Annotated in this window: 95 protein-coding genes and 3 tRNA genes; 43 read left to right on the forward strand and 55 right to left on the reverse strand. The window is 39.8% G+C overall.

Translation table 11 applies throughout. The features are described 5' to 3' along the window. The 3 genes from ACQ96U_RS11840 to ACQ96U_RS11850 form a co-directional block, all read right to left on the reverse strand. The coding region (locus ACQ96U_RS11840; RefSeq protein WP_431721464.1) for a hypothetical protein at positions 1–651 on the reverse strand (651 nt) is incomplete at its 3' end. A 496-nt stretch (positions 652–1,147) separates the two neighbouring features. Further along, entirely contained in the window at positions 1,148–1,888 is a 741-nt protein-coding gene (locus ACQ96U_RS11845) for an SIMPL domain-containing protein (protein WP_431721465.1), read from the reverse strand. A gap of 278 nt (positions 1,889–2,166) precedes the next feature. Further along, complete coding sequence (locus tag ACQ96U_RS11850) at positions 2,167–2,877, reverse strand: hypothetical protein (protein ID WP_431721466.1); 711 nt, start codon at positions 2,875–2,877, stop codon at positions 2,167–2,169. A gap of 1,191 nt (positions 2,878–4,068) precedes the next feature. Between ACQ96U_RS11850 and ACQ96U_RS11855 the strand changes: the two genes are divergently transcribed. Further along, positions 4,069–5,280, forward strand: a complete 1,212-nt coding sequence (locus ACQ96U_RS11855; RefSeq protein WP_431721467.1) for a hypothetical protein — start codon at positions 4,069–4,071, stop codon at positions 5,278–5,280. A gap of 439 nt (positions 5,281–5,719) precedes the next feature. On the opposite strand, the gene ACQ96U_RS11860 is transcribed toward ACQ96U_RS11855, so the two are convergent. Together ACQ96U_RS11860 and ACQ96U_RS11865 are read right to left on the reverse strand one after the other, a co-directional pair. Next, the gene (locus tag ACQ96U_RS11860) at positions 5,720–6,358 is read right to left on the reverse strand and encodes a LysE family translocator (RefSeq protein WP_431721468.1); all 639 of its coding nucleotides are present in this window, start codon (positions 6,356–6,358) and stop codon (positions 5,720–5,722) included. Between the two features lie 85 nt (positions 6,359–6,443). Then, entirely contained in the window at positions 6,444–6,953 is a 510-nt protein-coding gene (locus ACQ96U_RS11865) for an N-acetyltransferase family protein (protein ID WP_431721469.1), read from the reverse strand. 520 nt (positions 6,954–7,473) lie between these two features. Here ACQ96U_RS11865 and ACQ96U_RS11870 point away from each other — a divergent pair. The 3 genes from ACQ96U_RS11870 to ACQ96U_RS11880 all read left to right on the forward strand — a co-directional run bounded on the left by ACQ96U_RS11870 (position 7,474) and on the right by ACQ96U_RS11880 (position 10,411). After that, the gene (locus ACQ96U_RS11870) at positions 7,474–8,298 is read left to right on the forward strand and encodes a hypothetical protein (RefSeq protein ID WP_431721470.1); all 825 of its coding nucleotides are present in this window, start codon (positions 7,474–7,476) and stop codon (positions 8,296–8,298) included. Between the two features lie 52 nt (positions 8,299–8,350). Next, positions 8,351–9,232 carry a Hint domain-containing protein gene (locus tag ACQ96U_RS11875; RefSeq protein ID WP_431721471.1) on the forward strand — a complete coding sequence of 294 codons (882 nt, stop codon included), beginning with the start codon at positions 8,351–8,353 and terminating at the stop codon, positions 9,230–9,232. A 402-nt stretch (positions 9,233–9,634) separates the two neighbouring features. Continuing rightward, the gene (locus ACQ96U_RS11880) at positions 9,635–10,411 is read left to right on the forward strand and encodes a hypothetical protein (protein WP_431721472.1); all 777 of its coding nucleotides are present in this window, start codon (positions 9,635–9,637) and stop codon (positions 10,409–10,411) included. A gap of 250 nt (positions 10,412–10,661) precedes the next feature. On the opposite strand, the gene ACQ96U_RS11885 is transcribed toward ACQ96U_RS11880, so the two are convergent. The 5 genes from ACQ96U_RS11885 to ACQ96U_RS11905 all read right to left on the reverse strand — a co-directional run bounded on the left by ACQ96U_RS11885 (position 10,662) and on the right by ACQ96U_RS11905 (position 14,046). After that, positions 10,662–11,495 (reverse strand): alpha/beta fold hydrolase, encoded by an 834-nt coding sequence (locus tag ACQ96U_RS11885; RefSeq protein WP_431721473.1) that lies wholly within the window; start codon positions 11,493–11,495, stop codon positions 10,662–10,664. 114 nt (positions 11,496–11,609) lie between these two features. Continuing rightward, positions 11,610–12,317, reverse strand: coding sequence for an alpha/beta hydrolase (locus ACQ96U_RS11890; protein ID WP_431721474.1), 708 nt, complete (start codon positions 12,315–12,317; stop codon positions 11,610–11,612). A gap of 64 nt (positions 12,318–12,381) precedes the next feature. After that, complete coding sequence (locus ACQ96U_RS11895) at positions 12,382–12,771, reverse strand: nuclear transport factor 2 family protein (RefSeq protein ID WP_431721475.1); 390 nt, start codon at positions 12,769–12,771, stop codon at positions 12,382–12,384. Positions 12,772–12,907: 136 nt separating this feature from the next. Next, a complete protein-coding gene (locus tag ACQ96U_RS11900) occupies positions 12,908–13,330 on the reverse strand; it encodes a VOC family protein (protein ID WP_431721476.1) in 423 nt (140 codons plus the stop codon). Between the two features lie 107 nt (positions 13,331–13,437). Then, complete coding sequence (locus tag ACQ96U_RS11905) at positions 13,438–14,046, reverse strand: MarC family protein (protein WP_431721477.1); 609 nt, start codon at positions 14,044–14,046, stop codon at positions 13,438–13,440. 211 nt (positions 14,047–14,257) lie between these two features. Here ACQ96U_RS11905 and ACQ96U_RS11910 point away from each other — a divergent pair, with 211 nt between their 5' ends. Then, positions 14,258–15,151, forward strand: coding sequence for a LysR family transcriptional regulator (locus tag ACQ96U_RS11910; RefSeq protein ID WP_431721478.1), 894 nt, complete (start codon positions 14,258–14,260; stop codon positions 15,149–15,151). A gap of 310 nt (positions 15,152–15,461) precedes the next feature. Next, positions 15,462–15,887 (forward strand): RidA family protein, encoded by a 426-nt coding sequence (locus ACQ96U_RS11915; protein WP_431721479.1) that lies wholly within the window; start codon positions 15,462–15,464, stop codon positions 15,885–15,887. 28 nt (positions 15,888–15,915) lie between these two features. Here the strand turns inward: ACQ96U_RS11915 and ACQ96U_RS11920 are convergent, their stop codons facing one another. After that, positions 15,916–16,794, reverse strand: a complete 879-nt coding sequence (locus ACQ96U_RS11920) for a LysR family transcriptional regulator (protein ID WP_431721480.1) — start codon at positions 16,792–16,794, stop codon at positions 15,916–15,918. A gap of 147 nt (positions 16,795–16,941) precedes the next feature. Here ACQ96U_RS11920 and ACQ96U_RS11925 point away from each other — a divergent pair, with 147 nt between their 5' ends. Next, entirely contained in the window at positions 16,942–17,925 is a 984-nt protein-coding gene (locus tag ACQ96U_RS11925) for a YeiH family protein (protein WP_431721481.1), read from the forward strand. A 17-nt stretch (positions 17,926–17,942) separates the two neighbouring features. On the opposite strand, the gene ACQ96U_RS11930 is transcribed toward ACQ96U_RS11925, so the two are convergent. From ACQ96U_RS11930 to nirB, 4 genes are all read right to left on the reverse strand, one after another. Next, the gene (locus ACQ96U_RS11930) at positions 17,943–19,685 is read right to left on the reverse strand and encodes a protein kinase domain-containing protein (RefSeq protein WP_431721482.1); all 1,743 of its coding nucleotides are present in this window, start codon (positions 19,683–19,685) and stop codon (positions 17,943–17,945) included. Continuing rightward, entirely contained in the window at positions 19,663–21,132 is a 1,470-nt protein-coding gene (locus ACQ96U_RS11935; protein WP_431721483.1) for a NarK family nitrate/nitrite MFS transporter, read from the reverse strand. The genes ACQ96U_RS11930 and ACQ96U_RS11935 overlap by 23 nt, the downstream gene beginning before the upstream one ends. Positions 21,133–21,250: 118 nt before the next feature. Then, entirely contained in the window at positions 21,251–21,649 is a 399-nt protein-coding gene (gene nirD / locus ACQ96U_RS11940; protein ID WP_431721484.1) for a nitrite reductase small subunit NirD, read from the reverse strand. A gap of 12 nt (positions 21,650–21,661) precedes the next feature. Next, positions 21,662–24,169 (reverse strand): nitrite reductase large subunit NirB, encoded by a 2,508-nt coding sequence (gene nirB / locus ACQ96U_RS11945; protein ID WP_431721485.1) that lies wholly within the window; start codon positions 24,167–24,169, stop codon positions 21,662–21,664. Positions 24,170–24,587: 418 nt separating this feature from the next. On the opposite strand from nirB, the gene ACQ96U_RS11950 reads away from it, so the two are divergent. Next, positions 24,588–27,272 carry a molybdopterin-dependent oxidoreductase gene (locus ACQ96U_RS11950; RefSeq protein WP_431721486.1) on the forward strand — a complete coding sequence of 895 codons (2,685 nt, stop codon included), beginning with the start codon at positions 24,588–24,590 and terminating at the stop codon, positions 27,270–27,272. A 40-nt stretch (positions 27,273–27,312) separates the two neighbouring features. On the opposite strand, the gene ACQ96U_RS11955 is transcribed toward ACQ96U_RS11950, so the two are convergent. Both ACQ96U_RS11955 and ACQ96U_RS11960 read right to left on the reverse strand, forming a co-directional pair. Beyond that, a complete protein-coding gene (locus ACQ96U_RS11955) occupies positions 27,313–28,062 on the reverse strand; it encodes a hypothetical protein (protein WP_431721487.1) in 750 nt (249 codons plus the stop codon). Positions 28,063–28,386: 324 nt separating this feature from the next. Further along, positions 28,387–28,659 carry a DUF3175 domain-containing protein gene (locus ACQ96U_RS11960; protein ID WP_431721488.1) on the reverse strand — a complete coding sequence of 91 codons (273 nt, stop codon included), beginning with the start codon at positions 28,657–28,659 and terminating at the stop codon, positions 28,387–28,389. Between the two features lie 316 nt (positions 28,660–28,975). Here ACQ96U_RS11960 and ACQ96U_RS11965 point away from each other — a divergent pair, with 316 nt between their 5' ends. After that, positions 28,976–29,737 carry a hypothetical protein gene (locus ACQ96U_RS11965; RefSeq protein ID WP_431721489.1) on the forward strand — a complete coding sequence of 254 codons (762 nt, stop codon included), beginning with the start codon at positions 28,976–28,978 and terminating at the stop codon, positions 29,735–29,737. A 282-nt stretch (positions 29,738–30,019) separates the two neighbouring features. After that, positions 30,020–30,400, forward strand: a complete 381-nt coding sequence (locus tag ACQ96U_RS11970) for a hypothetical protein (protein WP_431721490.1) — start codon at positions 30,020–30,022, stop codon at positions 30,398–30,400. A 16-nt stretch (positions 30,401–30,416) separates the two neighbouring features. Here ACQ96U_RS11970 and ACQ96U_RS11975 read toward each other — a convergent pair whose 3' ends face one another. Then, positions 30,417–31,283, reverse strand: coding sequence for a substrate-binding periplasmic protein (locus ACQ96U_RS11975; RefSeq protein WP_431721491.1), 867 nt, complete (start codon positions 31,281–31,283; stop codon positions 30,417–30,419). A 237-nt stretch (positions 31,284–31,520) separates the two neighbouring features. On the opposite strand from ACQ96U_RS11975, the gene ACQ96U_RS11980 reads away from it, so the two are divergent. Together ACQ96U_RS11980 and ACQ96U_RS11985 are read left to right on the forward strand one after the other, a co-directional pair. Next, entirely contained in the window at positions 31,521–32,306 is a 786-nt protein-coding gene (locus tag ACQ96U_RS11980; protein ID WP_431721492.1) for a substrate-binding periplasmic protein, read from the forward strand. A gap of 184 nt (positions 32,307–32,490) precedes the next feature. Then, positions 32,491–33,555, forward strand: coding sequence for a bifunctional transcriptional activator/DNA repair enzyme AdaA (locus ACQ96U_RS11985; protein ID WP_431721493.1), 1,065 nt, complete (start codon positions 32,491–32,493; stop codon positions 33,553–33,555). Positions 33,556–33,611: 56 nt separating this feature from the next. On the opposite strand, the gene ACQ96U_RS11990 is transcribed toward ACQ96U_RS11985, so the two are convergent. Both ACQ96U_RS11990 and ACQ96U_RS11995 read right to left on the reverse strand, forming a co-directional pair. Further along, a complete protein-coding gene (locus tag ACQ96U_RS11990; protein WP_431721494.1) occupies positions 33,612–36,383 on the reverse strand; it encodes a M16 family metallopeptidase in 2,772 nt (923 codons plus the stop codon). 279 nt (positions 36,384–36,662) lie between these two features. After that, a complete protein-coding gene (locus ACQ96U_RS11995) occupies positions 36,663–37,004 on the reverse strand; it encodes a tRNA-binding protein (RefSeq protein ID WP_431721495.1) in 342 nt (113 codons plus the stop codon). Positions 37,005–37,308: 304 nt separating this feature from the next. Here ACQ96U_RS11995 and ACQ96U_RS12000 point away from each other — a divergent pair, with 304 nt between their 5' ends. Beyond that, positions 37,309–37,677, forward strand: coding sequence for a diacylglycerol kinase (locus ACQ96U_RS12000; RefSeq protein WP_431721496.1), 369 nt, complete (start codon positions 37,309–37,311; stop codon positions 37,675–37,677). An 85-nt stretch (positions 37,678–37,762) separates the two neighbouring features. On the opposite strand, the gene ptsI is transcribed toward ACQ96U_RS12000, so the two are convergent. Together ptsI and ACQ96U_RS12010 are read right to left on the reverse strand one after the other, a co-directional pair. Then, positions 37,763–39,487 carry a phosphoenolpyruvate-protein phosphotransferase PtsI gene (gene ptsI, locus ACQ96U_RS12005; RefSeq protein WP_431721497.1) on the reverse strand — a complete coding sequence of 575 codons (1,725 nt, stop codon included), beginning with the start codon at positions 39,485–39,487 and terminating at the stop codon, positions 37,763–37,765. 52 nt (positions 39,488–39,539) lie between these two features. Next, positions 39,540–39,812, reverse strand: coding sequence for an HPr family phosphocarrier protein (locus ACQ96U_RS12010; protein ID WP_431721498.1), 273 nt, complete (start codon positions 39,810–39,812; stop codon positions 39,540–39,542). A 780-nt stretch (positions 39,813–40,592) separates the two neighbouring features. On the opposite strand from ACQ96U_RS12010, the gene srlA reads away from it, so the two are divergent. The 8 genes from srlA (at position 40,593) to ACQ96U_RS12050 (ending at position 47,095) form a co-directional block, all read left to right on the forward strand. Then, positions 40,593–41,138, forward strand: coding sequence for a PTS glucitol/sorbitol transporter subunit IIC (gene srlA / locus ACQ96U_RS12015; RefSeq protein ID WP_431721499.1), 546 nt, complete (start codon positions 40,593–40,595; stop codon positions 41,136–41,138). 16 nt (positions 41,139–41,154) lie between these two features. Continuing rightward, the gene (srlE, locus tag ACQ96U_RS12020) at positions 41,155–42,141 is read left to right on the forward strand and encodes a PTS glucitol/sorbitol transporter subunit IIB (RefSeq protein WP_431721500.1); all 987 of its coding nucleotides are present in this window, start codon (positions 41,155–41,157) and stop codon (positions 42,139–42,141) included. Positions 42,142–42,160: 19 nt separating this feature from the next. Continuing rightward, complete coding sequence (locus ACQ96U_RS12025; RefSeq protein ID WP_431721501.1) at positions 42,161–42,529, forward strand: PTS glucitol/sorbitol transporter subunit IIA; 369 nt, start codon at positions 42,161–42,163, stop codon at positions 42,527–42,529. A gap of 78 nt (positions 42,530–42,607) precedes the next feature. After that, positions 42,608–43,384 (forward strand): sorbitol-6-phosphate dehydrogenase, encoded by a 777-nt coding sequence (gene srlD, locus ACQ96U_RS12030; protein ID WP_431721502.1) that lies wholly within the window; start codon positions 42,608–42,610, stop codon positions 43,382–43,384. A 139-nt stretch (positions 43,385–43,523) separates the two neighbouring features. Beyond that, on the forward strand, positions 43,524–43,880 hold the full coding sequence (locus tag ACQ96U_RS12035; protein WP_431721503.1) for a transcriptional regulator GutM: 357 nt from the start codon (positions 43,524–43,526) through the stop codon (positions 43,878–43,880). A 96-nt stretch (positions 43,881–43,976) separates the two neighbouring features. Then, positions 43,977–44,741 (forward strand): glucitol operon DNA-binding transcriptional repressor SrlR, encoded by a 765-nt coding sequence (srlR, locus tag ACQ96U_RS12040; protein WP_431721504.1) that lies wholly within the window; start codon positions 43,977–43,979, stop codon positions 44,739–44,741. A gap of 327 nt (positions 44,742–45,068) precedes the next feature. Further along, on the forward strand, positions 45,069–46,400 hold the full coding sequence (locus tag ACQ96U_RS12045; protein WP_431721505.1) for a phytase: 1,332 nt from the start codon (positions 45,069–45,071) through the stop codon (positions 46,398–46,400). 86 nt (positions 46,401–46,486) lie between these two features. Then, positions 46,487–47,095 carry a class I SAM-dependent DNA methyltransferase gene (locus tag ACQ96U_RS12050; RefSeq protein WP_431721506.1) on the forward strand — a complete coding sequence of 203 codons (609 nt, stop codon included), beginning with the start codon at positions 46,487–46,489 and terminating at the stop codon, positions 47,093–47,095. Positions 47,096–47,098: 3 nt separating this feature from the next. Here the strand turns inward: ACQ96U_RS12050 and ACQ96U_RS12055 are convergent, their stop codons facing one another. From ACQ96U_RS12055 to ACQ96U_RS12065, 3 genes are all read right to left on the reverse strand, one after another. Further along, positions 47,099–47,773: a substrate-binding periplasmic protein gene (locus ACQ96U_RS12055; RefSeq protein ID WP_431721507.1), complete on the reverse strand. Its 675-nt coding sequence runs from the start codon at positions 47,771–47,773 to the stop codon at positions 47,099–47,101. Between the two features lie 314 nt (positions 47,774–48,087). Next, positions 48,088–49,458, reverse strand: coding sequence for an alkaline phosphatase family protein (locus ACQ96U_RS12060; RefSeq protein WP_431721508.1), 1,371 nt, complete (start codon positions 49,456–49,458; stop codon positions 48,088–48,090). A 451-nt stretch (positions 49,459–49,909) separates the two neighbouring features. After that, positions 49,910–50,785, reverse strand: coding sequence for a LysR family transcriptional regulator (locus ACQ96U_RS12065; protein ID WP_431721509.1), 876 nt, complete (start codon positions 50,783–50,785; stop codon positions 49,910–49,912). A 101-nt stretch (positions 50,786–50,886) separates the two neighbouring features. Here ACQ96U_RS12065 and ACQ96U_RS12070 point away from each other — a divergent pair, with 101 nt between their 5' ends. Beyond that, the gene (locus tag ACQ96U_RS12070; protein ID WP_431721510.1) at positions 50,887–51,390 is read left to right on the forward strand and encodes a lactoylglutathione lyase family protein; all 504 of its coding nucleotides are present in this window, start codon (positions 50,887–50,889) and stop codon (positions 51,388–51,390) included. 4 nt (positions 51,391–51,394) lie between these two features. Here the strand turns inward: ACQ96U_RS12070 and ACQ96U_RS12075 are convergent, their stop codons facing one another. The 6 genes from ACQ96U_RS12075 to ACQ96U_RS12100 form a co-directional block, all read right to left on the reverse strand. Beyond that, the gene (locus tag ACQ96U_RS12075; RefSeq protein WP_431721511.1) at positions 51,395–52,423 is read right to left on the reverse strand and encodes a patatin-like phospholipase family protein; all 1,029 of its coding nucleotides are present in this window, start codon (positions 52,421–52,423) and stop codon (positions 51,395–51,397) included. Positions 52,424–52,444: 21 nt separating this feature from the next. Beyond that, a complete protein-coding gene (locus ACQ96U_RS12080) occupies positions 52,445–53,347 on the reverse strand; it encodes a DUF4892 domain-containing protein (protein ID WP_431721512.1) in 903 nt (300 codons plus the stop codon). A gap of 164 nt (positions 53,348–53,511) precedes the next feature. Continuing rightward, a complete protein-coding gene (locus tag ACQ96U_RS12085; protein WP_431721513.1) occupies positions 53,512–54,402 on the reverse strand; it encodes an alpha/beta fold hydrolase in 891 nt (296 codons plus the stop codon). Continuing rightward, positions 54,386–55,198, reverse strand: a complete 813-nt coding sequence (locus tag ACQ96U_RS12090) for an alpha/beta fold hydrolase (RefSeq protein ID WP_431721514.1) — start codon at positions 55,196–55,198, stop codon at positions 54,386–54,388. The genes ACQ96U_RS12085 and ACQ96U_RS12090 overlap by 17 nt, the downstream gene beginning before the upstream one ends. A 353-nt stretch (positions 55,199–55,551) precedes the next feature. Further along, positions 55,552–56,013, reverse strand: coding sequence for a phosphohistidine phosphatase SixA (gene sixA / locus ACQ96U_RS12095; RefSeq protein WP_431721515.1), 462 nt, complete (start codon positions 56,011–56,013; stop codon positions 55,552–55,554). A gap of 29 nt (positions 56,014–56,042) precedes the next feature. After that, positions 56,043–57,089, reverse strand: coding sequence for an NAD(P)H-dependent glycerol-3-phosphate dehydrogenase (locus ACQ96U_RS12100; RefSeq protein ID WP_431721516.1), 1,047 nt, complete (start codon positions 57,087–57,089; stop codon positions 56,043–56,045). 270 nt (positions 57,090–57,359) lie between these two features. On the opposite strand from ACQ96U_RS12100, the gene ACQ96U_RS12105 reads away from it, so the two are divergent. From ACQ96U_RS12105 to ACQ96U_RS12125, 5 genes are all read left to right on the forward strand, one after another. After that, positions 57,360–59,252, forward strand: a complete 1,893-nt coding sequence (locus ACQ96U_RS12105; protein ID WP_431721517.1) for a hybrid sensor histidine kinase/response regulator — start codon at positions 57,360–57,362, stop codon at positions 59,250–59,252. Positions 59,253–59,463: 211 nt separating this feature from the next. Beyond that, positions 59,464–59,979, forward strand: a complete 516-nt coding sequence (gene fabA / locus ACQ96U_RS12110; protein ID WP_431721518.1) for a 3-hydroxyacyl-[acyl-carrier-protein] dehydratase FabA — start codon at positions 59,464–59,466, stop codon at positions 59,977–59,979. Positions 59,980–60,008: 29 nt separating this feature from the next. After that, positions 60,009–61,220 carry a beta-ketoacyl-ACP synthase I gene (fabB, locus tag ACQ96U_RS12115; protein ID WP_431721519.1) on the forward strand — a complete coding sequence of 404 codons (1,212 nt, stop codon included), beginning with the start codon at positions 60,009–60,011 and terminating at the stop codon, positions 61,218–61,220. A 295-nt stretch (positions 61,221–61,515) separates the two neighbouring features. Further along, a complete protein-coding gene (locus ACQ96U_RS12120) occupies positions 61,516–62,283 on the forward strand; it encodes a hypothetical protein (RefSeq protein ID WP_431721520.1) in 768 nt (255 codons plus the stop codon). Between the two features lie 302 nt (positions 62,284–62,585). Further along, positions 62,586–63,191, forward strand: coding sequence for a glutathione S-transferase family protein (locus tag ACQ96U_RS12125; RefSeq protein ID WP_431721521.1), 606 nt, complete (start codon positions 62,586–62,588; stop codon positions 63,189–63,191). A gap of 75 nt (positions 63,192–63,266) precedes the next feature. Here ACQ96U_RS12125 and ACQ96U_RS12130 read toward each other — a convergent pair whose 3' ends face one another. The 5 genes from ACQ96U_RS12130 to sohB form a co-directional block, all read right to left on the reverse strand. Continuing rightward, positions 63,267–63,800: a ProQ/FINO family protein gene (locus tag ACQ96U_RS12130; protein WP_431721522.1), complete on the reverse strand. Its 534-nt coding sequence runs from the start codon at positions 63,798–63,800 to the stop codon at positions 63,267–63,269. Positions 63,801–64,159: 359 nt separating this feature from the next. Then, on the reverse strand, positions 64,160–67,135 hold the full coding sequence (locus ACQ96U_RS12135; protein WP_431721523.1) for a DUF3857 domain-containing transglutaminase family protein: 2,976 nt from the start codon (positions 67,133–67,135) through the stop codon (positions 64,160–64,162). A gap of 146 nt (positions 67,136–67,281) precedes the next feature. Beyond that, positions 67,282–67,707, reverse strand: coding sequence for a secondary thiamine-phosphate synthase enzyme YjbQ (locus ACQ96U_RS12140; RefSeq protein WP_431721524.1), 426 nt, complete (start codon positions 67,705–67,707; stop codon positions 67,282–67,284). A gap of 17 nt (positions 67,708–67,724) precedes the next feature. Next, complete coding sequence (locus tag ACQ96U_RS12145) at positions 67,725–68,726, reverse strand: YhdH/YhfP family quinone oxidoreductase (protein WP_431721525.1); 1,002 nt, start codon at positions 68,724–68,726, stop codon at positions 67,725–67,727. Between the two features lie 40 nt (positions 68,727–68,766). After that, entirely contained in the window at positions 68,767–69,807 is a 1,041-nt protein-coding gene (gene sohB, locus ACQ96U_RS12150; protein WP_431721526.1) for a protease SohB, read from the reverse strand. A 478-nt stretch (positions 69,808–70,285) separates the two neighbouring features. Here sohB and ACQ96U_RS12155 point away from each other — a divergent pair, with 478 nt between their 5' ends. Further along, positions 70,286–70,603 (forward strand): SCP2 sterol-binding domain-containing protein, encoded by a 318-nt coding sequence (locus ACQ96U_RS12155; RefSeq protein WP_431721527.1) that lies wholly within the window; start codon positions 70,286–70,288, stop codon positions 70,601–70,603. Positions 70,604–70,773: 170 nt separating this feature from the next. On the opposite strand, the gene ACQ96U_RS12160 is transcribed toward ACQ96U_RS12155, so the two are convergent. The 3 genes from ACQ96U_RS12160 to ACQ96U_RS12170 all read right to left on the reverse strand — a co-directional run bounded on the left by ACQ96U_RS12160 (position 70,774) and on the right by ACQ96U_RS12170 (position 74,353). Continuing rightward, positions 70,774–71,502, reverse strand: coding sequence for a hypothetical protein (locus ACQ96U_RS12160; RefSeq protein ID WP_431721528.1), 729 nt, complete (start codon positions 71,500–71,502; stop codon positions 70,774–70,776). Positions 71,503–71,748: 246 nt separating this feature from the next. After that, a complete protein-coding gene (gene nudC / locus ACQ96U_RS12165; protein WP_431721529.1) occupies positions 71,749–72,582 on the reverse strand; it encodes an NAD(+) diphosphatase in 834 nt (277 codons plus the stop codon). Between the two features lie 61 nt (positions 72,583–72,643). Further along, positions 72,644–74,353, reverse strand: a complete 1,710-nt coding sequence (locus ACQ96U_RS12170; protein ID WP_431721530.1) for a hypothetical protein — start codon at positions 74,351–74,353, stop codon at positions 72,644–72,646. A 920-nt stretch (positions 74,354–75,273) separates the two neighbouring features. On the opposite strand from ACQ96U_RS12170, the gene nhaB reads away from it, so the two are divergent. Next, entirely contained in the window at positions 75,274–76,791 is a 1,518-nt protein-coding gene (gene nhaB, locus ACQ96U_RS12175; protein WP_431721531.1) for a sodium/proton antiporter NhaB, read from the forward strand. Between the two features lie 84 nt (positions 76,792–76,875). Here nhaB and dnaQ read toward each other — a convergent pair whose 3' ends face one another. Genes dnaQ through ACQ96U_RS12190 form a run of 3 tightly spaced genes read right to left on the reverse strand, consistent with a single transcriptional unit; the run spans position 76,876 to position 78,888 of the window. Then, positions 76,876–77,598 carry a DNA polymerase III subunit epsilon gene (gene dnaQ, locus ACQ96U_RS12180; RefSeq protein WP_431721532.1) on the reverse strand — a complete coding sequence of 241 codons (723 nt, stop codon included), beginning with the start codon at positions 77,596–77,598 and terminating at the stop codon, positions 76,876–76,878. Positions 77,599–77,646: 48 nt separating this feature from the next. Further along, positions 77,647–78,102 carry a ribonuclease HI gene (gene rnhA, locus ACQ96U_RS12185; protein WP_431721533.1) on the reverse strand — a complete coding sequence of 152 codons (456 nt, stop codon included), beginning with the start codon at positions 78,100–78,102 and terminating at the stop codon, positions 77,647–77,649. Positions 78,103–78,114: 12 nt separating this feature from the next. After that, on the reverse strand, positions 78,115–78,888 hold the full coding sequence (locus ACQ96U_RS12190) for a methyltransferase domain-containing protein (RefSeq protein ID WP_431721534.1): 774 nt from the start codon (positions 78,886–78,888) through the stop codon (positions 78,115–78,117). A gap of 75 nt (positions 78,889–78,963) precedes the next feature. Between ACQ96U_RS12190 and gloB the strand changes: the two genes are divergently transcribed. The 9 genes from gloB to ACQ96U_RS12235 all read left to right on the forward strand — a co-directional run bounded on the left by gloB (position 78,964) and on the right by ACQ96U_RS12235 (position 91,654). Further along, positions 78,964–79,743: a hydroxyacylglutathione hydrolase gene (gene gloB / locus ACQ96U_RS12195; protein WP_431721535.1), complete on the forward strand. Its 780-nt coding sequence runs from the start codon at positions 78,964–78,966 to the stop codon at positions 79,741–79,743. A gap of 244 nt (positions 79,744–79,987) precedes the next feature. After that, positions 79,988–81,667, forward strand: a complete 1,680-nt coding sequence (locus ACQ96U_RS12200; RefSeq protein ID WP_431721536.1) for a LysM peptidoglycan-binding domain-containing protein — start codon at positions 79,988–79,990, stop codon at positions 81,665–81,667. 251 nt (positions 81,668–81,918) lie between these two features. Continuing rightward, the gene (locus ACQ96U_RS12205; RefSeq protein ID WP_431721537.1) at positions 81,919–83,835 is read left to right on the forward strand and encodes an extracellular solute-binding protein; all 1,917 of its coding nucleotides are present in this window, start codon (positions 81,919–81,921) and stop codon (positions 83,833–83,835) included. A gap of 20 nt (positions 83,836–83,855) precedes the next feature. After that, the gene (locus ACQ96U_RS12210) at positions 83,856–85,739 is read left to right on the forward strand and encodes an extracellular solute-binding protein (RefSeq protein ID WP_431721538.1); all 1,884 of its coding nucleotides are present in this window, start codon (positions 83,856–83,858) and stop codon (positions 85,737–85,739) included. A gap of 79 nt (positions 85,740–85,818) precedes the next feature. Further along, complete coding sequence (locus ACQ96U_RS12215) at positions 85,819–86,895, forward strand: microcin C ABC transporter permease YejB (RefSeq protein ID WP_431721539.1); 1,077 nt, start codon at positions 85,819–85,821, stop codon at positions 86,893–86,895. 2 nt (positions 86,896–86,897) lie between these two features. After that, on the forward strand, positions 86,898–87,935 hold the full coding sequence (locus ACQ96U_RS12220; RefSeq protein ID WP_431721540.1) for an ABC transporter permease: 1,038 nt from the start codon (positions 86,898–86,900) through the stop codon (positions 87,933–87,935). Continuing rightward, positions 87,932–89,512, forward strand: coding sequence for an ABC transporter ATP-binding protein (locus tag ACQ96U_RS12225; RefSeq protein WP_431721541.1), 1,581 nt, complete (start codon positions 87,932–87,934; stop codon positions 89,510–89,512). The genes ACQ96U_RS12220 and ACQ96U_RS12225 overlap by 4 nt, the downstream gene beginning before the upstream one ends. A gap of 147 nt (positions 89,513–89,659) precedes the next feature. Continuing rightward, positions 89,660–90,457: an enoyl-ACP reductase FabI gene (locus ACQ96U_RS12230; RefSeq protein WP_431721542.1), complete on the forward strand. Its 798-nt coding sequence runs from the start codon at positions 89,660–89,662 to the stop codon at positions 90,455–90,457. Between the two features lie 378 nt (positions 90,458–90,835). After that, the gene (locus tag ACQ96U_RS12235) at positions 90,836–91,654 is read left to right on the forward strand and encodes a substrate-binding periplasmic protein (protein ID WP_431721543.1); all 819 of its coding nucleotides are present in this window, start codon (positions 90,836–90,838) and stop codon (positions 91,652–91,654) included. A 20-nt stretch (positions 91,655–91,674) separates the two neighbouring features. Here the strand turns inward: ACQ96U_RS12235 and ACQ96U_RS12240 are convergent, their stop codons facing one another. Continuing rightward, positions 91,675–92,073 carry a DUF4870 domain-containing protein gene (locus tag ACQ96U_RS12240; RefSeq protein ID WP_431721544.1) on the reverse strand — a complete coding sequence of 133 codons (399 nt, stop codon included), beginning with the start codon at positions 92,071–92,073 and terminating at the stop codon, positions 91,675–91,677. Positions 92,074–93,354: 1,281 nt separating this feature from the next. Between ACQ96U_RS12240 and ACQ96U_RS12245 the strand changes: the two genes are divergently transcribed. Next, positions 93,355–96,384, forward strand: coding sequence for an ExeM/NucH family extracellular endonuclease (locus tag ACQ96U_RS12245; protein ID WP_431721545.1), 3,030 nt, complete (start codon positions 93,355–93,357; stop codon positions 96,382–96,384). A gap of 126 nt (positions 96,385–96,510) precedes the next feature. Here ACQ96U_RS12245 and ACQ96U_RS12250 read toward each other — a convergent pair whose 3' ends face one another. From ACQ96U_RS12250 to ACQ96U_RS12290, 9 genes are all read right to left on the reverse strand, one after another. Next, positions 96,511–98,400: a SurA N-terminal domain-containing protein gene (locus ACQ96U_RS12250; protein WP_431721546.1), complete on the reverse strand. Its 1,890-nt coding sequence runs from the start codon at positions 98,398–98,400 to the stop codon at positions 96,511–96,513. A gap of 212 nt (positions 98,401–98,612) precedes the next feature. Further along, a complete protein-coding gene (gene hupB, locus ACQ96U_RS12255; RefSeq protein ID WP_027708969.1) occupies positions 98,613–98,885 on the reverse strand; it encodes a nucleoid-associated protein HU-beta in 273 nt (90 codons plus the stop codon). Positions 98,886–99,154: 269 nt separating this feature from the next. Next, a complete protein-coding gene (lon, locus tag ACQ96U_RS12260) occupies positions 99,155–101,596 on the reverse strand; it encodes an endopeptidase La (RefSeq protein ID WP_431721547.1) in 2,442 nt (813 codons plus the stop codon). A 701-nt stretch (positions 101,597–102,297) separates the two neighbouring features. Further along, positions 102,298–103,581, reverse strand: a complete 1,284-nt coding sequence (gene clpX, locus ACQ96U_RS12265) for an ATP-dependent Clp protease ATP-binding subunit ClpX (protein WP_027708971.1) — start codon at positions 103,579–103,581, stop codon at positions 102,298–102,300. Between the two features lie 114 nt (positions 103,582–103,695). Further along, the gene (gene clpP / locus ACQ96U_RS12270; protein WP_431721548.1) at positions 103,696–104,340 is read right to left on the reverse strand and encodes an ATP-dependent Clp endopeptidase proteolytic subunit ClpP; all 645 of its coding nucleotides are present in this window, start codon (positions 104,338–104,340) and stop codon (positions 103,696–103,698) included. Between the two features lie 65 nt (positions 104,341–104,405). Beyond that, a complete protein-coding gene (gene tig, locus ACQ96U_RS12275; RefSeq protein ID WP_431721549.1) occupies positions 104,406–105,758 on the reverse strand; it encodes a trigger factor in 1,353 nt (450 codons plus the stop codon). 151 nt (positions 105,759–105,909) lie between these two features. Beyond that, a tRNA-Leu gene (locus ACQ96U_RS12280) sits at positions 105,910–105,994 on the reverse strand. Between the two features lie 44 nt (positions 105,995–106,038). Continuing rightward, positions 106,039–106,114: transfer RNA gene (locus ACQ96U_RS12285), tRNA-His, on the reverse strand. Between the two features lie 59 nt (positions 106,115–106,173). Continuing rightward, a tRNA-Arg gene (locus tag ACQ96U_RS12290) sits at positions 106,174–106,250 on the reverse strand. Positions 106,251–106,780: 530 nt separating this feature from the next. Here ACQ96U_RS12290 and folD point away from each other — a divergent pair. Together folD and ACQ96U_RS12300 are read left to right on the forward strand one after the other, a co-directional pair. After that, the gene (gene folD, locus ACQ96U_RS12295) at positions 106,781–107,644 is read left to right on the forward strand and encodes a bifunctional methylenetetrahydrofolate dehydrogenase/methenyltetrahydrofolate cyclohydrolase FolD (RefSeq protein ID WP_431721550.1); all 864 of its coding nucleotides are present in this window, start codon (positions 106,781–106,783) and stop codon (positions 107,642–107,644) included. 699 nt (positions 107,645–108,343) lie between these two features. After that, positions 108,344–109,102: a substrate-binding periplasmic protein gene (locus ACQ96U_RS12300; RefSeq protein ID WP_431721551.1), complete on the forward strand. Its 759-nt coding sequence runs from the start codon at positions 108,344–108,346 to the stop codon at positions 109,100–109,102. Between the two features lie 67 nt (positions 109,103–109,169). Here the strand turns inward: ACQ96U_RS12300 and ACQ96U_RS12305 are convergent, their stop codons facing one another. After that, positions 109,170–109,784: a hypothetical protein gene (locus ACQ96U_RS12305; RefSeq protein WP_431721552.1), complete on the reverse strand. Its 615-nt coding sequence runs from the start codon at positions 109,782–109,784 to the stop codon at positions 109,170–109,172. A gap of 127 nt (positions 109,785–109,911) precedes the next feature. Continuing rightward, complete coding sequence (locus ACQ96U_RS12310) at positions 109,912–110,577, reverse strand: hypothetical protein (protein WP_431721553.1); 666 nt, start codon at positions 110,575–110,577, stop codon at positions 109,912–109,914. Positions 110,578–111,545: 968 nt separating this feature from the next. On the opposite strand from ACQ96U_RS12310, the gene ACQ96U_RS12315 reads away from it, so the two are divergent. Next, entirely contained in the window at positions 111,546–112,541 is a 996-nt protein-coding gene (locus ACQ96U_RS12315; protein ID WP_431721554.1) for a hypothetical protein, read from the forward strand. Positions 112,542–112,689: 148 nt separating this feature from the next. After that, positions 112,690–114,363: a hypothetical protein gene (locus ACQ96U_RS12320; protein ID WP_431721555.1), complete on the forward strand. Its 1,674-nt coding sequence runs from the start codon at positions 112,690–112,692 to the stop codon at positions 114,361–114,363. A 113-nt stretch (positions 114,364–114,476) separates the two neighbouring features. On the opposite strand, the gene ACQ96U_RS12325 is transcribed toward ACQ96U_RS12320, so the two are convergent. After that, on the reverse strand, positions 114,477–115,283 hold the full coding sequence (locus ACQ96U_RS12325) for a hypothetical protein (protein ID WP_431721556.1): 807 nt from the start codon (positions 115,281–115,283) through the stop codon (positions 114,477–114,479). Positions 115,284–115,343: the final 60 nt, after the last annotated feature.

Consider the following 115,343-nt stretch of genomic DNA (forward strand, 5'->3'; position numbering starts at 1 on the left):
AAAACAGTTTTTACTATGCTTTCCAAAGATAGATTCCTGTGACAATACGACTTTGACAACCGCATTCTCGCAGTTTCTATCTTTGGTACAACCTACCATTCTCAGCCAAAAACTGTCCACAGTATTGACTGGTATACTTTGAGCTATTTCAAGGGAAATTAAATGACCAATATTAAATTTACCACCCGCACATTTTTCAAAATCATTTTTAAGCTTATTGGTCCAATCACTTGTATCAAAATTATATTTAACAAGAAATAATGTTGGAAAAATCATACCTTCTTCCATCGTGATTGTAGTATGCGCTGTCGCTTCTTCACCAATCCTATAACTAATGCCCTGCTCGTTTAGTTCATTTTTGATTTCAGTAATATCTCGTAACTCTTTAAATGCAATACCACTAAAACCATTGAACTTTTCAGCCGAAATCCCAAAACGAACGTTAAAGTTAATAAACTCAATGTTTAGTTCTCCAAAATTCAAGCCTACACTGGTATATTTATCATCTTCAATTAAGGGCCAAGCCAATGGCAAACCAAATCGATCACTGACCCGCATAGCAGATTCGTAAGGATCATTTACTTCTATCATTAGATGATCAAGATTGACAAGCACTCGTTGTGTATCCTTTTTTCTAGTTTCGACATCCAAATCTCACTTTCCTAGATCATAAGTAATACATTCTGATATTCAGAAAGTATATAAAGATGACTCTTCTCATATACTTTACTAGATTGGTAAAAATATGTCAGTAACCATTTTACTATCAGGAACACATGGCAAAGGGGTTTTATGAATTTCCTTGCCTCCCAGGGCAATCACATATAACTTCACCCTTATAAAAAGCATGTTCTAAAGCCAGCTTTGCACAACGTCTGCATAACACCCTTCGAACACACCATGAAACCTTCCCTAGAAGCTTAGTTACCGCATCCTTGCGGCAAACAGTTCGACGTGTGTTATCCGGCCTTTGTCTACCACTGGTGTATATTTACTAGTGATTCAGATATTGCAAAAAGCGGATAATATCCACTTAAATTAGGGATCTACTTTAAACCGATATATAACTAAATTTAAAGATCAGCACAGACCCTATATTTAAAAAATATCAAATACATACTAACATTTACAGATATCCACCTATTGTCTATTCAAACGTAAATACAATGGATGCACCGATTGAAAGCCTTGCTTTAATAAAATCAGGAATATCTTCTTTAATATGTTGATCAAATTTTGCTTCTTTAATAGCTATTTTCTTCTTCTCTGACAAACCAATCAACTCTGCAACCTTTTTCGCTTTCTCATATACCCTTTTTACAATTTTCTCTCTATACTGTTCTTTATCTTTCACTTCATAGTAAATATCTTTACTCGCTACTATAATATTGTCATAGGCGTCATATTTCTTAGAGAATTTTTGAACAAAATCTAATGCAATAGCTATTTTTTCTGCTTTCACCCAAAACGTGTCACTATCTGTAAAGTCTATTGCCAAATAAACGTTAAGATTAGAATTTACTACGTCCTCACTTTTATTAAAAAAACTGATATCAATTTTTTTAGCATACTTCTTGGGCTTAAAAAAATCTGTAGAGGAAATTGAGAATGATGGTTCATTTAATGCGTTCAACTCTTCAACCAACTTATCTAAAACAGTTTTCGACTGACTAAGGGCGGTTGTATAAGACTTATCCGTAGTTTTTATTGTCACTGGCAAATAAGCAACATCTGGTTTAACCTCTATTTCACCTTCAATTTTATATTGAAAGTTATGTTTATACATATCATATGTATTATAACCCTTACTACTGCTGAAACCTCCATAAGCAAACGAAGCAACAAAAAAAGTAAAACTAATTAAAAAAAATTGGCTGGCATAGTTCATCAACTGATCCTTTATTGTTCAATGCAAATATTAGACAAAACTAATCCAATATAAAGTCTCATAATGTATTTTATATTAAGAAAATTAGAGTGACATGTCATCTGATCTCATAGTATTTTTGTGTACCGAAAAATACCACTACACAAACATTCATTGGACATCTATCGTTTAAGCACTTTTTTGCTTTCAACACCTATTGCAAAGCAGACATAGCAAAAAAAGTCAGTATTAGTACCCTACTCACAAACATCTCCTCTTTAATCAAAGAGATAATTAAGCTATAACATAGCTTTCACCAAAACAATCCATACAATAATTAAAATAACATAGTTTACGATAGTTCTAGCAACACCAGAAACTTTATAATTACCTGAATGAAGTACTAAGTACGAGGGAGGTTTTCTAATCCTACTTATAAGATACACTAAAGTCGTTAACAAGATAATACCTCCAATAATCGCTACACCAGTGGTACCCAGTAAGTCAATAAATTTAACCAGTAATTTTGCCTTACGTCCATGGGGATCAGCACCTTCTTGTTCAATCTGATCTGCCATCCTATAAAATAACCATGTTAAAAAGCCAAAAACCGTTAATGCCCATAAAGAACCATACGATGCTTTTGGAATATTATATTCATCAACTGTTTCTATAAATTTTTCACCAAATAGATTTTTTATAAATCCATAAGCAGATTGAAACGATTGATCATCACTAAAAAACATAGTTGCATCATCTTCACTTTTACCATCTTTAAACGTTACTTCTATTTCATTTCGTTTAATATCAGCAGATATTTTACTAACAGTAGATAAATGTATTACTTTTACGTCTTTAGTAAATACATTCAACGGCGACTCATTATTTTTTAACTTATCTAGGGCGACTTCTTCATTTTCATTATTATCAAAATCATCGATATAAATTGTTTCATTCGTTACTAAATAAAAATCCGTTCCGACTGTATCCTCTCCACTCCATATTTTCATACATAAGGCTCCATCATTAGTACGCTTAAAATATTTATGGCCATCATATAAAATATAGTTTGGCACTAAAATAAAGCGAGTTTCGACAAGATAAAATAATACGTTAACGCTATGAGACGTTAACCCTATCTACAAGTACATTTTCTGCCAATCATTAACAGATGTTTAAGTAACGAACAGCAGTAGGCTTTATATTATAATTAGTGCTCTTTTTTTATTTTACATAACCACGTATAAGAAAAAGTCATCAATGAATATCTCCTGACGACAAAGAGGAATAAGCAACTTTGATAAAAAACGTTGACAACAAAATTGAATACTCATTCTCAAAATTTATATACTAATAACGAAGGGTTTTTAATGGAGTAGGTCTACAACTGCAAAAATTGTGGTAATTACTACTTTAACTTATATGTATATAACGCCACTCTCTTCTTCCTTAGTGATCAAGCACTGAAAACAAACGTCATGCACTCTAGAGGTATAAAAAGGGTTCGTTAAGAGTATACATAATAAAAAACCAACGGCCACGATACATATAAATAAGTTACAATTTACAAAAGAAAAATCTAATATTTAATTTTCTTCGTATCATCCTATCGTCAGAAGGCTCTGATCCTTATATATTATTCAACAAAGTATAAATACAAGCAAACAAAAACCTATGAGTTGATAAAACCCAATTATTAAACATATTAGTGTCTTTTTCTTACCGCACAGAGACGTTTAAAAACCAGCACTTTCGTTTAATTGCCTTTTAAAGTAAACACATATCTTTTAAAACATAAAACAACAAACAGACTAAATATACGTCATTAATAATCATATAAACTTAATACCACAAATGGAATGATCACTATTTTTCAACTATGCTTTTAATAAACAGCTTTCAAAATCTAAGCAAACATCTCTAGAATACCTTAATACATTCATCGAGCTCTTGATTTTCATTATCAAAAAAACAACAACCCAATAAAAAAGGAGAAAGCCACAACACAAAATCATAAACCTTTATTTTTAAAGATGAACACATAAATCATCTTTAAACTAGATGTATTGAAAAATATATTTAGTGCCATATTACCTATATGGCATCTTATGCTGTTGACATAAGAAATTAAATTTTATGATTTTTAGCAAGTCCTTGAAAATATTTTGTTACACATTAACAATGTTAACCGTGAGGTTATTATGGCCAAGGAAACTGTACTAATCGCTATTGGCATAGCCCTGGTGTTTAGTAGCAATGCTTTCTCACAGGGTAAAACAGAAAGCCATGAGGCGGTTGATGCCACTAAAATTAAAATACAAACCGAAGAAGAGGCTTTGGCTACTGACTTAAAGTTAGTCGCTAAAGCAAAAGGATGGACTATTGAAGAAGCCAGAGCTGATTATAATGCAGCTGCAGCAGTAGGTGCTGTAGCAGAGCGATTAGCTAAATCTCACCCAGACTTATTTGTAGGATCAGTGTTATCTGAACAACCAGGTGGCACACCTTCTTTATATGTAAAAGGTACGGCACCAAGCCTAGTATACAATCTGGTCGCTGAATCAAAAATTGATATCAATATTGTTGATCAGCAACCCTTTTCATTCTTGGAATTAGAGAGCCGTGCCTATCAAATTCAAAGTAATTTAAAGGAGCTAGGTTATAAAGATTTCGCTACTTCATTTGATTTTAGAAATGCAGGTAGAATTGACGTATTAGTTGCGGAACAAACTGATAAACTTAACTTTTCTAGCCAAGTAGTATCTGAGTTACCCATCTCGCTACAAAGCAATGTAAATGTGACTATTAGTAAAAAACCAGTCGGTGTCGCAGAGCTGGCTTTTGGCGGGATGAGAGTGCTCGACGATAACACTTTTGAATGTACATCAGGTTGGTCTGTTGAAAATAGTAGTGGTACAACAGGTGTCACCACTGCGGGGCATTGTGATGGAATCAACCAAATAGATCATCCTCCCTATGCCTATCATCCGCTAGTTCATAAAGGGCAACATAGAGGAGCGTGGGGTGATGTGGAATGGAAAACATCCACTTATACTGAGCCCGCACAGTTCTATGCTGATCAAAATAATAACATTCGTAATGTGACGTCCCTTGAAGCGCGCGCTAATATCACTATTGGTGAATCAATTTGTATGTTTGGCCGATCTTCAAATAAAAGGGATTGCAGCCTTGATGTCAGTGCTACCTCTGTTAGCTGTACCTTTAATGGAATCAACACGCAACGCCTCGTTCGTATGAACGGTGATGTCACAATTGGTGGTGATAGCGGTGGAGGCTGGTCTTTTAATTATAAGGCTTATGGTTCCCATGTTGGGGATTGCGGAGGTCTTAATGTATTTAGTGTCGCCGATCTTTTTGATGAAGCGCTGGGTGTAACAGTCCGAGTACAATAAGCCAAAAAACCTCGATTATGTGGTACAGTACATAATCGAGGATATAGAGAGCTTTATGAAAAATAGTCTAGAAAAGGGGTCATTAAATCATAACAACAACTAAAACGGATCATATGTAACAACTCACACTTTATTTGCTACGAACACTAGACGTTGTATCATTATCAATCAAAAACATCTTTACCTTTTATCAGAGTAAAAATTGAATAGCCACCGACTATTGTTCCAATGGGAAAAGCTGGCAACATTAATATTGCAATAACCATTGATGGCAACCATGACCAGTGTTCATATTTTCGTAATCCAAAAGCAATTACCAAGGAGGATAGAGAAAGTACAACGGACAAGTACAATGCAATGTGATTATTGTCTAAGTAAAGTTCAAATACACAAAAGCTTAAAGATGATATTGTCAATTTTAACTTACAACGCATAATTCTTAAGCTTTCACATTGGCGAGGTTAAAACCAAACCACAACATTAAACTACCCATTACACCTTTAATTAAACGTGTAAACAAAGGTCGGTCCCCACCCATTGCTTTCGCAGCAACCAATGCTACACATGTAAACCATATACCTACGATAATAACCTGTAAGCTCACAAGAAAAAGCGTAGTAGTGACTATGTCTGCAACATCTACTAAAAACTGAGGAAACAACGCCAGATAGAACATTGATACCTTAGGGTTCAAAATATTTGTAGTAAACCCCTGCACCCATGCGCTACAAAAAGATTTATGCTGTTTCCTTTTTTGAATAAAGCTTAATTTATTGTTTTGTGGTGATGGCTTTAATGCCTGCAGTAATGATGTCATACCAAGGTATATTAAATACACAACACCTAACGTCTTTACAACTATAAAAATCTCCGCTGACCCCATAATGAGAGCGGATATACCAATCACTGAACACAAGCCATGTACATAGAAACCACACAGTGTACCAAGTAGTGTCACAAAAGCAGTTTTACGTCCATGAACAATCGCATTAGTTACAATAAGCAATCCGTTTGGGCCAGGTAACATAACCCCTAACCCCACAATAACACAAAAACTCGTTAATAATTCAGAAGACACTGTTTATCCTGTATCAATAAAGACTGATATATACAAAAAAGTAGTAACTCATATTACCCATGAATTCCCGTTTTTGAGCAGATCGCTACATAGTACAAGACGAAGTAAACAACTTTTCTAACCAAATAGAGCTTATATATTCTCCATTTTTCTTGGCGTACTCATTAAACACTCCTATTTCACTGAATCCAAATCGTTTGTGTAACTTTATTGATGATTCATTCGGAAGAGCTATACCACAAAGCGCTCTATGAACAGCTTGAACAGATAATGCTGAAAATAGGCGTGTATACAATGCTGTACCTATCCCCATGCCTTTGGCTTTTTCATTTAAGTAGATTGTTACCTCAACAGTATCACTAAAAGCCATACCCGTCCGATAAGCTTGAGAACAAGCAAAACCAAGTACTTTTCCATCTTTTACAGCTACATAAATCTGGTGTTTCGTTTCTGGATTAAATTGTAAAAACCAGTCCAAACGGTTTTCATAAGTAAATATTTTTTCTTCAAATCGAGTATTTGAAGTCAAAATAAAATGATTAAATATATCAGTAATTACTTCTACGTGAGATCGCTCACCAACCTTTATTTCCACTTAAACTCCTTGTTTATTTATTTTAGCCTATATCAATAACAAACAATACTGATTAAAATTCACCTAAAAACCCATGATAAAAAAGCACTTTTCTGTGAGAGCTGTGCCAGCGTTGAACTCATAGCCCTGTTAGTATCGAGGATACAACCGCTAAACATGCAGCAGTCGCTGTTTTAATCCTCATCTATTCCTTATACATCGTGTCCCTCTGTGTACTGCTTAACTGAGTAGTCAATAAATATAAAAAATTCGTTAGTCGTATAACTATATAAGCAAGAGATTTTTCAAGGGCATTATACTTTAGTCTATATTGGGCAATAATCTCTTGTAATAGATTATCAATTTTTTTATAAAGTCATCCTGAAAGTGGTTTGTGTCAATCGATAATAATCGATAGATTCTATTTAATCAAATCTATCTAATTGCTTTATATCTAAATTACCGTTTGAATAGTCAACCACTTTCTTAATGCCAAAAATAGTATTACTTAGTGTTACTACCAAACAAAAGGACTTTCTTCATGAAATTAAAATGCTTAAGCATTGCCTTAGCGACTCTACCATTAATGGTATCTGCAGCTGATTATTATGAATATTGTAATCAAATATTAGTTGATGGCACTTTGCAAACTTATGAGTCAACTTCAAACTATGAGGCCAAAATTGCGTTAAAAAAATGGCTATGTAGCCATGAATCAAGCTCAGGTGGTGGAGGTGGTGGTTTAGAGCTGGATGTTATTGGTATTTTTACGATTGGTGGTAGCGGTCAGTCTGCAAAGCAATGGAAAAAAGAAAACTGTTCAGGGACCGACTACAATTATGAAGGCAGTAAATCATCTCATGTGTTAATTCAACATAGTAGTGATAGTGTTATTAACGCATGGTCTCAATGTATTAAGGATATTCGTCCTGAAAAGCTAGCATGCTATGCAAAAGAAACAGAAAGCTCTTTATTGATGACTGTAGAGCTTGGTTACGGTATAGGTAATATAGAAAATGCTGAAGTGGTGGGTACTAACCTAGATCCTCTTACCAGCGTTCCTAACCGCTTTCGACCAGGTAAGAAAAATTTACGATATAGAATTAATAACCCACGTTATGAGTCATATTTTGATTTAAATGGTGAAGCGGATTACCTTGATGTGTCTTGCAGTTATACCATTCCATCAAAACCGGTATCTGAAGATGGTGATAAAGGATGTGAAGTATTCCGATTACAGTCTTTGAGCAAGGGAAAAATCACTGCCTATGAATATCAATATCTACGAGAAATGAACCAGGTGCCCTTATTCAGCAATAAAAATGGCGAACTGATTGGCTACTACAGTTGTTCAGAATTCGAATAAAATATAACTATAAATAAATGACTACAAGAATAAAAAGCATATGGAGTATTCAATGAAAACGTCTTTGCTAAAGATATTAATTTCCATGACTTTAGTAGGTATTTCTATTCCTACTTTTGCTACAGACCCCATAAGAATTGAAAAGCGCTGTGAAGATGACAGCTTAAGCTCAAGTGCTGCATTTGGCCGAAATGATTGGGCACAAAAATGTAAATATATAACTCATCGGACTTGGGACTTTAATGTTAATGATGATTATGGCAATCGTCGAGGACGTCCTTTTTATCCAAGCTTTTATGAGCCTAATAACTTTGATCATTGGTTTAAAGCACCTACCACAAAAGCTGCGAACTGTGGTAGAGGTGCTGGTGATAAGTATACCAAAATACTCACATGTTTAGCATCTTGCTATACTCCTGATCAAAAATTATTATTCCCTGAAGGTGAGCTTACTATCTATGATGCGTTTAGCCGTCAAGTTAAAAAAATCGTTACGCTTGATGATGCAGCAAGTTTAAATAATCTACAATATACAACACGTCCAGTTAGTGCATACAGTGAATCTGTTCGCGATGTATTACATGAAATTCTGGTAATCAAAACTCAAAATGGTGGTCAACTTAAAGTTACACCTAATCATCCACTTTTGGTTTCTTCCGGCCATATGAAAAATGCCGAGGATTTAAAAGTTGGTGATTCACTTATTTCACAAAATGGTACGTTTGATTCTATTGTATCCATTAAAAGTACTGAGTTTTTTGGCAAAGTATATAATGTTAGACCTGATTCAAGTGGTGAAAATGGTGTAAGTTTGAATGGTCAAATCGTTATCGCTCAAGGCTTTTTAAGTGGTTCAATGTATTACCAAAACACGGGTGCTTACCATGTTAATCGTTTAGTGCTACGTGATAACTTACCTGAAGACTTACTCTAGTAGTTCATTAAAAATAATATCTTAACATATCTTGTATTTTAGAGTTATTTCAGCCTAAATGGAATAGACTGTCGTGCTTTAATCCAACCATCTACTATATTGGATTTTAGTGGTTAGTGACTCAACAGCCTTATAAAAGCAATATTTTTGGTATTGTTATAGATATACCCAATATGAAGGTTTTTTAGGGGCGGCCGTCAAGCGATGAAGCCTCAGGATCTTATATTAATAAGTGACTGGGGTGAAGAGCGCTGACAACAAACCCTAAAAATGATTCGTGAAGGGTATATTACAGTTTTAATTATTTGCGAATAGAGCTTATGAACAACATCATTTAGTACTGTTTTACCTTACTAAATTATTTCATAAAATCTATTCGCCTTTTCTGTTACTGAGGTTTTTATGAAGAAGCTACCATTTGCTATGGTATTGATTGCAATAGGCATAGGTGCAGTCATTTTTAGCTATTGGTTAACAAATCAATCACACTCAAAAGTAACAGCGGCACCTGTTAATAGTATTATTAAAAAACATAAAGAAGAACATACACTCAAAGTAAGTGATTCTGAAGACCGCAAAATTGAAGTCGCTGTTCAAGAATCAGCTACAGATAATCAAGAACCACTTCAACAAAAAGTCAAACCTTGGAGAAAACCATCAACACATTTTCAATCATTTATAGAATTGATGGATAAACCGTTAGTCAGTGAAGAAGAAAGAGTGAAGCTTCAAGTGTTAATGAATGACTATGCGCTCTTAAATACCAGTCGAGAAATACTGTTTCGAACGATTAAAAGTAATGAACTTGACCTAGTCCGTGAACGGGAGCGTTTAGATGCAGTATTGTATTTAACAACTATTCTTGTCGGTAAATATAACTCATCACAACAAGAACTAGCATCAGAGCTCGTTATTGACGTACTCAACAATAGAACTTATCAAGATACTTTATCAACAGATTTAAAAAAATCTTTGGTAGGAGATAAAGTGGAGTTAGGACTTGCATTAGCCGTGTTTCATCCTGAACGCTGGAATCAATATAAAGAAAATTATAACCTAGGAGAAAAACATCAAAAATTAGTTCACTATATTGATGAATTAGCTAAACTGAAAGCTGAGCAACTTAAAAACAATGCTGAAAGACTTGCAAATAGATTAAGGACAATCAGTAATTCATAACCGTATTCAACTTATTTCACACGTTTTTATTCTTTATGATGGCCTTTGTCGCTCAATTAACTTAGTGGTCATTTTATATTCACTATGAGTTCTACTGAACCTACAAAGGCTACCACTTTATCAAGTATTTTGCTCTATAAGTTGCAAAGTACCTCAAAAATACACTTTTTCCTTGATAACGATGTCAGCGCATGGCTCGAATCTTCATGCATAATCAGGTTTCCCAGCAGATTAATTAGATCTATCTTAATCACTTAAAAAAATCAAGAAGTGTTTTATTAAAGATTTTAGGTTGGTCCATCAGCGATAAATGCCCAGCTTCTTTAATTCGATAAAATGTTGCATTGGGAATTATTTTGGCTGCGGCTTCACCATATTCAATCGAAAATAACTGATCATTTTCCCCCCAAACTATCAACGTTTCACTCTTAATTTGCTGAAGTGATTCCTCTGGTATAGCAGACACAGCAGCTCCCCTACCTTGCGTAAAAGCGTTTTTACCCCCTTCCCGCTTTAATACCTCAATAGAATAATAGCTGTGATTTGGGTCTCTTCTTTCAGGCTTGAATAATAGATAACGGGAAAAAAAGCTATTTGCTAAACGAGACGGTGCACTATTCATCCAAAGCATTGCTATAAAGGGCATAAATGAAGGTTTAGCCCCAAGCGCACCCGAATCGACTAAAACCAGCTTATCAACACAATCCGGATAATCCAATGCAAACTGAAGCGCTATGGCACCACCTTGAGATAGTCCGACAATATGAGCCTTGGTTATTTTTAATGCTGACAAAAATCCTTTAAGCCACTCTGAAAAGTATAATCGATCATATGCAGCACTGGGTTTTTCTGACTCACCGTAACCCACTATATCAGGAGCAATCACGTGGAATTTTTCTGCAATTGCACTGATTGATGGATACCACGTAACAGCGCCGGCCCCGGCACCATGTAATAATACTACTGGAAAGCCTGTACCAGCAGATAGGTAAGATGTCACAACCCCATTAGCAGCTATCTGACCTTGTTGTATTGGTGCTTCAATTTTATCTATAAGCGCTGCTCGATAGTTTATTGTTTTCATTTTTTTTTGCCTGCCATTTGGCTATGTCAGTGTTCTTTATTTAACTAACTATATCCTTCGTATTGGATATATAAACTTCAAAGTGACTCAATATATGCCTTTGTGCATACAGAACTACTTATTTAATATCTCTTTTACCCATTCTCTAAAGAATTTTAACTGTTCTTCAGTATGAAAGAAATGCTCTCCATTTTCTAAAATTTTCAAATTACAATTAAAACGGTTAGAAAACGAAGATATCGTGTCAAAATTACATAATTCATCAGCAGAACCATATAAAATTGATGTCGGGACAGTCCATTTCTCAACTGGATTTTCTTTTACATAACAGTAGTAATCCCAATAAAGAACATGCCCTATAGGTGTAGAAATTTCCTTTTCAGATTGCAGTCTATCTTCAGTAATGCTAAACCACTTCATCATATTGTTAATGATACACTCCATGTCAACAATAGGAGAAAGGAATAAGCATTGTTTCACTATGTTATGATGATATGCCAAAAGGCTAAAATAAGCGCCTATACTACATGAAAATAAGCTTATACTTTCAAACTTAAGCTGTGCATAATGCATAATAGTATTAAGATCTTGGATACAATTTTGTACTTTGCAAAGATAAGATTCATTTGTACGGTCACCATGCTCTGGCAAATCAAAACTCAGTACTTGATAACCTGATTTAACAGCTTCTTCTGCAAATATAACAATTGAATCATCTGCTTTATTTGACTTATCTCCATGCACAGCTATAAATAATTTTTCTGACGCTTTACCCCATAAAACTGCAGGTATACTTTCAATGAGCAAATCTGTTCTTTTCACTGTAAACTACCATAAATATCAATCTAAAGCCTTCGTTTTGGCTAAATTAAACTTGAGGGTACTTCTAAAAAGCTTGTGCTTCATTGACTAGGCAGGAATTTGCAGCAATAACCTGCCATTGATCATCCTCTCTTTTTTGCCAAATACGCATAAAACGCAGAACTACCTCAGACAGTTCACCCGCAATTTCTCCTTGAATATGAGACAAAACCGAGACAACTGCAATACTACCCTGTAGTTTTATTAATTGTTCAGATTGACTTATTGCTTTAATTTTAACATATCCAGATTGATGTGCTTTTAAGTCATCCTGTTTCGACATCACTTGTCCAAGATGATTGGTAAAAATAAGGTCATCAGCAAGTAGTTGATCAAGAGTGTGGATATCAGAGTTAAGCATTGCTGTTTTTAGCTGCTCTTCTAATGTCAAGATAAATTGGTTGTTGTTATTCATGTTATACCCTTTTTTTTTACTGCTACCCTTTAACCAACTGCATAGTCCAGCTCAACAAAGACATAAGGTAGCACACAAAAAAATTTATTAATCGTAGCCAAAATCCTAATGAAGGATAACTAAATCAGTTTTAATACTATACTACTCTTGTTGCCATCGAGTGATTTGGGCTAAGCTCTAATAAATCCCAAAGGTTTCCGTAAAGATCTTCAAATACGGCTACTGTTCCATAATCTTGCTGTATTGGCTCTCGAATGAAGTTGATACCTTCTTTGACCATATTTTCATAATCACGCCAAAAATTATCTGTACTTAAAAATAAAAAAACACGCCCTCCAGCCTGATTACCAATACACTTAAATTGTTCTGGTTTCGAAGCCTTGGCTAATAGCAATGTCATACCTTGTGACCCTGGAGGAGAAACAACCACCCAACGCTTGCCTTGTTCAGGTTGATATGTGTCCTCTATAAGCTCAAACTTTAGCTTATTTACATAAAAATCAATGGCTTCATCGTAGTCTTTGACGACTAATGCAACGTGAATAAGCGCTTGCTTCATGTTGATCCTTTTACACGACCAAAATATTGCTCTAATCGTATCAAGAAAAAGAACAAAGACGCTATAACATAAATCATAAACTGACAAAAAAGAGAGGATTCAACTTACTACTTATCAAACCATGCCTTTAAACCTTTCATAACCATTTCAACGGCAACAGTACCTACATACAAAGCCGTTATCCGCCCAGCTATTTCAATATAACGCTCAATTAATGCTTCTCGACGTACTTGTACATAATCGTGAAGTGTTTTAAGTAATACGACAATAGCCACAGACACAAAGACCGCAACAAGTACAATACCACATGCCAGAAAAGGCTCATGCCGTTTGCCAATAATAACACTGGCACTGATCGTTCCTGGTCCAATAAGCACAGGCATTGCAATCGCACCAGAAATGTGAGCAGCTTCGCCTTGAAGGATTTCGATTGCGGTGGGTCCTTTAAAAACAAATTGCAACCCTATAATTATAAATACTAGCCCACCGAACATCTGAAAAGATGCAAACTCGGCCTGAATAATCGTTGAAAATATGACATCACCTAAGACAGTAAAACAACAAAAGACTATTCCTGCTATGATTCCTGCCCTTATCAAGACTTGCCTAAACTGTGTCTGGTCTAATTTTTTCATTGGACCTACTAGATAGACAATAAGTAGAAATGGATTCAGCAGTGCGAGTAACAATGTACCTGATTCAATAATACCCACCATTTTATCTTATACTCTGTCAGTTGTGGTTTTCATGAAGTACCATAAGCGCATTGTAGTATATAGACTGTATTTTTAGTTGACACGTTTGTTAACCTCTGACTCTAAGTTGCAACCTTTCATGATCGCTTGAGGTAATTTGTTCAAAAAAAGTACAGATTTGTTAGGTAACCCTATACAAAGCAAAAATCCATCAACACCCGACGGGAAAAGCATGATCGAACAGCTTGAAATACGCCACCTCAAAACACTTGATGCTTTGTATAAATTCGGAAATATATCTTCTGCAGCAGAATACCTTAACGTTTCTCAACAGGCTATCAGCTTTCAACTTAAAAAAATTAGAGTGATCCTAAATGATCGTCTGTTCGTTAGAACAGGGCATGGCGTAACACCTACACCATATGCTAAATTAATTGAACCACATATTTATAAGGTACTCACTCATCTTAATAATATTCCCCTCCCTGGTTCGATTATACCCAGTAAAATAGAAAAAACGCTGGTCATCTCCGCAACTGATTATACGCAAAAAGTGATTATAGGTGCGCTAGTCAAGATGCTAAGAGCATCAGCCCCCAAAGTAAAAATCATCGTTATAAATATTGAAAGTGTTAACTTAACAAAAAAAATGCATCAAGGAGAAATTGATCTGGCATTTACCTCAGATGGATATGTACCTACAGGTCTTATTTCTAAAACGCTATTTACTGAAAAATACCGTTGTGTTTCTGCCAATAGAGACATTACTTTTGATGATTCTTTACCTATTAGTAAACTTATTGAATACGACTTTATTATTACATCGCCAGGAACAGGTAGTTTTAAGGGATCAGCAGATGTTTGGTTCGAACAACAAGGCTTTCGTCGAAACGTAGTGATCTCTGTTCCATCATTCTTCATGATGCAAGAATACTTAAAACAGTCCAATATGGTAGGTTTCATTCCATCTCGCCTTCTCCCCTATGAAGGCTTATTCGAAATTCCACTAGAAAAATATCCACCAGGATATACGGTTGTTGCTGCATACCACCCTAACGCCAATAGTGACCCATTTATGACATGGCTACTTGATGAAGTCAGTCACTTGTTCTCTGGCAAAATATAAAACGGCTTGTATCAGTTACAAGTTCCTCCTGATAGCCAACAAGTATCTGTTTCACTTACGCTAACAGACAGTACAGAACTTAATGGCTTAACATTTGGGCACTGCTAACAATAGTAATTTTTTTGTGAGAGCAAGGAAGCACTGCATGCAGGACCGCAGTGTATAAGGAATACATGAGGGCTAAATAGCGACTGCATGTTTAGCGATAGCAGTCTCAAGTACTTATTAGCGCTAGCAGGGCCATGAGTACAGCGCTGACACAGCTTTCACGGAAAAAGTGCATTATTAGAGGTGCCCATAAGAGGTTTCTATGAATATTCAAAAAATAAACCCTAATACACTCTATGATGGTTCCCCTTTTGGTTTATCTCAAGCAACCATTGATACGCTGAGTGGGCTCGTGTTTGTTTCAGGACAGGTGGACTGGGATACTGACTATGAGTTAAAAAATAGTACTATAGAAGCACAAGCTGAAAATGCATTAAAAAATCTAAGTGTTGTATTATCTGCAGCGAACGCCTCAGTTGAAAATATTCTACAGCTACGTGTTTATATTCGGGGCGAACTCAGTGAACATATGGACAACGTAGTGCCTATCATTACACAGTACCTGGGGACCTCTCGTCCAGCGCTGACAGGAATAGGTGTTGCATCACTGGCCTCTCCTGGCACATTAATTGAAATTGAAGCAGTGGCTAGGGTGAAGAACGCTGACAACGAACCCATTGCATCCTAAGGTCATAAAAATGATTTGTAAAGTGTATCTAAACTTTCGTCCTTAACAAATACTGTATAAAAGCGCTGGCGGGTGGATTTAAGTGGCTTGCGGCATGAGTTACTAAAGAAAAACGTCTAGACAACTCTAGTGGTGTTTTTAATACCGTCAGTTGCTCTGCTTGAATATCATCAGCAATAACCAATTTTGATAAACATCCAATACCTAAACCGGCTTTTACTGATTGTTTAATGGCTTCATGTCGTGTCAGTTCTAATCCTAACGTTACCTTTGCGCCAAGCCGCCCTATCGCAGCTTCAAAGATTGCTCTTGTCCCCGAACCCGGTTCTCTTAAAATCCACTGCTGCTGTTGTATTTCTTTCAAAGATAACTTTCCCTGTTGTGCCAGTGGGTGCTGGGAATGACAAAATACTTCTAGATTATCTTCACGCCAAGGTTGTACTGTCAATCGAGAATGAATCACAGGGCCTTCAATCAACCCGATATGAATTTGCCCCTTATCTACCATATCAATGACATCATGTGTATTTGCAATTTTAAGATCTAACGTCACCTCATTATAAATAGCAATAAATGATGCAAATAATTTTGGCAACAAAAATGAAGCAATGGTCTCACTTGCAACCACTCTTAATGTCCCTGACATCTCATTTTGATTTACCGTTTTAAACTTTTCGATAAGCGCCGAGATTTCTCGAACATTTGCTAAAGCATTAATACCCGCATCTGTAATCACTAATTCACGACCCACTCGACTGAATAACGAGTAACCTAATGCTGACTCAAGCTCTTTTAATGCTTGGCTTGCCGCCGACTGACTAATAGCTTGCTCATTAGCTGCAGCCGTCAAACGGCCTAAACGGGCAATAGCTTCGAATAAATGAAGCTGTCTAAGAGAAATGCTCATTTTCACACCATCGGACACTTTTTAGTACATCACAGAAATTTTACACTACATACATCGGTTTTACTTATATATTATATAAAAAACATCCATTATTCTTATAATTGATAAACGAATACACTGTTCACCTCCATTCCAGAGGTGCCTACAATGCAGACGATTGTACTCTTACCCTTGATCGCCTTTAGCGCGATATTGTTAGCCCATATCCCACAAGTCAGTGCATTAGGCTTAAGTCCTTTACCACTGGCCATCATTCTTGGGATTCTGCTAGGCCACTTAAGCTCACATGACTCATCACCCAAAGCAGCATTGTTTTTATCTTTTTACCAAAAAAAATTATTAAAACTTGGCATTGTACTGTTTGGATTTAGCTTAAGTATTCAGCAGATCGTCGCTGTTGGCTGGCAAGCCATATTTTTAGACATAATGATTATTATCAGTATCTTTAGCCTAGGTGCGTTTATCGGTATTCGGGTTCTAAAACTACCCAGAGACGTTGCAATTCTTACTTCAGTTGGCAGTGCAATTTGTGGTGCTGCAGCTATTCTAGCCACAGAAGCAACACTCAAAGCCAGACAACAACATGTCACCACCGCAATAGCTACTGTCATTCTCTTTGGTACACTGGCGATGATGAGTTATCCCATCATTTACCAGTATGTTGGTTTTAATGAACAAACATTTGGTATTTATATTGGCAGTACAGTTCATGAAGTTGCTCAGGCCGTAGCGGCTGGCCAATCGATTAGTGCAAATACTATGCAAACGGCCGTTGTCGTTAAACTTATTCGTGTGATGTTGCTAGCACCTTTTATTTTGGTTTTAAGTACAATATTAAGTCGAATCAATAAATCAACTCATGAAACTTCAACAACAATAACGATTCCATGGTTTGTTTTTGGGTTCATTATAGCCGCTGGTATTAATTCTTATGCAGAATTACCAACAATAATAACTCACACATTCACCTTTGCCAGTCAGCTTCTATTAAGTATTGCTATGGCTGCTTTAGGTTTTCAAACTAATTATAAAGCGATTAAATCTATAGGCATTAAACCTATTCTTCTTGCTTCAATTTTATTTATATTGCTACTATTCGGAGGATTCTATTTAAACCAATGGTTAGTATAGAAAGTGGAGGGATTAAATTAATTCACAACCTGTAGTACTAATAGAATAAACAAAATAGTGGATAATGCTTTCCAGAATAGAACAGGGTTGCGTTCGACTAAAGGTTGATCTTGGTATTGTGATATCAGTGATTGATTTGGTGTACACAAGTCAAAATAAAATGCAGAAAAAGATTGATAACGTTTATTTGGATAAGGCGATAAGGCTTTTTTTAATACTAAATCAAACCAAAGGGGAATATCAGGTCTTTTCTCTCTTATGGAGTGGTAATGCCAAGACTGGTAACTTTTTGGTATATGGTAAGATGATTTAACCACATTAAATGGCAGTTCCCCTGCCAGCATTTCATAAATAATCGTCGCTAAGGAAAATAGATCTGTCAGATGACTACATTGGCATTCTAACAAATACTCTGGTGCAATATAATCCGTAGAGCCCAACGGAAATTGTTCAGTTCTCAGCAACGTTTGGTTGTTTATTTCTGCTAATCCTTGTACGCCTACAGCCCCTAAATCTATTATTTTTATTTCGCCATTTTTTTCAAGCATAATATTGTCTGGTTTTAAGTCTCTGTGAACCATACATAATCGCTGTAAGGCCCGTAAAGGCTTAATAAGTCGATTGACTAACAGTCTCACTTGTTCAAGTGAAGGCTTTGGATTATCGTACATCCACTGTCGTAATGTTTGTCCTTCCACATACTCATAGAGCACGTATTGAAAACAGCTGTTTTCAGGGCAAGGTAAACCTTTAATTAAATTTGGATGGTTTATACGTTGAGCAACCCACTGTTCACAAGCAAAATGTTCAAGATAATGTACGTCTTCAGAAAAATGAGGCGATGGTGCTTTTAAAATACATTTTTGTTTGCCTGTAATTGACTCAACTAAATATAAATGACTGCGTGAACTGCTATGAATAACGTCTTGAATCTCATAACCGTCAATTTTCATACCTGACTTCATTATGGGAGGAATGACTTGCTGCTGTAGTCTAAATTGTGTTTCATTAAAATCCGCGACTGGAAGTTGATCAACGTGTAATAATAAGCAACTTATGTTATCACTACTTCCCTGTTCTAACGCTAATTGCACAATATTTTTTGCTTGTATTTCTAAATTATCTTCAGTTTTATTTAAACATTGTATTAATAGCTGATCACTGACCACATCATGTACACCATCTGTGGTGAGTACAAAAATGTCTCCTTGTTGTACATCAATCTGTTGATAATCAACCTCTATATGCAACGCAGCCCCCAAAGCCTTGTTAAGATAACGCTGCTTACCTTGTGATAAACGATGATCATTAGTCAACTGTTCTACACGCTTATGACGAAAAAGATATAACCGAGAGTCACCGATATGAAATAAATAAGCCGTCGTTGATTTAATAATAACCGCTGAAAACGTGGTTAAAAAGCTATCTTTAATGGGCTGCTGTTGACTATGCTGATATAACCAATAGTTTAACGCTGACAGTACTTTAACGGCTGCCGTTTTTACTGACCAGCTATCGGGCGTACAATAGTAATCTTCAATAAACTGAGTCACGGCTAATTGACTTGCTAGCTGAGCATTATCACTACAACTAACGCCATCAGCAATACAGCCTACAATCCCTTTATAATGTCGTGAACTATTGTCCGGGGTTAACGCTGCAAAAGCATCCTCATTTTGAACTTTGTTTCCAGCACAGCTATAACCACCAACATTAACAACCAGCGATGCACTTGGTTCAAGCAACGTTAATGAACTCAACAGACCCATCCTCGTGTATTTCTGTTATTTGACCTGAAGGCTCATCCATCCATAGTAAAATAATAAACCCAACAAGGGCTGTACCCGAAATTACCATAAAAAATGTAGCATAATCGACAAAGGATAAGATCGTTAAATAGGTAACGGCACCAATATTACCATAAGCACCTGTCATTCCTGCTATTTGCCCTGTTAATCTTCGTTTAATCAAAGGGACTACTGCAAAAACAGCCCCTTCCCCTGACTGAACAAAAAACGAACAGGCCATTGCAGCAACAACTGCTAGCCATACCGGCCAGTGACTATTCACCATACCCATTAAAAAATAACCTACCACCAAACCAGCTGTCAGCATTAATAGTACTGGCTTTCGCCCAAATCGATCACTTAACCATCCTCCACCAGGTCGAGACATTAAATTCATAAATGCATAAGCTGATGCTAGCATACCCGCAATGACTGGGGTTAATTGAAAGGTTTCAGCAAAAAAGAGCGGTAACATGGAAATTACGGCTAATTCAGAACCAAATGTTGCAAAATAAAGTATATTTAAAATAGCAACTTGCTTGAACTTATATTGATGTAACGTGGATACGGGCTGAGATAAAACTGTTTTATTAACTTTCCATGCTTTATGACAATCTAGAAAACATAGAATAACAAGAAAAGCATATAAACTAAGCGTGAACTCAACTGATAACATTTTCGCCGCTGCAGGTGAAAGCTTCCAAACCAACAGTGCCAATGCAGCATACAAAGGAACTTTCATCACCATCAATAAAACCAGATCACCTTTACTGGTTACTTCTATTGACCCCAAGTGTTTAGGTTTAAAATAAGTAGAACCTTTAGGGGTATCTGCAACCTGACGATAGAACATGATAGCAAACCCTAAGCTTAATACGCCAGTTAACCCTACAGCATAACGCCATCCATCATCACCACCAAACATCAATGCGATGGTCGGTAGTGTAAAAGCAGCGGCGGCAGAGCCAAAATTACCCCATCCTCCATAAATACCTTCTGCCATCCCCAACTCATTATATGGAAACCATTCACTAATTAACCGAATACCGATGACAAAACCAGCACCAATAAACCCTATCAAAAAACGCGCTATCGCCGCTTGTGTAAAACTGTCTGCAACCGCAAAAAGAAAGCAAGGCAACGAACAAAATACCAATAAATAGGTATACACTAAGCGTGGACCATAGCGATCAGTCAACATACCAACCACAATTCTCGCAGGAATGGTGAGTGCAACATTAATAATGAGCAGTGTTTTGATTTCTGCAGCAGACATCTCAAGGCTATCAGCAATGGCCATTAATAATGGTGCATGGTTAAACCAAACTACAAACGTAATAAAAAATGCAACCCAGCTTAAGTGAAGTATTTTCATTTTACCGGAAAAAGAAAATAGCTGGAAACGATCTAGAGAAGACATAGTAGTACCTTGACTTTATTTGCAATAAATAGTCATAGTGATCCTGACGTTTAACGTGGAGCTATTTGGCCTTATTTATTATTGTTATCCGACCTAAAAATAAATAGTAGAGAGTAGCTCAAATAGAATCATTGATCTTAACAAGATCATCAAAAACCCTAACATTATATATTTTCAAGCAAACGTCTGGATTTTCTATACACTCACCAGTGGTTAAATTAAAATGCTGTTTAAACAGCGGTGATGCAACGACCAATTGTTCATCAATAGAGCCAATAATACCACGAGAAATCACATTGGCTTTACCGATAGGGTCATAATTTGATACTGCATAAACTTTATTTATTCTGCTAATATAAAATAGAGCAATTTGCTGATTTTGGTAGAACACACAAATGCCGGAATCTTGAGGAATATCATTTAAGTCACATAAATAATCCCACTTTTGTTGCCTATCATCTAACAATAGGCTAGCCATATTATCGCCTACTAAATTCGTTGTTGGTACTATGCTCATTATTTCTTAACCTTAATACTCTATAGCCCTGGGTTTTATTTGTCCTCTTTCTGTTGAATAAATTAAATTTGCGTCGGGCTGATCTGAATTAATAAAATGTTTAAAACGTTTTAGTTTTTCTGAATTTTCTAAAGTAGTACGCCATTCACACTGGTATTTGGCAATACTATCAACCATTTCTTGTTCTAAAACATCACAAATACCTAGCTTGTCTTCAATCACAATACTACGTAAATAATCAATACCACCTTCCATATTTTCCAGCCATACAGAAGTACGTTGCAAACGATCTGCCGTACGAATATAAAACATTAAAATTCGATCAATATAACAAATTAACGTTTGGTTATCTAAATTCTTCGTAAATAAGGTTGCGTGACGTGGCCGCATTCCACCATTACCACCGATATACAAATTCCATCCATTTTCAGTAGCAATCACACCAATATCTTTTGACTGCGCTTCCGCACACTCTCGAGTACAACCGGATACTGCCATTTTTATTTTATGAGGCGAACGTAGCCCTTTATAGCGTTCCTCAATGGCAATAGCCATACTGGTACTGTCTTGCACACCATAACGACACCAGTTGGTACCGACACAAGATTTTACTGTTCGCATAGCCTTACCATAGGCATGCCCTGTTTCAAACCCTGCATCAATGAGTTGTTTCCATATTGCAGGTAATTGATGTAACGCAGCACCGAACAAATCAATTCGCTGACCACCCGTAATTTTAGTGTACAGATTAAACTGTTTAGCCACGTTACCAATGGCTATTAATTTATCCGGTGTTATTTCGCCACCTGGTATACGAGGCACAACGGAATAACTACCATTTTTTTGTAAATTAGCAAGAAAAGCATCATTGGTGTCTTGAAGACCGACATGCTCTTTTTTCAAAATATATTCATTCCAATAAGAAGAAAGTATTGAGGCAACGGTTGGCTTACATATATCACAGCCTAGACCTTTACCATATTGGGTGAGAAGACAATTGAATGTTTTAATTTTTTGAATACGAATAATATCAACTAATTCTTGTCTGGTATAACTGAAATGCTCACATAAGTGATTATTAACCGTGATTCCCTGTTTAGCTAATTCACTATCCATCACTTGTTTGACTAACGCGGAGCAACCACCGCAACCAGTAGAGGCAGATGTACTTGATTTAATCGCTGCCATATCACAGCAACCCTGCAGCACTGCTTGTTGGATATCCCCTTTAGATACACTATAACAAGTACATAATTGAGCACTTTCAGGTAAAGCATCCACCCCTAATACCGGAGTAGAACTTACATCATGGGAAGGAATCAGTAGCTGTTCTGGAGATTGCGGTAAATCAATGCCATTAAGATATAACTGCAGCAAATTACTATAATCTTCTGTATCACCCACGAGGATAGCGCCCAATAGTTTCTTCCCACTGCTGGAAACCACCAACCGTTTATACACTTGCTCAGTTTCATCACAAAAACTATAGCATTGTGCACCTGTCGTATATCCATGTGCATCACCAATACTACCCACTTCTACGCCTAATAGTTTGAGCTTAGTGCTCATATCAGCACCTAAAAATTGCTCATTACCTCCAGTAATATGAGATACCACAACTCTAGCCATTTGATAGCCTGGGGCCACTAAACCAAATATTTTTTTATTCCATAATGCACACTCACCTATGGCGTAAATATTGGGGTCACTGGTTTGGCATACGTTATTAATAGCAATGCCGCCTCGCTCTCCTACTTCAAGCGCACAATGCCGCGCTAGCTCATCAAAAGGCCGAATACCTGCAGAAAAAACAATCATATCTGTTTCTAAATGACTACCGTCAGTAAACGTCATTCGATAACGCGCATTTTCTCCTGTTGAGATGACGTTAGTGCTTTTATCCGTATGGATAGACACGCCGAGTGCTTCTATTTTTCGTTTCAGTAAAGCACCACCATTTTCATCAAGCTGAATGGCCATTAATTGTGGAGCAAACTCCACCACATGCGTTTTCAATCCCAACTGTTTCAAAGCATTCGCAGCTTCTAAGCCCAATAAACCACCACCGATCACCACACCAATTTTACTCGACTCAGCCGAAACTTTAATACGCTCTAAATCTTCTATGGTTCGATAAACTAAACAATGAGGTTGATCATTACCCTTTATGGGTGGAACAAAGGGGTAAGAGCCTGTGGCCAATATAAGCTTATCATATTCTTTACATAAACCACTGTTTGTATATACTTGTTTTTTACTTCTATCTATCGCAACAACTTTTTCATTTAAAATAAAATCAACGTTGTTTTCTTTATAATAATTTTCATCAGTTAACATAAGCTTTTTAACCGAGGTTCCAGAAAAAAAGCTGCTTAATTGCACTCTGTCGTAGGCTAGTCTTGGTTCATTGGAAATCGTTGTCATAGTAAACTGACTTGCATCTGGCTGAGCAAGCATTTGCCTAATAAACTCATGCCCTACCATGCCATTACCAATAATTACAATTTTTTGCATATTCATTTTCTTCACCCGCTCGCCAAAAAAGTTCAATACATCGAGCGACTTATTTTAAATGTGTCAGCCACTGTATCGCTTATTAGTTGTAGTTGAGCAAAGTTAATGCCAGTATATTTAGTATGAGTTAGATTCATTACAACCCACAGAATACCTGATTATGTTATTTATCAGCATTTAGTGAATAAACATTATCCAACGATTCATTTATCACCAAAGTAGTGCATTGTGCGCTAAGACTAAGCATAAAATTCAGCCAACAATATAAGAAAAGCTACAAGGTCATGAAATGATAAAACCTCTTGGCATGAATGTATATGCGGTAAAGAGTACTCATAAGTTAAACCTGGATTATTACTTGCTTAGAAAATATTAAATATCTTACGCAGTGAAAGATATATTTTAATTTAAGTGGATATATATTGTGGATAATCATTGGATTAAAACCACCTGTGCATTTTGTGGTGTAGGATGTGGTGTTGAAGCTCGAGTAAAGAATAATAAAGTGATTGTAAGAGGAGACAAACAACACCCTGCTAACTTTGGACGCCTTTGCTCCAAAGGAATGGCATTAGGAGAAACCGTTACTGATCAAGGGCGTCTACTTCATCCACAGATTGAAGGACAAGTAACCCATTGGGACACAGCATTAACCACCGTAGCAGACACTTTTCAGCAAATTATCAACAAATATGGTCCTGAAGCAATTGGTTTTTATCTGTCAGGCCAACTTCTCACTGAAGATTATTATGTTGCAAATAAATTAATGAAAGGTTTTATTGGAAGCGCTAACATTGATACTAATTCACGTTTATGTATGTCATCTAGCGTAGCCGGTCATAAGCGAGCCTATGGCAGTGACACGGTGCCAGGTTGTTATGAAGACTTAGAAAAAGCAGAACTCATTATAATAACGGGTTCTAATCTTGCCTGGTGCCACCCCGTCTTATACCAACGGATATCATCAGCAAAGCAACAAAATAACACGTTAAAAGTTGTTTTAATCGATCCGCGTTGTACCGTCACTACCCAACTAGCCGATTTACACCTTGCTATTCAGCCAGGCACTGATGTGCTGTTATTTAATGGATTACTTCACTATTTAGATAAAGTACATAAACTAAATAGTGAGTTTATTAGTGCCCATACAGAAGGCTTTAACAGCGCTTTGCATGCCGCAAAAGCTGAAACCACTTGTCATGAATCACTCGCAAGCACGCTAGGTGTACCCACCGATATTCTCACGCAATTTTATCATTGGTTTGCAGAAACAGATAATATTGTTACGCTTTACTCACAAGGCATAAATCAGTCAAGTTGTGGTACAGATAAAGTCAATAGTATTATCAATTGTCATTTAGCTACCAGAAAAATAGGAAAACCTGGTTGTGGACCATTTTCACTCACGGGCCAACCAAACGCCATGGGTGGTCGTGAAGTCGGTGGTATGGCCAATACGTTAGCAGCTCATCTAGAGTTTGAAAACCCACAACATCATGAATTACTCAGTCAATTTTGGCAAACTCAACGGCTTGTCAAACAGCCTGGATTAAAAGCGGTCGCATTATTTGATGCGATTGCTTCAGGCAAAATAAAAGCAATCTGGATTATGGCGACCAACCCTGCTGTGAGTCTACCCCATACTGAGTTAGTAAAATCGGCATTAAAAGCCTGTCCATTTGTGGTCGTTTCTGACTGTATGATGGAAACAGACACTAATCAGTATGCCAATATACTACTACCAGCGGCTAGTTGGGGTGAAAAATCAGGCACTGTCACTAATTCAGAGCGACGGATATCTCGCCAACGATCCTTAAAAAAAGCATCAGGTGATGCAAAACCAGACTGGTGGATTATTACAGAAGTAGCAAAAAAAATGGGATTTAACCACGCCTTTAATTACACCAAGGAAGCTGATATTTTCAAAGAATATGCCCAACTCACCGCATTTAAAAACAATGGTAGTCGAGATCTAAACCTTGCGGCTCTGACAAATTTAAATGATGATGAATACAACAGCTTAGCACCTGTACAATGGCCCACTACTCTTTCAAATCAATTAACACCGCATCCTTCAACAAAGAATAAGCGATTTTTTGATGATGGCCAGTTTTATACGCCTTCTAAAAAGGCACAATTTATTGCTGTTCAATTTAAGGCTCCAGCCTCTACCGTTGATACGAACTTCCCTTTTATACTGAATACGGGTCGTATTCGTGATCAATGGCACACCATGACCCGCACAGCCTTAGCACCAAGATTAAGCACACATATACCAGAGCCCTTTATAAATATTCATCCTGTTGATGCTTACACACAACACATCATTAATTTAGCGCTAGCGAGAATAAGCAGCACGCAAGGAACTGTTATTGCTAGAGCGTGTATTACAGAAGAAGTAAAACCAGGGCAAATTTTTATGCCTATCCATTGGACACATGTTTTATCGAGTAATGGACAAATAGGAAAACTCATCAATGCTCATGTTGATCCTCTATCAGGGCAGCCAGAGTTAAAATTCACACCTATTACCATATCTCCTTGGAACTACCAAAGTGAAGCCATTATTATTTCTCAACAAAATATTCAACTAGAAAAAAAATTTGAATATTGGGTTAAGCAACATATTAAGAATGGGTATCTTTATCGGATAGCAAGTCAACAGCCTGTAACAAAAACGCTTGCCTTATTATTAGCCCAACTAAATTCATTAAAAAGTTGCTCTCGCCTGGAATACTACAATAATACAAGACAATTACATCGGTACAGTTTTATTCGAAATCAGCAACTTCAAGCATGCTTCTTTATAGCGCCTAAACTTAATCAGAGTGACTTTACTTGGTTAAATGAAATATTGACAACCAATTTTCACGTACATATACAACAAAGCTTGTTGTCAGGTAATGCAATAGATGAGTTAACCCAAGGTAAAATAATCTGTGCTTGTAAACAAATTGGGCATAAGACTATTTGTAATGCAATTAACAAGCATCATTTGGAAACTGTCAAAGCCGTGGCTTCAGCCACTCAAGCAGGTAGTGTGTGTGGATCATGTATACCAGAAATAGAAATACTATTAGCGGCCAATGCTCACCGTCAATCAACTTAGGGTTTGTTAACAGGCCCAAGTATTTTAGGTTATTATTAAACTATCCCTCACCTTCTTTCTGAATAATAAGTACCTTTTTATCTGAACCTTCTTTTTCAAGTACTCCAATGGCCATTCGATAAGCAGGATAACCACTGACAGGCCATTCAGTATTAAAAATCGACTTCGGTTTCAAAGACAATGGAATATCTAAATTCGCAACTGACTTTGCATTTACATTAGCAATAACACCATATATTTTCTTTTGCGTTATACTGGCTAATTTTTTATCTCGTTCATTTATCTGAGCTACGACTTCACCAATACTTGAAAGAACATGATTAGCCTTACTAATTGTTTCAACCGCATTGGCCGAGTCAACTATTTTTGCCAGCTGTTCTGAATACTCACCAATACGTTCCGATATAACACTCAAGTTATCACCAGAAGCATCTTTCACCTTTTCTTTTTCTATTTTTACTTTTTTTGAAAGGTATTCAGTTTCATGAGCGAGTTGTTTCTCCGTATTCTGCTTGATAAGAGCAGTTGAAGCATCCATTATCGGGGCCCACGACAAACCACATGCTATGGCAAACCCCAAGGCATGTGCAAACTGAGAAGTATCCGTCTTCGCTATAACGTATACCCCTAAAAATCCAGCCCCCATCCCTAAAAAAATATACGCCAATATACCTACCGGTAATTCAACTGTTGGGGGATTTCCTACTGTAATTGAGTACACAAGAGATAAACATCCTCCTATCCCTCCAGCCACCGTTATAAACACGATTTCCTTCCAGTTAATGTTCATATATTCCTCCAATAAATTAATTTATGAGAATATGAGTGAACATCACAAAAACATTATTATTTCATCATATTTCTGTCAAAATCTTTCTAAAGATTCCATCGTTACACTAGAAACTAACATCTTTATTCAGTTAATGCTTTAGGTACTCGCTTGCACTATTATCTCTTAACTAGTATAAGTATAGATTGCCCTTATTACCTACATAACAACACATAGTCTATCGTTATAACACTACAAAAAGAATAGAGAAATACTATAAACTACAGATATTGTTTAATGACAGTAACTCACCGAATTTACATTGATTATTTTGCCATCGAAAAATCATCTACCATACAACTTACGCAATTCAATTTTTGCTTCTTCTAATACTTGTCTCTGCTCAGCATTAAGTTTTTCGCCTGCACGATTAATATAAAAAACCAACATAGACATAGCTGAGCGAAATGGTGTTCCTTTGCGTTGTGTACTTTCATCGGCTGACTTTTTAAGTGACATCGCTATTCGTTTGGGGTCATCCCAGGTAAATACCCCCTCTTCAAGCGCTAAAGCATGACTTTCACGCGTTACCTTTGCAGACCATTTTTTATTCGCCACTAATATTTACCATTACAGCCATTGACTTTAAATTTTATTCCAGACAACAATTTTTCATAAATAGGATAATAATAATTTTAGTCTATGGACTTATGTAAGTTAACCTCATGTTAGTTTATTGGCCACTTCTAGTCGACTGCCAGTTACACTATATAGGCCCTTTACGAATTTTTATGCTTAGTTATAGTTGCATATTTATTACAGCAAAATAATACAATGTAAAAACATTCATTATAAATTAACATCAACTTTTACAAGGGCAGCTACTTTTCAAATGATAAAATCCTTTCATTTATTACCACAAGGATGACGATAAATGAGTGATTACATTATTGGTGGATGGACTCAAGACTTAAAAAATCCGCCTAACCCTCTTTTTTCCTACACAATGTATGGAATGATCACCAATTTAGCATGGTTAACATCTGGCTCACCCACCACAGAACCACCTCCCAGCTGGTGCTGGAGTCCAAAAGAGCAACATGCACCCAGTTGCAAAAATGGAAAGGTTTTATGGACATACGGTGGTGGTGGCGCAGGGCCAAAAAACATGCCAGCCACCAGTAAAGACATCAACCAAATCGTTAATGCTGCGAATATAAATGGCTGGCAAGGTGTTGATTTTGATGATGAAAGCCAAATGAATGTCAAAAACATTATCAGTACTATGCAAGATTTGGGGCAAGGTAAAAGCACAAGTTATACACTTCTTGCTGGATGGGATTACAATAATCCAGATAAAAGTGCAGCAGGTAAAATAATCAACGACAACGTTACCGCCCTCGCCAACGCTAATGTATGTGACCGATTCAACCTTATGTGTTATGCAGCGGCTATGTGGGACATGCCAACAATAAAAGCCAATGTACCATCAGCTGTCGATAGAACCATTAAACTGGTTGGCGACTGCAAAAAAGTGGTATTGGCACTAACCCCTGCAGGCCTTAACAGTGAAAACCTGGACTTTTTCTTACAACAGGTCACCAGTAAGCATCTTGGTGGTTTATTTATTTGGAATTACACTGATCTTAGCCATTCTGACCTGAATACAATTACCTCTACTTTAGATATCAAGTAACATAGATTTAACCTTCTAAACCCTTTACGAATCATTTTTAGGGTATATGCCAGAAGACGTAGTTTTGTCTCTGGCATTTTCTGATTGAGTACACACGATTATCCTCTCCACTCTTTTAATTCTTGATTGCTGTTTTTATCCTTGATTGCCATGTCAGCTCTACTCATAGCCCTCAAGTATACCTTATACAGTACTTACTTGCCCTCACAACCAAAAATCATTATTCTTAGTGAGGCTCTACAGGCTATAAAAAGTATCAACTCAATGCACTCACACTTTTGAATGAAAAACATAACAAATGTAAACTTTATTAGTGGGCACCTTGATCTCAGTGAAACTGAGTTCAATGTTCACTATCGCCCCGCTATAGATCAAGCCATTGCGCGAAATGAAACCTTTATCATGGGGGATGCTCGTGGGGCTGACGTCCTTGCCCAACAATACCTCCTTAGTAAAACTGATGCTGTCACGGTTTATCATATGCACACGACGCCAAGAAATAACTTAGGTTTTAAAACTATTGGAGGTTTCTGTACTGATAGTGAGCGAGATAAACATATGACATTAGCATCAACTCACGATATTGCTTGGGTTCGCCCAGGAAGAGAACATTCAGGCACCCAAAAAAATCTCAATCGACGTCAAAAATACAATACTAAATAATATCGATATAGCGATGTTATTCATCGTCATCGAGAAAGGAACTTCTATACCATAACTGTTGTTTATCTAACGGCGTATTCTTTGGTAAAAGTGGATTGATAAGGTTAATTACTCTTCGTTTATTTAGTTTCGCACGCTGAATAGCATTCAAATAAAAATTATTAAACAGTCGATTAAAATCTCCATTGATAATAGCTTTGTTCAACCCTATCATAATCGCATTATATAGCTTTTGATTTTTTCGGTTAACAAAATAATAAACCGCTGCAGGATAGCGAATGAGTAAGTGACTGTCTACTTGTAAATCTTTGTGACTTTCTAGCTCTGGCCATATTTCAATAACCGCTCTCGGAAATGCATCCACCCGACGAAATAAAACCATATCAAACATTGCTTGGTAATTTGAAACACTTGTTACAGAGAGCCGATTAAATTTAAAAATATTAGTATCAGGCCAATCATGTCCCTGAACGAAAGTCACATCAGAGAGACCTGAAAGCGATTTAACTGAAGCAAATATGCTTTTATTTTGGGGATGAATGATACACAATCGCCAACCAATCAGTCCCTTGTAAATAGGAATTTTAATGGGCAATAATATCTTTTCACGTAGTTGGCTTGTCATCGTCCATACAACATCGACTCCATTATTATTTTGAATCATTCTCATCGCTTGTCCTTGGTGCAAATTTTCTACACTCGCTTCCAAAGCAATCGGTTCCCCGCTATTTTTAAGCGCTAATTCAAGTAGTTGCACTGGATACTCATTGCGAGGATCTGTCTTTAAATTCAATTGTGCATAAATAGCAATATCAACAGCCAAAGTATGCCCTGGTATCAATAACCATAATATAAGCATGGAAATAAGCTGCCGAAATTTCACCTAAACTATTCCTGAAAATACCGGAAACTACCAAGCATAGGCGTGGTAGGCCAAATGGATATTTAAAATCTGTTTCTAATCCTGATAAGTTATGCTCCTTTGTGTTGACCCAATTAACAATGAGGTCAAACATATTAAGTAACGTATTCTCAAGCTATTCGCTTTAGTAACATAGTTAATCTTTAATAGAGATACCCTAAAGCAATATAATAGCTGATCACACTAAGTTACCACTTAATGCTTCAATCAAAGGAATTACGCTATATAGCACTAATGAAATATTACTTTCATACTGTTCTAAAAAGAACAGTCATTATTGTTTTGCTGACATTACTCTATTCTCACCTACATGCAGAAACGCTTATTCTCACTCTCGCGATGAAAGAAAGTGCTGCACCTTTTTTCACACCAGACCAAAAAGGTATTTTGAATCTACTGTATAAAGAAGCGTTCAAGCGTGTTGGTAAAGATATCATCATACATTCTTTATATGCCAAAAGATCTCTCGTTAGAGCAAATACTGGAGAAGCAGATGGCGACGCGCTAAGATTAAAAAACATTCATATTTACTATCCAAACTTAATACGCGTTCCGGAACCCATATGGGAAGTTCAGCTTGCCGCCTTCACTAAAAACCTCAATATTAAAATTAAAGATTGGGATTCGCTTAAAGGATATCGGATCGGCTATTTAAATGGCTGGGAATTTTTTGACCGTCATTTAAGCCAGTTTGAGTACGTACATAAATCTGAGTATCTTTCATCATTATTATTTATGCTTGACCGTGATCGAATAGATATTCTTCTTTACAGTAAACTCATTACTCAGCTTTACATAAAAAAAAATGGACTAACAAGCATCAAAATGCTTCAGCCTATTCTTAAGAAACAGCCGGCCTACTTATACTTACATAAAAAACATAAACAGCTCGTACCTGCTTTAGCCACAGCGTTTCGCCAAATGAAAACAGATGGAAATTATGAGCAAGCTGAAAAAATGATAGAACAACAAATGCAAGACTAACCAAAGGGTTTTAGTGAACACAGCGCAATTGCATAGGTAAGCAAGCCTCCGGAAAAGGATCCCCCCCCTCCTACCCTAACCACCTCACCATTCATCAACACCAAAATACTTGTCCAGTTTTCGGTTGCCAGATAAATCTTCAAGCCATTACTATCAACATAAAGAACAAGCCAGGAGCCAAGCAATGCGAGTTACTGATCCCAAGACAGTAGCCACTTACTATCAGGCACTCATAGATAAAGATCCACGTTTTGTGGGCATCTTCTTTGTTGGGGTCAAGACCACCTCAATATGCTGCATTGCTACCTGTAGAGCCAGAAAACCCAAGCGAGAGAATGTTGAGTTTTACACATCATTTAAAGAAGCGCTCGATGCAGGCTATCGTCCCTGTAAAATCTGTAAACCCACTGAAAATGCAAATGAAGCGCCAGGTCAAGTTCAACAAGCGATTACGATGGTAAGGGATAATCCAAAAGAAAAAGTCTCTGACTGGCAACTTAAACAACATCAAATCAGTCCAGAAAGTGTACGCCGCTGGTTTAAAAAACACTATGGGATGACCTTTCAAGCATTTCAACGTATGTACCGTATTAACAATGCCTTGGAAGAACTCAAGTCGGGTAAAACCGCCACAGCAACAGCCTACGAAGCAGGCTACGACTCCTTGAGTGGCTTTGGTTATACCTATAAAAAAATTATTGGCAAATCACCCAAAAACAGTACCGCTATGCAAAATAATGTCATTCTTATCAATCGCTTTACCACGCCTCTTGGCCCCATGTTTGTCTGTGCTACAGACCAAGGTGTGTGCTTACTTGAGTTTGTTGATCGTCGTATGCTGGAAACAGAATTTAAAGACCTGCAACGCTTAAAAAAAGCAAACATTATTGCTGGTGAGAATGACTACATGAAGCAAGCACAGCAAGAAATTAATGAATATTTTGCTGGGAAAAGACAACAGTTCAAGGTAACGCTGGACACACCAGGCACAGTATTTCAACAGTCCGTATGGCAGTGCTTACAAACGATTCCGTATGGCCAAACCGCCAGTTATCAGCAACAAGCTGAAAAATTAAATAACCCTAAAGCGATTCGGGCTGTTGCTTCAGCCAATGGCCATAATCGAATTGCCATCATCATTCCTTGTCACCGAGTAATTGGCAAAGATGGCAAACTAGTAGGATATGCTGGGGGATTGGAACGAAAACGCTGGTTATTGGAGCATGAACAAAAATATGCTACTACATAATGACACAGTGAAGGCAAGCCTTCACTGTGTGTTTTCTTTGAATAGCATTTCGAGTATTACAGGTTCTTTTTAGGGTCTAATGTTTCTACTTCATCAAACCCCAGTTTTTGCCATTGTCCTTTCATTTTATTCAAATCACCCACGACAACCCAAATCATCTCTTGAGGATGTAAATATTGTTGTGTGACTTGCTGTACTGCTTTCAATGGCACACGCTGCACTTGTTGGTCATACTGGTGTAACTCATCCAAAGGTTTATCTTTTTGGATCTGTCCAACCATCAAACTCAACACAGCATCATTGGTCTGCAACTCGCCTGCCCGACTGCGTAACCAGTTTTGCTTTATTTTATCCAACTCTGATTGAGTGGCAGGTTTCTTACCAAGATAGCCTTTAATTTCCTTTTGAATTTCCTTCAATGCAGGGATCGTTTTATCGGTCTGTACAGAAGTCACCATCATTAAGGGAGACTGCCCTTCTGCTTCCTGCAGATAGCTATAAGCACCATAAGACCAGTGTTTATCTTCACGCAAATTGGTGTTTAATCGCGCACTGAATTGTCCACCAAAAATATCGTTCATGATACGCAGTGGTATTTCACTCTTATCATTTATAGACATTAACTGTCCTATATAAATAACAGATTGATCGGCATCAGGCTTATCAACTAAATACAACTTGCGTTGTTTAGTGGGTTGAACTTGAGGGATTTGCTTTTGTGGCAACACGTGTTCAGGTTTCTGCCAGTTTGCAAACTGCCGCTCTAATGTTGTTTTTAACTCCGCTTCTGAGATATCCCCCACCACAACCAACCGACTGTTATCCGGTCTGATCCAGGTTTGGTGAAACTGCTTTAATTGAGCCGGTGTTACCTTTTTAATATCATCCTCTCGGCCACTGGCTGTCCAAGGTGTACTGTAAGGATGTTGTTTGCCATACAGCAGCTCAGGCAAAATACGCATGGCCATACTATGGGGTTCTGCTTTTTCCTGAGCAATACGATCCAACCAATTGGATTGTTTACGCTTAAAATCTTCCTGATTAAACGCCGGATTTTGTAATACATCCACCGCAACCGCCAAACTAGGCTCAAACTGATCACGTATTGCACTCAGTTGAAAGACGGATGTGTCAATATCAGTGTACGAATAAAACGACGCACCTAATTCATCCAATTCATTCTCAAGTGCTATGACAGACCGATGCTCAGTACCTTCTCGCATCATCGATAAGGTTAAATCAGCGATGCCTGAAGGCAATCCTTGTTCTGCGGCTAAACCTGCATCAAACAGCCATGCCATACTCAGCACTGGCGTCCCAGGACGTTGAGCCAGTGAAACCTGAATACCATTGGCTAATGTAAAGGTTTTGAAGTCAGGCAATTGTACCGGCTTAATATCGCCCACTTTGGGTAATTTGGCACGGTCAGCCCCTACTTTAGCGTGCTTATACTCAGGAAATGGTGTCACAGTGACAACTAATTTGCCCTTGCCCAACCATTGGCGGGCAGCTTTTTGTAAGACCTCAGGCTCAAGCGTTGCTTGATAGTGCAAACGATCATAATAAGTCGTTGGGTTTTGAGTATAAAACTCATTTTCAGCCAGTACATCAGATATACCACCAAAGCCACCGACTCTTTCTGTATTTTCTATAAAACCTGCAACTTCACTGTTAATCACCCGTTGTATATCGTGTTTAGCGGGTATCTGTTGCTTAATTTTATCCAGCTCTTCCTGAATAACAGACTCAATCTGCTGGGTATCTACCCCAGGCTTTGCATCAGCAATAATGGCAAATTGGCCACCTAATAACCGAGCATAACTAAATACCGTAACGCTGGATGCTAACTGCTCTTTTTGTACCAAACGCTGATACAACGGCGACTGTTTACCACCCCCCAATAAGGTAGCAACTAAATCAAGCTGGCGTTCAGTATCAGTATCTCTGGCAGGAATATTCCACACCATCGCAACCCGAGACTGTGGCACACGGTCCTGAATAGTATAACGCTTGGTTTCTTTTAATTTTGCAACCCATTGTTCTGGTTTTACAAGTGGTGGTCCCGCGGGAATATCACCAAAATATTGACTGACTTTGGCTTTCGCCGTCGCCACGTCAATATCACCCGCCAACACCAGAACGGCATTTGAAGGCCCATAATAACGCTTAAACCACGTTTTCACATCATCCAGTGAAGCGGCATTTAAGTCTTCCATTGAACCGATGGTATCCCAGGAATAAGGGTGTCCCTCTGGATAACTGGCAGTAAACAGCAAATCCCACATTTTGCCATAAGGGCTGTTATCTCCTTGACGCTTTTCATTTTGCACAACGCCTCGTTGCTCATCCAGTTTTGCTTGGCTGATACTTCCTAAGAAATGCCCCATGCGGTCCGATTCCATCCACAATGCCATATCTAACGCATTGGTTGGTACGGTTTCAAAATAATTGGTTCGATCTGAATTTGTCGTTCCGTTTTGCATCGTAGCGCCGGCCTTCTCAAAAGGCTCAAAAAACTCTCCTTTATAATGCTCAGACCCTTGGAACATTAAGTGTTCAAATAAGTGTGCAAACCCGGTTTTACCAAGTTTTTCATCTTTTGAACCCACTTTATACCAAAGATTCACGGCAACAACAGGCGCTTTACGGTCTTCATGAACAATGACGGTTAAGCCATTTGGCAAAGTGAACTTTTCATATTCAAGCTGCGGCAAACTCGACAACAACTCAGGTTGTTGTTGACTTACGGGGGATAATGACTGACAGCCTTGCAATAAAGCCGCCGTTACCGCAATAGAAAGAATTGAGCGACGTAGCCGCAACTTCATAAATTACTCCTTGTCTTTCAACAAACATACCCTTATGACGGGTTTAAGCGGGTTTTATATCCCACACATGAAGCAAAACAAAACGTATGTTCCCTCTTAGCTAAGCCTATTTGTGCATAACCAAGGGCGATAACATATGAACATACACACTATGTTGAGAGCTGTTTAGGTTGGTTTATTTAACACTGAAAAAGTTCACAGGAACAGTCAATTAAATATATTTAATAAATCACCCTCCCGTCTGCCAAACAGATACATTTAACGCATTGAAACAAATCACTAACATAATTTTGCACCATTGGGCACAGCTTGTTCAGGTGAAGTAATCACAACGGCACCATCTTCACGCTGAAAGCCCGTTAATAAAAACTCTGAACGCATCGGCCCAATTTGTTTTACTGGAAAGTTAACAACACCGACTATTTGGCGCCCTATCAACGTCTCAGGTGTATAAAGGTCTGTTATTTGCGCGCTGGATTTACGAACCCCGAATTCAGGCCCAAAGTCTACATGGACAATATACGCAGGCTTTCGTGCTTCAGGAAATGGCTGCACTTCCACGATCGTTCCAACTCTTAACTCAACCTTGGCAAAGTCGTCCCAAGCTATTGTTTCAGACATTTGTTTTTATTTCCTGTGTGATGAAGTAATTTATTCCATTTATCCTATGAGGTCTGTAATAAGAGCACCTCTAAAAATAGTAATTTTTTTGTGAGAGCAAGGAAGCACTACACATTATACCTATTCATATTACTTTTTATATGAAGCTTCCATCCAGCTATAGTCTCAGTGAAGGGTATAAAATAGAGTGGAATGAATCAACGATGTATACTGTTGTGCAGTAGAAAAAGCACTGCTTTCATGACATTATAGAAACATATAGGCTTAGCCTATATATGAGCACTTTTATTAGTTGGAGTATTCAATGAAACCAGGCGCAACCGGTATCCGCCGTCTTATCAATGCAACCCGGTATTCATATCAGGGATTGATCGCTGCCTGGCGAAATGAAGCGGCAATACGGCAAGAAATAGTACTGATTCTGGTGCTTATACCTATTGCTATTTGGCTCGATGTTACTCTGGTCGAACGTATTTTGCTGATCGGCAGTTTACTTTTATTATTAATTGTCGAATTACTCAACTCAGCCATCGAAAGTGTTGTTGACCGTATTGGCTCTGAGTATCATGAATTAAGTGGACGGGCAAAAGATACTGGGTCAGCGGCAGTGCTGATTACACTCATACTGGTGTTTATGACCTGGGGTTTGATTTTATTCAACGTTGTTTTTTGATTTCCATTAATTCACTCATTAATGGAAAATATGAGCGTACACGCTACGAGTACGCCCATACCGTTAATCAATCCTATCCCAGAAATCAGCGCTGCACACTACTGTTAAAAAGAGCAATCGTTTCTTCAATTTCCTGAGTGGTAGATTTAACCAACACCTGGTCAGCTAACTGTCGTGCTTCACTGTAGTCAATACTTCGGATTATTTTTTTAATTCGAGGAATACTACTGGCTGTCATAGAAAACTCATCCAACCCCATACCTAAAAGCACTGCTGTTGCTTGTTCATCTCCAGCAAACTCACCACACATCCCGGTCCACTTACCTTCAGCATGAGAGGCATCAATGACCTGTTTTATGAGCATCAAGACCGCAGGGGTCATTGGATTGTAAAGCTTTGAAATTAATTCATTACCTCGATCTATGGCAAGGGTATATTGGGTTAAATCATTAGTACCAATACTAAAAAAATCTACTTCTTTTGCAAGCAAATGGGCAATACACGCGGCAGCAGGCGTTTCAACCATAACCCCAATTTCCAGATGCTCATCAAAAGCTGTGCCTGTTTCGCGCAATGATTGTTTTAAATCTGTAATAATGATTTTTAATTTACGAATTTCTTCCACAGAAATAATCATTGGAAACATGATGCGTACTTTGCCAAACGCAGATGCTCTTAAAATGGCGCGTAACTGCGTTGTTAAAATCTCTTCTCGATCGAAGCAAATACGAATAGCACGCCAGCCTAAAAATGGATTCATTTCCTTAGGCAAGTCTAAATAGGGCAAATCTTTATCTCCGCCAATATCCATTGTGCGAATAATGACAGGACGCCCAGCCATTGCTTCAACAGCCCGTTTATAGGCTTTGAACTGTTCCTCTTCATCAGGCAATGAGTGACGATCCATAAATAAAAATTCGGTACGATACAGGCCAACACCCTCAGCACCATTACGCATAGCACTTTCACAGTCCTTGACCATACCAATGTTGGCACACAGCTCAACATCATGGCCATCCAACGTCGTTGCAGCCAACGTTTTGAGCGCCGCTAGTTCTGCCCGCTCTGCAACAAACTGTGATCGTGCATACTCAAATTGTGACCGTTCTTTAGAGGAGGGATTTATCGCAATGGTGTTATTAACGGCATTCAACAAAACAGTATCACCATTTTGTACCTGTTCAGTGATACCTTGAGTCCCCACAATAGCCGGTAACTCCAATGAGCGCGCCATAATAGATGTATGAGAGGTTCTTCCTCCCATATCAGTAATAAACCCAAGCACATTGTCCAAATCCATTTGTGCTGTTTCTGACGGGGTCAAATCCTTAGCGACAACGATAACTTTTTCATCAAGGGTCGATAAATTAACGATATCTAGACCTAACGCATTTTTTAACAACCGCTGACCAATATCATGAAAATCTGTTACCCGTTCACGGAGATACGGATCTTCAAGCTGTGATAAAAGGGCTATGTTTTGTTCAACCATCGAGTGAATAGCAAGGCTGGCAGAGGCATTATTTTGATTAATATAGGTGATAATATCTGCTGCCAGATCATCATCTTCAAGCAACATCAAATGACCTTCAAAAATCGCTTCTTTTTCTTCACCCAACTTTTGTCGTGCTTGCGATTTTATTTGTGTTACTTGTGTAATTGCTTTACTTCGTGCTTCATAAAAACACTCTATTTCTTTTTCAATGTCGTTATCATTAATTGGTTGAGTGTTAATCACCACATCAGCTTCTTTTAACAACAATACTTTGCCACAGGCAAGCCCTGGAGAAACTGGAATACCCGTTATCATAACCTTTCCTTTCCAAATCAGTGTTAATACTCTGGAAGTTGGCTTTCGAAATTTATTCCAGCTCACCCATCATGCCGACTAACTGATCCACAGCTTGTTGTTCATCCCCTCCTTCAGCTTTTATTGTAATGATCGTACCTTTAGATAATCCTAGAAGTTGGAGTTTTACCAAACTCTTTGCGCTAGCCTCTTTACCATTAGCAACAACGACAATATCACTTGCAAAGTTTTTTGCTGCTTTAACAAATAATGCAGCAGGACGGATATGCAAACCATTTTCAGCCACAATTTCAACTTGCTTCTGGTACATCTTTTTAAGTCTCATTGTTATCGGCTTCTGCTGCTCTTGCTATCCCTATCAATCAACAAAGCCGCTTACCGCATCCGATAATCTGTCAAGTATACCTTGAATACATTCAATGGCAGACTGAATCCCTGATATCGGCCCCTCTCATCTTAATTTGCACCTCTATTTTTTCATATAACCCGCAAACGTCTACTATTTTATTTTCAAATCGTGATAAAAACACCCTTTCAGATCAATCATTTTGAAAATACATATTTTCATTTTTAAATAATAAGGACATAACAACATCAACACAGCACCTTACCAATGCCACTTCTAAGCAGTATCCACCCTCGATCTAAAAAGGTTGACCTTTAAGTCAACACCCTTTACAGCGTCATCAACTAACCTGAATAAGTTAAAGCATGCGCACAGTGTCTTATTCATGGAACACCAGGGGTTAACTTTATCCTCAGGATGATCAGACTCTGCAAAATAAGATTAAGGCAATGAAGCAACAAAGTAGATGTACACTGTTTTTCTATGTAATACAGCGTATTTCGCTCTTCGAGAGCCATATCAGCGCAACTCAAAGACCTAATAACAACAACTTCTTTTTTCACTTTGATCACAAAAAATGTTGATCTATCACATTTTGAAAACTTTTTGATGCATTTAAACTTTTATTGTGAAAATATTAAGGCACTGATTGATAAGAGATGTGATCTTTCACAGTCGTCAGTGATATACCTGCATATCGCGCCAGCTTTGCAGGCACGATATGTCCCTTAAACCTATAACTCGAATGAGGGTGTTTTCATGGATATGATTATTCATGGTGCAGAATGGTTTATCGGGCTTTTTCAAAAAGGGGGCGAGGTTTTTGTCGGCATGGTGACCGGCATTTTACCTTTGCTGATTTCACTTATGGTGGCAATGAACGCCTTGATCCGGTTTATTGGCCAGGATCGGGTAGAAAGACTTGCAGCCAAGTGTGCAGGCAACCCCATCTCCCGTTACCTTATCTTGCCCGTTATCGGCACGTTTGTGTTTATGAACCCAATGACGCTTAGTCTAGGTCGGTTCTTACCAGAACGTTACAAACCTTCCTACTACGCAGCGGCTTCATACAGTTGCCATTCAATGAATGGACTTTTTCCTCACATCAACCCTGGAGAATTATTTGTTTACTTGGGTATCGCTAATGGCTTGACCCAACTAAACCTTCCTCTTGGGCCTCTGGCGATTAGTTATCTGTTAGTTGGCATGATCACTAACTTCTTCCGAGGCTGGATTACAGACTTAACAACTGCTTTCGTAGAACGACAACAAAATATCCGACTCAGTACTGAAGTACATATGTAAGTGTAGGAGCTGAGAGATGAGTAAAGCATTGTATATAACCAAAGGAAATGGCGGCTGGGGCGGCCCACTCACCATCCCGGTTGATACCAATAAAAAAATTGTTTACATCACCGCAGGAACCAAACCCGACATTATCGACCACATGGTTAAGCTCACAGGAATGGAAGCTGTTGATGGCTTCGCTACCTCAGTGAGTGATGAAAAAACCGCTTTGGTGGTTATTGATTGTGGCGGTACGCTACGTTGTGGTTTATACCCTAAAAAACGTATTCCCACGATTAACATCCATGCCACAGGCAAAAGTGGCCCCCTTGCTAACTTTATTACCGAAGACATTTATGTATCAGCCGTTAGGCCAGAAAACATAACATTAACTGCCCAAGAACAAACAACGGATCAACCTGACACAACGCCCCCCCCACCCACAACCTCAACCACTCAATACGACGCGAGTAAAAAGCTTTCTGAGCAGAGTGGTGGCTTACTTGCGCGAATTGGTATTGGTATGGGCGGTATAATGTCAACGTTCTTCCAGTCTGGCAGAGAAACCATTGATACCGTCATGCACTCCATCATTCCTTTCATGGCGTTTGTGTCCATGTTGATTGGTGTCATCATGGCTTCAGGTATTGGTGATGTCATTGCCCATGCATTAATTCCCTTAGCCAATAGTCCACTGGGCCTCATTACCCTGGCCTTAATCTGTTCGTTCCCATTGCTATCCCCTTTCCTTGGGCCAGGTGCGGTCATCGCCCAAGTTATTGGTGTGCTTGTGGGTACGCAAATTGGTTTGGGTCATATACCGCCACACTTGGCCTTACCTGCTCTTTTTGCAATCAATGCCCAGGCCGCAGCAGACTTTATTCCTGTAGGGCTAAGTTTGGCCAATGCCAAGCCTGAAACGGTCCAAATTGGTGTTCCCTCAGTTCTCTATTCTCGATTCCTGACAGGCGCACCGACCGTTTTAATGGCATGGTTTGTTTCTTTCTTTATTTATCAATAAGTGATGGGAGAGAAATCACATGACTATTCTGTACAGCACACACATTACAGGTGTTGGCAGCTATACCAGCGAAGCTCTGGAAGATCACATGATGATTTTATTTGATGACAATGCACCAACAGATGCCGCTGATTACTGTTTTATTCACCCACATGCGGAGCTTTCTGCAGAAATCAAGGTAGGTAACGTGCTGGTACTTGACCAGGAAGCTTATCCAGTAACGGCTGTTGGTAACGTAGCCAATCAAAACCTAGCAGCGCTCGGCCATATCACCCTTCGTTTTGATGGTGCTGAAAATGCAGAATACCCAGGAACCATACATGTGCAAGGGCAGACACCCAAAGCCTTAAATGTAGGTGCAAAGATTATCTTTGAGGAAAGCAAGTAAAAACTCACACCCCCACTGCATCATTGAGTTAGCGGCTCGATGCAGGGGGTTGCGAGACTAGCAGTTTAGGAGACTAACATGTCAAAAGTTGCATTAATAGTAGGTGGTGGCCAAAATTTGGGCGCTTTTTTAAGCAAAGGGCTTGCGGATGATGGCTACCGGGTCGCCGTTGCAGATTTGAACGGAAGCAATGCAGAACATACCGCAGGAGAAATTGCAGAGCGACATGGTGCCGATCATGTATTAGCAATCCAAGCCAATGCGACTGATGAAGCCGATGTGAGAAGGATGGTACGCGCAACTGATGAACAATTTGGACGCATTGATTTAATGGTCTATAACGCTGGCGTTGCCCAAGCCTCTAAAATTGATGTCTTTCCACTTGATGCCTGGCAACGTTCAATTCAAGTCAATCTCACTGGTTATTTTTTATGTGCCCGAGAAGTATCCAAGGTCATGATTCGCCAAAACAGTGGCTGTATCATCCAAATCAACTCCAAGTCAGGTAAAGTTGGTTCCAAGCATAACTCTGGTTACTCTGCGGCCAAATTTGGTGGGATTGGCCTGACGCAATCCCTCGCATTAGACCTTGCAGAACATAATATTACTGTGCACTCACTCATGCTCGGCAATCTACTAAAAAGCCCCATGTTTCAATCACTATTGCCTCAATACGCAATAAAATTGGGTATTCCTGAAGAAGATGTTGAGCAGGTTTATATTGATAAAGTACCGTTAAAACGAGGCTGTGATTACCAAGATGTACTCAATGTGCTGAAGTTCTACGCAAGCGATGCGGCAAGCTACTGTACAGGTCAGTCAATCAATATCACGGGTGGTCAGGTTATGTTCTAAAGCCATTGCTACTCAGTATTATGAATACTGAGTGTCGTAGGTAGTGCTTACCAGTACTACCTATGGTTAAAAAGCATTGCGCAAGCTGATAGAAGACATTTAATTTGACGACCAGGTTAAGCGTAATGAGGTAAGCAACATGGACCCAACATACATTTTAATTGTCTTAGCCTTGAGCGCATGGCTAATGCAGATTTTTTTAGGTTTTTTTCAAGTACGTGCATTTAATCGGCTAGTGCAATCCATGAATGAAAAAGGCAACCTGAAGATCGGCCGAACAGCTTCCCGCTGGCGCCCACGTACTATCATTCTACTTGTGCAAAATGAACATGACGTCATTATTGATGCGGCAATAATGAAAGGTTTTACTGTTTTTGCCAGACCCAGACCCTTTCACTATCTCATTAACTGTTGCCTCCCCCTACGTGATCAAGACTTAGCGCTATTAGCTACAGATGAAAAAGAAGCCGTAAAATGTGCACTGGCAATTCCATGAAAGTTATCAAGAAAATGAAAATATATACATTGTTTTATTTTCATTTTGAAAGTAAAGAGGTACATTATACTGACTAATTCACCAAGAGAGTCCACTATGTCTGCTGAGACCCGTCGAGATAACCTAGTGCAATACTTACAAGCCCATGGCAGAACCAAGGTCAAGGATTTGGCTGAGCACTTTAATATCACGGGTGCGACAATCCGCAGCGATTTACGCTATCTAGAAAAAAAAAATCTCATTATTAGACGTTATGGTGGCGCTGAAGCCGTAACAAAACCACTTCCAGAAGACCGCTCCATGGATGAAAAAACAGCACTTAACCTGAATATTAAACAAAGGATTGGTGCCAAAGCGGCTGAGCTTGTCAACGATGGCGATTCAATCATTTTAGACAGTGGCAGTACGACCTTACAGATGGTGCCTTGGCTAGCTGAACGCGTAGCCTTAACCATCATGACCAACAGCCTCCATATTATGAATGAAGCCGCCACACTTAAAAGTGATATGACCCTGCTGATGCCCGGCGGCACCTTTAGACCACGCTCTGCATCCTTTCACAGCCAATTGGCAGAACAAGCCGTTCGCGCCTTTACCTTTGATAAATTATTTATTGGTGCTGATGGATTTGATATTGAACAAGGCACCACAACTTTTAATGAAGCTTATCAAGTCAGTCAAGCGATGTGTGAAGCGGCACGTAAAACGATTGTGGTGACAGACTCCAGTAAATTTGGACGTAAAACACCCAATGTCGTTATCCCTATCGATAAAATTGATATCTTGATTACTGATACAGGGATTAATGATGCTGACTATCAGGCATTACAACAGCATAACGTTCAGGTCATACTGGTTTGAACACAACAATCAAAAACGATTGTGCACCTGTGATTCCATAAGCAGAACCTAAGCGAATAATCTTTCGCTTAATATAATACCCTCCATTACAATTGAGCCTCCCATTCTTCACCCCAATTATTTTTATACCAAGTTAGCGTGATCACTTACGCAAGGCACTTATTTTCAAAGTGCCTTGGTCAAGCGCAAATTTGACCTATTTAAAAAAGAAGTCACTTGCAGCCCCCCTCCCACAGCTAAATACATGTTCACGTCATAAAAACACTTTACAGTACCCTCGCTTATAAAAAACACATCCTTTTGAACATGGTATGCAAGGGATCGTTTATGGGTACTACTCATCATATTGTAAAACCACTATTTATAGAGGTGCTCTTGTGGCGTATATTCATTTTTACATTTTTATTTCTAGTCGCGTCCTCAATTCACGCAAACCCTTTTTATTCTGAGTGGACTATTAACGCAAGCGCCGAAACTGAACGCTTTTTTGACGATAACGCTAATGGTTATGCGAATGCTGATGATCCTGCACTATGGTATAACAGTGAAAAACCTTCACAGAGTTTAATTATTGGTACCTTAAAACAAGGTGGCTTAGCCAGTTTTACTCTCGATGGAAAGTTAAGACAACAAATAGTGCCTAATGCTAATAAAACGCCAAGTAGTCGTTATAACAACGTTGATGTCATTCATTCCGTAATATTTGATCAACAACCTCTTGATATCGTGATTACTACTGATCGTGGGCAGGATAAGTTACGTTTTTTACAAATATCAGCTAAGCAACGATTAATGAAAAATGTAACAGCTGCTGATGTACCCATGATTTTTTCAACACCCGAGTCATTACCTTTGCAGCACAGTGCCTATGGGCTAGCAAGTTATTATGACCCTCAACAAAAACAGTTATGGGCTTTTGTTTCACAACGAAAACAAAGCCAACTTGCTATCCTTCAAATTCAACCAAACACTTCAGGTTTACTAACCTACCAACTGGAAAAACAAATATCATTGCCCAGTCAATTTACTCTTAGTAATGGCCAACACTGGACGCCTTGTTTAAATGATGACAATGAGTTGCCTCAGATAGAAGGTATGGTCTTCGATAAACACAGTCAACAATTATATGCAGCTCAAGAAAACGTCGGTATCTGGCGTATTCACCCTTTTGGGAAACACGCCCCCATTCTTATTGATCGGGTAGCGAGTTTTGGTATTCCCTATTCACGAACCTGGGATGAAACTGAAGAGGAATACAGCTGCCAATTGCTTAAACCTTTACCCACAAACCGCCCTTTAGTTGCAGATGTAGAAGGCTTAACGTTACTGTTTGTCCATCAGCAGCGCTTACTGTTAGCATCCAGTCAAGGGAATAACCGTATTGTCGTATATAGCCTAGCACAACATCAAAACCCACGTTCTCCAGTGAAAATACTTGGAACATTAAGCATCCTTGGAACCAACCAGCAACAAGTCAAACATACTGATGGACTCGCAGCCTATCCTTATTATTTAGGAACTGATTTTCCATATGGGATACTCATTGTCCATGATGGTGAAGCTGGTCCAAAAAGTTATCTTAACGAAAACCTCATTCGCGAAGCCACCAACTTTAAACTCATCTCTTGGCATCAAGTACTGCAAAAACTAGGGTTCTAAAATAGAACCCTGATTTTTGTTTCTCTCATTTTTTGGTATTCTCTCAATCTTATACATTCATTCAATATTTCAGGTAAGGATAAGTAATGTCAGAGAGTTGGGACGATTATGCAGAAGCGTGGGATAACATGCCTGATGTGGCGACCTATGCAAACCATGCCTTTGAGTCACTGATCAACACCATAAACCCAACAGGACTTCGTGTACTTGATTTTGGCTGTGGTACTGGACAACTTACAGAACGTTTATCACCGTTAGCAGCAAACATTATTGCTCTCGACTCATCACCAAAAATGATCAAAATTCTACAAAGTAAAAATCTACCTAATGTGAATAGCTTTGCAACATCATTAACTGAGTCAACACAAGAAGAGCATCCATCATTACTTGCTGATTTCGACTTAATTGTTGCTTCATCTGTTTGTGGTTTTTTACCTAATTACGCTGAAACCCTTCAGTTATTAGCTAAAATGCTTAAACCAAATGCTTTTTTTATCCAGTGGGATTGGCTTAAAACAAATGCAGACTTTGACTTTGGTCTAACAGAACATTGTATTGAACAGGCTTTTTCAAGTGCTGGACTCTCTACGGCAGCGTTAAGTCAACCTTTTGCACTGGAAAGTCAGGGACAAACTAGGCCGGTATTGATGGGGGTAGCGCAAAAGCAAACTCAATCAACCAATGACGACACATAGCGTTTAGTTGAAATATGAGGCACTAATATCTTTAATAGCGCCTTCTTTGATTAAAGTGATCAATGCATCTTGAAAAGCTTGAGCTTTACCAAGATAAGACGACTTTTTTGAAATTGCTATATGTAACTTAACATTATTATTAGGTCTATAGGAAACCTTTTCAAAAAGGTGCTGATAAGAAGATTGGGCAATTTCATAATCTGCTTGGCAATCTGTGCCAACAATGAGTTGAATGCGACTAAGCCCTAACATATTTAAAAGTTGCTTTTCAGTACCTACTCCCCTTTTAGGTATTTTGCTGTCTTTATCAAAAGGTAAAAAATAAGCCGATCCAATAACAAAGCCCACTTCATAATGATATAAATCTTCATACTTTTTTATAAAAAAATCTTCACGCTTATTTTTATAAAAAACCGTAGAGCAAGAATAGTAAGCAGGATAAATATAATACATATATTCCGCTCTTTCATCACGATAAGCCAAACCGCCCATCACATCAACAAGTCCCTCCTTCATCATGCGTAAACATCGCCCCCAAGGACAACGGACATAGGTGACTTGCAACTGCATTTGATCCGCTAAGCGTTCCCACAGTTCAATATCTATACCTGAGTACTGATCCTGATTAAGAATTCTAAATGGTGGCCAAGCATCAAGAGCAACTTTAATCTCAGACAAAGACTGATTTGCGGCAAATAGATTACCCGCATTAGCCCCTATTACACTCACTATCAGTGTAAAGCTAACATGCAGATAGTATTTCTTCATAAACTATTGCCCATTTCGCGATAATAATCTATATGCCTTTTGTTATGGGTATAAAACCTAAAAAATATTCACAATTAATATATAAGCAACAGCTCAATTATAGATCAGTTTGTAGTTTTCTAACACGTGATAGATTACTTTTCATGTCAGCCCCAAAAATAAACCCACATAATCACGTAGTTTATGTGGGTTTATTCGAACGCTAATAGACTATTCTGAAAGTATTATTCAATAATCAGTTGGTCGGGGCTGCCTTGACAATCAAACTTCGCGACATGCTCATTTCGTCCTAAGGTTATCGGTGTACCCGCATCAGCATCCCACTGGAATCCACACAGTTGGTCATCAATGTAGGAAGCTATCTGCTGATTTTTTATTTGCAATGGATCACCATAATCCGTGCAATCAAACTTTGCAACATGCTCACTTTCTTCCAATGTTAATGGCGTTCCTTTATCCACATCCCACTGTAATGTGCAGCCTGAATTAAAAATATTGGCGTATATTTTATTCCCCTTAATAAATAAAGGATCAGCATGGCCGTCACAATCAAACTTCGCTACATGTTCATTCATACCAATGGTTGCGGTTGAAGCCGTATTTACATCCCACTCCAGCCCACATTTTTTACCACCAATATTGGCATAGATACGGTTTACGTTAATATCACCGATCAGTGGTAATCCATCCAGTCGCCAATGAATATCTGACATAACCCCAAAGAAATTTAATATGGTTGGTACAATGTATGTTTGTGCAGGCAAGCCATAAATTCCACCAAAACTTTTATTAGGTAATGCAATGATATCTTGGTATTTTTTATTCAATGGTTTATTACTGGCAATAAAAATGGTCTTTTCCTGTTTTGTTTGGCTGCCATGACCTTTACCCATAAAATCACGCCCGTGATCCGTTGTTACCAACACTAACCAGTTTTCACCAAATGTCTGCTCTCTATGCTCGACAGCATCCAACAATAAACCCAAGCGATGATCTGAACGAATGATTGACTCATCATATTCATGTCCAAAACCATGACTGTGCCCTGCCGCATCAGGCTCATCTAAATGTAAAAAGATAAAATCAGGAGAATCATGATAGAGTATATTTAACGTACGCTTCACATTGTCATCATCACTCCCACCTTCGGCTCGACTGGATAAAAACGCCATATCATTTGCAAAAAATTGAGTATGAATAGGTCCCCATGTTGAAAAACCATAAAGTTTCAACTGACGATTCGCGTCGTGTAAATAACGATAAATACTTGGCCAGTTTGAGTTTGCCAATCCATCAGAGTTACTTTCAACACCATGTTTATTTTTCCATACACCAGTCAAAATCGTCGTCCAGCCTGGGCCACTGACCGTTCTTTGCTCAGACTTATTCCCCGCCACACCGCCGGTATAAGCCTTAATAATATTGAGTCGGTCAAATGCAGGAGTATTTAATGCCATAACACGCTCATACTGTGTACCATCAACACCGACTAATAATACTTTTTTTGCACCATTTGCCGCAAAACTGCAAACAGAAAAAATGGAAAGTATTGTCGTTATGGTTAATTTATTAATTATTCCCTTAAATTTAGCCATAAAAAATCCTTAAAAATGCGTCCTTGCATTAGAAAAAGCAAAAATAAATAAACAAAAATAATCACATTGTTACTGAAACAACATCACTATGACCATGGCTAATGACATTTTTAAATCGTTTTATTGACGATTAGATTTATTGATAGGCTTTTATTGAAGAATGCAATAGAGTATTTTACTGTTCCTCATATTATTACGATAATGCAGCTAAAGTAAGGCATAACACCACGCAATACGTCGTAAATCCATCCCTGAAAACTCGACTGCCATATCCTTATGGCCGATGTCACACAAAATATTGATCAAGCGTGCCATTTTTGTTTATGGAGCAGATGCAGGGAGCATTGATAGCGACAGAGACCAGGGATGGTCATCTGTCGCGGGCGGAATAAATAATCAGATGGGTAAGCGATTAGCTCATTATGCCTACAACAACACCAATACATTCCTATCACTTTGTCCATAACTGCTTAATTAAACTTGTCACTAACTGATACCTGACTGGAAGCGGTTTATGTTTTTTACTGACCAAATAAACATCTTCTGCCACAGGTTTATCTAAGGTCACCACTCTAATTTTGTTCAGGTATGGATAGACATCTAACGTCGACTTAGGAATAACAGTAAATCCTATACCGTGAGAGATCGGGAGTAAAATCTGTGCAAGTTGGTTAACATAACTACGTTCTGGTAATTGATTCATAGTAACAAATTCATTAGGAAAGTTTTGTTCCAGTAATTGATAAGCATAGTGATGCCCGCTGGGGTGATTAATAAACCCCAAATTCATCAAAGATGACCAATTAACCTGTTTTCCCTTGGGCACAATAAGACAAAGGTCGTCTGTACCGACCCATTGTTGCATTAATGCATGATCATTAACTTGTTGTGTGACAATGCCTAAATCAAACTGGTTATTTTTAATTAGCTCGATGATGGTCTCATTCGGTGCAGCTTCAAGAGAGAACGTCAAAGTAGGAGTGTGCACTTGCAGATTCAACAGTTCAGGATAAAGCTGCATAGCCATAGGACCTGAACAGGCTATTTTACACTGCCCCACATGCGGGTTATCCATTTCAAGCGATTTCAACAACTCTGATTCTGCCGTAAGCTGTTTTATAGCAAAATCGAACAATAATTCACCTGCACTCGTGAGTTCAAATCGTTTACCATAGCGGTTCAATAATAATTGCCCTAGCTGTGTTTCCAATTTTTTAATGTGCTGACTGACGCCAGACTGCGTCATATATAATTGTTCAGCAGTTCGCGTAAAGTTACCCGTCTGAACTAGCACTCTAAAGGTACGTAAAAAATTTTGACTTATCATAACAAAAAATTATCATTACCATCATAAATGATAATTTTATATTAACTTCCTGGTTTCTTAAACTACAAGAAAATGTATCACTTGGTTTAACAGGTTAGTTAATGAAAGCACCCTACCCTCGTAACTTTTCCCATATAGGTATCTCGGTTCCTGATCTTGAAAAAGCCGTTCACTTTTATACTCGAGTGTTAGGCTGGTATTTGGTCATGCAGCCAACACGGATTATTGAAAACCAAAGTGCCATAGGGCAAATGTGTACCGATGTTTTTGGGGCTGGCTGGCAATCGTTCAAAATTGCTCACTTAGCAACTGGAGATCGTATTGGGGTTGAGCTTTTTCAATTTAATAATCAACAAAATCCAGATAATAACTTTGAATACTGGAAAACAGGTATTTTTCACTTCTGTGTGCAAGATCCTGATGTAGAGGGTCTTATGGAAAAAATTATTTTAGCAGGAGGAAAAAAACGAATGGAAAAACCTCGTTATTATTATCCAGGAAAACACCCATACCGTATGGTTTATATGGAAGATCCCTTTGGCAATATATTAGAAATTTACAGCCATAGTTATGAAACCATATATGCAGTTGGTAGTTACGACTAGCTCATTAAATTGCGAGGTCTTCACTGTCATCATTAATCACCACTGGACCTTGATGTTTGGGAATCGTTTCTATACCTTCAAATCGGTCCAGTGCATTTTTCGCTGCCATTCGTCCTAAATCAATAAGCTCCTGGCTGCGATAAAATTCATAAAAACGACAGGCATTTCGCGAAATGCCAATTAGTACATCAGGTGGATAACCTGCAATTTTATATTGCGCTAACGAACTTTGCATGGTTTCCAATGACTGGTTAATAATTTCCATCATGCCTTTTTTTAAGACATTATCACCAGTTTCATTAATTATACTAGAAAAGTCATCTTTTTTATTACCATTTTCAAACAGGCTTTGTGTGCGCTTACGTAGCTGACCAAACCAACGATCAAATGGGCCTCTATTTTTGACTTTAGACAGTGATTTTTTTGATTTATTATTACTGGGTAATTCATGGTCAGGTTTATTGCTACTTAAATCAACAGCAATAATAACATCCGTATGAACCGATATTGTCGGAGCAATGGGTAGAGGGTTTAATACACCACCATCGACCAGAAATCGATTTCCTTTAATAACGGGTGTAAAAATACTGGGAATAGCAATCGACGCGCGAATTGCATCCTGTAATAATCCCCGCTGAAACCATATTTCTTGTTGTGCGACTAAGTCCGTTGCCACGGCAGTGTAAGGAATCGGTAAGTCTTCTATACGTACGCTTTCCAACATACCATTAATAACTTCAAAGACTTTATTTCCGCGAATCCCTCCTAAATTGAAGCTCACATCCAATAAGCGGATTACATCAATATAATCAAGGGAGTTAATCCATGCACGATACTCTTCAAGTTTTCCTGCTGCATACAGCCCCCCCACTAAGGCCCCCATGGAACACCCTGAAATACATTCAATCTGATAACCACGGTCTACCAATTCATCGATGACACCTATATGAGCGTAGCCCCTTGCACCCCCACTGCCTAGAACCAATGATACCGTTACTGGTTTTGGTTCATGATTTAACTGGGAAAAGGTCATATTACAATTTTTTAAATACCTCTACTGTTGCTTAATAATCCGAATGGTTGGTAATGTTTGATGATTAATACTCAGTGCCGGTCCCGATGTCATCACCAAAATATCTTTCTCTGCAACACCATCTTGAATGAGTTGTTGTTGTATTTTTTTCGCGTATTCCAATCCCATTTGTAATGATGAAGACAGCGACGCTTGTGAACTCACTTGCCAAGAACCTTGTCCTACAATCACTAGCTGTAATGAATGCTCTGTCAAAAGTCGTTTTAAAGCCTGATAATTAACATTATCTGCTATTTGATTAACCTCATCAGGGATACCAAAAACATCAGCAAAGCCCTCCTCATTTAACTGGGTTAATAATGCATCGGCATTAATGAGGGACTGTTCTGCTGGTTTCTGTTTAGGTTTAAATGTTTCAACCATCGCATAGACGCGTCGATTTCCTCGACGAATCGTGTACAGTGCAATGTAATACAGTTGTTGCTGCTCAAAATGTTTAGCAACTAAATAATATTGCTCCCGATCCGGCCCATAAAGCCTAGCCACTTCAAATACCTGATTAGCCCACATATTGCTACTACCACATCGCCGTTCTTCACAGCGAAATAAAACCGTCGAGCCACTTTTACTTATTTGTTCAACAAAATAATCAAACGCATCTTTATTCGAATGTCCAGTGGGTATTTGGTAAACCACGCGGTGTAAAATACCATCCAGCCATAACTCTTTGTCTGTTCTGAGCAAACCATCTACTTTACGAACGGCACTCAAAACGACCTGATGATTGGCAACATCGCGTTGTTCTTCATGCTCTATTTGTGCATTTGGATAAGGAGCAATATCCAACAAATCGGCTTTCGCCATCGCCATAGTAGACAACATGACCATCAACAACATCACAGCTCGATATTTAACGCAATACATGTAGTTAACTAACCCTTGTCATGTATACTGTTAGTTTAGTAAACCTCTGTGTCATCAGGTAGTCATCTTTTAGCCTTTTTAGCAGTAATAAGCTTAACCTGCCTCAAGTGTTGTCTGCCTGATAAAACCAACTCAAATAAAACTAATCAATAGCACTATGAGCTTCATTCAATGCGATAGGCATTTGGCTCACTATAGTGGTGCCAGAAAGCACGTAATAATGGCGCTAAAATTATCGCCCCTTCAATTTCTAAATGAAAGTGATGATGCCCAAGCACTTCTGTCACAGTAATCGTATTTAACGTTGACATTTTTTCTTGTAGATAAGGAAACTGCTGCCATAGTCCATTGGAAGCTAAAAATAAGTGGCTTGGTTTATCCAATTGTTGAACAAAAGCATCAGCCTGTTCTTCAGTCAGACGTACAGGAGAAGGCAACGTAAGTCGTAAGTCATTTCGCCATTGCCAGCCTGTAGGCAGTTTTTGTAAACCACGCTCCACAAGATGATGAACCGCTGTGAGAGAAAGAGGTGTATTTCGCTGTCTTGCAGCAAGTGCTTCATCAAAATTAGAATAAACTGGCATACGTCGCTGATGATGCTGGATCTGACGCATCAATGCTTTACGTAACTGTGTAGGACCTTCTTCTGGCTTGTTGGTTAAAGGCCATAACCCATCAATCAACGCAATAGACTTGACTCGTTCAGGAAAAGTAACGGCTAACAACATGGCCACAATGGCACCCATTGAGTGGCCCAACACATGGCAGGTATTACAGCCAATTTCATTCATTAATCCTAATACATCCGTTATATTGTCCCAGATATGATAGGACACTCCATAAGGTCGATGATCTGACAAACCATGCCCAGCAAAATCAATGGCCAGTATTTGAAAGTCAGATAACAAAGGCGCCAATTCATTAAAGGTTGCAGCATTATCCAACCACCCATGGAGTGCCAATACCAAGGGCCGGTGTGATGCTCCCCAACGTAAGCCTGCTAAAGTCAGGCCTGAAGGCAGCTTGATGGATAGCGACTCAGGCGGAGACTGCATATTCCCCTCTCATCAATAAGTGAGTAATAACTTGATGAATCTGCTCGGCGGTTTCCTTGGGATGCTCAAAGGGAAACATATGCCCTCCTGGAACTTCCCTGACCAGTGCACGATAGCGTCCAGTAATCATTCGACGGTGCCGGTGAGCCACTACGCGACTATGTTGTCCAAAGAGTAATGCCGTAGGCACTGTCAATTTTGCTCTGAGTGGCTGATGAGGAATGGTTCGATAAATCTGTAGTTCCGTTGCCACATCATAACGCAGCGATACACCTTGATTATTTTCCTGTAAACCATACGTCAAATAATCATGCAAACAGGCAGGTTCAAAGTATTTAAATAATGATTTACTCGCAAAATAAGCTTTCGCCTGGTCTATATCAGGCCAATTTGTGCGACGCCCCTGGGTTCGACCTGCTGGTGTAATTCGATCAATAAAACCTAGTCTTTTTGCCAATCTGACAACGGTTTGATCCATACGCGTCAGTAATGGTGAATCAAGCATTACAACAGCTCGAAACAATTGCGGCTGCTGACTGGCCGCGGACAATGATAAAAAGCCGCCCAGTGAATGACCGACAGCAATCACTGGTTGCTGGTATCGTTGCCGAACGGTATGAATGAGCTCTGCAACCAGGTGTTCCCAGTTATCATTTACCGGAAAACGAGGGTTGTGACCATGTTGGGCTAAATACCCTACGTTATACCCAAAGCTATCTAAATACGAAAACAGTTGACGATAACTGGGAGCAGGAAAACCATTGGCATGAGAAAAGTGAATTTGAGTTGATGACATGTTTAATAAATAACATACAAATAATGATAAAATGGTAAAACAATCCTGTTTTATCCAAACAGTAATGAGCAAACAGTTATCTTAGTCAGGCTCATATACACATAAACTGTTGCATAAATATGGGTGTTTTTATTTTTTACTTTTATGTGTAAATACTTTTACAAGAAGATAATACCACGATCAGCCATTATGAAAGAAGACTCTATTTGCCTATCCCTTTTTACCCACTAACAAGTCCATCTTCTCTCTCGCTAAAAATACGGCATTATGCTGTTCTAACGCGTTAAACCACTTAACTCACCTACGCCTTTTCCTTCCCCCCCAAACAAATATATGAATACCGCCTCTTTCCATTAACTTGGTGCAAGAAAAACACGCTCCAGTTCAGCAACACCGGGGGCCAAATGCTCTGCATGCAACACAGCCACCGTCGCGGTAGGAAAGGCTATCGGACTCTTTCGGGTACCATCAAGCAGCCAACCTGCTAATTGATCCACTAAAGGCATATGACTGACTAATAATAAAACGTCCGCTTCTACATCAGCCAACACTTTAAACACACTTTCAGGCTTATGGTCTGGTGCCAGTTCATCCAACGTCTCAACGCCAGCCACATTTAAACCAGCCGCCATCAGTGAAGCTGTCTGTTGTGCTCTAAGCAACGGACTGGCCATTACTTTTGACACGTTATACTCTTCGGCAACCAACTCAGCGACCTGTGTTACTTCATTAACCCCTTCTGCCGTCAATGGCCGCTCACCATCTGAAAGCGCAATAGCCTCTGCTTCTCCATGACGCATAATCATTACTTTCATAACCACATCTCAACCCATTTATTGATCTATTAAGAATGCAGGGTAAACTCAACATCATCTTTCTGTTCACCCAACATAAGCTGCCGAATAACTCGTGCAATAGGCTTTTGCTCTTCAAGGATGGCATAAAGTCCCTGAACAATAGGCATATAGACCCCAAGCTCATCCGCCTTCGCCTTAACCAAGCGCAAGGTATTCACCCCCTCAGCAACCTGTCCTAACTCAGCTTCAGCATCATCCAGCGACTTGCCTTTGCCCACCGCATAGCCCACACGAAAATTTCGGCTTAAGGGTGAAGTACAAGTCACAATTAAATCGCCGACACCTGCTAACCCTAAAAAGGTGAGCGGGTTGGCCCCAAGCATTACAGCAAAGCGGCTCATTTCCGCCAGTGCGCGGGTCATTAGCATACTTTGTGTATTTGCGCCCATATTTAAGGCATTACCCATACCACAAACAATGGCATAAATATTTTTTAACGCACCACCTAACTCAACACCATATCTATCCGTACTTGAATAAACGCGAAAATAATCAGTATGTAATAATATCTGTAGTGTTTGACATAAAACTTCGCTATCACTGGCCACTACAGTTGCCGTCAATGCTTTAGCAACAATCTCCTTGGCCAGGTTAGGCCCACTAATAACACCGACAGTTGCCGTTGGTAGCTCCTCTTCAAGAATTTGGCTCATCAATTTAAACGAGTCTGCTTCAATACCCTTTGTGGTACTAACCACCATCTGTTGCTGAACAAACGGTTGAATTTTACGTACAACCGTGCGGAATGATTTACTGGGAATAGCAACCAGAATAACGTCAGAATCTTTAAGGGCATACGCTAAATCAGTGGTCGCTTCAATGGCAGGATGTAATGGGTAATCAGGTAAATACTGGGTATTTGTATGGTGCTGATTCACCTCATCAGCCTGAGATTGACTGCGCATCCATTGACAAACACTAAACTTGTTCGCGGCAACAATATCAGCCAAAGCACTACCAAAGCTCCCCCCCCCTACAACAGTGACTTTATACTCAGCAATCAACTGCTTACTGCCCATACCCTTCTCACTCATGCCTTACTTTCCAACTAATTGAATTCAAAGCTTATATATTACTATTTATACCATACTATAGAGGGACGACAGATTTCGTCTACCCAGGTATACACACTTATGTGTTTATTTTGTTTCGCTTTACTCACTTTTGTTCAACTTCACCTAGTATGACTTATAAGCACCTATGAGAGCTGTTTACCCCTTAACCCAGGTAATAACCCTCATTGAATGATGTTGATAAAAAACTTTTTTGCAGTGATTTAAGGTATTACACAAAGGCTAAGTTTCATGCGACATGGATGGTGGACGATAAAGCATCAAGCCCTTTTACTCGGTATGTTGCCGTGTATCGTCATGTTTATTTTACTCATTAGCTACACCATCATTTCTAACCAGCAACTGTTAGATATCAGCATTTCACATCGCCTTCAATCACACGCTTTACACATTGCTCAAGCCCTTGACCATAGTCCATGGCCAGAGGTCCAGCAAAAGCTTAAGTCGCTAATTGATGAAGATGCGCTTTGTTATATCCACATAGAGTACCATGACGGCTCGCCACTTATATCACTCACAGAGAATGACTATGAAGAATATAGTGAAAGGATTGAATATCAACTTAACCTAAACTACTCACCTGCATCACCTTTTTACCAAGGTCGAATCACCGTAGGACTGTCGAGAGACTTTGAACATACTGGACAACTGCCGTATTTAGTCACCGTTATCGTAACAGGTAGTGTTACGTTATTGGTGGCCTTTCTCATTGTGAATTATCTAGCTAAGTCTATTACTGAACCAATCCAAAACATCACTCAAACCCTTCAACACTTTGAGTCCAATCTTTTCAACACTGTACAACTTCCCCCTCACAAAGCGGGTGTACTCCGCCCTCTGGTAGCAGCAGTTAATCATCTAGGACGAGCATTAACGCAAGCTGAGCAACAGCGTCAGCACTATACCAATGAGCTTATACAAACCAATCACCAGGCCAAAATGGCCAGTCGAGCAAAGAGTGATTTCCTAGCCATGATGACGCACGAATTGCGCACGCCCATGAATGGTGTTTTGGGTATGCTACAACTGCTGGATTGCACAGAGCTTAGCCATGAACAACGAGAATATATCAAGATTGCCAGTAACTCTACGGAGCATTTACTGAAAGTCATCAATGATATTCTAGACTTTTCCCGAATTGAGCGAGGACAGCTCACACTTGAAGAAGGCATATTTAATCTACATGAAGTGCTAAAAAGCTGTGTTCGCACATTCCAACACCATGCTGCAGCCAAAGGTCTACAACTGGTTACCCAATTTTCTGGCATACCTCCTGGATTGCAAGTGACTGCGGATGCAACTCGGCTTAAACAGGTCATTATCAACTTAATCAGCAATGCCATTAAATTTACTCACCAGGGGTCTATTACCCTCAAAGCGCAGATCAAAAAACGAGACAAGCAGCCTACAGTTCTTACCTGTCATGTTATTGATACTGGAATAGGCATAGCCAAAGATCGCCTCGACCATATATTCACTCCTTTTCAACAAGCAGATACCTTCAAAGTACGAAAGTATGGTGGTAGTGGCCTTGGCTTAAGCATTGCCAAAACCCTGATTAGTCTTATGGGAGGAACTCTCACTGTAAAAAGCATAGAAGAACAAGGGTCAACATTTAGCTTTAGTGTCCCCATTCAGGTCAGCAACACTCAAACACACACCTCTCTCGCTCTTAAAACACCTGCTTCCTCTCCCCAAACAGCCTCAGTGCTCCTAGTGGAAGATAACCCTGTTAATCAAACGGTTATAACAGGTATGCTCGGTGTGATGGGTTTTCAAGTTGATACGGCTGAAAATGGTGTAAAAGCCTACCAAAAAGCCACAACACAACACTATGCGCTCATCTTAATGGACCTCTATCTGCCTGATATTGATGGTTTTCAATGCTGTCGCCAAATAAAACAGCAGCAAGCGAAAAGCCAACAGCAAACGCCTATTATTGCGCTGATCACAGAAACCTCCACGGAGGTAAAAAAACAATGCATCGCGTGTGGTATGGATGATTTTCTGAATAAACCATTTACCCGTAACCAGTTACATGACAAGCTGGCGCAATATCTGAAAGCATTTTCCTCTCAACAACAGAACAATCGTTCACATTACGTCAAGCCATCCAATGTTTGAATTTTGTTAAAAAATTCAAACAGCCATTAATCGCTTCTTAGTTTAATGATATAGTTGCCGGCTTGGTGCAATGAGTCGGTGTTTTTGTTCTATCCGTAACATAATCATGTCACCCCACACCTTGCACACTTACTAAAACTTATTCGCAAGGTCTCATGCGTTGCATTGCAACATGCACTATCTTGTTATGTGATTCGACTAGGAATAACTGATGACCCGTAAACACGCTTTTACTCGTGAAGAACTCCTAGCCTGTGGTCGAGGCGAGATGTTTGGTCCTGGTAACGCACAGTTACCTATCCCTGATATGCTGATGATTGACCGTATCTCAGATATCAATGAAACCGGAGGTGAGTTCAAAAAAGGCGAAATTATCGCTGAACTGGATATTAACCCTGACCTGTGGTTTTTTGCCTGTCACTTTCCTGGAGATCCAGTAATGCCTGGCTGTCTTGGACTCGATGCCATGTGGCAACTGGTTGGTTTTTACCTTGGTTGGAAAGGGCTTCCTGGCCGTGGACGCGCATTAGGTAGTGGTGAAGTTAAATTTACTGGACAAATTTTACCGACTCACAAAAAAGTCACATACCATATCCATATTAAGCGAGTTATATCGCGGAAACTTGTACTGGGTATTGCTAATGGTATAGTCAAGGTTGATGGCAAAGATATCTATACTGCAGATAATCTGCGTGTAGGTTTATTTACAACGCCTGAATCATTCTGAATGCACAACGAAAACAAGGTTAATTGTCAATGAAACGTGTAGTTGTTACAGGCATTGGGATCGCTTCCTGTCTGGGTAATGACAAAGCCTCTGTACTGGCTTCCCTACAAGCAGGCCAATCGGGTATTCGCTTTAACCCAAGCTATGCTGACAAAAACTTTCGCAGCCAGGTCTCTGGTACAGTCAACATCGAGTTAAGTGAGCATATCGACCGTAAACAATTGCGTTTTATGGGACAAGCTGCCGCTTATGCTTTTCTGTCAATGAAACAAGCCATTGAAGATGCTGGACTGTCTGAAACAGATGTATCCAACCCTCGTACTGGTCTTATAGCAGGATCTGGTGGGGCATCTTCAGAAAACATCGTTGAAGCTGCTGATATTCTTCGTGAAAAAGGTATCAAGCGTGTTGGTCCTTACCGTGTTCCACGGACCATGGGCAGCACGGTTTCAGCCTGTCTTGCAACACCTTTCAAAATCAAAGGTGTGAATTACTCAATTACCTCTGCTTGTGCGACAAGTGCACACTGTATAGGTAACGCTGTTGAGCAGATTCAGCTGGGTAAACAAGACATCATTTTTGCAGGTGGTGGTGAAGAGGAACACTGGTCTCAAACAGCACTATTTGATGCGATGGGAGCACTCTCAACCAAATACAACGATACCCCGGAAACAGCTTCTCGTCCCTATGATGCAACCCGTGACGGATTCGTTATCGCTGGTGGTGGCGGCATGCTGGTACTTGAGGAACTAGAACATGCTAAAGCACGTGGCGCTAAAATTTATGCTGAGGTTATAGGTTATGGTGCTACATCTGACGGCTATGACATGGTTGCCCCTTCAGGTGAAGGTGCTATTCGCTGTATGCAACAAGCCTTGAATACTGTTGATACGCCTATAGACTACATCAATGTCCACGGCACCAGTACGCCAGTAGGAGACGTTGCCGAGTTAGGAGCTATGAAGCAAGTATTCGGCGATAAAGTCCCTGTCTTCAGTTCAACCAAATCACTCTCTGGCCATTCTCTTGGTGCTGCAGGTGTCCATGAAGCAATTTACTGCTTGCTAATGATGGAATCAAAATTCATTTGTGCATCCGCTAACGTGACTACGCCAGATGAAGCAGTAATAGGTATGCCCCTAGTGACAACCACTCAGCAAAATGTTGAACTTAACACCGTTATGAGCAATAGTTTCGGCTTTGGTGGTACGAATGCAACCTTAGTGTTCCGTAAGTTCTAAAAAGAACGTCCAGAGCAATCTGGTACCACAAAAAAAGCGGTGTTGCTTGTCCCAACACCGCTTTTTTTATGCCTCATTCTGAATGTTTTCCTAAGAAAACAAAAGCAAGGCAAGTATAACACATACCAAACAAACATTTGTTTAATTTTTTTTGTCATCGTCCTTTCCCCTACAAACCGGAACCATATATCCATAATACAATCCATTTTTCCACATAGATCACCCTGTAGGAAAAATAACTTGCTAAACAACCACTTTATACGGCAAGTTTATTTTTTTATGCAAAAGGTTTCGTATGACAAAAAAACCAGTTCCGTCACTTAAACAACTAACCACCATTACGACATGGATTACAGGATTTATTGCAGGGTTATCACTTTCTTTTCAAGCTACAGCAAGTAAGGTCGAACCTCTCGTCTTACTGGCAGAATGTCCTGCTCATCTTCTTGAGTGCGTCACCATGTCTCTAAATTTAAGTTCTGTTGACTGGGATGATTATATTGAACGAGAAGCCATGCTAACCCCCAGTTACACACTGGTTTCATTTCCTGTTCGTGGCACACTTCCCAATGACAAAAAAACCAAACGCTACCATGTAACAAAAGCTATTTTTACTCAAGGTCTCGGCTGCTCAGATTTAGACCATGTTGCTGTAGTAGGTTATTCAACTGAAGGCGATCCTATTTTATTAACCAAAACGGGAGAGTTCACAGTAAAAGATATCCGGCTAAGCATTGGCTGTGAGCAATGCTTACAACTCCTTGATGATAATTTAAACCTTGTAACAGAATATACAACACCCGCCTGGGATCTATCCTTAGTTGAGTTAGAACCTAAGGACCTTACCTGGAACCAGAAAGGTAATTTATTTATTAAAAAACAGGGTAACTGCTTACGTTGGAACAACAACAATCGTTTCCAACAGGTAGACAATAAATACTGCCATCCATCGCCCTATTTACAACCCATGCACCCCAGTCAACAGGAAGAGCCACCAACACTTAAGTTAATTGTCCCCAAAACTCATTTTCAAGGCTTACTCCAAGCTGGGGCCTGTACTTGACATATAAATGACGTCATTCTTACCACTCATGCAAGCAATTAATTATCACTGAAAGTAAATAACCATTAACAGGGACTGCCGCATTACAGAGCAGCTAGACAATAACCTATGTTTTATGACGATAATTTCTCATAGAAGAAAAACACTTGTAGTATACTAACATTAAGGTGATCAACCTAAGCTAAGCAGGTTATGTAACACATATTATTGCTGGAAAGCTTAACGTTATAGTAATTTGTTTTATTTCTAATGCTCAGTGCTGAGTGTTTTCTTGAATTAAGTCTCAAGGGTTAGAGGCTAATATGATCACTTTTTTTTGCTGCGAAGACTCTCTCAATGCGTATAGCGTTCATTTGATGATGTCAATTTTAGGCGTTAATTTCAGGCAACGTCCTTTCAGTGAAGCACCTCAGCACGAGCAACGTTATGCCTCCTGGGCTGCTAATGGCTTAGGCAATATGCCCATTATGCATGATGGCACTTTAAAGCTATTTCAAACAAGTGCCATGCTTATCTACCTGAGCCGAGCCTATGCCAGTGAATTATGGATGCCATCAACCCCTCCAGCACTAGCCCGTGTTAATCAGTGGCTCAATATTGCTAGAGGTGATTGGCTACCAAACGCGAATCATCACTCAACGGTACAGCAAAAGTGGCAACACTTAGATATTGGACTTAGCTTAATAGAGCAACAACTTGAACTGGCAAGCTGGTTAATTGGACATCGTCCAACCATTGCAGATATAGCGTGCTACCCCTTGCTAACAGCCACTGGCATTGAAGATGCCATATTCAAAGACTATCCGCATATTCTGAAATGGGTCAACCGCATGCAAACACTGCCTAACTTCATTTCGCCACCCAAGTCAAAGACACATAATACTCAAACTAACACTCACTTTCTGTAATCAGCACAGAAAATAGTTTCGCTCACTCCAAAAAAGAAGCACATTAAAGAGTGAGCAGTTACCAAACTCACAGATTCAAACTTTAGCTTCTTCTTTGGAGACAAAACCTGCAGGTTCACCAAATTGATCTATCCGCATTGCACCTTGCTTTAATGTTTTTTCATACACTGAGCGGTGGCAGTACCAACGAAGTCCTTGCTTAATCTGTCCTTCACTGACATCGGCTATCTTCAACAAGTCTTCTTTGATACCAACTTTTAATGGTTTAGGACTTTTAATATCAAAGGCCTTCGGCCATTGTTCCGCTAATAAAAGATAGCAGCGATAACCTCGAAGATAACGGGATCGAGCACGACCCGATAAACGTAATGATGCTAGTTCTGGAGGTATAGGCAAGATGTGTTTTTCTTTAGTTTCTTTAACTTCATCCGGGTGAGTTGCTTGAGAAATATCAGCTAATGATGATTTATGAGAAGCGGTGAGAGACGTTGCAGTTTGTCGCTTACTGCGAGTTACAACCTTAATTTTTCCATTGTTCACATGAAAAACTTGCTTTTTTTTACGAACGATCTTCCTGACCTGGTGATCAGCTACCTGCATATCAACCATAATAATTCCTATTCCTTATAGGATATATACCCCTTGCCCAGGATATACACCAACAACATATTCACGCACTATCCATAGCGCCTACTTACCAAGGAGATATTGGATACATCCCCCCACACATCCTAAAACTGTATACTTGTAGTAATAAAGATGATTAATGTGGCTCATTAAGGACTTACTTACAAACACATATTGCCATAACTATACTACAAGTGTCTCCAATATTGTTAGAGAAATAGTATTAAATTGCAATATTAACCAATCTACATCTCAACATATCATGAAGAAAAACCAGCCTACTGCAAAGGGGAAATGCTCTTTTTATAGAGTAAGCGATATGCTTAGTACACACTAAGCATCTATAAGGACGTTTGTGTTTCTCCCTGCCAGAGAGTTAATAACTTTTGAGTGAAAAAATGGTCTTTTCTCCCTTTCTGAGAGACAAATAAAATAAATTGCGAACCATCCGTTCTCGTCACGGTAATAATGGTGTTATCCTTAAGTAGCTGGCGATCCACATCAATATTGATAATTTCATTGAATCCTGCTGTTTCCACATTTAGCTGTTGAGTCAAATCATCACGCCAATACGATAATACCCTTTTATTAGTGACAGCATTCCCATCTTCCTGAAAAGAAAATAAGCCATCAGAATAAAAATACAGTAATTTCTCATCAGTACGCAGCAAACCATTGCGATGCATAAACTTTAAATCCTTTTTCCAGAGTTGATCACCCGCAATGACTTCACTACTGGGCATAAAACTCAAATAGGTAGCGAACTGATACATAATAAAAAAGCAGGAAACCACGGTTAGCAATACATGTCGAGCCCGCCATTCATGGTTTGTTTGGGTATCATTTTCAAAACATTTAACATAATTATTTACTTGTTTAACTAATGGCAATAAAAAAACACCTGATAACAAGGCAATAAAATTCCACGGCGCAGGTAACCACCATAAAGATGTTAATAACACCAAATACCCTACTCCCAACATAAATCCCCATAAGGGATATTTATGATGATTAGCTCGCATTGCCGAAAAATAAAGAAAGGGTAATGCAACAGGGAATAAAAATACCATCAACAATGCCCGAACATAACCTACAGCACCCATGAAAGTACGGCGATTCATCCAATACCAATACAAACAATAAATATTAAATGTACATATGGTTAACGTAATAAATTTCACAAAGCTCACAACATAAATTGGGGATCGAAGCTGTCGGTCATAACTGTATTCAATGCCTGCATAAGTAAATGCAGCAAATACTAATGTTAATGTTGCGATGATAATAAGATGCCATTTCCCACCCCATGAGTTTTGCTCAGCTGATAATGTTGGCGTTATTCCTTCTTGTTCATACTGATGAAAAATATAGTAATCCAGTCGTTTATCTATTTGCTTAATTAGACTTAAATACTCATTGAGATTATCAGGAGAGATATAGCTGACTTTACTTTTATAATGATAATTTAGTATTAACGTATTTGATGAATTATCATAGGCAACACTATCACTGTACTGAAAAAACTGATTATCATTGTCATAATCATCGGTTTCCACTTGCCAGGCAAAAGGCAACTGTATTTCAATTGATTGCTTAACATCGGCAGGATAAGCCACGACTAAAGGCGCCTGCCGCCGGACTATTTTAGGTTTAATAACGTAAGGATACAGTGCATTGGAATAAAAATAGGTTTCTGTTCGGCTTGTGTCTTCATCTCTACGCCAATACTCAGGTATCACATAAAACTCTTCCGTGGCAATAAAATCAGCCTTTTCATTTTTAATGGTTAGTGGGTTCAAAGGCTGTATAGAAGGATAAAATTTACTGTAGTAGTTAATATATTCCTGTTGTATTTTCTGCTTACCACTTAACGCTAAATAAGCTCTAAAATCTTCAGCTTCCTTACCAAAATAATGTGTTTCAATGCGATAAGTCGCTGGCTCACCCACCCCCCCTGATAAATCAATCCATTCCTTTACTTCCTTTTTCGCATGAGGCTTAGTCTCAAGTGATGTTAGTGTTTGTTCTCCTTCCCGCAACACTAACGCTACACCATAATCAGGCTGATACAACGACTGCAAGCTACCCAGCTGATAAAGTAAAGTAGGATCCAGCCAATACCACTGGTTGTCGACCTTAGCGTAAACAATAACATGATTAAACGCATTAGGCGTTGGCAAATAATTGGCAACTGTATGGCGATAACGGGAGTGAACTAGCGCAGGGTAAGCCTCAATACCTTGCAATTTAAGCAACGCTAATAAAAGCATGGTCTTGTCTTTACAGTCGCCAAACCGCCTATTAAGTGTAATTTCTGGCGCACTGGGTACGTGTGAACTCACGCCTATCTCAATGCCTAAATAACGAATTTCACTTTGAACATAGTGCAGTGCTTTTACCACTCTTGCTTCAGATGTGGAGCCTTCTTGCATTATTTGTTTATGTAAATACTGAATCGCAGATGATAGCTCGGTAGGAAGCTGGTAATGTGGACGAGCCCAATCAGCAACTTGTTGCCACTGTTGTAACTCACTGAGATAAATTCGAGGATAAGGATTATACCAACCAGGTGTTTCACTTTCTCGCCTTAACGAAGCAATTTGCTGTTGCTGTAAACGATACTCCGTAAAATCATCCAATTCTCGCTGTACCAATGTTAATTCTGTATTAACAGGCAGTGTTGCTAACGGCTTATTATTTGGCCAAAGTAACCTAAAAAACTGCTGATAAACAGGCACCGACCACTGCAGCTCCAACCGGTCAGCAAAGATATTTTGATACACTGGGTTTTGACCAATAATTGAATAGCTATACTCAATGATATCTCCAACCCGCACATCACTTAAAATAATATTCGCGGTCATGCGCCCATCATAAATTTGCGCATCGAGTTCAGACTCACGCTGCATTAATTTAATATCTGCCGAATGAAGTCGGTCAAGATGCTGACCTTTACGATGTACTTTTATGTCATGGAGCTGCAATTGCTCGTAGGTAGGATCATAGGTCACACTAATTTGAGCAACACTTTCTACGCCCTGTGTATTCAGTGCAACTACAGCATAGTGAAAAAAGTTTTGTAGCGTATCAATGGCACGAGTTTGCTGATCAACCAGCAAATAATACTCCCCCCCTATGGCTTCTTCTACAGGCACAGGTTCAGGTAAATTCACTGGATAATGTTCTACCCAATCAGGGGTTTCACTTAACTCTACACCTTGTAACGCGTGTACATCAGTGTGGATACTGAGCAAGCTACTGATTAAAAGACTAAGCCATAGCCAGTACCCTACCAGATCCCGCCCACAATCTCTCATGCGTTAATTCCTGCAATCCATGACAAGTACACTCTCGACACATCTGTTCACTAAATCAGGAATAGATATATTCTGAGTATAATTACTATGGTGCAGAGTTTATTGTTTTGCCAGTGGCGCTTAACAAGTCAATACATTACAAACGATTAAAAGTACTCCCCTTGGACTGTCGCAATAATCAGTCTGGGGCCTCCTCTTGCTCGATGCTCACCTAGGTAAATGCCTTGCCACGTTCCAAGTTGCAGCCGCCCCTCACTTATCGGCAAAGACAACGAGGTACCGATCAGGATTGACTTAATATGCGCCGGCATATCATCAGGTCCTTCATAAATATGCTGAAAATAGGGAGCATCTTCAGGCACATGCTCATTCAAAAACATTTCCAGATCTTCTCGAACCGTGGGATCAGCATTTTCATTTAAAGCAAGTGACGCTGACGTATGCTTAATAAATAAATGCAGTAAGCCTATTTTTAAATGAGACAGCTCAGGAAGTTGTTGAAGTACTTCATCTGTAACCAAATGAAAACCTCGTGGACGAGAACGTAGTTTAATCGTCTTTTGTGCCCACATGAAATGACTTACCCCTCTTAAACTGACTGCATATTAACCACGACTCTACCCACCACTTTACCTCGAAAAATCTGCTGAATATATTCAGGTAAAAGGGTTAATGGTATTTCTCGAGCAATACTTGGTAATTTTTTAATTCGCCATTCAGATGCAAGCTTTTGCCACATTCGTTGCTTGGTTTCAATGGCTTCTTCAACTGAATCAACGCCAAGCAAGCTGACACTACGTAAAATAAAAGGATAAACATTGGCGCTGAACTCAGGCGAAGCGACCATGCCACAACAAGCAACCATACCACCATATTGCAGTGACTTAATCACATTAAACAGAATGTCACCACCCACTGTATCAATAGCTGCAGCCCAACGGGGTTTAAGTAAAGGCTTATCATTACCTTCAAATAAAGTTTCCCGATCAAGTATCATATTGGCCCCTAACCGGCTCAAGTAGTCTGCTTGTTCCAGCTTGCCAGTACTTGCCGCGACAGAATAACCGAGCTGGTTAAGGAGCGACACACTTAAACTACCCACCCCTCCAGTTGCTCCAGTCACAAAAACGTAGCCTGACGCTGGAGTGAGTCCCATTCGTAAAAGCTTATTAATACATAATGCCGTTGTCAGTCCAGCCGTGCCCAAAGCCATTGCATCATAAAGAGACAGTCCAGCAGGTAAAGGAACCAGCCACTGAGCAGGTACACGAATATATTGACCAAACCCACCCGATGTATTCATACCCAGATCATAACCCGTCACAATCACTTCTTGTCCTGTTTGCCAATCAGGATGATCACTGGATACCACAACACCCGATGCATCAATACCAGGTGTGTGCGGATAATGCTTGGTGACGCCTCGATTACCCATAGCCGATAAGGCATCTTTAAAGTTGAGAGAGGAATAGTGAACACGAATCAACACCTCCCCTGCCGGCAAATCTGCAGTGTCTCGCGTTACAATCCGTTGGACATAACTATTCTGCTTAGCATCCTTTTCAACCCATAATGCCTTAAACTGTGTCATTTAACCTCCGGACTGAGAAAACTAATAGCAGCCGGCGCCGTTAAGAAAAAAAGCGACCCCATTGTAGTGTCTGCAGCCAACGTAAAAGCAAACGGTCAGCAGCTGTCTGTACGGCTATACCCAACTTTTCTGGTAGCGATTTTTTATGCTCATACATCACATGATAAATATCTGCTTCATCTACTTTAGCAGTTAAATATTCATCACTGGTTTTTAGCTCATCAACCAAGTTCACCACTTGTGCTCGACGTCCAAACCAAATCTCACCTGTTGCTATCTTTTCCATATCCAGAACAGGACGATGTTCTTGAACAAATACTTTAAATAGCTCGTGGGTATCCTCCAGGTCATCAAGAAACTTTTTACGTCCCTGATCTGTGTTTTCGCCAAAAACGGTCAATGTACGTTTGTACTCACCCGCCGTATGGAGTTCAAAATCAATGTCATGTTTTTTCAGCAGTCGATGTAAGTTGGGTAACTGCGCAACAACACCTATAGAACCTAGAATAGCAAATGGCGCTGCAATAATTTTATTCGCCACGCAGGCCATCATATAGCCACCACTTGCAGCCACTTTATCAACTGCAATGGTCAGTGGAATGCCTTTGTCACGCACTCTATTTAACTGAGCAGCCGCCAGACCATAACCATGAACAACACCGCCTCCACTTTCTAGGCGTACAAGCACTTCATCCTGTGACTCAGCAATACTCAAAATAGCCGTAATTTCTTCTCGTAACGAATCAACCTGAGACGCTTTAATATCCCCATGAAAGTCAACGACATATAAACGAGAACGACGCGGTTCACTCTCATTATCCGTCTTCTTCTGTGCCTGTTTTTCCTTCTTTTTTTCCTCTTTATGTAATGCTTTTAAAGTTTCTTTATCCAATACCGCATTACGTAACGTGTCTTTTACTTCAGTATAATGTTTAGACAAGTTTTTAACTTCAATATGTCCAGCGACTGACTTCTTATGTCGACTATTTATTGCCACAATGCCAGCCACTAAAATCAGTACAGCAACGACTACTGTAACGACCTTAGCAATGAACAAACCGTATTCAGCCAAAAATTCCAAGGTTATCCTCCCATAAAACACAACGGATAAAGCACATCCACGTCGCCAGGTTTTTCTAAATAGGGCGTTATTCTAGCAAAAATAACCCTAAAGACCGAGCATTAACACCAGGTATTTTCATTTCAGCAATTTATAAACTGGCCATCTTTTGAAAAAATAAAACTACCTAGTACGCCATCAGCACACCCTTCTCCAGATTCAAACAATTGTATGATTCCGGGTTGACAGCCTAGCTTAAACTGCATAATCTGCTGACACCAAGTTATTTTAAACGACAAGTTTTCACTATTTTCTGTGTACTCGCACGAGAGCACAACAAAGGTATGCTAAATCAGTAAAACCTATGATAGGTACCTGTAAAAAACATGGAAGGCTTACATGCTCAAAAAAATCACGCATAGTGAAGCATGCTTTCTAAGGAACAGTTTTTCTGTTTTTAAACTTTGTACCAATAAACTAACCTTGTGAGATTTCGACAATGACAACTGTTGCTAATACCCTCAAAGACATGAAGGAAAAGTTCAACCCTGGTGCGGCTGAAGGTCTTGATGTTATTTTTCAGCTTGATATTGAAGATGGTGACACCTACCACATTATCGTGAAAGAAGGTACCTGTGAAATCATTGATGGTGCTTCTGATGATCCTTCTGTCACCTTAATTATGAGCGCTGAAACATTAGACGGCATCATGACTGGGGAAGTAGATGGCATGCAAGCCTTTATGGCAGGCAACTTACGTGCTGAAGGTAATGTCATGTTAGCGACTAAACTGAGCGAACTGTTTCCTATTAATTAGTGAAACGTAGCAGCTATTGATAAGATTATTTTTACATTCCTTTTAAACCCACAAAGGAATATAGCAAGGCGTAAACTGTACAATATATACACTCAAAGGTGTGCAGGCTTACGCCTACCAATAAACCTCATTAAACATTAGATACTTCACTTTTAGTATTTAACAGATATTCATTCTGACTCAGTGCCAGATGTAGATTGGTCGTTCGCTGAATTGTCTCCAGCTTCAGCTTGTTCTGGTGATGGTGCAGCAGGCGCTTCTGACTGAGGACTCACATTATTTTTCTGCTGTCCACCACTACTTAACACTTTAACCTCAACCCCGCTCATAGTCATTGATATCCGATACAAAGCATCTGCTTTGGTTTGATGAGGTGTTGAGACAAACTCCTTAGCCGTCACCTGTGGTATAAGCCAGCTAAAACGTTGTAAAGTATGCCAAATATCCAGCCCATACCGACTTTCTGTCAACATTTTATGGCTAATGACCTGCTGATCATCAACCCCTTCAATTTTAACAAACTTAAACCCAGCAGGAATACCAAAATTCTGTAATGCAGAGTTAGTCATTAAACTATAAATAGTGACTTGCCACTGACTTCCATTTAAATGTAAATAATGGCTGACGCCTTGAGTTTCGCTAAATGTGACTTGAAATTGATTAGGCTGATTTTCTTTAAAACGCACAGTGGCTAATGCTTCGTTAAATGCCAGCTCATCATAATCCGTCACATCTAAGGCAGCCCATGTTAAAAACAAACTCAACGCCAACGCGAGTAACCCAAAAGTACCTCGCAACCACCCAAGAATCCATTGCACAGAAAATAATAATCGCAATCCTAGCAAAAACATGAGTAATGCAATAAAACACATGACTCCAGCAATAGCCAGATACATCATAGTCGCATCCCTTCACCTTTTATGACAGGCACTCTACAGATCACTTGTGTTTATCACCGCTAAACACCAGCCTTGAATAATAAGCACCAAATTAACAAAATAACAGGTACAGCCTAACTCAATAGGCATAGTCCAAGACTAGTCAAAAAAATCAACAATCTGCAATTTCTTATAGCGTCTTAACGAAAAGAGTTAACTTTTGCTTAAGCAAAAATGTGACAAGTGAGTAGGAAGGAATATGCCTGTTCATCCCGACGATAAAAAATCATCAATCAACCAGCGTGCAATTGAAATTGGAGGAGGCAGTTGTGGTAGATTACTGGGACTGAACCAGTCAGCTGCAATAATTTCGTGGTTATCAATTTCGATTTCACCTGCTTTATGATCAGCGCGAAACCCTAACATAAGTGAATTAGGAAACGGCCAGGGTTGACTGGCTTTATACTGAAGGTTGCATACTTCAACCCCCACTTCTTCTTTAACTTCCCGCTTTAATCCCTGTTCAACACTTTCACCAGGTTCTAAAAAGCCAGCAATGGTACTATACCGACCTTCAGGGTAATGAGGTGCTCGAGCCAGCAACATTTGCTCGCCCTTTGTAATTAATACAATGACACAAGGACTAATTGTCGGATATCGACTTCTTGCCCCACAACGACATACTTTGGCACGCTCTGTCGGGTGATCAGCTAGTGGCTGACTACACCGCCCACAATAACGATGCAAATCATGCCAATCAGCCAATTGCATGGCATAATTCAGTAACCCTGCTACCTCCACTGACAATGACATAAGCACAGCCCTAAGAGGCACTAGTTCAAACGTTGTGGGAAGATCATAGTCAGCAGGTAACACATGCCCAGCGACATGCTGCTGCTGAAAGAGCGCTAAGCTAAACGATAAAGGCGGAGAGGTTAAGGTTGACTGCAACACTTGCCATTGGGATGTTGTTAACAAGGGTGACTGAGTTGCTGTACAACAAACAATCTGCCCATTCATAAATACAACATGCTTTGTATAGGCTGACAGGTTAGAAGATACATAGGGTGTAAAGGGCAAAGGGTCGAGCAAAACTTTCATGGTACTACCTTGTAAGCTCTTCAGCTGTCGTTCACAGTAACCTTAATATTGGCCGATAATCTTATGAAGCAGAAGCCGTTTGATAATTGGTTTTATAGCCTAGGTCAGCCAAACTTGTTTCAGCAAGCTCAAGCACTTCCTGGGCAGCCTGCTGCGTACTTTCCATCCCCTCTAGAAAATACTCCAGACTGGTAAGTGCATCAGCGAGTGTTTCAAGCATTTCCGTTGATGGTGGCTCCGCACTTTTCATAATGCGTTCCTGGATAAAGCGATTGCACGCATCAAGTACCGCTGATGCACGCTCAAGCCCTAAAAAGAAGAGTCCACCTCGCACCGCATCTAACGTAGCAGGAAGATTGCCTAAATGCATCTTATCCCAGTTTGACTCCATAAAAGCAGTAATGGCTCGTTTTGCCAGGGCTAACCCTGCTTGTGACTCCTCAACCACAACGATTCTTGCTTCAGTCAGTTGAGTATTAGCCATCGTTGATGACTCACTTCCTGGGGCCGCATCATGACGAGAGGCTTTTACCATCGAGCTTTCCAGGCTGGAAACCAGAGACTCTACATACAAGACGGTATCGGCCAGCTTCAGCAATTGTTCCTGGTCTTGAACCTCGCCAGCTTGCTGCCAGTCAGCCACAACCTGTTGTTGTGCTTTGAGGGATTTAGCTGCAGATAACAAACCCACAACAATTAAAGTGTTGGCTAAACGGCCCAAGCTATCTTGCATATCAGTGAAGTCATTTTCAGTATGACCAGCACCCCGCTCTAGCAAATCAAGCATATCTTTAATGGTGGCTAACTCTTCCTTAATCGCACTGGAGACAGAACGATAAACTTCATTACCTGGTCCCGCTAAGATAGAGCGCTCTTCAGCAAGCCGATGATCATTAAACGGTAACGGTAGCAAGCCAAATGTTTTTTGCACTGCAGAAGCCAGTGAACCTTTAGTGCTGGCAAGTGCTATATAGTAAAGCAGTTCTTTGAGAATCGCTTTTGGAGGCTCAATATTGGCCAGCTCTTCGGTAGGAGACTGCAAACGCTTTATCTGCCGATCAACCGAGGCTAACAGCATCTTCCTTGGTTTGGTGACTTGCATCTCGGCATCCGCAAATGACTCTAAAGCCGCACTGCCAACCCACAGTAATTTAGCAAAGGACTGTTTTCCATAAAGCCTATAAAGCCGCGTTAAAGCACGAGACATCAACCGAGCGCTGGAATATACATTCTCTTCCCGAATCAGTCCCAGTAAACCAACTTGATACATTTGGCGTAGCCGACGGGTACTTTGACCTAATTCCTGAGCCGATAGTTCAGCAGAGTCATCAGGCTGTGGAATAGAAGAATCAAGACGAACGGTAAAGAAATGACTTTCTGGCAGTGCTGCCTTTTTCCGTGCACTTCGCAATTCGTTAATAACGGCAATTAGCAGTTCGGGGATTTCGTTTCGATTAAGCTGCAAATACTCCAGATAACGGTTTAATACAAAAAGCCCATTACCCAATGCACTCAATGTTTCATCTTTTTCTGCTGAAGCACCCTCTGGAATATCAGTTGCCAGCTCAAGCATTTCTTGAGCTAATAACTCGGCCCCACTCACTTCGATAAGATTGAGCGTACCTCGAATTTGCTGTAAGTAATCTACACACGACTGGATATGAGAACCATTTTCACGATCCTCAATAAAACTTTCCAAACTGTGTTCGGCATTCTGGATTGTGGCTTCCAGTTCATCACGAACCAAGCTTAAAGAAGAAGCACCCGCCATCAGATAGTAACTCCAAACATCATGGTATTAACAGCGTGAAAAAAACCTGAGTTAACACAGGCTTTGTCTAAATCAGTTTGCGTAGTAAACATACTACAAGTTAAGTGCATTAGTAGGGAACACCCGTAGTATGCCTGCTAAACAGCAATGAATCCACTCAGGATAAGTGCTGGCTCCCCTGATAGATATGGTAGTCTCTCCTACATCATGCCCAATAACAACACATCAATATAAGGGTTATGACTTTTAAGTATGTCATTATTTTAGTGATAAACACAACGTTAAGGAGTATAGCGGCATACCTGCTCTCAACATATAACACATGAATTCATGCAAAAATCGTTACTATACCTCTGTTAAATATAACAACTACCCCCTAAAAAGCGAGTGAGTTATTTATGATCAATGTGCTTTACCCACTGAAATTCTTGATAGAAACTGCTTTTCCAAGAGAAAGTCGTTATAATTCCCTTCACATTGCCTTAAACTGATTTATATCATCGCCACTAAATTAGTGGTTTACTATATTAAAGTGCGCGTGTCGCCTTTGGTGGTAAGATCTGACCTCAGATACCTTAACCTGAAGCCACTCACCTAACAGGTGAGCAGGTCTTACCACCAAAGGCGAGGCGGTGCCACAAGCAACCATCTTCAGTTGCAACATGCCATATCCAGTAATGGCGTTCGGTGTACTAATCTTTATTCGCAGCTACGTTAATTCATATATTTACACTAGCCGGATTAGTCACTGATACCTGTGTGGTACACCTCTGCTTTTCGCAACAAGGCCCTTTATGGCATGCAAAGCTTAAGTGTTCCCGCATTAATGGATATTGGCACCTATGACCACTGGTTGCAGTGTTCAGTTGTTAACATGTTTGTATATCAACATGGCCAGTAACTTTAGTTAGGAAGAGCGTATGCCTAGTTCTGTTAAAAGTGCATTCATGCACAACTTTCTGGGAAACTCAGCGGATTGGTATAAGTACACCATTCTGGCATTTTTAGTCATTAACCCATTGCTTCTCTTTGGTTTACCCCCTGAGACTGGCCCAACGGTAACCTCTTGGTGTCTTGTATTAGAGTTTATTTTTACGCTGGCGATGGCATTGAAATGCTATCCCCTCCAACCAGGGGGGTTATTGGTCATCGAGGCCATGCTTTTACACCTAACCACACCTGAGACCTTAAAGAATGAGGTATTCCAGAATTTCCCAGTTATCTTGTTACTGATGTTTATGGTGGCTGGTATCTACTTCATGAAGGATTTACTACTCTTTATTTTTACTAAGATACTTATCGGTGTTCGCTCAAAAATTGCTTTATCCCTTCTTTTTTCTATTGTCTCAGCGTTGTTGTCAGCCTTCTTAGATGCTTTAACAGTAACTGCAGTCATCATCAGTGTTGCCGTTGGCTTTTACTCGGTTTACCACAAGATTGCCTCAGGTAAAAAGCTCCAACACCCAGACCACAATCACCATCAAGACGATATGGTGGTTGAGTTACACCGCTCTGACCTTGAACAGTTCCGGGCCTTCCTGCGTAATCTCATGATGCATGCAGCTATAGGTACAGCACTTGGCGGGGTTTGTACGGTTGTAGGCGAACCCCAAAACCTACTCATTGCTGACAAAATAAACTGGGAGTTTGTTGAGTTCTTTTTACGAATGGCACCTGTCACCATGCCTGTATTTGTGGCAGGACTACTGACCCTGGTCATATTAGAAAAGACCTGCTGGTTTGGTTATGGCGCAACACTACCCATTGCAGTACGTGAAGTATTAACAGAATATGCTGATGTTGAAGCCGAAAAACGCACTAACAAAGATATTGCAGCCCTCATAGTACAAGCCGTTGCAGGCCTAATCTTAGTGCTTGGACTTGCCTTTCACATTGCTGAAGTAGGCTTTATTGGCTTACTGGTTATTGTGTTGATTACCGCTTTTACAGGCATTATTGAAGAACATCAGCTTGGAAAAGCCTTTGAAGAAGCTCTTCCCTTTACAGCACTGCTAGTGGTATTTTTTGGGATTGTTGCCGTTATCCATGATCAACATTTATTTACCCCCATTATTCATGCCGTTCTGGAAATGAAAAAATCAGCTCAACCTGGCATGTTCTTCTTGGCAAATGGTATTTTATCCATGATCAGTGATAACGTATTTGTAGCAACTGTTTACATTAATGAAGTCGTTGCAGCCTACAAAGCCAACATCATTTCTCGCGAGCACCTTGATACATTAGCAATAGCCATCAACACGGGAACCAACTTACCCAGCGTTGCCACACCGAATGGTCAAGCGGCCTTTCTGTTCTTGCTAACATCCGCATTAGCCCCTCTTATTCGACTGAGTTATGGCCGAATGGTGCTAATGGCCTTACCTTATACCATTGTATTAACCCTGGTGGGCTATATCTGCGTCTCAACCCTTATCTAAGCTTACTAACCAACCACTCATCAAAGGGTGGTTGGTTATAACTCACAATACCCACTCCAGACTATACTGTGTGTTTATCCTTTCTTAGCTTTGCCCTTCAGCACCTTCTAACTCATGCCACAAGCACGCACCACTGTCCGCCATCTGTTGTAGTTTTGCTTGATGGACTTCTATTTCTTCTGCAGACGCCATAATAATTGGTAAGGCTGGACGATCACTGGAAACCCGATGAATACGACTAGTCCCTTCACCCTCATCACTATCTGCTGAGCCTAACGACAACATGGTTTGCCCACCGGTCATCGCTAGATAAACATCAGCCAGAATCTCTGCGTCCAGGAGGGCACCGTGATAAGTCCGTGCCGAGTTATCAACGCCATAACGCTTACACAGTGCATCCAAACTGTTTTTCTGACCAGGATGTTTTTTACGCGCCATCACCAAACTGTCGGTGATCTGACAGATAGTATCTACACCAGGTAAGGGACGGCTAAGAAGATTAAATTCGTGATTGATAAAACCCACATCAAAGGGGGCATTATGAATAACCAGTTCCGCCCCTCTGACAAATGACACAAACTCTTCAACAATTTCTTGGAATCGGGGTTTATCCTGTAAAAACTCATTGGTTATACCATGAACCTGAACTGCACCATCATCCACCTCTCGATCAGGTTGGATATAACAGTGAAAACTGCGTCCAGTATAACGGCGGTTTTCTAACTCAACACAACCAATTTCAATAATTCGATGTCCCTGAGAGGGTTCAAGGCCTGTTGTTTCAGTATCCAAGACAACTATACGCATGGCAGCTCTTCTTTACTTAAATTCAATATCACTTTTACTAAAATCCAATCACTCATCAGCGGATGATGATAAAACCTGTATCACGCCTTGGTTAGCCAACTGGTCAGCACGTTCATTATCAGGATGTCCGTTGTGCGCCTTAACCCAACACCACTCTACCTGATGGCGTTGCGCAGCTGCATCTAGTGCCTGCCAAAGATCAGCATTTTTAACGGGGGACTTACTGGCTGTTCGCCAGTTTCTACGTTTCCAGTTAGGCATCCACTCCGAAATACCTTTACGCAAATACTCTGAATCAGTAGTCAAACGCACATTGCAAGCACGAGTCAGTGCATTCAAGCCCTCAATAGCCGCCATTAATTCCATACGATTATTGGTGGTGTCCAACGCTCCACCACATAAGGTTTTTTCCTGATTTTTATAGCGAAGTAACACGCCCCATCCTCCTGGGCCAGGATTACCTTTACACGCACCATCTGTAAAAATTTCTACTACCTGACTCAAACTATTCTCCACTTAAATCTCTCGTCGTGTATTAGGTTCCACCAAGGTTGGTGTCGCAAGAGACTCTCTTAGCTGACGCCAAACAGGGCGAATAGGTGTCATTCCCGCGAGTTCTCGGGTTGCTTTTAGTAAATACAAACTTCCAAACGGTAAATGCCAACGCTCACAGCGTTTTTCCCAGGCGGGCTCCGCTTTTCTTCCTGGAGCAATAGGTAGCGTAAATCCAGCATATTGTAAGTGATCAACAGAGAAGTTCAGCAACGTTAACCAATCCTGCAAACGACGAACAGCAATAAAGTTGGCATACTTTCCTCCTCGTTTATAGCCCTCTCGTACCCGCCGTGATGCCCCCCATAAGCTCCAAGGATTAAACCCAACAATGATGATTTTGCCCCCCGGAATGACGACTTTACAGGCTTCTCTTAACAGTCGGTGAGGACGCTCAACATAGTCTAAGCCATGATGTAATAACACCATATCCACACTTCTTGGTCTTAGCGGCCAATTACTGGGGGAAGCAATGACTTGATGTTCTCCCCATTCGGGTAAAGTAAAAGGTGTTATTAATGTATGATGAGCGACACGGCTAGCCTGCAAAATAGAGGGTGTCTCGCAAATACTGACAACGACACCATGATAACCAAATACGCTATCCAGTGTATGATCCAGTAGCTGATGCCCTGAAGCAAGAAAACGCTTACCAACACCTGTCTGTAACCATTGATGTAAAACAGGCAGTATTGCTGAATAACTGGGTCGCTGTCTGACGTTACGCCATAATTTCATAACACGCTCATTAAGCTAACTACCGTATAATATCATTAATGTTTTACTATTATTAAAAAGTCAGGTGCGCGACTTATGCTTTCTATTTCACCGATTCCTGCATTTAACGATAATTATATCTGGCTCATCAGTGAGACCAAAACTCACAAGGCGTGGGTTGTCGATCCAGGTGACGCTAAGGTTGTCATCGACACCCTACAAGAAAAACAGTTACAACTAGAAGGCATCCTCATCACCCACCATCACTTTGATCATGTTGGTGGTTTGAAGGCGCTCAAAAAACTTTTCAAACCAGTGACTTATGGCCCTAAGAGTGATGCTATTCATGACATTGATGTGCCGCTCTCTGCTGATGATACCCTGACTGTACTGGAGCACACATTTAAGGTCATTGCCGTACCTGGTCATACCCTCGACCATATTGCTTACTTTTCAGAATCATTCTTAAACCAGCCGGTTTTATTCTGTGGTGATACCCTGTTTGCTGGAGGTTGTGGTCGACTATTTGAAGGCACGGCACAACAACTTTACCAATCGTTACAACAACTGACTCACTTACCTGCAAATACACTCGTCTATTGTGCTCACGAATATACCCAAAACAATTTAGCCTTTGCTCATGCGGTTGAACCAAATAACACTGAACTCAATGCGCGACGACAACACGTTGCTCAATTACGCAACCATCACCAACCCACCCTACCATCAACCCTTGCAGATGAGTTGAGTACCAATCCCTTTTTGCGTTGTGCCGAGCCTTCTGTAAAGCATCGCTGTGAGTCGCACATTCAGCAAGATCTTGTCAGCCCGGTTGATGTCTTTGCTACTTTGCGCCGCTGGAAAGACCACTTTTGATAGGCTGATACTCACTATTAAAACTACGCGATACAGTAAAATATAAGCAAGTTATTACCTCTAAGCCGCTTTTTGCGGCTTTTTTATTCTTTACATTTCACAGTATTTTGATGATATGCTACGCACTTTTTTATAGATATATTTCACCAAAATTAACCGCAATGACCTAAAGTTACCATAAACACTGCGACCTTCCTGTTAGTAGGTTCGCTTCATAAAAAGTGTGTTACACAATCCTGGCCATATGATGTTGTATTATCAAAATGACTCTTTTGGGGGCAGAAAAGCCTACCGCCTATTGCTCTGTTGTCTTGGGCTTACAGGTACAGTCCTGCTATCAGGCTGTCAAACCAGTAAACCACTAACCTCCACTCAAATTCCCGATCCTGACACGCCTCAATCTGTTTTTTCCTGGTTTCACCAAGAGCCTGCAACCCAGTCACTCTCAGCTGAGGCCGCTGCACGTGCAGACCAGGAAACACTAAAGCAGTCCACTACAGCAACATCAAACACCACTCAGCTCAATAATGTCTGGATAAGATTAAGCCAGCAGTTCTCCTTACCGTATCCTATTGACCATCCACGTATACAACGGGAAATTGCCTGGTTCAAAAAACACCCCAAATACATTCAGCGAGTGAACCAAAGAGCAGAACCTTACCTGTTTTACATCACTGAACTTGTGGAACAGCGTGGACTACCGACTGAACTCGCCTTACTCCCAGTAATTGAGAGTGCTTATGATCCTTTTGCCTACTCGCCTGGACGCGCTTCAGGACTTTGGCAGTTTATTCCCAGTACGGGGAAATACTTTGGACTTAAACAAAACTGGTGGTATGACGGTCGCCGAGATGTTGTTGCCTCGACAAATGCAGCACTCGACTACTTAAGCAAACTGTATAGTCATCTTGGTGATTGGGAACTGGCTCTAGCCTCTTATAATGCTGGCGAAGGTACCATTCTTAAAGCGATGCGCAGAAATAAACAAGCAGGTAAACCTCAAGACTATTGGTCTCTCGATCTACCTAGAGAAACTGAACAATATGTCCCTCGTTTGCTGGCTTTAGCGCATATCATCGCGAATACTGATCGCTATGACATTAAAATGCCTGCTGTCGCCAATAAACCTTACTTTCAAAAAGTGAAAACGCAAGGCCAAATTGATTTGGCACTAGCTGCTGACATGGCGGCCTTACCACTGGACACCCTTTACCAATTAAATCCTGGGTTTAATCAGTGGGCCACTGATCCTAATGGACCCCATTACTTACTTGTCCCCATTACCCAAGCAAGTCAGTTTCAGGATGCCTTACAAAAGCTCCCACCCAAAAAGCGTATGCAATGGCAACGTTATCAGGTCAGGCGGGGAGACTCACTGATCGCGATTGCCAATCGATTCCAAACACGAACTAAAGTGATTCAGCAAGCCAATAAGCTGTCTAGCCACCGTATTCGTATAGGGCAAACATTGCTTATTCCTCAAGCAAGCCAGCTACTGAGTCAATACACGAAAACACGTGCTCAACGCCGCCGTGGTAAGCAGGCCAGCGTTGCAGCTCAAGGCAAGTCAGTGTATTACAAAGTGAAACGAGGCGACTCATTTTGGCATATTGCCCGTCAATATGATGTCAGTGTAAGCGCATTGAGCCGATGGAATAACCTATCACCAAGAGATACCTTAAAACCAGGCCAACGTTTAGTCGTACAATTAAATAATGTACGATCCAGCGCTCACACCCCGACTCAAAAAAGAAAAGTAAAACGCAAGGTAAACTATAAAGTACGTAAAGGTGACTCTCTTTATAGAATTGCCTCGCGTTTTAATGTGCGTGTCGATGATATCCAAGACTGGAACCAACTACAGCACACTAATCTAAAACCAGGACAAGCACTTACCTTGTTTGTGAATGTGACAGGCACTTAAAGCCAGCTCTACCCACCATTTAGTTATCTTGTTGATCGGCGGCTATAACCTATTACAATCCTCATAGGTTATAGCCAGCCTCCCCCCTTAATCTGTTCTTTGTTATTAAGAAATATCAATCCACCCAACATTATCCCGCACGCCAGATATACTGATAAGAGTAATCATTTTAGATTGTGTTTCTGACGTAATAATAATGACATCTTGCGTAGTATTTCCAACTAACGACTCAGTCATGCTTGAGGGATAAAATGCACCAACAGGCTTTACCCAGCACAAATCACTCAGTAAAACATTGGACCTTTATTAGCGGGTTACAATGGCTGATTTTAGTGACAGGGTTTATGGCTTACTACCTTGCGTTTGCAAGTGAAACACCTGTCTCCGTAGCAACACCCAAAGCAGCTCTTTCCCCTATAATTAAAGTATCAGCTATAGCACTACACGGTGAACCTCAATACCCTGCTGATTTTAAGCATTTTAATTATGTTAACCCTAATGCCCCCAAAGGTGGAAAGATCACCCTCTCGGCACTTGGTACCTTTGATACCTTAAATCCTTATACCTTAAAAGGCACCAGCCCGGTAAACACCCCCGGTTTTTTTGTTTATGGCATCAATGAAAATAATGAAACCCTATTAATGGGTACGACAGGTGATAACCGTGTCGGTGATGAATATCAAACCGCCTACGGTTTGATTGCAGAGAATATTGAGTTTCCTGCAAATTACGACTGGGTTATTTTCCACATACGACCAGAAGCGCGTTTTCATGATAACACCCCCATCACTGCTCAAGATGTTGTCTTTTCCTTTAATACCCTCATTAAGCAAGGGCATCCTCGCTATAAACTTGTTTATACAGACGTTAAAGATGCTATTGCCCTTTCAAAACAGCAGGTCAAATTCTTACTCTCGGGGAGTAGTCGGCGTAGCCTGATACTTCGGCTTGGCGAACTACCGGTATTATCAGCAGCCTATTGGACTGATCGGAATTTTGCTGCCACTACCCTTGAGCCGCCCCTTAATAGTGGGCCTTATCGAATGACTAAAGTAGAGCCCGGGCGAAGTATTACCTTTAAACGCGAAAAAAATTACTGGGGAAAATCATTACCCATCAATCGCGGGCGATATAATTTTGATACGGTTGAGTACCTTTTCTTTCAAGAAAGCACTGTCGCATTTGAAGCATTTAAAGCTAACCAGTACGACTTTCGCCTGGAACATATCGCCAGGCAGTGGGAAACCTCTTACCATTTTCCAGCCGTCCAATCAGGCAAGGTGATCAAAGAAGTCATTCCTCATCGTGAACCAGCCTCATTACAAGGTTTTTTTTTAAACAGTCGACACTTTCCGTTTAATGATATTGCCTCCCGAGAGGCGATTGCCTGGACCTTTGATTTTGAGTGGACAAACAAAGTTCTGTTTCATGAGGCGTATCAACGCTCAAACAGCTTATTTGCCAATTCGGACTTAGGTAGCTTTGGTCCTCCAACACCAGAAGAGCGAAAGCTACTCTCGCAGTTTAAACTGCCTGCAAAAATTAAAGAAAAACCCTTCAAGCTTCCAAATATCCATGATGGCACAATTCGCGATCGACAACGTATTGCCTTAAGAAAACTCACTGCAGCAGGTTGGCGCATGCAAAAAGGTAAGCTGGTCAATACTCAAGGCATACCTTTTACATTTGAAGCATTAGACTACCAACAAAGTAGTTCGCGAATACTGCTCCCTTTACAAAAAAACCTGAAACGAATAGGTATTGAGATGCGTATTCGCATCGTCGATAGTGCTTCTTATCAAGAGCGCCTCAAGCAATTTGACTTTGATATGACAACACTGGCGTTGTCTCAATCGCTCTCTCCTGGGCAAAATTTAAAGTCATTGTTTCACTCTTCTCAAGCCGCTGTACCCGGCTCACTTAACTTGTCGGGTATACAGCTGCCCGCTGTAGATCAACTTCTCACGATGATAACTGAGGCACACAGCCGTAAAGAGCTTCAGCTATTTACGCGTAGTTTGGATAGAATACTGCTCTGGCATTACTTTATTATTCCACATTGGTACTTAAATTATCATCGGGTAGCGTATTGGAAACATTTGCAAAGGCCTGCTATTTCACCGCCCTATTCATTCTGCTTTGAGTGCTGGTGGGTAAATGATCAATAAGGACAGGAAAAATACTACTTATGTCAACTTGCCAATTAAAAAGCAAACATCATCCTATCAACGTACTTTTTTTACTGGCAACCTTGCTAGGCTTAGCCCTTGCTGTTCAAGCTGAAGAAAAGATCCATAAAAGTCATGCCATTACCATTCATGGTAAACCCAAGTACCCTGCAGACTTTACTCACTTTGACTTTGTCAATCCTGATGCCCCTAAAGGTGGTACTTTACGCCTGGCAGCTATCTCCTCAAGTGGTTTTGATAGTTTAAACCCCTTTATCGTTAAGGGAATTGCTGCTAGTGGGATGACAGCGCTCTACAATAATTATTTTTATGACACACTTCTTTATCACAGCGAAGATGAACCTTTTACCATGTATGGCTTATTGGCAGAACAAATGGAATGGCCAGAAAACCGTGCTTGGATTATTTTTCATCTACGTAAGAACATCCATTTTCATGACGGACACCCCCTAACGGCTGAAGATGTCGTATTTAGCTTTAACTTGTTGCAAAAAGAAGGACACCCTATATACAAAACCTATTATGCCAATGTTGAACAAGTCGAGGCGCTCGATAAATGGCGGGTAAAATTTACCTTTACACCAGGTGATAATCGGGAACTGGCCATGATCATCGGCCAGTTTGCTGTTTTACCTAAACACTACTGGAGCCAGCACACTTTTAATAAAACCACACTTACACCACCGATTGGCAGTGGTCCCTATACCATCAGCCAAGTTGATGCTGGTCGCTCCATTACTTATAAGCGAGACCCTAACTACTGGGGTAAAGACCTCCCTGTAACCCGTGGAAAATACAACTTTGAGACCATTCGTTATGATTACTATCGTGACCCAACCGTTGCTATAGAAGCATTAAAAGCGGGTGAATATGATGTTCGGCTTGAAAACAGTGCTAAAAACTGGGCAACCCAGTATGAGGGTAAGCTATTCACCAGCCAGGCCATGGTCAAGAAAACCCTACCAAACTTATCACGTGCTGGTTTGCAAGGCTTTATATACAACATTCGCCGCCCTGTTTTTGCAGATAGCAAGGTACGCCAAGCATTAAGTTATGCCTATGATTTCGAGTGGGCCAATAAAAATTTGTTTTATAATAGTTACGAACGCACTGACAGTTTTTTTGAAAACTCTGAAATGGCCTCCTCAGGCCTCCCATCACCTGATGAACTAAAAATTCTTGAACCCTATAAAGATCAACTTCCTGAAGCGCTTTTCACTCAAGCTTTTGAGCTACCCAAAACGGATGGTTCAGGTAATAACCGACAACAATTACGGCAAGCACTTCGTTTACTCAAAGAAGCAGGATATACCTTAAAAGAAGGCAAGCTTGTCAATAAAAAAACCAATACACCTTTTACCTTTGAAATATTGCTCACTCAACCTGAAATGGAAAGAGTTATTCTGCCGTTTCAAGAAAGCTTAAAAAAGCTGGGTATCGAGATGACCATCCGACAAGTTGATGCTCAGCAGTATGTCAAACGCGTACAAAGCTTTGACTTTGATATGATCATTGGTGGATTTGGGCAAAGTCAGTCACCAGGGAATGAGCAACGTGACTTCTGGCACTCTTCGCAGGCAGATATTCAAGGTAGTCGTAACTATATTGGTATCAAAAACCCCGTTGTTGATGACCTTGTTAATAAAATTATTACCGCATCCAGTCGCGAAACATTAATTAACTACTGCCGCGCATTAGACCGTGTTTTACTGTGGAATCACTATGTGATCCCTCAGTTTCATATCAATCAACATCGCCTTATTTATTGGAACAAATTTGGTCAACCTAAGATTTCACCCAAATACACCTTTACCTTAGATACTTGGTGGGAAGATCCCCAAAAAGCCGAAAAAATAAAGTCTTTGCGTAAAAAAGCCAACTAATGTCATGTCATTGCCAATGGCCCCGCTTATACCCACAGCGAAGGGTATAACTATCAGTTTGCTTTAAAGAGGCTTGTTGATGCTGGTTTATATTATCCGACGCTTATTGCTCATCATTCCAACCATATTTGGCATCATGCTCATCAACTTCATTATTATACAGGCCGCCCCTGGTGGCCCTGTTGAGCAGATGCTGGCCCAACTCCAAGGACTTCAGACAGGAGCTGGCAGTCGTCTTGGTGGGACAGGTGCCGATATTGCTCAACCAGATGGACAGTACCGAGGCGCTCAAGGTCTTCGCCCAGAGTTAATTGCCGAAATCAAAAAGCTTTATGGATTTGATAAACCACCCTCTGAGCGCTTCTGGATGATGTTAAAAAACTACGCAACATTTAACTTTGGCCAGAGTTTTTTTCGGGATCAAGATGTTATTGATTTAATTATTGATAAATTACCCGTATCAATATCACTGGGGCTTTGGACAACCTTATTAGTCTATTTAATATCCATTCCCTTAGGCATTAAAAAAGCTGTCAAACATGGTAGTCGGTTTGATGTTTGGACATCAACAACCATTATTGTAGGCTATGCCATTCCCAACTTTTTGTTTGCGATTTTACTGATCGTACTCTTTGCAGGAGGTAGCTATTTTAACTGGTTTCCCTTGCGAGGGCTTACCTCCAATAATTTTGACCAACTCCCCATTTGGCAACAGGTGCTCGATTATTTTTGGCATTTAGTGTTGCCTATTACAGCAATGGTGGTGAGTGGCTTTGCAACACTCACCATGCTCACTAAAAATTCTTTCTTAGATGAAATACATAAGCAGTATGTCTTAACGGCAAAAGCTAAGGGATTGTCTGAAAAACGAGTGCTCTATGGACATGTTTTTCGTAATGCTATGCTGATCGTGATTGCCCAAATCCCTGCCGCGTTAGTCGGTATTTTCTTGACCAGCTCCTTACTAATTGAAGTGGTTTTCTCCCTTGACGGGTTAGGTTTACTGGGCTTTGAGGCCGCCTTAAGTCGTGACTATCCCGTGGTTTTTGCCACCGTGTATATCTACACCTTAATTGGTTTACTCCTGAAGTTAGTTGGTGATATCACCTATATGATTATTGACCCCAGAATTGATTTTGAAAGCCGGGAAGGTTGACTATGTGGATTATGCAAAAGCTGAGTCCCATTAATCAGCGTCGCTGGCAAATATTTAAAAATAATCGGCGAGGCTATTACTCACTATGGGTTTTTATCATCCTGTTCGGGTTTTCACTTGCGGCTGAGTGGATAGCCAACGATAAGCCCATTCTAATTAAATTTCAGAACAGTTATTACTTTCCTGTCGTCAAAACCTACTTTGAAACCGATTTTGGTGGAGAATTTGCGACAGAAGCAGATTACACAGACCCTTATGTACAAGAATTAATTGAAGGAGAAGGCTGGCTGGTTTGGCCTCCCATTCCCTACAACTATGACACCATTATTAAAGACCTTCCTGTACCTGCGCCTGCCCCCCCCTCTTCAGACAACTGGTTAGGCAGTGATGATAAAGCCCGGGATGTGGTGGCTAGAATTATATACGGCTTTCGTATTTCTGTTTTGTTCGCCCTGACACTCACGATCTTTAGTTCCATTATTGGCATTATTGTGGGTGCAGCTCAAGGCTATTACGGTGGTAAAGTTGACTTAATTGGTCAACGCCTGATTGAAGTATTTTCCGGGTTACCCACTTTGTATTTACTGATTATTTTATCCAGCTTTGTCAATCCTAATTTTTGGTGGCTACTGGGAATCATGTTGTTATTCAGCTGGATGCAACTGGTGGATTTAGTGCGAGCCGAGTTTTTACGAGCCAGAAACCTGGAATATGTCCGTGCGGCCAGAGCACTTGGTATCAGTAACTTCGTCATTATGTTTAGACATATGCTACCAAATGCAATGGTTGCAACCCTGACTTACCTGCCATTCATCTTAACTGCCGCGATTTCAACATTAACCTCATTAGACTTTTTAGGTTTTGGCCTACCCGTCGGCTCACCCTCATTAGGTGAACTGGTTGCTCAAGGTAAGAATAATTTGCAGGCTCCCTGGCTGGGACTGTCAGCCTTTATAACACTCAGCTTGATATTGACACTACTGGTCTTTGTTGGTGAGGCCGCTCGTGATGCTTTTGATCCCAGGAAACTCCCTGTATGAGTCAACCATCATTATTAGAAGTTGAAAATCTGATGATTCAGTTTGGCCAACAAACTGCAGTTAGTGATATTAGTTTTACTTTGAATAGGGGTAAAACATTAGCGCTTGTAGGTGAAAGTGGATCAGGAAAGTCAGTAACTGCGTTAGCCACTTTAGGGCTGCTCCCTGCACAAGCTCACTTTCCTAAAGGGAGTGTTCGCTGGCAAGGACAAGAGCTGTTAGGCGCAACTGATGTCGCCTTACGACGTCTTCGAGGCAACCGTGTCAGCATGATCTTTCAAGAGCCTATGACCTCCCTCAACCCACTGCACACCGTTGAAAAGCAAATCAGTGAAACCATTCTGTTACACAGTGGCACCACCCAAAACGAAGCGCGACAGCAAACACTTGCCCTACTCGAACAGGTCGGTATTCGTGACGCCAAACGTCGCCTTCAAGCATTTCCGCACGAGCTATCAGGTGGCCAGCGACAGCGGGTGATGATTGCGATGGCGTTAGCCAATAAGCCTGACCTGCTCATTGCTGATGAACCAACCACGGCATTAGACGTCACGGTTCAACGTCAGATCTTAGAATTGCTCAAATCATTGCAGCAACAAACTAACATGGCACTTCTACTCATTAGTCATGACCTGAACCTGGTTGAGCATATGGCCGATCACGTCTGCGTTATGCAACAAGGACACGTGGTTGAGCAAGGACCTCTGCAGTCGGTGTTTAAGTCTCCACAACATGAGTATACCCAACACTTACTGGCATCAGTCCCTTCTGGCTCACCGCAACCGTTACCAGAGCAAACAAAAACGCTTTTGACCGTTGACCAGTTAAAAGTTTGGTTTCCAATCTACAAAGGCATTTTTAAACGTATTTCAGGCCATATTCGTGCTGTTGATGATATTAGCTTTTCACTTAAACAAGGGGAAACCCTGGGTATTGTTGGTGAAAGTGGTTCAGGAAAATCAACGCTTGGCTTTGCCTTACTGAAGCTAGTCAATGCGCAAGGCTCAATTTCATTTAATGACAATCCTATCCATCAGCTAAAACAAAAAGCATTCCGGCCACTGAGACGTTCAATCCAAATTGTGTTTCAGGACCCTTTTGGTAGTTTGAACCCTAGAATGACTATTGCTCAGATCATCGGCGAAGGCTTAATAGTCCATCAAGCCAAGCACAAAGATCAGCATGCACAATGGATAGCACAAGCCCTGGAAGATGTTGGTTTGCCGAATGAAGTTCAGCACCGTTATCCGCATGAGTTTTCAGGTGGGCAACGCCAGCGAATTGCGATCGCTCGTGCCTTGGTTTTACGTCCAGAGTTAATTATTCTGGATGAACCTACTTCAGCACTAGATCGGACCATTCAACGACAGATACTTGATTTATTAAAGACATTACAACAAAAGTATCAACTCAGTTATATTTTCATTAGTCATGATTTAGCGGTAGTGAAAGCGATCAGCCACAAAGTGATTGTTATGCAGTTTGGTAAAGTTGTGGAGCAAGGGGCTGCGCAGCAGGTACTTGAGAACCCTCAGCACCACTACACACAAAGTTTACTACAGGCTGCCTTTTGGTAGCCCCAGAGGAAAAAAAGGCTGGTTAACATAAAGACACACTGATAAGTCTCGCCAGCGAGGCTTGGATTCTCTATACTTCACAGCCTTTAAGTCAACCCAACCATTTCTTGGGATTTATAGTCCCTCCCAAACAATAGGAAACAACATATGGGTTTTCTTGCTGGAAAGAAAGCATTAATCGTAGGTGTAGCCAGTAAACTCTCTATAGCTTCAGGTATTGCTGAAGCAATGCGCCGTGAAGGCGCTGAGTTGGCATTTACATATCAGAATGACAAGCTCAAGTCTCGTGTTGAAGATTTAGCTGTCAAATTAGACTCATCAGCAGACCTCTGTTTTCCCTGCGATGTAAGCCAAGATGAAGATATTGAAAACGTTTTCACTGGACTTGCAAAACAATGGGATGGCCTGGATATTATTGTGCACTCTGTGGGGTTTGCCCCTGGTGACCAGCTTGATGGTGATTTTGTTGATGTGACAACCCGTGAAGGCTTCAAAATTGCTCATGACATCAGTGCCTATAGCTTTGTTGCCCTGGCTAAAGCTGGCCGTGAAATGATGCGAGGCCGCAACGGAGCCCTATTAACGCTGTCATATCTGGGTGCTGAGCGGACTATTCCTAACTACAACGTCATGGGCTTGGCAAAAGCCAGCTTAGAAGCATCCGTACGTTATGCCGCAGCAGCGATGGGACCAGAAGGCACTCGCGTGAATGCCATCTCCGCTGGACCTATTCGTACGCTTGCTGCCTCTGGCATTAAGAGTTTCCGCAAAATGCTCAGCTTTAGTGAGCAAAATACACCTCTTCGCCGCAATGTCACCATTGAAGAAGTGGGTAATGTGGGTGCTTTTCTGTGTTCAGACCTGGCCAGTGGTATTACTGGTGAGATCACACATGTTGATGGTGGTTTTAGTAGTACGGCAATGGGACAACTAGAGCAAAACTAGCCTTTGGCAAACGTTTGCTTTAGCCCCATAAAGTCTCAACCCCTGCTTGATCTTATCGTTGCAGGTGGTTGAGAGTCTCTTTATATACTTCCTTCCCCTTCCCTCTCAGAAAATAATCTGACACAAAAAAATACAACCGCTTAAATCAGGCGATATACTTAAGTATATTCAGAAAAAGCGCCTTATTTCTCAATGTGCTCTCTTACATAAGAGGGATAACGCTAAACGTATAAGTAAAAAGCTGGGCAAAATAGTCAGTATAGTGCGGTTAAGAGTGAATTTTCTTTGCTGACTTTATTAATCAGTCGTTTATATGTTTACCATTAAAAGCGTGTCAATTCAGGTAGCACAACAGACATATTGACCAATTTGTTTCCTATGAACTGTTTTCCTTCTGCCACTTTCCTTTTTCTCACGCTCATCACTTACAGTCTATATAGCAATGCAGATTCAATAACCAGCACATCACCACAACGCCCCCCTCTCAGGCTTTACACTGAGGAATGGCCCCCCATCACTTACAGTGAAAACAACAAACCTAAAGGCTATGCAGTTGATCTCGTCGAAAAAATTCTCTCCATGCAACGTCAGAAAGTAAACATACAAATCGTGCCTTGGGCTAGAGGATGGAAAATGATCACCACTGAGCCTAATGTTGTGTTATTCACCATGACTCTTACACCTCAGCGACAACAACAATTTACCCTTATTGGCCCTGTGGCTATTGGACAAACTAATTTTTATGCCACATGGAATAGCAAAATTGAAATTAACACACTAGAAGATGCTAGACGTATAGCAACAGTTGGCGTTTATCGAGATGCCGTGGAGCAGCAGTTGCTGGAAGCTCAAAATTTTAATAATTTAGTCATTGTTTCCAAGCCCATCTACTCTGCACAGCAGTTAGTTCAGGGCCGTATTGATTTATGGTGTACAGCAGATCTCACTATCGATAGTATTCTAAAGCAGGCAAATATACCCGCTAACATGGTCAAGCGAGTATTCACACTTAAGGAGAACTTACTGTATATCGCTTTCTCCAAAGGGTCAGATCCTGCCATTATCAACAGCTGGTATCAACACCTCCAACAGCTTCATCAAAATGGTTGGATGAGGAAGCTACATCAAAACTGGCTCCCTCTCACACAATTTCCAAAAACGATTGAAAAGCTAACCCCCAGTAATTTTAAGGAATAGTAGCTACGTACCTTATTGCTTTAATTAATTATGCGAATTGCAAATGGATACTGATAATCCTCACCGTTACTGACTTTTACACTCGCGATAAATATAAAAATACCATGCACAAGCATTGCTATTGGCAAGAGTATAATTCCGATAAAGACAATAAACAGCACTGTACAAATAATATAAATAAACAAAAAAGTAATTTGAAAGTTAAGCGACTCAGCACCATGCTTCGCCACTAAAGGCATCGTATCTTTTTTAAGTAACCAAATGATGAGTGGCGCAATGATAAAACCAAAAGGGAACAATAGACCTGCAAATGCTGAAAGATGACAAGCCATGGCCCAGTTACGTTCTTCAGTTGAAGGAACAATACTTGATGAAGGATCATCCTCTTGCTTAATTGGCTTTTTTTCTTGCTCGTCCATATTAACCTCTTAAACGTCAGTACAACATGTTAGCAACCACGCAAATCGATCCCATATATTTTGTATGACAATAATATCGCTTAAGTATAGAACACGTTAAAGTAAACCTGAATTCCAGATACGCTACTTGTTACTGTCCTACGCATAAAATCCTACAATAAAGATATAAACTCAAGTAAATTGCAGCACTTACCTGCTAATAGCCATATGCTAAAGGCCATCTTGACCAGCGGTGCCCCTTACAGACAGATTAATTCACAGCAAAAAGCTGGACAATAACATAATTTTATATTAAAAAGCGTACCACATATGCGACAAAAAGCGCATAACATTAAATCATGCTAAATTAGATAATGGTGTATTTGATGTATAATTGATACCTATTTAAGATTGCATATTAGTCAAAAGTTTTAATTTAGCATAACCTTACATTAATCAAGGTTACGTCCAGATTTATTATATCAAAACATTTAACACAACTTTTTCATAAATAACCTACTACACATTAATATATTCAAAAACAACCTATTAAACGGTGTAAGTCAATAAACAGTACCCATTGTTCATATATACTCTTCACACACAATTAATGTAAATCTTATACGCGCTTGTGATACGGTCATATTGGTGACTTGGTTTATTTAAAAAACAAGCATGCAATTTTATTTTAAGAAATATATAAATGTAATAAAAGCCATTTATAACTACTCCCATATGTACGGTAATATCAAAATAGGTCGCTCCACACCATACACTATTAGCTGATATTTCATATAAATGAGTAATAACAACACACTCCAGCATGAGCGGTGAATTGCAATCACCTGAAGCACAAAAAGTGTGAAATATTTACCACAAAAGAATATAACTATTTTTGGTGATAGGCATAAGCCCAATGATGTACAATGCGAGTAGTAAATCATCACTAATCAAGTCTTCTACTCACGATAGTGTAAATATTATTTTTAGCTTTTTCTGTGCTCGCTTCAACCTACTTTACAGCGTAATTATATGCATCATCATGCATAAAACCATTACAATAATTGACACTTTGCCAGCACATCAATATTTGATTTCAATCATCGCAATAATTAATACCAATCTTTTATGTATCAAGAGACCATTATCATATTGACTGTGGCACATTCATATTAATTTATTAACGACTTTTAAATAAGAGGACCAGAATATGTAAATCTCCTAAAAATAAAACATATTTATTTGCTCCAATCATTTTTTAACAATCTAATTATAATTTTTTACAACATAAAGAGTAGTGTTATGTGCTATAAAACAGTTTTTTCACTAACAGCTCTCGCCTTAGCAACTCATACAGCTGCAGCAACACCTTCCTTATTTATTTCAGAATATATTGAAGGTAAAGGTTTTAATAAAGCAATAGAATTATTTAATGGAGGAAAGGAAACACTAGACTTATCCCAATTCACATTAAAGAAATATATTAATGGCAAACCATCCAGTAGCCACGATTATCCTCTTACGGGACAACTTGCCCCAGGTAAGACGTTTGTATTAGTACATCAACAAGCGGAAAAAGCACTGACAGATAAAGCAAATGTAGTAAAAAAACATAATATTCTGAATTTTAATGGTGATGACCCCATTGCACTTTATTACCAAGATAGCCGAATCGATCTGGTGGGTGAATTTGGTGGACAATCATTTGGAAAAGATCAACAACTCATTCGTTTAACGCAACAGGCAAGTGCTACTTATAATAGCTCAGACTGGCAAATTATCTCTGCTCGCTCCGCACAAGAGATGGCGACCTCACTTGGTAATCACAATGCAGACACACAGCCAACACCACAAATATCCTGCACTACAGGTACACCGCGTTTAATCAGTGAAATACAAGGTTCAGGAAACAAAAGTCCACTTGTACCAGATGGTCAATATGAAGGTCCAGAAGTCATTGTCGAAGGTATAGTGACACAAACAACTCCCAATCGTTTTAAAGGCTTTTTCATTCAAGAAGAGTCATGGGATAGTGATGGCAACCCAACCACATCTGAAGGGATTTTTGTTTACGGACAAGCGCCAGGGCTAACCGTGGGTGAAAAAGTCAGAGTTAAAGGTAAAGTAAAAGAATATTACAACCAAACTCAACTTGATTTAGTTGCATACAGCAAGTGTGGCTTACAACAAGAAGTCATTCAACCCCTGCACGTATCCGCTGACACACCCTTACAAGCTCTTGAACCTTATGAAGGTATGCTGGTTAACTGGAGTGGTAACGCAGCCCTCAAAGTAACCAAAAATTTTAGCTTTAACTACACATCTTTTCGAAGTGAAATGGTGTTGAGTAAAGATCATCCTCTCTTTAAACCAACACAAGTATATCCTACTCTTTCTAAAGAAGCGCAAACCTTAGCTAACTCAAATAAGCAACAAAGCATCACGATTGAAACAGATGTGAGCAAACAAACTAATGGTGTTATTAGTTATTTCCCTGATTTTGGACCTTTCCAAAATTATATTAGGATTGGCGATACACTACAAAATATAACGGGTGTCATTCAATACAGTTATGGACGTTATGGCGTAATACCTACAGTAACATTGAGTGGTAGTGACTTTGATCATCAAAACTACCCTCGTACTGACACACCTCAATTAACGCAGGAAGGCAATCTGAAAGTTGCCAGCTTCAACGTGTTAAATTATTTTAACCGAGTGGTTCCTGGCGCAGCGGATAATGCCGCCAATAATTCCAATCGCGGCGCAACCAAACTTGATGATTTTTATTTACAACGTACCAAAATTGTAAATGCTATAACTCGAATGGATGCAGATATTATTGGTTTAATGGAAATTGAAAACAATGGTTTTAGCGACAATAGCGCTATCTATGATCTCGCCACTGCCTTGAATAAACAGCAAACAGATAAAGACAATTATTATCAGTTTGTGTCAACACCTAATAGTGAGTTTATTGGTAGCGATGCTATAACCGTTGGACTTCTTTTCCGGCCGAGCAAAGTTGCTTTAAAAGGCCAGCCATCAATTATTCCAATGCCTGAGCAGCATTTCACATTAACCACCACAGATGATAAACAAAAAACAATCACTAAACAGCAACGTGAAACCCTAGTTCAATCATTCAAACACTTAACCAGTGGTGAAACACTCACCATAGCGGTAAACCACCTCAAATCAAAAGGCTCAATGTGCTTTGAGGATTACCAGGACTATGCCGTTGACGGTAAAGTAGCGTTGGATGGCAAAAACAAGGTTAAAGGAAAGCCTGCTCCTGGCTATGTTGATGATTTACAAGGTAGCTGTAATGAATTCCGAGTTTCTGCTGCTGTTCAATTGGCCCAATATTTACAGTCAAAACCAAAACAGTACGGTAACAATATTCTGTTAATTGGTGACTTCAATGCTTATGCCCAAGAAGATCCTATTCGGGTTCTCACTGACTATACCGGCAAAGAGCAACGCCTCATCAAAACTGCAGAGCATACGACTCTTAACGGTCATCCTTGGCGTCCTTTTACAACTGTTCCTAATGGTTTTGGCTTTGTGGATCTGACACGCAAACACCATGGTCTAAAAACTTTCAGTTATTCATTTGATGGTGAACTAGGTAGTTTAGATCACGCCTTAGCATCAACCACACTAGCCGAAAAAGTAAAAGACATTACGCACTGGCATATAAACTCATTAGAAAATAGTTTATTTGAATATAGTAAAAAATATTCTGGTCAATTGCCAAAAAGTGAAGATCACTTTAGCGCATCAGATCACGACCCATTGTTACTAAGCATCACTTTTACTGAAAAAAAAACAACTAAAGAAACCTTGAATCAACTTATTTCAAGTGCATGGACTCATTATAGAAAAGTAGTTCATGCACCATTAGGGGTTTACCCTATTCATACACAAATGAAGTTGATGCAAGCACTCTTTTTTGCATTAGAGGTACAAAATAACCCTATAGCTTCAGAGCAATATATACAGCATGCAATTAGTCGTTTACAACAGGCAATATCTGATTTACAGCATCCGATGACGGCCGTTAACAAAGCGGGATTATCTTCTGTCGTTCAGATAGCTGAAAACTTATTGCAACAAGCAAATAATGACACTTACCACTTATGGTACTACCCTAAAGTAGCCACCCAACAAATGGATAAATTTATTCAACATGCAAAAAACATTTTAGCCAGTGATCAGGTTAACCAAAGAAAAGTTAATAATACAACGTTCAAACTTCTCCAAAAAATCACATGGTTTTCAAGTCAACGACGTATTAACTTTAATTTTTCATTTTTTGTTTCACACTAAAAAAACTTTACCCATAAAAAAACCGCCAGCTGGCGGTTTTTTTATGGGTGTCTAAACATTTTTACAATAAGTCAGTCATCATTTTTTTACACTTGTTTAAGGCTTAGTTACAGGTTAAAAAATTGATTACAGATTTTTGTTAATGTCTGCAGATTCACGCAAATTTTGTTGCAGCTGCTGACGCACTATTTGTTGGCGCTGCATTGCCATAAAACGTTTCATAAATGCTTGCTGTTGTTCTTCACCCTCAATAGTTTCAGGTGTTGTGACATTCGTTAACTCAATGATAGCCTGATCGCCACTGGCTAACGTTGCTACACCATATTGTGGATGGTCATCTTGAGGATGTGGCAGTTTAAACACTTGTTGTACCACTTCTCGAGGCGCTTCAGTCATCATACGCTTAGCGTCAGTATAAGCTTTCCACGTTTGCCCTTCCTGTGCAATTTCATCCGCTTTCTGCTTACCTTCACGAAGCTCAGCAATCAAAGAAGCAGAATGCTCCTCTAACTGTTTAACCGCCTTTTGATCTTTTAGTTTAACCATTAACTCTTTTTTAACATCTTCTAACGGTTGTAACTTAGCAGGTTTATGCTCAAGCACATGTAAAACCATGACTTTATCTTTTGATAAATCAATCACTGCACTGTTCATTTTATCCGTCAGAACTTCTGGTGAAAATGCTTGCTTAACTATCTGAGCATTAGCAAAAACACCTTTACCATTGTCTTTTGAAAAGAAGTCTGATGTCTTAATTTTAAGCTTCAGTTTTTCTGCTGGTTCTTGCAAATCTGCAGCCTGATAACTTAAATCTTCAAGCTGCTGCCTTTTTTCCACGAACAATGGCTCAGCTTGTGTTTCTTTTAGTGCATTTGTTAATTCTTCCTGCTTTTCTGCGAAGCTTGGTACATCTGGTTGCATCATTTCAACGAGTTTTATGAGTTGTATGCCATAGCTGGTTTTTAATGGTTTTGAAACTTCACCCGCTTTTAATTCTGCTAACGTTTTATCAAACGCTTCGCCAAATATTCCTTCTTCAACAAAACCCAGTTCCCCACCTTTTTCTGCTGAAACCTGATCATCAGAATACTGTTTAGCCAACTCAGCAAAGCTTTCACCCTTTTTCAGCTTTTGCTCAATTTCTGCAGCCAATGCCTTCGTTGCTTCAGCATCACGATCATCTTTTATTTCTAATAATATGTGTGCTGCTTTGGGACGTGGAGGTTCACTCTTTTTAAACGCTTCAACAAACTGGTTGTATCGTGCTTTAACATCATCTTCATCTACTTCCACAGCATCAAGCAAATCAACTTTTTCTAGAGTCAGATAATTAACTTTGACTGACTCTGCAGACATAAATTCTTTTTCATGTTGCTGATAATAGGATTCGACTTCATCCTCTGTCACTTCAACTGTATTTTTTATCTCTGCAATTGGCAGCGTCAACATGCGAAAACTGCGCGTTTGTTGTTCAAGCTGTTGTAAACTCTTAACTTCTGCGGAGGTTAAAAATTCGCTACCTGCTAACCCTAACTGTAGCTGTGTGGTCAACATATCCTCAATCATGGCATCTTTATATTGCCGAGGTGTAAAACCTGCTTGTCTTATAATCTGTTCAAAACGTGTAGGACTATATTTTCCGTCTTCTTTGAAAACATCCTGAGAAATTATTTCCTGGTCTATAGCTTGTTCAGGAAAGAATAAACCATAGTTTTTGGCTGTCTGAGTCAGTAGAGAACGATCAATTAACTGGTCAAGAACAGTATTTTTTATTTTCTTTTCATCTACTTTTGTAGGATCAAATTTTTCATTTTGAGCCATTTGATTTATTCGAATATTAACTGCCCTGGCTAACTCTCCCTGAGAAATATCATCATCATTGACAGTAGCCACAGCGGTATTGGTCGTCACTAGTCGTAATGATTCCAATCCAAAAATTGCAAATACAAAAATGATAAGAAATACAATTACCTTAACGACCCAACTCTGCGCATTATCCCTCATCGTTTGCAGCATAATAACCTCAGCAGCATCGCTTATCTTGCAAATAAAACATTAACAAAAAAAAAGCGCATCATTGATGCGCCTTGATTGACTTGTAGCGGTACGCACGGTAACAAACTCACTTGTTGTACAACCAAGCAAGTCAGCATGCCGCATGAACGAGCACTATCTCAAGTATTGACTTGCCAAGGCCAGCTTAACATGCTGACCTTCGGGAAGGCGCCTTAGTTTACAGCATCCTTCAGTGCTTTACCCGCTTTAAAGCTTGGCACTTTAGCCGCTGCAATCTGAATGGGTTCACCTGTTTGAGGATTACGCCCGGTACGTGCAGCACGCTCTTTAACAGAAAAAGTACCAAAACCAACCAAAACCACCTGATCACCATCTTTCAACGCTTTGGTTACAGAACCGATCATGGCGTCAAGAGCACGTCCGGCAGCCGCTTTAGAAATATCAGCAGAAGCTGCGATGGCATCTATTAATTCTGATTTATTCACTCTATTCCCCTTCTATTGAGATCTTCAGTAAACGCTCAAGGTAAGCAGATAATAAGACATGCGTATATTAATTACGCACACAATTTAAAAACAGTCAAATTAAAAAAACACGCTGCTTGCAAAAATCCCCCCATAACGCAATGTCATAGCTTTTTAACACTCGCCTGGTGTGGTATATGAAACAGCCGGTATCCGCCTGACCTTGTGATACCAAAGCGAGTTGGGATTTATACCAACTCGTTTTGCTCACTGTCAAGAAAGCATCAAGCCTAGTGCGTATTTAATCGCTCGCCTACCTCACTTTCTTTAACATCGTCTCCGGCAACAATATCATTTTGCACGGGTTCTTCTGGTAAAGGATCAGGCATATACTGTAGTGCAACCTCTAAAACTTGATCAATCCATTTTACCGGCCTGATATCAAGGTCTTGTTTAATATTATCAGGAATTTCTTTCAAGTCGCGCTCATTTTCATCAGGAATGATAACCGTTTTGATCCCCCCTCGATGAGCAGCTAACAATTTTTCTTTTAACCCACCAATAGGCAACACTTGTCCTCGGAGGGTTATCTCCCCTGTCATTGCGACATCTGCACGAACAGGGATTCCTGTTAATACCGACACCAGTGCCGTACACATTGCAATACCAGCACTAGGGCCATCTTTTGGTGTAGCACCTTCAGGAACGTGGATATGAATATCGTTCTTTTCATGGAAGTTTTTCGGTACGCCCAGCACTTTCGCACGGCTTCTCACGACTGTCAATGCAGCTTGAATAGATTCCTGCATCACATCACCCAGTGAGCCAGTCTTCACATGATGTCCTTTTCCTGGAACGGCTACCGCCTCAATAGTGAGCAGTTCGCCACCCACCTGAGTCCAAGCAAGCCCTGTAACTTGACCAACCTGATCCTGCTCTTCCGCAATACCATACTTATACTGGCGTACACCAGAATATTGTTCTAAATTTTCAGGCGCGACCACAACCTTAGTAAAGGGCTGCTGCTTACCTTTTTGTAACGCATGTGCTTTTACAACTTTACGACATATTTTTGCAATTTGCCTTTCAAGCCCACGCACACCAGATTCTCGAGTATAATATCGAATTAAATCACGAATTGTTTGTTCTTTTAACTCAATTTCGTCCGCTTTTAACCCATTCAATTTAATTTGTTTAGGTACTAGGTAACGAGTAGATATATTAACTTTTTCATCTTCGGTATAACCTGGAATTCGAATAACCTCCATTCTATCCAGTAAAGGTCCGGGAATATTCATTGAGTTTGAAGTACAAACAAACATAACATCCGATAAATCATAATCAACCTCAAGATAATGATCATTAAAGGTGTTATTTTGTTCCGGATCAAGTACTTCAAGAAGTGCAGAAGATGGATCGCCTCTCATATCTGCACCCATTTTATCAATTTCATCTAATAAAAAGAGTGGATTTTTTACACCCACTTTACACATTTTTTGTAGTAATTTACCAGGCATTGAGCCGATATAAGTCCGTCGATGCCCACGAATTTCAGCTTCATCTCTGACACCACCCAACGCCATTCGCACAAATTTACGATTAGTTGCTCTTGCTAAAGATTCCCCTAGTGATGTTTTACCAACCCCAGGAGGACCAACAAGACAGAGTACAGGGCCTTTTAATTTGCGAACACGCTGCTGAACAGCCAGATATTCCAATATACGCTCTTTAACTTCTTCAAGCCCATAGTGATCATGCTCTAAAATTTCTTCTGCCTTAACCAAATCATGTCGTATTTTACTTCGTTTTTTCCACGGCAGATTAATCATCCAATCAACATAGCTACGAACCACAGTAGCTTCAGCTGACATGGGTGACATCAGCTTAAGCTTATTTAGTTCAGCTTGAACTTTATCTTGAGCTTCCTTCGGCATGCCCGCATCATCAATTCGTTGCTGCAACTCCTCGATTTCATTAGGTGCCTCATCCATATCACCCAGCTCTTTTTGAATAGCTTTCATTTGCTCATTCAAATAATACTCTCGCTGGGACTTCTCCATCTGCTTTTTGACACGACCACGAATTCGCTTTTCCACCTGCATTAAGTCTATTTCAGACTCTATCAGGGTCATTAACTGTTCAATTCGCTCACGTACATCAGCAATTTCAAGAATTTGCTGCTTATCAGCAATCTTCAAGCTCATATGCGCCGCAACGGTATCACTCAATCGCCCAGGCTCATCAATAGTTGACAATGACGTTAAAACTTCGCTTGGCACTTTGCGGCTTAGCTGAACATACTGCTCAAACTGAGACAACAGGGAGCGTGTGAGTACATCTCCTTCTCTATCATCCATGGCAAGTACAGGCAATGCAGTAGCTGTTACTTTAAAGTAACCTTCATCGTCATTAAAGGCTTCAATATGTGCTCGATATCCACCTTCAACCAGTAGTTTAACGGTGCCATCAGGTAATTTTAGCAACTGCAAAATTGTGGCAACGGTTCCAATGGGGAAAATATCATCACGTGTTGGCTCGTCATCAGATGCATTCTTTTGAGCAATAAGCATTATCTGCTTATCGGCAGCCATAGCGGCTTCCAGCGCCTTTATCGACTTTTCTCGGCCCACAAATAAAGGGATAACCATATGTGGGTAAACGACCACATCACGTAAGGGTAACAGAGGTAATGCTATACCCTCCATGTGGTTGGAGATTGTAGGATTATCCATTTATGGCCCCCTCAAAACTTCTATGTGGCGTCAGGTCGTACATTTAACATCCTAACTTTGACTCAAAAACTTGATTATCGTTTTAAGATGGGGCTAATTGCTGCAAATTACAAGCGAAATCTTGTTGATTATTTTTTTTATGAAAAGAACTCAACGCAATTAATAATTGACAAGCCCATCGATTAACAAAATAAAAAGTATTCAATGTCAAGTACTTAGCAACATATACACATTAACTTGATATTGACTAGAGACAATATTCTTCTCAATTTAACAAACACCCCAATGCCTCTATGACAGGTTAATGTTCAATCTGAAGATTTAGATAACATAAAAGATCGTAAGAAGCTGCCTTTCATAAAATCCTTTTAATAAGCCCATTAACAGTACAAGGTTATTTCTATTCAATCTTAGACAACTGTTCAAGCAATACGAAAGCTCAAGTTTATCGTCGTTAGCCTGCTTTTCTCTGAATGAACACCACATCTATTGACGACTCATTAAACCTTTTTTCTTTTAATTAAATGATAAGTTGATAATTTTACAGATTCAGTGAAGCCATTATTCTGGATATAAAAAAAGGAGCATATAGCCCCTTTTAAAATATATATTTTCGTTATTTACGATAAATTACAAATAAATAACAGCTTTCTCATAAATGGTCACTTTATTTGTATATTTTTTATACAAAAACAAGCCTATTAGTCTTCAGGCAATGCTTTTTGTTCATTATTATTTTCATAAATCAGCAAAGGCTCAGAATCACCTTTGATTACAGAGTCATCAATGACAACCTTTGATACATTCGCAATAGACGGAATCTCGTACATACTGTCAAGAAGTACATTTTCCAGAATTGAGCGTAAGCCTCGAGCACCTGTTTTACGCTCCATAGCTTTCTTGGCAATGGCACGCAAAGCATCTTCACGGAAGTCAATCTCAACATCTTCCATTTCAAACAGCTTACTGTACTGTTTGGTCAGCGCATTCTTAGGATCAGTTAAAATGCTGACTAACGCCTCTTCATCTAACTCATCTAAAGTGGCAATTACAGGTAAGCGACCCACAAACTCTGGTATCAAACCATAACGGACCAAATCTTCAGGCTCAACATCTTTAAGTGTTTCGCCAACCTTCTTCGACAAATCTTTACTCTTCACTTCAGCGGAGAAGCCAATTCCCCCCTTCTCGGAGCGATCGCGAATAACTTTTTCTAAGCCTGCAAATGCACCACCACAAATAAAAAGAATGTTTCCAGTATCAACCTGCAAAAATTCCTGCTGCGGGTGTTTTCGACCACCTTGAGGAGGAACTGAAGCAACTGTACCTTCAATAAGTTTTAACAGCGCTTGTTGTACACCCTCTCCCGAAACATCTCGGGTAATTGATGGGTTATCAGACTTACGGGAAATCTTGTCAATTTCATCGATGTAGACTATGCCCATTTGAGCTTTTTCTACATCATAATCACACTTTTGTAATAATTTCTGAATGATGTTTTCAACATCCTCACCGACATAGCCTGCCTCTGTGAGCGTTGTGGCATCAGCAATTGTAAACGGCACATTCAATAGCCTTGCCAATGTTTCAGCCAGCAGGGTTTTACCACTACCTGTAGGACCAATTAACAGGATATTGCTCTTACCCAGCTCTACATCATCTTTCTTGTTACCCTTCTGCAACCGCTTATAATGGTTATAAACCGCTACAGATAAAACTTTTTTGGCACGATACTGACCAATGACATACTCATCGAGAATGGCGTTGATCTCTTTTGGGGTAGGCAATTTGTCTGAGGTACTGTCAGGGCTATTTTCTTGAACCTCTTCACGGATGATGTCATTACACAAATCGACACATTCATCACAAATGAAGACAGAGGGGCCTGCAATTAGTTTACGCACCTCATGCTGACTTTTCCCACAGAAAGAGCAATAAAGCAACTTTCCGCCATCTTCGCCTTTGCCGTTTTTTTCGTCAGTCATTCGATTTACCCTACTGAGACAACGAGTCTACTTTGCTAAATGTAGCCTGCTACATTGTTTTTCAAGTAGATGGCAAGAAGAAGAGTGATCACACTCCCCTTACTTTAGCTTAGATTATTCTGCCGCAGCCCGCTTAGCGATGACTTTATCGACTAAGCCATAATTAACTGCTTCTTCAGCACTCATAAAGTAGTCACGATCTGTATCCTTCGAAACTACTTCAAGGGGCTGTCCAGTATGATGGGATAAGACTTTATTCAAGCGCTCACGAATCTGTAAAATTTCCCGCGCATGAATTTCAATATCTGAAGCTTGCCCTTGGAATCCACCTAACGGTTGGTGAATCATAACTCTTGAATGTGGCAGACAGTAACGCTTACCTGGTGCACCTGCAGTCAACAAAAGAGCACCCATACTCGCGGCCTGCCCTATACACATTGTACTAACATCAGGTTTAATAAACTGCATGGTGTCATAAATTGACATACCTGCCGTTACTGAACCACCAGGTGAATTTATATAAAGATGAATATCTTTATCTGGGTTCTCCGATTCCAAAAACAATAGCTGCGCAACGATCAAATTAGCCATGTGGTCTTCAACCTGCCCCACAAGGAATATGACACGCTCTTTGAGCAGCCTTGAATAGATATCATATGAACGTTCGCCACGCGCAGTCTGCTCAACAACGATGGGAACCAAAGAGCTATTTGTAATCACTTTCTCGGAATGACCATCATAAATGAAAGAGTTGGACATGTCCTTGCTATCCCCCTTGTGGACACAGTGACCAAACAGCCGGAAAAACCGGCTGCTTATAGAGATCAACTGGCTACGTCGGTCTCAGCTTGTTGTTCTTCCTCAGTTTTACTTTCCTGAGCAGGCTTAATAGCTTCTTCATAACTGCATTCTTTCACAGTTACCTGCGCTGCTCCCAGGACAGTATCAACCACCTGATCTTCAAGTACAATTGAACGTACTTCAGCCATCTGGCGTTCATTACTAAAATACCAGCTAACTACCTGTTCAGGTTGCTCATAAGCTGAAGCAATATCTTCAACTAGAGATTTTACACGGTCATCATCAACTTTAATGTCATGATGTTTAACTACTTCAGCAACCACCAAGCCTAGTTTTACCCGCTTAAGTGCACGATCTTTAAATAGCTCTGCTGGCAGTTTAGCAGGATCTATTTGGTTTTCGCCACCGAATATCTGTTGTGCAGCCTGCTGACGCATCCGATTAATTTCATCATCCAATAACGCCTTAGGTACGTCAACTTCGTTCTCAGCCAGCAAACCATCCATTACTTGGTTTTTAACCTTGTTTTTGATCGCATGCTGCAGCTCGCGTTCCATGTTTTTGCGAACTTCTGCTTTAAAAGCATCAAGTCCACCTTCAGAAACACCAAACTTAGCAAAAAATTCATCATTCAATTCTGGTAATACGGACTCTGCCACGTCTTTAACCTGAATTGTGAATTCTGCTGGTTGACCTGCCAATGACTCAGACTGGTAGTCTTCTGGAAAAGTAACATTAATCACTTTTTCTTCACCAGCTTTGCTACCAACCAAATTTGACTCAAAACCTTCAATCATTTGACCAGAGCCTAGCTCTAGTTTGAAGTCTTCAGCTTTTCCACCTTCAAACTCTTCACCGTCTTTGCGACCAACAAAGTCAATTGTTACTTGATCGCTATCTTTGGCTTCACGTTCTACTGTCTGCCACTCACGGTTTTGAGTACGAAGTGTTTCCAGCATTTGCTCAACATCAGCATCAGTGACTTCTGCACTGGGCTTTTCAATGATAATGCCTTCATAACCTTTCAGAGCGAGCTCAGGATAAACCTCAAAAGTCGCAATAAACTCAAAGTCTTCACCCGGCTCCATTTTGACAGGTTCAACTGAGGGCATACCTGCAGGACGTAATGATTCCTTTTGAATTGCTTCTATAAAAGAAGACTGCATTACATCACCTACAACTTCCTGGCGTGTAGACTTGCCGAAACGACGCTTAACCACACTTAGTGGTACCTTACCAGGACGGAAGCCATCAAGACGTATTTTCTTTGCGGTATCTTTTAAACGCTCAGTGACTTTTGCTTCCACTTGCTCCGCGGGTACCGTAATGGTCAGGCGACGCTCCAGACCAGAAGTCGCTTCGAGTGAGACTTGCATCGTTGTTCCTCGTTAAAACAAATTCTTCGAAGGGCCTAATCAAAGCAAAATGTTATCAGACTATCAACGCGATAGTCTCACGAACCCCTAACTTTTTCTGCCGACAATACAAAAATGGGGATAAGTCACCTTATCCCCATTTTTTTGATCTTGGTGCGGAAGGAGAGACTCGAACTCTCACACCTTTCGGCACTGGAACCTAAATCCAGCGTGTCTACCAATTTCACCACTTCCGCTTTAACTTAAACTAATAGCTCACCATTCGATCAACTATCAAAACTGGGGTGGACGATGGGACTTGAACCCACGACCACAGGAGTCACAATCCTGCGCTCTACCAACTGAGCTACGCCCACCATAAAAACCGTAACTTCAATTCTAGCTCAACCAGGCCCTTCTTCATTTAACCAGGGACTGGCGCGCCCGGCAGGACTCGAACCTGCGACCATCCGCTTAGAAGGCGGATGCTCTATCCAGCTGAGCTACGGGCGCTCATCTTACAGCACCTTTCAAAAAATTCAAGCTCTTATTTCTGCGACTCTTTTGTGCTAATAAATACCTATGATTAAGCTCTCACCAGTATAACTAATCTAACTAGACAAGACCTTTAATCTCTAGCATCATCACATCACACAACTGATGTATTAATGTTTAACCTAATACTTAATCAGCTAAGTTGCTAGAACTCAGATTGCTTGAAGCTGTGCTGCTCAGCAAGTGGTGCGCATAATACTTGCTGACCCAACTGCCGTCAACGCTTTAAAGCACTTTTTTATCAACCAGTTAGCCTAATGTTTACTTATTAACCAAAACAGGTGCCGTACACTAAAATATCACCTCATTGATTACAGGCCTTTTTCATCAGTCATAGATGTACACAGGTTATCAATAACTCCTTTCTTTATTAGACCTCCCTCTTTAAGTAATGATGCCAATTGCTAATACCCCAGCCTGCATGCGACAATGCACGCCCCAATGAGCTCCAACTGACTCCTAATTTACAAGGCACCTTAATAAGCACCATGAGCGGAAATATCATCGATGGCAGAGCAATTGCCACCCAATTGATTGAGCGCATCGGTCAGCAAGTAGCAAATCTTACTGCAGCCGGTCAACGTCCTCCAGGCTTGGCAGTCATCCTTGTTGGGGAAGACCCAGCCTCACAAGTATATGTAAACAATAAGCGTAGAGCTTGCGAAAAAGCAGGTATTGTTTCTAAAGCATTTGATCTTCCCCCAGAAACGTCAGAGCAGTCATTACTTGCTCTCATTGATCAACTAAATAATGATGTCACCGTTGATGGCATCCTTGTCCAACTTCCTTTACCTGTACATATCAATCAAGAATTAGTCATTGAACGTATAGACCCATCTAAAGATGTTGATGGCTTTCACCCATATAATATGGGACGTTTAGCTCTTCGTATGCCAGTCCTGAGGCCTTGTACGCCTAAAGGGATTATGACGCTCTTAGAAACGATCAATGCCAAAGTACGAGGTAGTAAGGCAACTATTGTTGGAGCCTCTAATATAGTGGGTAGACCTATGTCTCTAGAACTATTACTCGCTGGGGCAACAGTCACAACTTGCCACCGATTTACCCAAGACCTTGCTGCGGAGGTTGCTGCCGCAGATATTGTTGTGGTTGGAGCAGGTAAACCTGGCTTAGTTAAAGGCGAGTGGATCAAACCTGGAGCCATAGTCATTGATGTCGGTATTAACCGACTGCCAAGCGGTAAACTTGTCGGAGATGTAGAGTTTGATGAAGCTCAACAACGCGCCAGTTGGATAACCCCAGTTCCTGGTGGTGTAGGACAAATGACCGTTGCAACGTTAATTGAAAATACTTTCTACGCAGCTACTGAGCTTCATGGTTTACATAATTAACTGATGTACAAAGGAATCCCTTCAACAACACCAGCTACATGTAGGGATTCTTTTCCAACCCACAACCCACTTCATTTATTACATCACTTTATCATCGCTATATCAGCTTACAGCCATTTATCAATGAGTCATCATCACCCAGTTTAATTTAAGCCCCTTGTTACAAGCACTCTCCCTCTCCTCCCTTATTCACATTATTAAAAGAAATCAAATAACTCACTTACATAACCTTATGGTTTAAGACCTAGCTTGTCTTTACAGTCGAACTGTTTATAATCGGCCGAAAATAATGACTCAATAAAAACTTATAAAGTGAATGACTTAACAAGTGCTTAATATAAAAGGCCATGCACAAAACATAACACATGTACAAAACATAACAATTGTTGCCTGGCTCATCCTATAAGTGCTCGTTAAACAATCATTCATATGATATACCTCAAGTGAATTATCTTTTAGGAGCTGCTTGATACTGACAGTTTGTGTATTTATTTAAACTGTTAACTAAAAGTAAGCTGGAACAAGTAGGACAAGGAAAGAAAGTCAAATCCTAAAAAATACTCAACAAAGGTATATTAGTTCGTTAGGCTAATTTATATAAGCAGCAATCGCTTATTCATTGAGCAGCCACACGAACTTTGACTAAACTTTATACATATTGAATTTAATAACAATATCCCAACCATAGGCAAGGTGTTTATGCGCTACTGGTTATTCTTGTGTACCTTTTTGACGGCTCTTAGCAGTTATTGCTTAGCAGAAGACGTAAAGTTTCGTTTAATTACCGAAAACTTCCCACCTTACAATTACAGCCTTCATAAAAACGCGTACGAACATAAGGAAGAAAACATAGGTGGCTTGGCTGTTGAAGTTGTTCAAGAACTTTTTCAACGTGCAGGCTACCCCTACTCAATGAAACTACGTCAGTGGAATTACGCTTATGCTTATGCTCAACGTCGCCCCTTCCGTGGAGTCTTTGGTACAACACTAACAGAGGCACGTAAACCATTATTTAAATGGGTTGGACCGCTAATCAGCAATGATTGGATGCTATTTGCCAAAGCGGATTTCAATGATCGCATAGCATCAGAAGAAGATTTAAAGCCTTATAAAATTGGGGCTTACAAAGGTGATGTTCGAGCTGAATATCTTAAATCCAAAGGATTTACTGTATCTGAGGTTGACAATGATCGTGTTAATCCTAAACGCCTCGCAACCGGACTCATAGATTTATGGATATCTGGTGGCTATTCTGGTAGCTATTTTGCCAAAGAAGCCGGTGTTACCAATATTAAACCCGTATATACAGTGAGAAAATCCGAGCTTTATTTAGCAATGCATAAAGAGACACCACAAAAGTACATAGACCATCTAAATCAAGTACTTAATGAAATGCGTAATGAGGGATTTATCACCAATCTAGCCCAAAAATATGAAAAATCCCTGAGTATGCCTTAACTTAAATACTTCTGCCCTCCAGCCTCAAAGCTACGCTTGAATGCACGTTTGAGGCTGGGATTGGTAATTAGTTATTCCACTCAATAATCATTGCACGCACTGTCATTTTTAATTTTCTAAATACTTCATGATTAGAGTTAAAAGCACCATCTCCTGAAATCTTCCGGTATTCAGCCGTAGAAAGATTCTCTGCATCATAGTCAAATACTAACCGTAGTTGATTCGGTAAATTGCCAGACTCCCAAGAAGTGGTCCTCCCCTCATAATCCCACCCCAGTCCAGTGAGTTTAAACACCTGTCGGTTTATCTTTTCAACTTCAGTAAGTGTTGTCCCAAGCGTTATTCCACTGTGGGTTTTCCATTGTGTATTCGGCTGATTAATGGTGATGCGAAGAGGTTGAGAAAAGTTATGTTTCCATTCAATTAATAGCTCATTTTTAGTCTTGGGAAATAGTAATGTACCCTTAATTGTTTCTCCCTCTCCCACGGGAATTTCCGAACGTTTTACATGCTCAGTACCATAGCGTTTAATTAACTCAGCTTCAGTTGAGTTTGGTGTTATTTGACCAACGGCATGAACCGGATCAACAAGAAAATTATTATCAGTAGCATAAACAGTTTGAAACAATAAGCTCAACAACACAAACACACAGGGTAAGCCACGCTTAAAACACCGACTCATAATCTGCTTTCCTTCGAAAATTAATGAAACGGCGAGTTTAATTTAGCGTTTTTATGCTGCAAGTCGATCTATTCAAAAAACGACATTTTACACACATTTCATTACAGAAATTCACTGAAGCGCTATATTATGTATTCCAATCAGCAGGGTTGGCGGTATTAAAACGAGAAATTTTTTTGTTGCTATCACCTTTTAACTGGTAGTATGTATCTTGATATATTTTCCAGCGACACAAATCAATAGGGGTAACTTCAGAGGCATTCACACTATCAACCAACGTGCTTACTTCAAGTGCGGCCGCAACAAGTTCTGAACAAAAAAACTTACTAAAATCCTCTCTATTATACCCCAGGCCATGCATCCCAAATGGAAGTTCATCCAATGCATCTAATGCAGACTTAATTGCCTGTGGCATATCATAAGGTTTTCTGGCTTTCGCCTGGTTAAACAAAAAATTATAAAATTCTTTTTGCTTAAAGCGTGTTTTTCGTAGTTCTTCATTGAGCGGCAACCACCAAAGTTCACCATTATAGGTATTTAAACGGTCACTAAATCGAGAAATATTAACTCCGTTAAAGCCATGAAGCGATGTTGACTCAATAATTTGATTAAAAAACCTATTGGTATCGTCAGTGGTAATTTTGGTTTGCAAAATGACGCCTACATGTGAAATATCGGAAAAGGTTGCAAACTTTATAATTTCTGAAAAATGTCCCTTGCCACCAAAAGCGATCACATCACCTGGCTGCATTAAAGGCCGGGCATCTTCATAAAAAATTTGCTTCATAGGCATAATCACCTCCTGCTAATTAACGAATATTCATTTTATTAAAACTCGATTCATTTACCATAATGAGTGTAGTCAAATTAGACATAATAAAGTATTTTTTTTAGCCATTAACACAGTTGATATTTTCGAAAACACTTCCCTAAATATCCGGTTTTAACGCTTAACTAAATAAGAAAAAAATTTGATATAAAAACAACCTTTACCATTTTTCATTCTTCAAAAAATTCTATTTATTATGTTAAAACTACTCACATATTGTTACCCTACCTGCAACAGATACAGAGTGGTATAACGATGCTAGATTTCACACCACACCCGGTGTTAACTACCAAACAAGTGATGGATGACGCTGTTTTTTGCTTTTGCTATCAAGATGCTAGCGTGGCGTTGGTTATAACAATTTGGAGGGCGTTATCCAGCCTTTGTCTACCACTAGCCTATATCGAAGTACCACAGGTGTGTATTTAATCATGATTGAGGTATAGCAAAATGTGGGTTTGCTATGCTTGGACCGGTTTGTGAAACAGGTGCTGGGAACCTATCCTATGCAATTGCCCTGCCCCCTCCTTACGTCCTAAGAGTATAAAAATGATTTTTGTAGGGTATATGCTTTTTCAGCACTAAGCATTATTGCAATACTTATATCGCCATATGCTGCCTAGTTCTTTTTACTCATAAAGCAGCAATTTTAGAAAAAATTTCGAAGACATCATAAAAAATGAGATTTGTCTCAACTTGTCTGCTTATTTTTTTCGACACAAATAAAGTGAGTATGATATACAAGCATCTAAAACTTAGTTCAAAAAATTTATGTGTATTTTAGTAACCAATTAAAATGCTCAGATCTCATATTTGTTTATTAAACATAAATTTACAACGCGTTTAAAATTTTTAAAACTTAATTAGTGCCTACATCTACTCATAACAATAGTTTTCGCAAACTTAGCGAAAAGCTTACCAAAGAGATAACAATGAAAGCTGTTAAAATAAAAAAACTCTTTATTTACACCAGTGCCAGTTTAATTACTGCTTTTTCTATACATGCCACTGCAAATCTGAGCCCAGGTAATGTGATGAATAAAGCACATACGGCGCAAACCAATAAAGCAATCAAAAACTTTAAACAAACCCGAAAGGCAAAAGGCTATATTTACGCTTCCAAAAACAAGTTAATCGGAAATACTCAAGAAACCTTCAATGTCACTGTTGGCCCTCATAATACCCAAATGAGTTCTGTCACAGGAAACATTCACTTTGCCTTTGATCCAACCCAAGCAGCATGTACTCGTGGTCTACACCTTACTTATTCAATTGGCGCCTCAACACCCATCTCAATTAGTCCCAGCTGTGATAACTTATTACACAAGGAGTTAAACTACGACTGGAGTCATACCATTGCCTCTCCAGAAGTCACGCTACCAGAGGTTCCTTTAGATGGTTTAGGCATCTTTAGAGTTGGCGCAAAAGTCGGTGGTGCTTTTAATGTCGGAGCCAATTTTCGTGCAGGCGTAAAAATTGGTGGCTTCGAAAAAAACAACGATCCTATTTTTCAACAGGGCGTAAGACAACCCGATATTGTATATGCCACAGCCAGCCCCTGGATCTCTGGTAGTGTCACCGGTAAAGCCTATGCAGCAGTTGATTTTCTTGGGGTAAAGCGTATTGAAAAAGGAGTGAAAGGTCATCTTAACCTAATCAATATGTCTACTGAAGGACACATTGAAGGTGGTATCACTTATAAGCCTGGTGCATCCTCTTTACCAACAGAGAATGAAAATCCCTATCAATACTATACTAAACTGAAATGGACAGGTAGCGCCAAAGGTGGTGATGGTGATATTTCACTTTATTGTGATGTAAAACTGTTTAATGTATGGAATATATTTAGTCGTTCAACCAAAGTGATCAGCTGGAAACCTATCTACGAAACCCAAAAAACGTTCTACGAAAAATCACACTATTTCTAATAGTAATACTTATAATGAAGGGTATACCAATTTATACCCTTCATTTATAACTATTCAGTTATAGCTTAAACTCCTGAAGTCATGCCATATGCTTTTGCCATAGCATTAGTAAAAGCGAGTTATTATTCTCATTAGGGTAGATCACTCCATGAGTATTACACACCGAACCCTTTTTTTCTCTGTTGCTACCTTATTAAGTGGTATGGTGGCAGGACTGCTTTATTTTGGCGTGACGAATACCACGACAAACAATACATCGCCTAAGCCTGAACGCTCATCTTCTCTAAATACTTCAAATGAAAAAACTGATAGCAGCATAATGCTTAAACAGCAAAAACTGGCCTATCAAGTCACCATAAACAGTAACATGACAAATGCCAGTAATGAAAAAGACAGTTCTGTTATTCGTTTCAACATAGCCTTAAAAGCTGCTAAAAATGACTCAAAGCAGCCAACACTTCTGTTAGGTCGCATTGACCAAATAACCGCTAACCGTATAGCTGAAACTTCAAACAAGCTGCCGGAATTTCTCTCGTTTACAGCAAACTACCAAGATGGTCACTTCCACAATATAGACCTACTACAATTACCAGAGAACCACCCACTAACGATTATTAAAACCGTTTTAACCCAACTTTCCTACAACCAACATAAACCACTTCAACTCCAATTAGCTGATGGCATATACACATTTCAATACACCCGGAATAATCTTCAAGTACAGCGCGAGACTACCCATATCGAATATAACGCAGCACAAGCAAATACTTACCATGTCCTATCTCAGTCTGAACATTGGGATTTGCACTTGCAGAAATCGTTACACCCTAGCGCACTAAAATACGAAACATTTCGTCAAATCAACTATAATGGCCAGGTTATCAATATTGACCAGTCAATTACCATTGATTCTATTCACTTTCCACACTCTTTTGACGACTCCCCTGCACTCTATACTCATGATGCCAATAAGCATCACGCACTTATCACTTCAACACAGGATAAACAGCTCAAAATTGAGAGTAATGCTGAACTAATGGATGCACTAACCTCGTTTTCTAATACACCAGATATCTACACTATATCAGCAATCGGACAATATGCCGCTCAACAAGCTGGACTTGCCTTCGTGGAAGAAGTACTACTGAATTCATCACACAGTGACACCCTAAAGTCAGCATTAATATTTGCCCTTGAACAGTCAGGTGTTCCAGAAGCTAACAATATACTGTCTGCAATCATTTTAAATGAAACAATTGATGAAAAAAACAGACTTCGAGCAATCACATCTATAGCAAAACTCGGCGATGTTACCTCAGATTTAGCACTTACCACCCTACAACAAATGACTCGTATTGATAATCAAACGATTGCTGATACGGCATTACTTAATGTGGGTATTTTAGGAGATCATGCGAAACATTTAACCAATAATGTAACTGATTTTCTTCATGATCAGCTACAAAAAACCGAAAATAATAACCATTATATTACCCTACTCGCCGTCAACAACTTAAAAACATCTGTGCTTAACCAAAACATACTGCCTTTTATAAACAGCGAGCATTATGAAGAAAGAATGGTTGCAGCACGAATTCTGGCAAACGATAAACAGTATCAAACTAAACTTTTTGATCATTTATTAATTGAGAACAATCCCAGTGTTGCTGGAGAAATAATTGATGCTTATTTATCCAAAAAATCAGAAATCACGTTATCAAAGGAATACCAATCTAAGCTTATTCAGCGAATGAATACAACGCCCATTACCCCACTGAGAGAGAAGTACGAAGTATTATTTAACACTCTAAATGAACAATAATGCTACGTAGGGTAGAATCTATCTACCCTTCAGAGTCCATGAATAGATATACAACACTACCAACATTGCCTCCCTTATTTAATAAACCTTACATCGCTTTATCATAAATAAGATTAAATTAAACAGTTTTCAATGGTCATACATTCATCACGTATTCTGGATAGCCAAAACTTAATATTTTCATCAGAGTGACAGTTTGAGCGTATGTTATTACCCATTTCAACGATATTAGCCAACCGGTAGCTTATAAAGTCGTAAAAAATAGACTGCTCATTATACGTTGGCTTATGCTTGTAAACCATTGTACAATCATACAGCTTTATATTTCTAGGCACCAAAGATATAACCAAACTGGTGCGACTCCCACCTTCACAAATCTCAGCTTTATGTAATACATGACTTCCTTGTAATAAAATACCCTCACCAGGCTTCATTGAAAAGTCACCAAAGTCTTTTGTACATAAACGGCCACTGTTAACGCCACTTTCTTTACCACTTTTTTCCAAAAGTATCACAAATACGAAGGGAACGTAATCTAAGTGCCAGTCATCAACAGCACTTTCTTCATTTTTAGCCTGCAAATTGATATGACTGTGCTCCACTTTAATGGGGTGCATTTTTAGCTCAGTGCCAACAATTTCAGATAGTATCACTTCTAAATCTGAGAGACCGAGAATATCGTCAATCTCAGGAATACCACGAATAGTATACGATCGGCTGTACTGGACTGCTTTTGACTGATTTTTGTTTATGATATCAATGAATTTAGTTAATTCTTTTTCGGAAAGAACCTGAAAGGGCTCACTGCAAGCAAAGTTAATCTCAGGACAAATGTTATTAAAGTTAGGTGTTAACCGCCATTGAAGGTTAATATCTGATAAATATTTTCGCTGAAGTGAAGCAGGAACACCCATTAACATAGAAGACCCTCCCTGTCGCAATTATCATCCTTATCGGTGACATTCGCTGTAAATTAGAGC

The sequence above is a fragment of the Zooshikella sp. RANM57 genome, from assembly GCF_050749885.1.
Lineage (GTDB): Bacteria > Pseudomonadota > Gammaproteobacteria > Pseudomonadales > Zooshikellaceae > Zooshikella.

Bases quoted from the DNA above. Each gene is read 5' to 3' on its own strand.
- srlD (WP_431721502.1), top strand. From the start codon at position 42,608: ATGTCAAAAGTTGCATTAATAGTAGGTGGTGGCCAAAATTTGGGCGCT.
- ACQ96U_RS12190 (WP_431721534.1), bottom strand. From the start codon at position 78,888: ATGAAATTATGGCGTAACGTCAGACAGCGACCCAGTTATTCAGCAATA.
- ACQ96U_RS12065 (WP_431721509.1), bottom strand. From the start codon at position 50,785: ATGATAAGTCAAAATTTTTTACGTACCTTTAGAGTGCTAGTTCAGACG.
- ACQ96U_RS11895 (WP_431721475.1), bottom strand. From the start codon at position 12,771: ATGAATAACAACAACCAATTTATCTTGACATTAGAAGAGCAGCTAAAA.
- ACQ96U_RS11880 (WP_431721472.1), top strand. From the start codon at position 9,635: ATGAAGAAGCTACCATTTGCTATGGTATTGATTGCAATAGGCATAGGT.
- ACQ96U_RS12100 (WP_431721516.1), bottom strand. From the start codon at position 57,089: ATGAGTGAGAAGGGTATGGGCAGTAAGCAGTTGATTGCTGAGTATAAA.
- sixA (WP_431721515.1), bottom strand. From the start codon at position 56,013: ATGAAAGTAATGATTATGCGTCATGGAGAAGCAGAGGCTATTGCGCTT.
- ACQ96U_RS12325 (WP_431721556.1), bottom strand. From the start codon at position 115,283: ATGTTAATGGGTGTTCCTGCTTCACTTCAGCGAAAATATTTATCAGAT.
- nirD (WP_431721484.1), bottom strand. From the start codon at position 21,649: ATGAGCATAGTACCAACAACGAATTTAGTAGGCGATAATATGGCTAGC.
- ACQ96U_RS12080 (WP_431721512.1), bottom strand. From the start codon at position 53,347: ATGTATTGCGTTAAATATCGAGCTGTGATGTTGTTGATGGTCATGTTG.
- ACQ96U_RS12300 (WP_431721551.1), top strand. From the start codon at position 108,344: ATGCGCTACTGGTTATTCTTGTGTACCTTTTTGACGGCTCTTAGCAGT.
- srlR (WP_431721504.1), top strand. From the start codon at position 43,977: ATGTCTGCTGAGACCCGTCGAGATAACCTAGTGCAATACTTACAAGCC.
- ACQ96U_RS11970 (WP_431721490.1), top strand. From the start codon at position 30,020: ATGAAAAACATAACAAATGTAAACTTTATTAGTGGGCACCTTGATCTC.
- ACQ96U_RS12000 (WP_431721496.1), top strand. From the start codon at position 37,309: ATGAAACCAGGCGCAACCGGTATCCGCCGTCTTATCAATGCAACCCGG.
- ACQ96U_RS12035 (WP_431721503.1), top strand. From the start codon at position 43,524: ATGGACCCAACATACATTTTAATTGTCTTAGCCTTGAGCGCATGGCTA.
- ACQ96U_RS12145 (WP_431721525.1), bottom strand. From the start codon at position 68,726: ATGACACAGTTTAAGGCATTATGGGTTGAAAAGGATGCTAAGCAGAAT.
- tig (WP_431721549.1), bottom strand. From the start codon at position 105,758: ATGCAAGTCTCACTCGAAGCGACTTCTGGTCTGGAGCGTCGCCTGACC.
- ACQ96U_RS12305 (WP_431721552.1), bottom strand. From the start codon at position 109,784: ATGAGTCGGTGTTTTAAGCGTGGCTTACCCTGTGTGTTTGTGTTGTTG.
- ACQ96U_RS12120 (WP_431721520.1), top strand. From the start codon at position 61,516: ATGACAAAAAAACCAGTTCCGTCACTTAAACAACTAACCACCATTACG.
- nhaB (WP_431721531.1), top strand. From the start codon at position 75,274: ATGCCTAGTTCTGTTAAAAGTGCATTCATGCACAACTTTCTGGGAAAC.
- ACQ96U_RS12105 (WP_431721517.1), top strand. From the start codon at position 57,360: ATGCGACATGGATGGTGGACGATAAAGCATCAAGCCCTTTTACTCGGT.
- ACQ96U_RS11870 (WP_431721470.1), top strand. From the start codon at position 7,474: ATGAAATTAAAATGCTTAAGCATTGCCTTAGCGACTCTACCATTAATG.
- clpP (WP_431721548.1), bottom strand. From the start codon at position 104,340: ATGTCCAACTCTTTCATTTATGATGGTCATTCCGAGAAAGTGATTACA.
- clpX (WP_027708971.1), bottom strand. From the start codon at position 103,581: ATGACTGACGAAAAAAACGGCAAAGGCGAAGATGGCGGAAAGTTGCTT.
- ACQ96U_RS12200 (WP_431721536.1), top strand. From the start codon at position 79,988: ATGATGTTGTATTATCAAAATGACTCTTTTGGGGGCAGAAAAGCCTAC.
- ACQ96U_RS11885 (WP_431721473.1), bottom strand. From the start codon at position 11,495: ATGAAAACAATAAACTATCGAGCAGCGCTTATAGATAAAATTGAAGCA.
- lon (WP_431721547.1), bottom strand. From the start codon at position 101,596: ATGGATAATCCTACAATCTCCAACCACATGGAGGGTATAGCATTACCT.
- ACQ96U_RS11995 (WP_431721495.1), bottom strand. From the start codon at position 37,004: ATGTCTGAAACAATAGCTTGGGACGACTTTGCCAAGGTTGAGTTAAGA.
- ptsI (WP_431721497.1), bottom strand. From the start codon at position 39,487: ATGATAACGGGTATTCCAGTTTCTCCAGGGCTTGCCTGTGGCAAAGTA.
- ACQ96U_RS11905 (WP_431721477.1), bottom strand. From the start codon at position 14,046: ATGGTGGGTATTATTGAATCAGGTACATTGTTACTCGCACTGCTGAAT.
- ACQ96U_RS11980 (WP_431721492.1), top strand. From the start codon at position 31,521: ATGCTTCAATCAAAGGAATTACGCTATATAGCACTAATGAAATATTAC.
- ACQ96U_RS11850 (WP_431721466.1), bottom strand. From the start codon at position 2,877: ATGAAAATATGGAGTGGAGAGGATACAGTCGGAACGGATTTTTATTTA.
- nirB (WP_431721485.1), bottom strand. From the start codon at position 24,169: ATGAATATGCAAAAAATTGTAATTATTGGTAATGGCATGGTAGGGCAT.
- ACQ96U_RS12310 (WP_431721553.1), bottom strand. From the start codon at position 110,577: ATGCCTATGAAGCAAATTTTTTATGAAGATGCCCGGCCTTTAATGCAG.
- ACQ96U_RS12215 (WP_431721539.1), top strand. From the start codon at position 85,819: ATGCTGGTTTATATTATCCGACGCTTATTGCTCATCATTCCAACCATA.
- ACQ96U_RS12205 (WP_431721537.1), top strand. From the start codon at position 81,919: ATGCACCAACAGGCTTTACCCAGCACAAATCACTCAGTAAAACATTGG.
- ACQ96U_RS12320 (WP_431721555.1), top strand. From the start codon at position 112,690: ATGAGTATTACACACCGAACCCTTTTTTTCTCTGTTGCTACCTTATTA.
- ACQ96U_RS11985 (WP_431721493.1), top strand. From the start codon at position 32,491: ATGCGAGTTACTGATCCCAAGACAGTAGCCACTTACTATCAGGCACTC.
- ACQ96U_RS12025 (WP_431721501.1), top strand. From the start codon at position 42,161: ATGACTATTCTGTACAGCACACACATTACAGGTGTTGGCAGCTATACC.
- ACQ96U_RS12130 (WP_431721522.1), bottom strand. From the start codon at position 63,800: ATGGTTGATATGCAGGTAGCTGATCACCAGGTCAGGAAGATCGTTCGT.
- ACQ96U_RS12070 (WP_431721510.1), top strand. From the start codon at position 50,887: ATGAAAGCACCCTACCCTCGTAACTTTTCCCATATAGGTATCTCGGTT.
- ACQ96U_RS12210 (WP_431721538.1), top strand. From the start codon at position 83,856: ATGTCAACTTGCCAATTAAAAAGCAAACATCATCCTATCAACGTACTT.
- ACQ96U_RS12085 (WP_431721513.1), bottom strand. From the start codon at position 54,402: ATGCAGTCTCCGCCTGAGTCGCTATCCATCAAGCTGCCTTCAGGCCTG.
- srlE (WP_431721500.1), top strand. From the start codon at position 41,155: ATGAGTAAAGCATTGTATATAACCAAAGGAAATGGCGGCTGGGGCGGC.
- ACQ96U_RS12090 (WP_431721514.1), bottom strand. From the start codon at position 55,198: ATGTCATCAACTCAAATTCACTTTTCTCATGCCAATGGTTTTCCTGCT.
- ACQ96U_RS12155 (WP_431721527.1), top strand. From the start codon at position 70,286: ATGACAACTGTTGCTAATACCCTCAAAGACATGAAGGAAAAGTTCAAC.
- ACQ96U_RS12220 (WP_431721540.1), top strand. From the start codon at position 86,898: ATGTGGATTATGCAAAAGCTGAGTCCCATTAATCAGCGTCGCTGGCAA.
- ACQ96U_RS12235 (WP_431721543.1), top strand. From the start codon at position 90,836: ATGAACTGTTTTCCTTCTGCCACTTTCCTTTTTCTCACGCTCATCACT.
- ACQ96U_RS11855 (WP_431721467.1), top strand. From the start codon at position 4,069: ATGGCCAAGGAAACTGTACTAATCGCTATTGGCATAGCCCTGGTGTTT.
- gloB (WP_431721535.1), top strand. From the start codon at position 78,964: ATGCTTTCTATTTCACCGATTCCTGCATTTAACGATAATTATATCTGG.
- ACQ96U_RS11935 (WP_431721483.1), bottom strand. From the start codon at position 21,132: ATGTCTTCTCTAGATCGTTTCCAGCTATTTTCTTTTTCCGGTAAAATG.
- ACQ96U_RS11965 (WP_431721489.1), top strand. From the start codon at position 28,976: ATGAGTGATTACATTATTGGTGGATGGACTCAAGACTTAAAAAATCCG.
- ACQ96U_RS12315 (WP_431721554.1), top strand. From the start codon at position 111,546: ATGAAAGCTGTTAAAATAAAAAAACTCTTTATTTACACCAGTGCCAGT.
- ACQ96U_RS12140 (WP_431721524.1), bottom strand. From the start codon at position 67,707: ATGTGGGCACAAAAGACGATTAAACTACGTTCTCGTCCACGAGGTTTT.
- folD (WP_431721550.1), top strand. From the start codon at position 106,781: ATGAGCGGAAATATCATCGATGGCAGAGCAATTGCCACCCAATTGATT.
- ACQ96U_RS11920 (WP_431721480.1), bottom strand. From the start codon at position 16,794: ATGAGCATTTCTCTTAGACAGCTTCATTTATTCGAAGCTATTGCCCGT.
- ACQ96U_RS11990 (WP_431721494.1), bottom strand. From the start codon at position 36,383: ATGAAGTTGCGGCTACGTCGCTCAATTCTTTCTATTGCGGTAACGGCG.
- ACQ96U_RS12250 (WP_431721546.1), bottom strand. From the start codon at position 98,400: ATGCTGCAAACGATGAGGGATAATGCGCAGAGTTGGGTCGTTAAGGTA.
- ACQ96U_RS12230 (WP_431721542.1), top strand. From the start codon at position 89,660: ATGGGTTTTCTTGCTGGAAAGAAAGCATTAATCGTAGGTGTAGCCAGT.
- ACQ96U_RS12125 (WP_431721521.1), top strand. From the start codon at position 62,586: ATGATCACTTTTTTTTGCTGCGAAGACTCTCTCAATGCGTATAGCGTT.
- ACQ96U_RS11955 (WP_431721487.1), bottom strand. From the start codon at position 28,062: ATGAACATTAACTGGAAGGAAATCGTGTTTATAACGGTGGCTGGAGGG.
- srlA (WP_431721499.1), top strand. From the start codon at position 40,593: ATGGATATGATTATTCATGGTGCAGAATGGTTTATCGGGCTTTTTCAA.
- ACQ96U_RS11910 (WP_431721478.1), top strand. From the start codon at position 14,258: ATGATCGAACAGCTTGAAATACGCCACCTCAAAACACTTGATGCTTTG.
- nudC (WP_431721529.1), bottom strand. From the start codon at position 72,582: ATGAAAGTTTTGCTCGACCCTTTGCCCTTTACACCCTATGTATCTTCT.
- ACQ96U_RS12045 (WP_431721505.1), top strand. From the start codon at position 45,069: ATGGGTACTACTCATCATATTGTAAAACCACTATTTATAGAGGTGCTC.
- ACQ96U_RS11900 (WP_431721476.1), bottom strand. From the start codon at position 13,330: ATGAAGCAAGCGCTTATTCACGTTGCATTAGTCGTCAAAGACTACGAT.
- ACQ96U_RS11925 (WP_431721481.1), top strand. From the start codon at position 16,942: ATGCAGACGATTGTACTCTTACCCTTGATCGCCTTTAGCGCGATATTG.
- fabB (WP_431721519.1), top strand. From the start codon at position 60,009: ATGAAACGTGTAGTTGTTACAGGCATTGGGATCGCTTCCTGTCTGGGT.
- ACQ96U_RS12245 (WP_431721545.1), top strand. From the start codon at position 93,355: ATGTGCTATAAAACAGTTTTTTCACTAACAGCTCTCGCCTTAGCAACT.
- ACQ96U_RS12075 (WP_431721511.1), bottom strand. From the start codon at position 52,423: ATGACCTTTTCCCAGTTAAATCATGAACCAAAACCAGTAACGGTATCA.
- ACQ96U_RS12225 (WP_431721541.1), top strand. From the start codon at position 87,932: ATGAGTCAACCATCATTATTAGAAGTTGAAAATCTGATGATTCAGTTT.
- ACQ96U_RS12160 (WP_431721528.1), bottom strand. From the start codon at position 71,502: ATGATGTATCTGGCTATTGCTGGAGTCATGTGTTTTATTGCATTACTC.
- ACQ96U_RS12170 (WP_431721530.1), bottom strand. From the start codon at position 74,353: ATGGCGGGTGCTTCTTCTTTAAGCTTGGTTCGTGATGAACTGGAAGCC.
- ACQ96U_RS11875 (WP_431721471.1), top strand. From the start codon at position 8,351: ATGAAAACGTCTTTGCTAAAGATATTAATTTCCATGACTTTAGTAGGT.
- ACQ96U_RS12050 (WP_431721506.1), top strand. From the start codon at position 46,487: ATGTCAGAGAGTTGGGACGATTATGCAGAAGCGTGGGATAACATGCCT.
- dnaQ (WP_431721532.1), bottom strand. From the start codon at position 77,598: ATGCGTATAGTTGTCTTGGATACTGAAACAACAGGCCTTGAACCCTCT.
- ACQ96U_RS11915 (WP_431721479.1), top strand. From the start codon at position 15,462: ATGAATATTCAAAAAATAAACCCTAATACACTCTATGATGGTTCCCCT.
- fabA (WP_431721518.1), top strand. From the start codon at position 59,464: ATGACCCGTAAACACGCTTTTACTCGTGAAGAACTCCTAGCCTGTGGT.
- ACQ96U_RS12060 (WP_431721508.1), bottom strand. From the start codon at position 49,458: ATGGCTAAATTTAAGGGAATAATTAATAAATTAACCATAACGACAATA.
- ACQ96U_RS11845 (WP_431721465.1), bottom strand. From the start codon at position 1,888: ATGAACTATGCCAGCCAATTTTTTTTAATTAGTTTTACTTTTTTTGTT.
- ACQ96U_RS12010 (WP_431721498.1), bottom strand. From the start codon at position 39,812: ATGAGACTTAAAAAGATGTACCAGAAGCAAGTTGAAATTGTGGCTGAA.
- ACQ96U_RS12240 (WP_431721544.1), bottom strand. From the start codon at position 92,073: ATGGACGAGCAAGAAAAAAAGCCAATTAAGCAAGAGGATGATCCTTCA.
- ACQ96U_RS12135 (WP_431721523.1), bottom strand. From the start codon at position 67,135: ATGAGAGATTGTGGGCGGGATCTGGTAGGGTACTGGCTATGGCTTAGT.